This window comes from Vibrio gazogenes (assembly GCF_002196515.1).
Lineage (GTDB): Bacteria > Pseudomonadota > Gammaproteobacteria > Enterobacterales > Vibrionaceae > Vibrio > Vibrio gazogenes_A.
In genome coordinates this window covers 288,357-403,699 of record NZ_CP018836.1, presented here as the reverse complement: position 1 = coordinate 403,699, position 115,343 = coordinate 288,357, and the positions used below count along the sequence as shown (strand labels likewise).

The 115,343-nt window shown below is 44.2% G+C and carries 93 protein-coding genes, 2 tRNA genes and 1 pseudogene (1 of these 96 only partly in view); 47 read left to right on the top strand and 49 right to left on the bottom strand.

Annotation, left to right across the window (positions count from 1 at the left end; translation table 11 throughout):
• Positions 1 to 51: 51 nt before the first annotated feature.
• Positions 52 to 888, bottom strand: a pseudogene (gene focA, locus BSQ33_RS17415) (formate transporter FocA); the annotation flags it as partial.
• Between the two features lie 190 nt (positions 889 to 1,078).
• Here focA and BSQ33_RS17410 point away from each other — a divergent pair.
• Entirely contained in the window at positions 1,079 to 1,984 is a 906-nt protein-coding gene (locus tag BSQ33_RS17410; RefSeq protein ID WP_088134786.1) for a LysR substrate-binding domain-containing protein, read from the top strand.
• Positions 1,985 to 2,061: 77 nt separating this feature from the next.
• Here BSQ33_RS17410 and BSQ33_RS17405 read toward each other — a convergent pair whose 3' ends face one another.
• Positions 2,062 to 3,696: an ATP-dependent endonuclease gene (locus tag BSQ33_RS17405; RefSeq protein ID WP_088134785.1), complete on the bottom strand. Its 1,635-nt coding sequence runs from the start codon at positions 3,694 to 3,696 to the stop codon at positions 2,062 to 2,064.
• A 197-nt stretch (positions 3,697 to 3,893) separates the two neighbouring features.
• Between BSQ33_RS17405 and BSQ33_RS17400 the strand changes: the two genes are divergently transcribed.
• Both BSQ33_RS17400 and BSQ33_RS17395 read left to right on the top strand, forming a co-directional pair.
• A complete protein-coding gene (locus BSQ33_RS17400; RefSeq protein WP_088134784.1) occupies positions 3,894 to 5,621 on the top strand; it encodes a bifunctional metallophosphatase/5'-nucleotidase in 1,728 nt (575 codons plus the stop codon).
• 576 nt (positions 5,622 to 6,197) lie between these two features.
• Positions 6,198 to 7,460: an OmpA family protein gene (locus tag BSQ33_RS17395; protein WP_021019299.1), complete on the top strand. Its 1,263-nt coding sequence runs from the start codon at positions 6,198 to 6,200 to the stop codon at positions 7,458 to 7,460.
• 87 nt (positions 7,461 to 7,547) lie between these two features.
• Here the strand turns inward: BSQ33_RS17395 and BSQ33_RS17390 are convergent, their stop codons facing one another.
• A complete protein-coding gene (locus BSQ33_RS17390) occupies positions 7,548 to 8,114 on the bottom strand; it encodes a PhnA domain-containing protein (RefSeq protein ID WP_072959760.1) in 567 nt (188 codons plus the stop codon).
• Positions 8,115 to 8,358: 244 nt separating this feature from the next.
• Between BSQ33_RS17390 and BSQ33_RS17385 the strand changes: the two genes are divergently transcribed.
• The 3 genes from BSQ33_RS17385 to BSQ33_RS17375 all read left to right on the top strand — a co-directional run bounded on the left by BSQ33_RS17385 (position 8,359) and on the right by BSQ33_RS17375 (position 11,729).
• Positions 8,359 to 8,781, top strand: a complete 423-nt coding sequence (locus BSQ33_RS17385) for a hotdog fold thioesterase (RefSeq protein ID WP_021019297.1) — start codon at positions 8,359 to 8,361, stop codon at positions 8,779 to 8,781.
• A gap of 89 nt (positions 8,782 to 8,870) precedes the next feature.
• Positions 8,871 to 10,565, top strand: a complete 1,695-nt coding sequence (locus BSQ33_RS17380) for an SgrR family transcriptional regulator (protein WP_021019296.1) — start codon at positions 8,871 to 8,873, stop codon at positions 10,563 to 10,565.
• A gap of 273 nt (positions 10,566 to 10,838) precedes the next feature.
• Positions 10,839 to 11,729, top strand: a complete 891-nt coding sequence (locus BSQ33_RS17375) for a LysR substrate-binding domain-containing protein (RefSeq protein ID WP_021019295.1) — start codon at positions 10,839 to 10,841, stop codon at positions 11,727 to 11,729.
• 71 nt (positions 11,730 to 11,800) lie between these two features.
• Here the strand turns inward: BSQ33_RS17375 and BSQ33_RS17370 are convergent, their stop codons facing one another.
• On the bottom strand, positions 11,801 to 14,497 hold the full coding sequence (locus BSQ33_RS17370) for a bifunctional acetate--CoA ligase family protein/GNAT family N-acetyltransferase (RefSeq protein ID WP_088134783.1): 2,697 nt from the start codon (positions 14,495 to 14,497) through the stop codon (positions 11,801 to 11,803).
• A 215-nt stretch (positions 14,498 to 14,712) separates the two neighbouring features.
• On the opposite strand from BSQ33_RS17370, the gene BSQ33_RS17365 reads away from it, so the two are divergent.
• Both BSQ33_RS17365 and BSQ33_RS17360 read left to right on the top strand, forming a co-directional pair.
• A complete protein-coding gene (locus tag BSQ33_RS17365) occupies positions 14,713 to 15,279 on the top strand; it encodes an SPOR domain-containing protein (RefSeq protein WP_088135289.1) in 567 nt (188 codons plus the stop codon).
• Between the two features lie 149 nt (positions 15,280 to 15,428).
• Entirely contained in the window at positions 15,429 to 16,445 is a 1,017-nt protein-coding gene (locus tag BSQ33_RS17360) for a D-alanine--D-alanine ligase (RefSeq protein ID WP_088134782.1), read from the top strand.
• On the opposite strand, the gene BSQ33_RS17355 is transcribed toward BSQ33_RS17360, so the two are convergent.
• Positions 16,426 to 17,394 carry a tyrosine-type recombinase/integrase gene (locus BSQ33_RS17355; protein ID WP_021019291.1) on the bottom strand — a complete coding sequence of 323 codons (969 nt, stop codon included), beginning with the start codon at positions 17,392 to 17,394 and terminating at the stop codon, positions 16,426 to 16,428. The two genes, BSQ33_RS17360 and BSQ33_RS17355, sit on opposite strands and share 20 nt — an antisense overlap.
• A 101-nt stretch (positions 17,395 to 17,495) precedes the next feature.
• Between BSQ33_RS17355 and BSQ33_RS17350 the strand changes: the two genes are divergently transcribed.
• From BSQ33_RS17350 to BSQ33_RS17340, 3 genes are all read left to right on the top strand, one after another.
• Positions 17,496 to 17,876 (top strand): DUF3319 domain-containing protein, encoded by a 381-nt coding sequence (locus BSQ33_RS17350; RefSeq protein WP_021019290.1) that lies wholly within the window; start codon positions 17,496 to 17,498, stop codon positions 17,874 to 17,876.
• A gap of 6 nt (positions 17,877 to 17,882) precedes the next feature.
• Entirely contained in the window at positions 17,883 to 18,194 is a 312-nt protein-coding gene (gene yciH, locus BSQ33_RS17345) for a stress response translation initiation inhibitor YciH (RefSeq protein ID WP_021019289.1), read from the top strand.
• A gap of 259 nt (positions 18,195 to 18,453) precedes the next feature.
• Positions 18,454 to 19,599: an iron-containing alcohol dehydrogenase gene (locus BSQ33_RS17340; protein WP_088134781.1), complete on the top strand. Its 1,146-nt coding sequence runs from the start codon at positions 18,454 to 18,456 to the stop codon at positions 19,597 to 19,599.
• A 1,111-nt stretch (positions 19,600 to 20,710) separates the two neighbouring features.
• Here the strand turns inward: BSQ33_RS17340 and BSQ33_RS21840 are convergent.
• The 9 genes from BSQ33_RS21840 to BSQ33_RS17295 form a co-directional block, all read right to left on the bottom strand.
• Entirely contained in the window at positions 20,711 to 21,103 is a 393-nt protein-coding gene (locus BSQ33_RS21840) for an SH3 domain-containing protein (RefSeq protein ID WP_088134780.1), read from the bottom strand.
• Positions 21,104 to 21,673: 570 nt separating this feature from the next.
• Positions 21,674 to 22,831, bottom strand: a complete 1,158-nt coding sequence (locus tag BSQ33_RS17330) for a conjugal transfer protein TraF (protein ID WP_088134779.1) — start codon at positions 22,829 to 22,831, stop codon at positions 21,674 to 21,676.
• A gap of 60 nt (positions 22,832 to 22,891) precedes the next feature.
• Positions 22,892 to 23,773 carry a DUF2861 family protein gene (locus BSQ33_RS17325; RefSeq protein ID WP_021019284.1) on the bottom strand — a complete coding sequence of 294 codons (882 nt, stop codon included), beginning with the start codon at positions 23,771 to 23,773 and terminating at the stop codon, positions 22,892 to 22,894.
• Positions 23,773 to 24,432 carry a response regulator transcription factor VxrB gene (gene vxrB / locus BSQ33_RS17320; protein WP_021019283.1) on the bottom strand — a complete coding sequence of 220 codons (660 nt, stop codon included), beginning with the start codon at positions 24,430 to 24,432 and terminating at the stop codon, positions 23,773 to 23,775. Before vxrB ends, BSQ33_RS17325 begins: the two co-directional genes overlap by 1 nt.
• Entirely contained in the window at positions 24,407 to 25,855 is a 1,449-nt protein-coding gene (vxrA, locus tag BSQ33_RS17315; protein ID WP_027694033.1) for a sensor histidine kinase VxrA, read from the bottom strand. Before vxrA ends, vxrB begins: the two co-directional genes overlap by 26 nt.
• A gap of 171 nt (positions 25,856 to 26,026) precedes the next feature.
• Positions 26,027 to 27,409, bottom strand: a complete 1,383-nt coding sequence (gene pntB / locus BSQ33_RS17310) for a Re/Si-specific NAD(P)(+) transhydrogenase subunit beta (RefSeq protein WP_088134778.1) — start codon at positions 27,407 to 27,409, stop codon at positions 26,027 to 26,029.
• Between the two features lie 13 nt (positions 27,410 to 27,422).
• Positions 27,423 to 28,958 (bottom strand): Re/Si-specific NAD(P)(+) transhydrogenase subunit alpha, encoded by a 1,536-nt coding sequence (gene pntA, locus BSQ33_RS17305; RefSeq protein ID WP_021019280.1) that lies wholly within the window; start codon positions 28,956 to 28,958, stop codon positions 27,423 to 27,425.
• Between the two features lie 299 nt (positions 28,959 to 29,257).
• The gene (locus BSQ33_RS17300) at positions 29,258 to 29,533 is read right to left on the bottom strand and encodes an HlyU family transcriptional regulator (RefSeq protein ID WP_021019279.1); all 276 of its coding nucleotides are present in this window, start codon (positions 29,531 to 29,533) and stop codon (positions 29,258 to 29,260) included.
• Entirely contained in the window at positions 29,534 to 29,920 is a 387-nt protein-coding gene (locus BSQ33_RS17295) for a late competence development ComFB family protein (protein WP_021019278.1), read from the bottom strand.
• A gap of 307 nt (positions 29,921 to 30,227) precedes the next feature.
• Here BSQ33_RS17295 and BSQ33_RS17290 point away from each other — a divergent pair, with 307 nt between their 5' ends.
• Positions 30,228 to 31,460, top strand: a complete 1,233-nt coding sequence (locus BSQ33_RS17290) for a GGDEF domain-containing protein (protein WP_088134777.1) — start codon at positions 30,228 to 30,230, stop codon at positions 31,458 to 31,460.
• 74 nt (positions 31,461 to 31,534) lie between these two features.
• Here the strand turns inward: BSQ33_RS17290 and BSQ33_RS17285 are convergent.
• The 6 genes from BSQ33_RS17285 to BSQ33_RS17260 all read right to left on the bottom strand — a co-directional run bounded on the left by BSQ33_RS17285 (position 31,535) and on the right by BSQ33_RS17260 (position 39,092).
• A tRNA-Gly gene (locus BSQ33_RS17285) sits at positions 31,535 to 31,609 on the bottom strand.
• Between the two features lie 165 nt (positions 31,610 to 31,774).
• On the bottom strand, positions 31,775 to 33,418 hold the full coding sequence (locus BSQ33_RS17280) for an electron transfer flavoprotein-ubiquinone oxidoreductase (protein WP_088134776.1): 1,644 nt from the start codon (positions 33,416 to 33,418) through the stop codon (positions 31,775 to 31,777).
• Between the two features lie 57 nt (positions 33,419 to 33,475).
• Positions 33,476 to 34,408 carry an electron transfer flavoprotein subunit alpha/FixB family protein gene (locus BSQ33_RS17275; protein ID WP_088134775.1) on the bottom strand — a complete coding sequence of 311 codons (933 nt, stop codon included), beginning with the start codon at positions 34,406 to 34,408 and terminating at the stop codon, positions 33,476 to 33,478.
• Positions 34,408 to 35,157: an electron transfer flavoprotein subunit beta/FixA family protein gene (locus tag BSQ33_RS17270; protein WP_021019274.1), complete on the bottom strand. Its 750-nt coding sequence runs from the start codon at positions 35,155 to 35,157 to the stop codon at positions 34,408 to 34,410. The genes BSQ33_RS17275 and BSQ33_RS17270 overlap by 1 nt, the downstream gene beginning before the upstream one ends.
• Positions 35,158 to 35,187: 30 nt before the next feature.
• Positions 35,188 to 36,333, bottom strand: a complete 1,146-nt coding sequence (locus BSQ33_RS17265; RefSeq protein WP_021019273.1) for an acyl-CoA dehydrogenase family protein — start codon at positions 36,331 to 36,333, stop codon at positions 35,188 to 35,190.
• Between the two features lie 620 nt (positions 36,334 to 36,953).
• A complete protein-coding gene (locus BSQ33_RS17260) occupies positions 36,954 to 39,092 on the bottom strand; it encodes an alpha-galactosidase (RefSeq protein WP_198298232.1) in 2,139 nt (712 codons plus the stop codon).
• Positions 39,093 to 39,525: 433 nt separating this feature from the next.
• On the opposite strand from BSQ33_RS17260, the gene melR reads away from it, so the two are divergent.
• Positions 39,526 to 40,434 (top strand): transcriptional regulator MelR, encoded by a 909-nt coding sequence (gene melR / locus BSQ33_RS17255; protein WP_021019271.1) that lies wholly within the window; start codon positions 39,526 to 39,528, stop codon positions 40,432 to 40,434.
• Between the two features lie 29 nt (positions 40,435 to 40,463).
• Here melR and BSQ33_RS17250 read toward each other — a convergent pair whose 3' ends face one another.
• The 7 genes from BSQ33_RS17250 to BSQ33_RS17220 all read right to left on the bottom strand — a co-directional run bounded on the left by BSQ33_RS17250 (position 40,464) and on the right by BSQ33_RS17220 (position 48,511).
• Positions 40,464 to 42,293, bottom strand: a complete 1,830-nt coding sequence (locus tag BSQ33_RS17250) for a sigma 54-interacting transcriptional regulator (RefSeq protein ID WP_027694031.1) — start codon at positions 42,291 to 42,293, stop codon at positions 40,464 to 40,466.
• Positions 42,294 to 42,438: 145 nt separating this feature from the next.
• On the bottom strand, positions 42,439 to 43,596 hold the full coding sequence (locus BSQ33_RS17245; protein ID WP_021019269.1) for a metallo-dependent hydrolase: 1,158 nt from the start codon (positions 43,594 to 43,596) through the stop codon (positions 42,439 to 42,441).
• A 10-nt stretch (positions 43,597 to 43,606) separates the two neighbouring features.
• Complete coding sequence (locus tag BSQ33_RS17240; RefSeq protein ID WP_021019268.1) at positions 43,607 to 45,001, bottom strand: DASS family sodium-coupled anion symporter; 1,395 nt, start codon at positions 44,999 to 45,001, stop codon at positions 43,607 to 43,609.
• A gap of 70 nt (positions 45,002 to 45,071) precedes the next feature.
• Positions 45,072 to 45,770, bottom strand: coding sequence for an RraA family protein (locus BSQ33_RS17235; RefSeq protein WP_021019267.1), 699 nt, complete (start codon positions 45,768 to 45,770; stop codon positions 45,072 to 45,074).
• A gap of 12 nt (positions 45,771 to 45,782) precedes the next feature.
• Positions 45,783 to 46,766 (bottom strand): hydroxyacid dehydrogenase, encoded by a 984-nt coding sequence (locus BSQ33_RS17230; RefSeq protein ID WP_198298217.1) that lies wholly within the window; start codon positions 46,764 to 46,766, stop codon positions 45,783 to 45,785.
• A gap of 618 nt (positions 46,767 to 47,384) precedes the next feature.
• Positions 47,385 to 48,170 carry a DUF4198 domain-containing protein gene (locus tag BSQ33_RS17225; RefSeq protein WP_021019265.1) on the bottom strand — a complete coding sequence of 262 codons (786 nt, stop codon included), beginning with the start codon at positions 48,168 to 48,170 and terminating at the stop codon, positions 47,385 to 47,387.
• 29 nt (positions 48,171 to 48,199) lie between these two features.
• The gene (locus BSQ33_RS17220; RefSeq protein WP_021019264.1) at positions 48,200 to 48,511 is read right to left on the bottom strand and encodes a hypothetical protein; all 312 of its coding nucleotides are present in this window, start codon (positions 48,509 to 48,511) and stop codon (positions 48,200 to 48,202) included.
• 227 nt (positions 48,512 to 48,738) lie between these two features.
• On the opposite strand from BSQ33_RS17220, the gene BSQ33_RS17215 reads away from it, so the two are divergent.
• The 3 genes from BSQ33_RS17215 to BSQ33_RS17205 are packed head-to-tail and all read left to right on the top strand — an operon-like array spanning position 48,739 to position 51,643.
• Positions 48,739 to 48,972 (top strand): FeoA family protein, encoded by a 234-nt coding sequence (locus BSQ33_RS17215; RefSeq protein WP_085049822.1) that lies wholly within the window; start codon positions 48,739 to 48,741, stop codon positions 48,970 to 48,972.
• Between the two features lie 26 nt (positions 48,973 to 48,998).
• A complete protein-coding gene (gene feoB / locus BSQ33_RS17210) occupies positions 48,999 to 51,494 on the top strand; it encodes a ferrous iron transport protein B (protein WP_088134772.1) in 2,496 nt (831 codons plus the stop codon).
• An 11-nt stretch (positions 51,495 to 51,505) separates the two neighbouring features.
• Positions 51,506 to 51,643 (top strand): FeoB-associated Cys-rich membrane protein, encoded by a 138-nt coding sequence (locus BSQ33_RS17205; protein WP_021019262.1) that lies wholly within the window; start codon positions 51,506 to 51,508, stop codon positions 51,641 to 51,643.
• A gap of 53 nt (positions 51,644 to 51,696) precedes the next feature.
• Here the strand turns inward: BSQ33_RS17205 and BSQ33_RS17200 are convergent.
• Positions 51,697 to 51,771, bottom strand: a tRNA-Gly gene (locus BSQ33_RS17200).
• Positions 51,772 to 52,018: 247 nt separating this feature from the next.
• Between BSQ33_RS17200 and BSQ33_RS17195 the strand changes: the two genes are divergently transcribed.
• Entirely contained in the window at positions 52,019 to 52,210 is a 192-nt protein-coding gene (locus BSQ33_RS17195) for a hypothetical protein (RefSeq protein ID WP_021019261.1), read from the top strand.
• Positions 52,211 to 52,284: 74 nt separating this feature from the next.
• On the opposite strand, the gene modC is transcribed toward BSQ33_RS17195, so the two are convergent.
• The 7 genes from modC to BSQ33_RS17160 all read right to left on the bottom strand — a co-directional run bounded on the left by modC (position 52,285) and on the right by BSQ33_RS17160 (position 60,096).
• Positions 52,285 to 53,364, bottom strand: a complete 1,080-nt coding sequence (gene modC / locus BSQ33_RS17190; RefSeq protein WP_088134771.1) for a molybdenum ABC transporter ATP-binding protein — start codon at positions 53,362 to 53,364, stop codon at positions 52,285 to 52,287.
• 4 nt (positions 53,365 to 53,368) lie between these two features.
• Positions 53,369 to 54,043 carry a molybdate ABC transporter permease subunit gene (modB, locus tag BSQ33_RS17185; protein ID WP_021019259.1) on the bottom strand — a complete coding sequence of 225 codons (675 nt, stop codon included), beginning with the start codon at positions 54,041 to 54,043 and terminating at the stop codon, positions 53,369 to 53,371.
• Positions 54,044 to 54,063: 20 nt separating this feature from the next.
• A complete protein-coding gene (gene modA, locus BSQ33_RS17180; protein ID WP_088134770.1) occupies positions 54,064 to 54,795 on the bottom strand; it encodes a molybdate ABC transporter substrate-binding protein in 732 nt (243 codons plus the stop codon).
• Positions 54,796 to 55,048: 253 nt separating this feature from the next.
• Complete coding sequence (locus tag BSQ33_RS17175; protein ID WP_088134769.1) at positions 55,049 to 56,350, bottom strand: GGDEF domain-containing protein; 1,302 nt, start codon at positions 56,348 to 56,350, stop codon at positions 55,049 to 55,051.
• Positions 56,347 to 57,363: an ABC transporter substrate-binding protein gene (locus tag BSQ33_RS17170; RefSeq protein WP_088134768.1), complete on the bottom strand. Its 1,017-nt coding sequence runs from the start codon at positions 57,361 to 57,363 to the stop codon at positions 56,347 to 56,349. The genes BSQ33_RS17175 and BSQ33_RS17170 overlap by 4 nt, the downstream gene beginning before the upstream one ends.
• Before the next feature lie 77 nt (positions 57,364 to 57,440).
• A complete protein-coding gene (locus BSQ33_RS17165) occupies positions 57,441 to 59,138 on the bottom strand; it encodes a methyl-accepting chemotaxis protein (RefSeq protein ID WP_088134767.1) in 1,698 nt (565 codons plus the stop codon).
• A 304-nt stretch (positions 59,139 to 59,442) separates the two neighbouring features.
• On the bottom strand, positions 59,443 to 60,096 hold the full coding sequence (locus BSQ33_RS17160) for a TetR/AcrR family transcriptional regulator (RefSeq protein WP_088134766.1): 654 nt from the start codon (positions 60,094 to 60,096) through the stop codon (positions 59,443 to 59,445).
• A 61-nt stretch (positions 60,097 to 60,157) separates the two neighbouring features.
• Between BSQ33_RS17160 and BSQ33_RS21650 the strand changes: the two genes are divergently transcribed.
• The 11 genes from BSQ33_RS21650 to guaD all read left to right on the top strand — a co-directional run bounded on the left by BSQ33_RS21650 (position 60,158) and on the right by guaD (position 72,820).
• Positions 60,158 to 60,331 (top strand): hypothetical protein, encoded by a 174-nt coding sequence (locus BSQ33_RS21650; protein ID WP_157721425.1) that lies wholly within the window; start codon positions 60,158 to 60,160, stop codon positions 60,329 to 60,331.
• A gap of 58 nt (positions 60,332 to 60,389) precedes the next feature.
• Positions 60,390 to 61,922 carry an ABC transporter ATP-binding protein gene (locus BSQ33_RS17155; RefSeq protein ID WP_088134765.1) on the top strand — a complete coding sequence of 511 codons (1,533 nt, stop codon included), beginning with the start codon at positions 60,390 to 60,392 and terminating at the stop codon, positions 61,920 to 61,922.
• Positions 61,915 to 63,081: an ABC transporter permease gene (locus BSQ33_RS17150; protein WP_021019252.1), complete on the top strand. Its 1,167-nt coding sequence runs from the start codon at positions 61,915 to 61,917 to the stop codon at positions 63,079 to 63,081. The genes BSQ33_RS17155 and BSQ33_RS17150 overlap by 8 nt, the downstream gene beginning before the upstream one ends.
• Positions 63,081 to 64,013 (top strand): ABC transporter permease, encoded by a 933-nt coding sequence (locus tag BSQ33_RS17145; protein ID WP_021019251.1) that lies wholly within the window; start codon positions 63,081 to 63,083, stop codon positions 64,011 to 64,013. The genes BSQ33_RS17150 and BSQ33_RS17145 overlap by 1 nt, the downstream gene beginning before the upstream one ends.
• A 633-nt stretch (positions 64,014 to 64,646) precedes the next feature.
• Positions 64,647 to 65,723, top strand: coding sequence for a BMP family ABC transporter substrate-binding protein (locus tag BSQ33_RS17140; RefSeq protein ID WP_088134764.1), 1,077 nt, complete (start codon positions 64,647 to 64,649; stop codon positions 65,721 to 65,723).
• 94 nt (positions 65,724 to 65,817) lie between these two features.
• On the top strand, positions 65,818 to 67,272 hold the full coding sequence (gene xdhA, locus BSQ33_RS17135) for a xanthine dehydrogenase small subunit (RefSeq protein ID WP_088134763.1): 1,455 nt from the start codon (positions 65,818 to 65,820) through the stop codon (positions 67,270 to 67,272).
• On the top strand, positions 67,265 to 69,733 hold the full coding sequence (gene xdhB, locus BSQ33_RS17130) for a xanthine dehydrogenase molybdopterin binding subunit (protein ID WP_088134762.1): 2,469 nt from the start codon (positions 67,265 to 67,267) through the stop codon (positions 69,731 to 69,733). The genes xdhA and xdhB overlap by 8 nt, the downstream gene beginning before the upstream one ends.
• Before the next feature lie 2 nt (positions 69,734 to 69,735).
• A complete protein-coding gene (xdhC, locus tag BSQ33_RS17125) occupies positions 69,736 to 70,695 on the top strand; it encodes a xanthine dehydrogenase accessory protein XdhC (RefSeq protein WP_232472019.1) in 960 nt (319 codons plus the stop codon).
• Positions 70,696 to 70,703: 8 nt separating this feature from the next.
• Positions 70,704 to 71,195, top strand: coding sequence for a 2-oxo-4-hydroxy-4-carboxy-5-ureidoimidazoline decarboxylase (locus tag BSQ33_RS17120; protein ID WP_021019246.1), 492 nt, complete (start codon positions 70,704 to 70,706; stop codon positions 71,193 to 71,195).
• On the top strand, positions 71,192 to 71,515 hold the full coding sequence (uraH, locus tag BSQ33_RS17115; RefSeq protein ID WP_088134761.1) for a hydroxyisourate hydrolase: 324 nt from the start codon (positions 71,192 to 71,194) through the stop codon (positions 71,513 to 71,515). Before BSQ33_RS17120 ends, uraH begins: the two co-directional genes overlap by 4 nt.
• Before the next feature lie 9 nt (positions 71,516 to 71,524).
• Complete coding sequence (gene guaD / locus BSQ33_RS17110; protein WP_088134760.1) at positions 71,525 to 72,820, top strand: guanine deaminase; 1,296 nt, start codon at positions 71,525 to 71,527, stop codon at positions 72,818 to 72,820.
• Between the two features lie 68 nt (positions 72,821 to 72,888).
• Here the strand turns inward: guaD and BSQ33_RS17105 are convergent, their stop codons facing one another.
• Positions 72,889 to 73,356 (bottom strand): hypothetical protein, encoded by a 468-nt coding sequence (locus tag BSQ33_RS17105; protein ID WP_157721424.1) that lies wholly within the window; start codon positions 73,354 to 73,356, stop codon positions 72,889 to 72,891.
• A 262-nt stretch (positions 73,357 to 73,618) separates the two neighbouring features.
• Between BSQ33_RS17105 and BSQ33_RS17100 the strand changes: the two genes are divergently transcribed.
• From BSQ33_RS17100 to BSQ33_RS17075, 6 genes are all read left to right on the top strand, one after another.
• Positions 73,619 to 74,284, top strand: a complete 666-nt coding sequence (locus tag BSQ33_RS17100) for a DUF2057 family protein (protein ID WP_021019243.1) — start codon at positions 73,619 to 73,621, stop codon at positions 74,282 to 74,284.
• 381 nt (positions 74,285 to 74,665) lie between these two features.
• Complete coding sequence (locus BSQ33_RS17095) at positions 74,666 to 75,937, top strand: hypothetical protein (RefSeq protein WP_088134758.1); 1,272 nt, start codon at positions 74,666 to 74,668, stop codon at positions 75,935 to 75,937.
• 321 nt (positions 75,938 to 76,258) lie between these two features.
• Positions 76,259 to 77,215, top strand: coding sequence for a transposase (locus BSQ33_RS17090; RefSeq protein ID WP_088134757.1), 957 nt, complete (start codon positions 76,259 to 76,261; stop codon positions 77,213 to 77,215).
• Positions 77,216 to 77,565: 350 nt separating this feature from the next.
• Positions 77,566 to 78,747 (top strand): efflux RND transporter periplasmic adaptor subunit, encoded by a 1,182-nt coding sequence (locus BSQ33_RS17085; RefSeq protein WP_088135287.1) that lies wholly within the window; start codon positions 77,566 to 77,568, stop codon positions 78,745 to 78,747.
• Between the two features lie 3 nt (positions 78,748 to 78,750).
• The gene (locus tag BSQ33_RS17080; RefSeq protein WP_021019240.1) at positions 78,751 to 80,697 is read left to right on the top strand and encodes a MacB family efflux pump subunit; all 1,947 of its coding nucleotides are present in this window, start codon (positions 78,751 to 78,753) and stop codon (positions 80,695 to 80,697) included.
• A gap of 6 nt (positions 80,698 to 80,703) precedes the next feature.
• On the top strand, positions 80,704 to 82,104 hold the full coding sequence (locus tag BSQ33_RS17075; protein WP_088134756.1) for an efflux transporter outer membrane subunit: 1,401 nt from the start codon (positions 80,704 to 80,706) through the stop codon (positions 82,102 to 82,104).
• A gap of 80 nt (positions 82,105 to 82,184) precedes the next feature.
• Here BSQ33_RS17075 and BSQ33_RS17070 read toward each other — a convergent pair whose 3' ends face one another.
• The 6 genes from BSQ33_RS17070 to BSQ33_RS17045 form a co-directional block, all read right to left on the bottom strand.
• The gene (locus BSQ33_RS17070; protein WP_141650665.1) at positions 82,185 to 82,553 is read right to left on the bottom strand and encodes an SH3 domain-containing protein; all 369 of its coding nucleotides are present in this window, start codon (positions 82,551 to 82,553) and stop codon (positions 82,185 to 82,187) included.
• A gap of 270 nt (positions 82,554 to 82,823) precedes the next feature.
• Positions 82,824 to 83,291, bottom strand: coding sequence for an anaerobic ribonucleoside-triphosphate reductase-activating protein (gene nrdG / locus BSQ33_RS17065; RefSeq protein ID WP_088134755.1), 468 nt, complete (start codon positions 83,289 to 83,291; stop codon positions 82,824 to 82,826).
• Positions 83,292 to 83,296: 5 nt separating this feature from the next.
• A complete protein-coding gene (gene nrdD / locus BSQ33_RS17060; protein WP_021018768.1) occupies positions 83,297 to 85,417 on the bottom strand; it encodes an anaerobic ribonucleoside-triphosphate reductase in 2,121 nt (706 codons plus the stop codon).
• Between the two features lie 237 nt (positions 85,418 to 85,654).
• A complete protein-coding gene (locus BSQ33_RS17055) occupies positions 85,655 to 88,813 on the bottom strand; it encodes an efflux RND transporter permease subunit (RefSeq protein ID WP_088134754.1) in 3,159 nt (1,052 codons plus the stop codon).
• Between the two features lie 12 nt (positions 88,814 to 88,825).
• A complete protein-coding gene (locus BSQ33_RS17050; RefSeq protein WP_088134753.1) occupies positions 88,826 to 89,944 on the bottom strand; it encodes an efflux RND transporter periplasmic adaptor subunit in 1,119 nt (372 codons plus the stop codon).
• A gap of 216 nt (positions 89,945 to 90,160) precedes the next feature.
• Positions 90,161 to 90,493 (bottom strand): ArsR/SmtB family transcription factor, encoded by a 333-nt coding sequence (locus BSQ33_RS17045; protein WP_021018765.1) that lies wholly within the window; start codon positions 90,491 to 90,493, stop codon positions 90,161 to 90,163.
• A gap of 140 nt (positions 90,494 to 90,633) precedes the next feature.
• On the opposite strand from BSQ33_RS17045, the gene BSQ33_RS17040 reads away from it, so the two are divergent.
• Positions 90,634 to 90,822 (top strand): YgaP family membrane protein, encoded by a 189-nt coding sequence (locus BSQ33_RS17040; RefSeq protein WP_027693960.1) that lies wholly within the window; start codon positions 90,634 to 90,636, stop codon positions 90,820 to 90,822.
• Between the two features lie 34 nt (positions 90,823 to 90,856).
• Positions 90,857 to 92,554: an FAD-dependent oxidoreductase gene (locus BSQ33_RS17035; protein ID WP_088134752.1), complete on the top strand. Its 1,698-nt coding sequence runs from the start codon at positions 90,857 to 90,859 to the stop codon at positions 92,552 to 92,554.
• A gap of 80 nt (positions 92,555 to 92,634) precedes the next feature.
• Here the strand turns inward: BSQ33_RS17035 and BSQ33_RS17030 are convergent, their stop codons facing one another.
• The 5 genes from BSQ33_RS17030 to fdhA all read right to left on the bottom strand — a co-directional run bounded on the left by BSQ33_RS17030 (position 92,635) and on the right by fdhA (position 98,372).
• A complete protein-coding gene (locus tag BSQ33_RS17030) occupies positions 92,635 to 93,375 on the bottom strand; it encodes a GntR family transcriptional regulator (protein WP_088134751.1) in 741 nt (246 codons plus the stop codon).
• Positions 93,376 to 93,566: 191 nt separating this feature from the next.
• A complete protein-coding gene (locus tag BSQ33_RS17025) occupies positions 93,567 to 94,520 on the bottom strand; it encodes a PfkB family carbohydrate kinase (protein WP_232472018.1) in 954 nt (317 codons plus the stop codon).
• Positions 94,507 to 95,529: an ADP-ribosylglycohydrolase family protein gene (locus BSQ33_RS17020; RefSeq protein ID WP_088134749.1), complete on the bottom strand. Its 1,023-nt coding sequence runs from the start codon at positions 95,527 to 95,529 to the stop codon at positions 94,507 to 94,509. The genes BSQ33_RS17025 and BSQ33_RS17020 overlap by 14 nt, the downstream gene beginning before the upstream one ends.
• Positions 95,530 to 95,596: 67 nt before the next feature.
• On the bottom strand, positions 95,597 to 96,883 hold the full coding sequence (locus BSQ33_RS17015; protein WP_088134748.1) for a nucleoside permease: 1,287 nt from the start codon (positions 96,881 to 96,883) through the stop codon (positions 95,597 to 95,599).
• Positions 96,884 to 97,172: 289 nt separating this feature from the next.
• A complete protein-coding gene (gene fdhA, locus BSQ33_RS17010) occupies positions 97,173 to 98,372 on the bottom strand; it encodes a formaldehyde dehydrogenase, glutathione-independent (RefSeq protein ID WP_021018759.1) in 1,200 nt (399 codons plus the stop codon).
• A 355-nt stretch (positions 98,373 to 98,727) separates the two neighbouring features.
• Between fdhA and ahpC the strand changes: the two genes are divergently transcribed.
• The 4 genes from ahpC (at position 98,728) to BSQ33_RS16990 (ending at position 104,204) form a co-directional block, all read left to right on the top strand.
• The gene (ahpC, locus tag BSQ33_RS17005) at positions 98,728 to 99,285 is read left to right on the top strand and encodes an alkyl hydroperoxide reductase subunit C (RefSeq protein WP_072961862.1); all 558 of its coding nucleotides are present in this window, start codon (positions 98,728 to 98,730) and stop codon (positions 99,283 to 99,285) included.
• A gap of 146 nt (positions 99,286 to 99,431) precedes the next feature.
• Positions 99,432 to 101,000, top strand: coding sequence for an alkyl hydroperoxide reductase subunit F (gene ahpF / locus BSQ33_RS17000; protein ID WP_088134747.1), 1,569 nt, complete (start codon positions 99,432 to 99,434; stop codon positions 100,998 to 101,000).
• 339 nt (positions 101,001 to 101,339) lie between these two features.
• The gene (locus BSQ33_RS16995) at positions 101,340 to 101,870 is read left to right on the top strand and encodes a DUF3750 domain-containing protein (RefSeq protein WP_021018756.1); all 531 of its coding nucleotides are present in this window, start codon (positions 101,340 to 101,342) and stop codon (positions 101,868 to 101,870) included.
• 447 nt (positions 101,871 to 102,317) lie between these two features.
• A complete protein-coding gene (locus BSQ33_RS16990; protein WP_088134746.1) occupies positions 102,318 to 104,204 on the top strand; it encodes an FAD-dependent oxidoreductase in 1,887 nt (628 codons plus the stop codon).
• A gap of 149 nt (positions 104,205 to 104,353) precedes the next feature.
• Here BSQ33_RS16990 and BSQ33_RS16985 read toward each other — a convergent pair whose 3' ends face one another.
• Positions 104,354 to 106,657: an FdhF/YdeP family oxidoreductase gene (locus BSQ33_RS16985; protein WP_088134745.1), complete on the bottom strand. Its 2,304-nt coding sequence runs from the start codon at positions 106,655 to 106,657 to the stop codon at positions 104,354 to 104,356.
• A 696-nt stretch (positions 106,658 to 107,353) separates the two neighbouring features.
• Between BSQ33_RS16985 and BSQ33_RS22135 the strand changes: the two genes are divergently transcribed.
• The 5 genes from BSQ33_RS22135 (at position 107,354) to dbpA (ending at position 111,709) form a co-directional block, all read left to right on the top strand.
• Entirely contained in the window at positions 107,354 to 107,476 is a 123-nt protein-coding gene (locus tag BSQ33_RS22135; RefSeq protein WP_269768129.1) for a hypothetical protein, read from the top strand.
• A 4-nt stretch (positions 107,477 to 107,480) separates the two neighbouring features.
• Positions 107,481 to 107,960: an AAA family ATPase gene (locus BSQ33_RS16980; protein ID WP_088134744.1), complete on the top strand. Its 480-nt coding sequence runs from the start codon at positions 107,481 to 107,483 to the stop codon at positions 107,958 to 107,960.
• A 258-nt stretch (positions 107,961 to 108,218) separates the two neighbouring features.
• Positions 108,219 to 108,890: a hypothetical protein gene (locus BSQ33_RS16975; RefSeq protein ID WP_088134743.1), complete on the top strand. Its 672-nt coding sequence runs from the start codon at positions 108,219 to 108,221 to the stop codon at positions 108,888 to 108,890.
• Positions 108,891 to 109,043: 153 nt separating this feature from the next.
• Entirely contained in the window at positions 109,044 to 110,234 is a 1,191-nt protein-coding gene (locus tag BSQ33_RS16970; RefSeq protein ID WP_088134742.1) for a DEAD/DEAH box helicase, read from the top strand.
• Positions 110,235 to 110,323: 89 nt separating this feature from the next.
• On the top strand, positions 110,324 to 111,709 hold the full coding sequence (dbpA, locus tag BSQ33_RS16965) for an ATP-dependent RNA helicase DbpA (protein ID WP_021018749.1): 1,386 nt from the start codon (positions 110,324 to 110,326) through the stop codon (positions 111,707 to 111,709).
• A 162-nt stretch (positions 111,710 to 111,871) separates the two neighbouring features.
• Here the strand turns inward: dbpA and BSQ33_RS16960 are convergent, their stop codons facing one another.
• The gene (locus BSQ33_RS16960) at positions 111,872 to 112,219 is read right to left on the bottom strand and encodes a hypothetical protein (RefSeq protein WP_232472017.1); all 348 of its coding nucleotides are present in this window, start codon (positions 112,217 to 112,219) and stop codon (positions 111,872 to 111,874) included.
• Positions 112,220 to 112,734: 515 nt separating this feature from the next.
• Here BSQ33_RS16960 and BSQ33_RS16955 point away from each other — a divergent pair.
• Together BSQ33_RS16955 and BSQ33_RS16945 are read left to right on the top strand one after the other, a co-directional pair.
• A complete protein-coding gene (locus tag BSQ33_RS16955) occupies positions 112,735 to 114,273 on the top strand; it encodes a bifunctional GNAT family N-acetyltransferase/carbon-nitrogen hydrolase family protein (protein ID WP_021018747.1) in 1,539 nt (512 codons plus the stop codon).
• A gap of 625 nt (positions 114,274 to 114,898) precedes the next feature.
• Positions 114,899 to 115,343, top strand: the start of a protein-coding gene (locus tag BSQ33_RS16945; RefSeq protein WP_088134740.1) for an acyltransferase family protein. Its footprint extends 689 nt past the window's final position; the window shows 445 of its 1,134 coding nt (coding positions 1–445); its start codon is at positions 114,899 to 114,901; its stop codon lies beyond the right edge, outside the window.

The following is a 115,343-nucleotide window of genomic DNA, read 5'->3' as shown; positions in this document are numbered from 1 at the left end:
TCATTTTTTAAGTGCATCAACCTGTGGCATTGCGTCTGTTTTTTGCTGATTCGGACGGCTGAAGACAAACCAGTTACTTAAACCGACAAGGAAAGCGCCCCCGACAATATTACCCAAAGTCACAGGAATCAGGTTGGCAAACACAAAGTGAGAAATCGTCAGATCAGCATATTGACTGGCATCTACACCGATAGCGTGCCAGAACGTATCTGGGGCGAATGTCTGAATCGCAATCCCTAATGGCACCATAAACATGTTGGCAACACAGTGTTCAAAACCTGAAGACACGAACAGGGCGACAGGTAAAATAGTCATCATGGCTTTGGTTGCTGCATTTTTTGAACTGAATGTTAACCAAACGGCAAGACAGACTAACAGGTTACACAAAATGCCGAGGGTAAAAGCTTGAATGAACGTGTGGTGGAGTTTGTGTTGAGCAACATTCAGAACATTTAGGCCCCATTGTCCGTGAGCGCTACCGTATAAACCCGCAGCCATCACTAATACCACCAGTAACATCGCACCGAAAAAGTTACCCAGATAAACTTTGCCCCAGATCGTTAGCATTTGTGTGGTATTCACTTGTCGATTTGCTCGGGCAAGAATCGTGAGTACAGAACTGGTAAAAAGTTCTCCGCCACATATGACAACCAGAATCAGTCCCAGACTGAAAGCGATACCACCGGCCAGTTTTGCCAAGCCCCAAGGGATATCAGCAGAGCCTGTTGTGACTGTAATATAAAATACAAATGCAAGCCCGATAAACAGGCCAGCCATCATCCCGAGTCCTAAAATCGTCCCTGTTGATTTCTTGGTTTTACTCTGCGCGTAATGTTCTGCTTCAACCATCATTTCAGCAGGCGTTAGGTAATCGGTGTTGTTCGCCATATGGGCTCTCCAGATATAACTCAAAGCGTTTAAAATTGTGTGCTACAGCACATTCCTGTGCGTAGAGTACCTAATTTTACACCATACGGTAAATCGGTAATTCTGAATATAACTATCAATTTGATTGATAGTTGCCGGAAGCCCCGTAAAATGAAGTTGTAGTGGAGACTCAATAACGATAGGTAAATCGGTGAGATATACATTAAAACAGATCGCTGTCTTTGATGCGATAGCTGAATACGGCAGTGTCAGTCAGGCTGCGGATTACTTGTCTCTGACCCAGTCTGCAACCAGTATGTCTTTGTCACAATTGGAAAAAATTCTGGGGCGCGCATTATTCGAGCGACAGGGGAAACAAATGCGACTGACTCACTGGGGAGAATGGCTGCGACCACGAGCAAAACGTCTGTTACAAGATGCCCGACAAATTGAGACCGGTTTTTTTGATTTACAGGGGATCAGTGGTGATCTGACGCTGTGTGCCAGCCAGACACCGGCAGAGCATTTACTTCCTGAACTGATCAGTCTGTTGGATCATCGTTATCCCGATGTGCGGATCAAAGTCAGTGTCAAAAGTTCCCATAATGTCATTGAAGATGTTCTGAGTTACCGCAGTGATTTAGGCATTATCGAAGGCCGTTGTGATGATCATCGACTCTGTCAGGAGATTTGGTGTAGTGACCAACTGACGATTGTTGCCGCTCCCGATCACCCGTATGCGAGCCTGCCTTCGGTCAGTTTTGAGTTACTTGCACAAGCACGCTGGGTGTTAAGAGAACCTGGGTCTGGAACCCGAATGGTGTTTGAAAGTGCCATCCATCCTTATGTCGCTCAGTTGGACGTCTGGCGTGAGTATGATTTTGTGCCGCTCTTGTGCAGCCTGACAGCGCATTCGGATTATTTGACCTGTTTGCCGTATCTCGAAGTCAAACCGTTAATTGAAACAAATCAGTTAGTTGCCTTGAATGTGCCTGAATTAAAAATGGATCGGAGTTTGTCTTTTATCTGGCGCGCCGATGTGGGGGAACATCCATTAATTGACTGTATCAGAGCAACCGGGTTGAACATGGTCGAAGGCCGATCTCTTCTGCGATAGAGACAGACGCTTCGCTGCCTGGTGCGGCAAAACGTCTGATATTAAGTATTCGTCTGATATTAAGTATTCGTTTGATATTAAGTATTGCCATTTGCCATTGTGACGATCCGTTTCAGCGTTTGTCTGAGGAGCTTCGGAATGCAGATAACACCGCGTTGCTCACAATAAGAAACAATTGCGAGGGCTAAATCGGGTTTTGCATATTTCTTGAGGACCCGGATGACCACTTTCTTTGCGGGAATGGGGTGGTCGTGTGGAATCCTAAGCATATCTTTAAAGAAAAACTCGAAGCCGTGGTTATATAAGAAGTGTTCGATATCGCGGTCAGGGAGTTCGGTCAGACGGTGTAAGATCTGATCATGTCCCAGTTGTGCGTGGACGGTGGCTGCATATTTCTTACCGGCTGTATCTCCGTCAGTGACCACATGCCAGTCGATACCGAATGCTTTGGCGACTTTAATTAATGATTTGAGCCCGGATTGCGCAAATTCGATGATCTGTATCCCTTCAGCCATCAAATCATAACCACACTGGCGAGCCAGTTCACTGAACAGCCAGACCTCGGTTTCACCTTCAACCAGTAGCCAGCAGCGGGCAAATAGTGCGCTGGAGCGATGAAAGCGAATATGAAAACCGATACGACGCAGATCGTCCTGAGACAACATTTTTTCCGGGACAGACATGGCTTTAGTCCGGTCTGTCATTCTGACCAGTCGTCTGATTGAATAGAGCGGCACTGCCGCGAGCAGTTCGCCACTGTTCGTCGTGAGAATTTTTTGCATCGGCAGCAATTGTAAAATCGTCCAGGCCCGTGCCAAATGTGTCGGGTGTAAGCGGCCTTCCGGATCTTCAATGATGAGAATCGGCCGGGCACACCGGCGAAGATCGGTCGGGCCTTTGGCTTGTAGATAAGCATTTAGCAAGCGCATTAATAACAAACGACTCTGACGATTTTTGGTTTCTTCAATATACTGAATGAACGTTTTTTCTGATGCGGGTGAGGCATACACCAGACTGGTTCTCTCAAACATCGGTTTCTTTTTACCCCGACTTTTGAATGAGAAGTAGTGTTCAACCAATGAATTCATTGAATTGAGGCTGCTTTTGATCTCTCCTTTATTTACGTGTCCGGGGGTTGCCAGCAAACGGCGGCAGGTATTGTCGATTCTTTTCTCTATTCTGGCGTTCTTACTGTGATTGTTGCCATTGGTAGCGTCTTCGAAATGTCGTGAATCCCTGAGACGCAGGACGGGATGAAGGCTGCTTAACTCTTGGGCGAGTTTTTCCGAATGGTGTAGTCTGAGCGGCTCGCCATCCTGATCAAGAAAGTGATGAACGGTTGTAATGCGATCATGTTCTCTGGTACCACTGATTCGATAAATAATCCGACTGAATCCCCGGGGCGCAGGTTGCCAGATTGGTTTCAGTCTACGATATCGTCCGGACTTCGGCTCATTTTTCTCGGTTGTGATAAAACAGAGCACAATTTGCAGATGTTGGGTTTGTGGTTGAGAAACCGCATAATTGACATGAAAGTCCTGAAGCGAAAAATGATACAGACTACCGTCAGGTGGAAGGGCAATACTGAGTGCGTCCAGCAGAGAAGACTTTCCCCAGGTATTTTCTCCGATTAAAGTGGTGAGCGCTTCTAAACTCAGCGATAAACGACGGATTCCTCGGAAGCCGGATACTTCGACTCGCTCTAAATGCATAGGCATCTTCCCAGAGAGATGGCTCTTAGGGTAAGAATAATATAAAAAGTCAGAAATACGAGTTACTTACATCACAGATGATGAATATCGGTGATGTGAGCGCTTGAGAGATGAAAAAAGTTTGAACTCTATTTCACAAACGGAGATGAATCTGTCATGCTTTTCCATCCATGATACAAAGGGAAATGCTTGAGTCTATGCATCACCATCACCAGCCATTGTCCATCACGATTGCGCACTTAAATGACACTCACTCATATTTTGAGCCTTCATCCTTGCAGCTTGAAATGACTGTGCATCAGGATGAGATTTCACCGTATGTCAGTGCGGGAGGGTTCGCCCGAATCGCCACGCGCGTCAGTCAACTGAAAGATGAGGCCTACAACAGCGACCGTCCTTTTTTATTACTGCATGGCGGAGACTGTTTTCAGGGCACCCTCTATTTCTCCCTGTTTAAAGGAGAAGCGAATGCCACTTTGTTAAATGCATTGGGGGTAGACGCGATGGTGTTGGGTAATCATGAGCTGGATCTGGGCAATGAACCGGTTGCTCGGTTTGTGCGAAATATTAATTTTCCGCTTTTAGCGGGCAACTGGGATCTGAGTCAGGAACGGCCGGACAAACCATATCGATTATCTGATCAAACCAATGTGTACCGATATGATGTTCAGCAGCAAACTGCCCAGTGGCTGGTGCGGGAATATGAACAAGATGCTGTGGCGATCTTCGGCCTTTCGCTGGATCGGATGGATGATATCTCCAACCCTGATGCGGATACGCCGTTTGTCGCTGCACTGGCAGTTGCCCGTCGAACAGTAAATGCGATTCAGCACAGTGGGATCAATAAGATTATTTTACTGAGCCACCTTGGGTATGAAATAGACAAACAGCTTGCTGAAGCGGTCAGTGGCATCAGCTTGATTATTGGCGGGCATAGCCATGTTTTACAAGGTGACTTCTCGGATATTGGGCTGGGGGCCGCCGAACCGTACGGGATCAAAGTCGGAGAAACCCATATTGTACAAGCTGGATGCCATGCACTGGCACTGGGCCACTGTCATATTGATTTTGATGCCGCAGGCAATGTCGTGCGTTTTCAGGGTAGGAATGAGCTGTTGATTGGTCGGCGTCTGTTTGTCGATGCGGCCAGACAGTCTCCTGGCAGTGACTGGCGACATCAACATGCCTGTGATTATCTGGAACAACACCCGATGGTGTATGTTTGCCGCAAAGATCCGCAAATTCAGGATATATTGAACCGGAATTACCTGCCGATAGTGCGTCAACAGCAAACCAAAGCCGTGATTCATTTGACACAACCTTTATTTCACACTCGAATCCCCGGAGAAAAGGGTGGGAGTGAAATCGCACCGTTGGTCGCCCGGTCATTTCATTATGCGATGGGTAAGCGAGGACATCCGGTTCAGTTCGCAGTACATAATGCCGGCGGTGTGCGTTGCTCTTTGTCGAGTGGTGTTCTGACGGTTGCCGATATTGCCGGTCAATTATTGCCATTTGCCATCCCTATCGGCGTGTATTACGTTACCGGGGCGACCCTCAGGGAGTTATTGGCTGGTGCCATTGACAATGCATTAGGTTATCGGGCAGATAGTACCGGTACGGGAAGTTATCCTTATTGTTATGGTCTCGATTTTCACTATCAGGCCGACATGCCGCCAGAAGAGCGAATTCAGGCCTTGAAGATTTATCAAAATGGTCACTGGACATCTGTTGATGATTCAACGGTTTATTGTGGGACATCATCAGCCTATACGATGAAAGGAAAAGAAGGGTATGAAGCTATCCTTGGCATGGTTCAGCCCGGTATTGTTTCGAACATCTCAATGGCCGATGCTTTGATTGAGATGTTTGAAGATAAACCTGAATGGCTTGAAGCCACTGTCGAAGCACAATTTATCAGCTAGTTTCATGTGCTGAACACCATTTTGGCATTGTCTTTGCTTGTTTGATGGTGTTGAAATAACCTCATTGGTGAGGAGGGAATATGCGGCATAGAGATTGGTTTGATGCGCTGGTGGTTGCCAGCTGGATAAGTATCTGGTCCTTACTGGTTTATTTTCTACCCTATTCGGTTGTTTAAATCAGTTGGTCATTCACATGAATAAATGCTATTAAGCAGCTATTGAAATTGAACAATAGCTGCTTTTAATATTGCGCTTTCCGTTCAGTTCAATACTGACTGGTTATTTTCCTGTCAGACCATCCTCGTATGATTAAAATAACCGTTTACAAATTTGGAATCGATCTCTCATTTTGGTTAGTATTCTGCAAAATCTCCGAAAAAAACATCCAGAAATAGTCAATATCTCATCAATTCTGCTTGCCTAAATAAGTGAGCGCTTTAAGATCGACGGGTTGTTTTTCATATCTTTGCTAGGTATATAATCATAATGACTACACAAAAAATAAGTGAATCTATCTCGGTTATTTCTAAGGTCGGTTTTTTTCTTGGTGCCGTAATAATACTGATATATTGCTCAATGATTGGGTTCTATCCTCAAGGTCTCACGTTAGGTGATGGGGCATTCATTGGCTTCGTTTTTCTCTCGTTCGGATTCTTAGCCACATTATTTATCTTTTTGTTTTCGATCTCATCTTTATCATTGATCAATGCTCTGATTTTTCTGTTTCGGTTGCCATCGTTTGTCCTGAAAACGTTGTCGATGACCAAGAAAGAGAAACATCTGCGTGGCATGGTATTTGGCGGGATGCTCAAAAACTTTATCAAAGATAATCAGATCGGTTCGATCTCTTTCTTAGGATTGGTTTGGTTAATTCCGCTGATTTATATTATTTGTCAGTATGCGACAGTCAGAGACTCAGACTGGTTTGCAACCCTTTTGATGTTTACACCGCTGTTGTATTGTGGCATCGCCTGTAAGATGTATCTTAATCATAAAGAGAAGAATATTTTCAATAGTCTGGTGACGCTATTTATTTTATTAACACCTTTTATGGTGGTGCCTGGATTATTTAAATATACCTTATATACCGCGATGGAAAATATTGGTGTCAGGGACAGTCATGTCTCTCTTTATATCAATAATCAGTATGTTCCAGTTGTGAATGACATTATCAATAAAAATGATCTGAGTGACTATCAAGTGACCAATGTTGATGGTGATTTCAGTAAAATCGATAATGTTGATGTCATTTTTACAGGGGCAGGAAACCGAAGTCTTTTACGCTTGGCGGATAAACGTGTGTCGGTTAATTTTGTGTTGCCGTCGGATGCCTTTTATACCGAAAAGTCCCATTTGAATCATGACTTGAATAGTCTTATCGCAGCCATCCAAGCGAATAGCTCAGATGCATTTAAACAGAATAAGGCCTCATTTGATTATCACCATATGGTGTTAAACTTTGGTTCGTATGGTTATTTTAAAGTCGGGGAGTACACCGTTTCACCTCGGTTTGAAACCGCGATTACATCAATACTGAATCCATTATTTGATGTTCTTTCACAGTATCCGGAACAGATTCAATCTTTGGAAGTAATCGGATTATCCAGTCAGGAATGGAAAGGCTCAAGAGATGATTTGGATGCTTACAAGTATAATTATGATCTGTCTGTGAAAAGAGCGTTAGCAGTGTCTAATGTCTTGTTTGAAAGTGAGATGTTACAGCCATATGGACAGTGGTTGAGTGATAAGTTGGTCATTCGCGGTGAGTTGTCCCGACACGATGGACGGGATAAAAAATCAGACCGGAGAGTGATTATCAAATTGAACCTGAAACAGTAACTCTTTTGTCCTAAGTCAAGAGAAAGGGTAAAGAAAACCCCGGTGTCAGAGAATGACACCGGGGTTTTTCATCGCATCGAGTCAACTTTATTTTTTACGGGTATATTCAGCAATAATATACATCGACTGACCGTTTGCTTTTCCTGAAACCAGCTTCGGATCATCGCTCAGGCTGATGCCACGAACAACGGTTCCTTGCTTGATGACTTGGGAAGAACCTTTAATTGGTAAGTCTTTAATAATAGTGACATCGTCACCTTTCTTAAGTTCGACACCGTTGACGTCGCGGGGTTTCTCAGCATCATCATCCATGCCGATCAGTGCCCAGTTAGCAACATCTTCTTCCAGATACATCATATCCAGCAGATCATGAGCCCAAGCTTCAGATTCTGATAAACGCTTTAGTTGACGCCATGCCACAACTTGTACAGCTGGTGTTTGATTCCACATACTGTCGTTCAGACAACGCCAGTGGTTTGAATCCGCTGTTTCCGGGTTCTCAATTTGGCTCTTACAAGTGTCACAGAGCATCACTGCATGATCGACTGTAATTTGTGTATGAGGTGCAACAACAAATGGTTGAAGCTGAGCGGTAGAGGAACAAAGTTCACATTTTGATTCACAACGTTCAAGCAGCGCTGATTCTGTTGCCATATGATTGGACTCCAGTAAAAAGAATAAGGGCGTATTATCCACTTCGTGGCAACAATTTAAAGTTTTTTATCCATCAAGATGATGTTTCAGCAACAATTAATCGAGGAGAGGGAACAGTATCAATGAGATAGCAAGGTTCATACATATGAATATCGTTTGCTGGCGTCAGCTATGCTTATCATGATATTTTCTGTGTGTAAAATTTCGGCTCACTCACCTCTGTTCGATTTGTGAAAGGTAGATTATGCGTATCTGGAAAAGACCGATTAATATTGACTTATTGAATCAAACGTCAGTCAACACCATGATGGAACATCTGAATATTGTCTATACGGAAGTTACCGATTCAACGATATCGGCAACAATGCCGGTTTGTCATTTTACCCATCAGCCATTGGGGATGCTGCATGGCGGTGCTTCAGTGGTACTTGCTGAAACATTAGGCTCGGTTGCGGCGAATTGTTGTGTTGATGAAGATGCTTATTGTGTCGGATTGGACATTAATGCCAATCATATCCGGGCGGTCAGAAGCGGAACGGTTACAGGGATCGCTCAACCCATGCATATTGGTGTATCCACGCAAGTATGGCAGATCAATATTCATGATGAGCGGGATCGATTAGTGTGTACCAGTCGCCTGACCATTGCCGTCAAAAATAAAAAGTAACAATAATATGCGGACTAAGTTTGCAGAATAGGGGAAAATAGGAAATTATAGAGCTATGGATCGCATCATCAATTTCCCCCTTTATTTTTATGAGTAGTCCAAGATTACGTGTCCAGTTTGAAACCTTATTCGAACACTTTGAAGGTCAAAATACGGAAGTCCATTTAGAAGATGTGACGGATATACTGTTTTGTACGCGCCGTAATGCCCGTATTGTCTTGAATAAGATGGAAGAAGAAGGTTGGATTGAGTGGCATCCGGCGGCTGGCCGGGGCAAATTATCGCACCTGATTTTTAAACGCAGTCGGAATGATGTCAGTGAAAATCTGGCCAGACGGTACCTTGAAGAAGGAAAGTTCGGGCAGGCGTTCTCCGTACTGGATCAGAATGCTGATAAACTGACCCAAGTCATTCAAAACTATCTCGGTGTTCAGCATCAGCAGGGACGCCAAGTTGTTCGCCTGCCTTACTATCGTCCGTTATCGATGCTCAACCCTCGTAAACCGATGCGACGTTCTGAACAACATATTGCCCGGCAAGTTTTTAGCGGTCTTACAACTTTCGATGAGAATGAAGTCCTTCAGCCCGATCTGGCACATAGCTGGCAGAGTCTGTCTGCAAATCATTGGCGGTTTTATTTACGTCCCGGTGTCCGGTTCCATAATGGTCAATTGCTGACATCAGAATTGGTGGTTGACAGTCTTCGTGAGTTGCAGCATTTCAGATTGTTTCATCATATTGAGGGCGTTTCATCGCCCGGAGATTGGGTGATTGATATTCATTTGAGTAAACCTGATTTACATTTACCGATTTTATTGGCTGAAACGTGTGCAAGAATTGTGAGTCCCAACGTTCAGCAAGAGAACGAATTTGATGTCATGCCAATTGGTACCGGACCATTTAAAGTGGTGATTAATGATGATAAACGATTGATTCTGGAAGCATTTGATAGTTATTTCGGTTATCGTCCGTTGCTCGATCAGATTGAAGTCTGTGTCATCGATGAAGCCGACTCTTCTTTGGTTTTTCCAACCTTGAATACGCCTCTCAGGCTGAGACGTGGCGCGTCTCGTGAAGATGTTGATTTGGATCCGGGGTGTATTTACCTACAATTGAACCGTAGAGACGGGATTGCCTGTGATCGGGTGTGGGCTGAATATTTGAGTAGTAAACTGAGCGGACTCAACCTATTTAGTCTCTTGCCGGAAGAAACGGTTGTGACGTGGGGAATGTTACCTGCCCACGGGTTGAAACCAGGGTGGTATCACCATCGTTCCTGTCGCCACATTATTCTCCCAGAGATCACGCGCCCGGTTCGGATTGCCTATCATGCCAAGCATCCGATGTATCCCCATTTGGTTGACGTGATTCAGGCTGTATTGATGCAAGATGGTATTCAGGTTGAACTGAGCACGTATGAGAATGGCGTCGTCGATGTAACCCAAGAGATTGATATTTGGATAAAAGCCATGGGTATATCAAACCATCGCGATGATGCACTGGCGGGATGGCTCTTGGATTATTCTGATGTTAGTCAAACCAGTCAGCCAGAGGACTTTGCCGATTGGCAGCAGTTGATTGATGACTGGCGGTGCGAGCCTGATCAGCCCTTTCCGGCAAGAGAAATTGGTAAGTCTGTGATTGAAAAATATCAAATTGTTCCCCTGTTTCACAGTTGGTTTGGCATCAGTCATGACCAGTGTGGCGCATTGCAGAATGCTAAATGCAATGCACTGGGATGGTTTGATTTTGGTCGGGTATGGGTCAAGCCGAAGCTGGATTGAACATCATCCATATCCATCATTTTCCGGGTGTGTTTTTTACTGCGGTTTGGCGAAGTGGTGCAAAATGATATGCCATCAGTCAATATGTGTCCGCTATCAACCCGAGATCTTTTTGTATAATACTTGAATGTCGACATATTTGATGGTGGCAATTTATCGATATTGAGCCTGAGTGGAGCTTCATGTGTTTCATCAATGAGTTTGAACAAATATACATTCTCAATCATATGGTTTTTAACCTGCGTTTACGAAAATAGCTTAAGGATACTGATTTTGCATAGTCCTATTACATTAGAAGCACTTTACATTCTCGATGCGATCGAACGACGTGGCAGTTTTGCGGCGGCGGCACATGAGATGAATCGTGCACCAAGTTCCCTGAGTTATCAGATTCAAAAACTGGAGCAGGATCTTGATATCATCATTTTTGACCGCTCCGGTCATAAGGCCAGTTTTACTGATGCCGGACGATTACTACTGGATCACGGCCGACAAATTCTCTCTGAAACCGACAAGCTGGTGAATGATGCAACGGTGCTGGCAAATGGCTGGGAGCTGGATTTGACGTTGGCTTATGATGGTATCATTCCTGTGGATAATTTCTTTCCACTGGTGGAAGCTCTCGGCAATGTGAGTAAAACCAGAGTACGGCTTCAGGAGGAAATTTTGGCGGGATGCTGGGAATCACTGGCATCGGATCGGGCCGATCTCTTGATTTGTCCTCGGCTGGAAACCATGCCACATGATGTCAAAGTTGAGTCATTGGGATCAATGTCGATGGTGTGGGTGGCCGCAACCGGACATTATGTCCATAAACGGAGTGGTGTGTTTGATGAAAATGCGCGCCAGAAGTATCGGATTGTTGCGATTGCTGATACCGCCAGAGAACAACCACCACTCAGTGTCAATATACTGCACAAACAACCGCGACTGACCGTGACAAATTTTGCGGCTAAGTGTCAGGCGCTGACATCCGGGCTTGGGATTGGGACGCTACCACAACAGGTAGCGCAGCCTTTGATTGATGCAGGCAAGCTACAAATCATTCATGGTACGGAAAAGAACGATGCAGAATTAGTGCTGGCTTGGCGTCGAAATAAAATGGGTGAAGCCAAATCTTGGTGTATTCAGTATCTGAAAAAACATTGGAACTTACTCAATTGAATGAGTCAGATGACATCAAGAAAAAAGAGAACGGAGTCGCAGACAAGTGACTCCGTTTCGTTTGACCGATATCATTCACTCGCTTGCGATAATAGCAGTTGCATTTCTGCCGTCCCATCTTCGAAATGAACTTCCACATGAAATCCGAGTTTCTGAGCCAGTGATAACATCCCTTGGTTACTTGGCATGGTGATGCCTGATATTTGTTGCGTTCCTTTATTTGTACAATAGTCGATAATTTTTCTCATCAGAATGCGTCCCAGTCCCAAGCCTTTTAAGTCGGAGCGGATTAGAATTGCAAATTCTGCGTCACTGTTGTCCGGTGAGATTAATGCTCGCGAGACTCCGATAATCTCATGTTCAGGGAATGCTTGAACCGCAACAAAAGCCATTTCCCGGTCATAATCAATCTGAGTCATATTTGCTAAGGCTTCATGGTTGAATTCACCCACTTCCGTAAAAAAGCGTTTATACAGATCCTCTTTGGAGACTTTACTGATGAAGTCTGCATGATCGGGTTCATCTTCCGGCAAAATCGGGCGAATCAAAATAGATTCTTGGTTTTTCATGACTATCTCTTCTTCCATCTCAGACGGATAGGGACGGATGGCTAACCGCTGTTGCGCATCACCGTGGTAAGGTTTGAGATGTAAATCGGCATCCAAAATCGTAAATTGATGGCCATTGACTAGCAGGGGATGAATATCTAATTCATGAACTTCAGGACACGTTTCGATGAATTGTGAAAGTCTCACTAAAAACTGAGACAGCCCTTCAATATCAATCGGTTCCGGAAGTTTTTGCAGGCGGACTTTATTGTTCTTGATCGCTTGGATAATTAAATATCTTGCCAATGTCATATTCAACGGAGGCAGGGCAGCTTCGGCATCTGTTGCTTCTTGCCATTCGGAGCCTCCTTGTCCCAGAAGAATGACCGGGCCGAAGGTATCGTCATGTTTGACTTTGATCCGCAGTTCTTCACCGCCAGCAAGTTTCGCCATGCCTTGGACAACTAAGCCATGAATCAAAGCTGCCGGATAAGACAGACTTACCCGGTCGAGGATCGCTTGTGAGGCGCTTTCAACTTCGTGACGATTCCTGAGGTTGAGCATGACGCCTTGTACGTCAGATTTATGTGCGATATCCGGTGAGCGTAATTTGACCGCAACCGGATAACCGATGGTTTCGGCAATATGGACGGCTTCGCTACTATCTTGTGCCATCCAAGTGGGGAGTACATCAAACTCAAAACAGGTCAGCAAATCACCGATTTGGTGAGTATCGAGTAATGTTGCTTGCTGATTCGCAAGATGGAGATGTTCTTGAATCCACTTTTGGGCTTTTTGAATTTTTTCTGGTGGAAGAAAATCAGCAGTCGTTGGTGTTTCCATCAATTGCTTTTGATTTCGCTTGTACTCAACCATGTGCATGAATGCGGTCACCGCACTTTCCGGCGTCCGGTAAGTTGGAATTCCGGCTTGATAGAATCGTTGCCGAGCCGCTTTGGCGGTGAGTTCACCCGACCAATTGGTCAAAATGTTAAACTGGCGGCTGCGTGGATGCTGGTCTAAGGCATCAATCACAGCTTGAGCCGTCTGCTCTGATTCTGCAACGGCTGAAGGACAATGCATAATCAAAATCGCATCGGCAACGTCTGAATCTAACACGGCATTCAGTGCTGATACATAGCGCTGATGCCCGGCATCGCCCACAAGATCAATGGGGTTGGCGTGTGACCAACTTGGCGGCAAACACTGATCAAGTTTGTGCATGATGTCATCATCCAGCCGAGCTAACTTGCCGCCGCGTTCGAGTAGGGTATCAATAGCCATAATGGCTGGCCCGCCACCATTGGTGATAATTGCCAGACGTTCACCACGGAGTGGGAGTGGGTGAGTTAAGGTTTCCACTGCGGCAAACAGCTCATGTGTGTTATGAACACGTAACATACCGCTACGTCGAATGGCAGAGTCATAAATAATATCGAGGGTATCGATACCACCGGTATGTGCTTTGGCGGCTTTTCTACCTTCCAGCGTTCTTCCGCCTTTTAATACCAGAATTCGCCGATTCCGCGAGGCCGCCCGGGCCGCAGAGATAAATCGTCTGGCATTCCGAATTGTATCGATGTAGAGCAAAATCGCATCGGTGTGGCGATCTGTACTGAGATGATCAAGTAGATCATTGAAATCAATATCTGATGCATTGCCCAGAGAAATAAAGGCAGAAAAGCCAATCTGTTTTTCATTGGCCCAGTCCAGAATGGTTGTACACACGGCTGCTGACTGAGAAATAAAGGCAATATTGCCTTTTAAGGCAGGGACCGGAGAAAAGGAAGCATTAAATGAGATCCAAGGGAGGATGATCCCCAGACTATTTGGGCCAACAATCCGCATATTGGCCGCTTTTGCGATAGCAAGACACTGTTGTTGAATCTGATGTTCTTCTGAATCATTGCTATACATATCTGAAGATAAGACCACCACATAAGCGACTTTTTTCTCGGCAAGCTGGTGGAAAAGCGAAATATTTCTTGAGGCGTGCGTACATAAAACTGCGATATCCGGTATGATAGGCAGCGAGTCAATGGTTTTATAAGCCAGCACGCCACATACTGAGGTATAACGGGGGGTGACCGGCATGACCGTGCCATCAAAGTTACCGCTGAGCAGGTTTTTCATCACGACATGACCAGCTCGTAGTGGGCGATTGGAGGCACCAATGACGGCAACCGATCTGGGCTTTAAAAAATGAGACAGGTTGTTCATTTTTATTTCTCACATCAGCAAGGATATCCGTCTGATTATACAATTGGATTGATGAAAGCAGAGATATGGAAGGCAAAACTTGGATATTCGCTTAATATTGTTTAATACTTTGTGTTTTATATCACATGTTATTCATTTGAATTTATTACCTAAACTTGATTCTAGACTCGGCTATGGGCATGATTGATACACTCTTTATGAAAGGCACGAAAACTATGGAAAAAAAAGTCATTCTCGGTTTGTCTACGTTACTGCTGGCGGCATGCTCTTCTGGTACCTATGTAACGGACGTGACAACTGAAAGCTACCAGGAAGAATATCCCACGGCCAAAATACAGCAGCCGGTGGTTTCTCAGCAGGGAACAACCGCTGAAGGTGTGACAGAGATGAATGTGGTTCGGACGACAGAGCAACCAGCGACATCTAAAAAAATGTCTCAACCAAGTCAGACCGCTGTGACGATTACTCCGCCAACAGCAAAACAGGTGGCAATGAATCCACGTTTTGGTTACACCATTCAGGTGGTTGCCGTTGGTAGTCAAAGTAAAGTGGATCGATTTTCTAACAAGCTTCCCAAAGATGGTCAGCCTGTTTGGGAAAACTATAAAGTCGTGAATGGGACGAAGTGGTATACGGTCTTATACGGTGATTTTGCTACGCGAGCTAAAGCACGTCAGGCAATTCAGATGCTGCCGGCTGAATTCCGTCAACTCAAACCTTTTGTTAAAAGTATTGACGCCATTAAAAATTCAGAATATCCGACTTTAAACAAACTTAATTAGATAGAAAAAGGGCCTCAGGCCCTTTTTTTGTGTGACTTTTTTGTATAAATAAAGACCGGTTAGCCGCTTAGAGAAAGATAAGACTACAACTTTGTCTGGAATTATCTATGATAGGGGCGATTTAAACTGAAAGGAACTGTGGAAGAATAATGGGCCGTATCAATATATTATTGCTTTGTGGTGGTGGTTCATCAGAACATGAGGTGTCATTGGTTTCTGCGAATTATGTTCAGGAACAGCTCCAAACGAATCCTCACTTTGACGTCGAACGTATTGAAATGACACCTGACGGGTGGTTGACCGAAGATGGCCATCTGGCATATCTGGATACCAATACAGCGACACTGAATACTGATGTCAGTCGTCAGAAAATTGATTTTGTGGTGCCCTGTATCCATGGTTATCCCGGAGAGACCGGTGATATTCAGTCGATGCTTGAATTAGCAGCCATTCCATATCTGGGATGTGGTCCCGAAGCGAGTTCAAATAGCTTTAATAAAATTACCTCGAAGCTTTGGTATGATGCGTTAGGCGTGCCTAATACGCCTTATTTATTCCTGTCTGAATTCACAGATCAAACGGTTGAACAATGTGAAGACGCATTGCATCGTTGGGGAGCCTTATTTGTCAAAGCTGCGCGACAAGGTTCTTCAGTTGGTTGTTACAAGGTCACTGATTTGGCGCAATTACGCCAGTCGGTCACCTCGGCATTTCAGTTTTCGGAACAGGTTCTCGTTGAACAAGCAGTGAAGCCGAGAGAGCTAGAAGTCGCTGCTTATGAAATCGGTGGGGAACTTCATATCTCGGCTCCCGGTGAGGTCATTGCTCCGGCTGATGCTTTTTACACCTATGAAGAGAAATATAGTCAAACCAGCCATTCCTATACCAAAGTTGAGGCTGAAGGTTTGACTGCTAAACAGCTTGCTTCCATTCGTGAATACAGCGAGAAAGTATTCCGTCATATGAAACTTCGACATCTTGCTCGGATTGATTTTTTCTTGACCTCAGATGGACATATCTATTTGAACGAAGTGAATACATTCCCGGGAATGACGCCCATCTCAATGTTCCCAAAAATGTTGGAAAATAATGGCCATCACATGGCGGATTTCTTAACGGATTGTATTGAACGTTCATTAGAACAAGTTACGACTTCCAAGGCTTAAACGATTTAAATTGTTGCATTCCTATTTCAGCCTGACGATGCTTTCCAACATACTGAGAAGGCATCACAGGGCTTTGCCAGCGACCAAAAGACTGAATCTCTTTGATTTTCATCCCTTGTTGATAGAGCTCTTGTGTTGCTCCGATCCGAGTCGACTGACCTGAGAATTTAAGGTGAGCAATGCCTAGTCGTTCTCCTGCTCCTCTTAAAATTCGATAGATCGATGAGTCATTCAGTTTTTCAATTCCGATGTTTTGATGACGATCGATCGAACGAAAGACATAAGGTGAAGCGTGGATATCAATCAGTTGATACCAACGGTGAACGGCTTCTGAAGCTTGTGGAGAAAGTTGATAACCATTGCCTCTGAGTTCAACTTGTACCTCAGTGGCTGAGTAAAAGGTGAGCTGTTCGACGCGGAGCTCTCTGAGCTCTACTCGTTTCAGTATGCACTCAAACATCAGATGATAGATGGCGAGATCTCGAATATCTTTGGCTGCTTTCGATGTAGCAAGCTTGGTATCGAGTTGCTCAAGATGTTCCCGGCCTAACGCATCTGCTTGACTATTATCGCCTTTTTTTTCTGTTCTTAAAGACATGAGGAGTAAACGGACTTGATGGTTTGTGATTGGGTCTGGATACCCAAGCAACTTATGTAGCACTGTCATCGTGACGCTGTAACGACGCAAGGTTGAAAACTTTCTGACTCGTGATTCTTTTTCAAGAAAAAGACGAATCATGTCCGGAGATGCTGGATAAGGAACAACATGCTGATTCTGACAAAATGCTACAAATAGATTCCAGTCTTTAACCATCGCAAGTAAAGAACTGTTTGAATACTGATATTGAGTTAATTCATCGAGTTGTTCTTTATCGACAAAATCACAAAGCCGCTTGGTATAATTTTCAATTATTGTCTTTTTTGTGATTAATATTGGTTTTTTTAACATTTTAATGCACTATAACTAGTCTATTAGCCCTAAATATACTTGATCATGTGCCGATTACAATTAATATTAAATGGAAATACATAAAAGGGCTGAGTAGACATATGGCTGTTGCAACATACCGAGGATTTACCCTCAAATCTGCCGGTCAATCCAGTGATGTCTGGCAAGTAAAAATAAAGAATCATGTTCTTTCCGGTAATAAAGCAGCCGTGCAGAAGAGTATTGATTGGTGGTGTGATACTGCTTCGATTATTGATCCCAAAGAGTTTACCAACATCGAAGTAAAAAGAGAGCAACAGACAGCGAAACAAGAGCAGTTTGCTGGCTTTACTCTGAAAAATGATACTGGTGAGCCGAATGATTGGTACTGTATATTCAATGGCCGACTACTTAAGGGCTCCAAACTCGCAATTGAAAAACACATTGAAAAAACAATTATAGAACTCCGTCAGGCGAAAGCTGCGGCGGCAGCAAAGAAGTAATCAAATATGACATTAGTATATTCCACTGAAGTTGGACGTATTAAACCTGAGGAATCACAGCCTCAGCGGCCGAAAGGCGATGGTATTGTGAGAATACAAAGACAAACCAAGGGACGAAAAGGCAAAGGTGTTTGTGTTATCACCGGTCTTGATCTTGATGATGCTGCATTGAAACTCTTGGCAGCAGAATTAAAAAAACATTGTGGCTGTGGTGGTGCAGTAAAAGACGGGCAGATTGAAATCCAAGGTGATGATCGAGAAAAAATCAAAATGCTTCTGGAAAAGAAAGGCCATACCGTTAAACTCGCCGGTGGTTAATTTATTTCCGATGAAATCAATCAAAAGGCTTCCGAGTGACAACGTCACACTGGGGTCTTTTTTATTCTAACACACATAAAATTTGTGTTTCCTTGGCGGACTTAAGCCATTCTTATTTCTCCTGTTGTACAAAAAATATCTAGTGATTTCATATCTATAGAATTTATCCGTGATTAATGATTCAAATCAGTGTTTCAGTGCGCTTGTGAGCATATCTTATGGTTGTCACATTTTCATATGCAAACTATAGGAGATAAATATGAGTGTCATGAGATTTTCTGTACCCAGGGATATTATCTATGGCGAGGGGGCTCTGGCTGAACTGGCAACGTTAAAAGGCCAAAAGGCGGTGATTGTGACCGGTGGAAGCTCAATGAAAAAATTTGGATTTTTGACGCAATGCCAAGATTATCTGTCTCAAGCAGGGATCCATAGCATCATTATTGATGGTGTTGAGCCAAATCCATCTGTCAAAACCGTATGGCGTGGTGCCGAGGCAATGATGAGTTTCGAGCCTGACTGGATTGTAGCGATAGGGGGCGGATCCGCTCTTGATGCCGCCAAAGTCATGTGGTGCTTTTATGAACATCCTCACTTAAAATTTGAAGATATCATTGAAGTCGGCTCCATGCCGGCACTACGTCAAAAAGCAAAATTTATTGCCATTCCATCAACCAGTGGTACCGCATCTGAAATTACAGCATTCTCTGTAATCACAGATACCGAGAATCATATCAAGTATCCCATTGTCGCTGCTGACATGGTGCCGGATATTGCGATTCTTGATCCCAAACTACCAGAAACAATGCCAGCACATATTACCGCCAATACCGGCATGGATGTTTTGACACATGCTGCTGAGGCACTGGTTTCCATTGCTGCCACATCATTTACAGATCCGTACTCGATTGAAGCCATCAAGCTGGTTATCGATAACATTGAAACAGCATATAAAGAACCTGACAATAAAGAAGCTCGTTATAATATGCACAATGCATCTGCACTTGCAGGGATGGCGTTTACCAATGCTTCATTAGGATTGGTCCATTCACTCGCTCATAAAATCGGGGGTGAGTTTGGGGTAACACATGGTCTGTCAAACGCGATTCTTCTGCCATATATTATTGATTTTAATAGACAATACACCACTAAATATCAGTTTGCTGAGAGCATTCTCGGTATTAATGATCTGGCACAAACCGTCAGAGAACTAAACAAAGCATTGGGTATACCATCCTGCTTTAAAGATTGTGATGAAGTTGATTTCAGCGAAGAAAAATTCATCCGAGTATTGGAAAGAATGAGTGAGCGAGCTTATGGTGATCCTTGCACATTAACCAATCCAGGAAAACCAACTGTTGAAGATGTGAAGAGCCTATACCGTAAGAGCTATTACGGCGAGTAATTTTCTATCGTTCAAGCATAAAACGAGGGCGGCCAATCACCGTGCTCGTTTTACTATTTAGAAATCTTGTTTGAGAATCACAGCATCAAACCTGACGTGGGGTAAGAGACAAATTATTAGGGGATAGTTAAATACTATAATTGAATCAACTCAATTATAGTATTTAACATAACGTACATAATGCGCACTTGAGGAATTTTATTAGAGTGCCTAAATCGTCTATGATGAAATCTGTTTTTGGAGTAACTCCATTCTCATGCGGATGAAATCTACATCGTCAGCACCAAAAAACAGCCAATGAATGTTAATTATTTCTAAAATGCTTTTAAAAAAAGGCTTTAACGTACCTTTTGAAATGGATAATCTTGGTCAAAACAAGTTTTGGAATACAACATTTTATTCTAGAGGAACACTAAAAAATAGAGAGGAACTACTCCAAAATTATAAAACTTATTACATATAAACTAGAATATTCTAACGTTTTTAAGGTTGTACAGGTCGAAGCATTTAATCAAATTAAGTCATGAAGTACAATGACTTATAGAAAAGCCCTTGAGAAACAGGGTTCTCAAGGGCCAGTCAATAACCCTAAGGAGGGAATAGATGATAGCTCTGCTAATAGCGATAATTAACTTAATAGATACAATCATCCAACTACTAATCTCAATAATATAAATAGAAGTCCAGTGTTACAGCACTGGGCTTTTTATTTGAGACAAACAGATAATACCATAAGAGAATGATTTTGCGCATTATGCGAATTATGTGTACGGGCTAACGCTTCAAAGCGATTCTCTCTCATAGCATGTACGCCGCAAGCGCCGACAATCAGCAATTCGTTCGCCCACCCTTTGGTCACGCTAGGCTTTCAGCAAACCCTCAACATAATTCATACCCATAATGCGAACTTATGGGTTTTCAATTATTACCTGTGAATCATCTTATAGACACGTTCAGTAGTTATCTTTGAACGTTGAATAGCCACGGTAAATCTCTAATCTCATAAAATAATTAATTATAAATTTCTGACTCTAACTCAATCTTCGAAATATCTGGATTGTCAGCAGCCACATCATAGCCAAAATCTCTACCTTCAAGGAGCATGAATGAATCACTCAGGATTAACTTCAGATAGATATTTGGCACTAACCCAGTAATAACTGGAACCATAATAAATAGCTAACCATGAACTACTTTGTACAGCTTTAAATACTCGTACTTTTTCACCTTTAGTCAGTGTGCCAATAACCTTATGATTTTGACCTGGACCTGTCCGCTCTTTCAATTTATTGGCCAACACATACATGTACTTCACATGCATACAATTTTCCTGAATTGGGTGTTGATATGTAGATGATTTATAGCCTGAAGAAGATTGAAGTATTTCCTTTGTGGCATGTGTATTTCCAAGAGATACACGAGTCACCACAAGGTTGTCCTTTTTTACGAGTATTGGTGAATTGATCGGTGCTTGTCTCCTCATTTTCTCAACTATAAGCCACATGCTTATAACCAAAAAACGAGACTGAATTCTGGTTCATTCCAGATAATCCCAGTGATGAATGGAAACATTGCAAATCGGCAATGTGTTACCTGACTCGACTACGCTCAATCCATATCAACCCTCTTCTATTAAAGATAAATGGTTTCGTCTGCTGCTATGTTTTGGCGCTGCGGTGATGTTGCTTGTTTATTTTTACCACAAATATTAGTTATAGTGCATTAGCATATATGTCTAGAGTGATACTGTCACACAGTAGAAGTATTCACTAACATGAGATCCAAAAAGATCCTCTCTCCTTGGGGAGCTTAATACTCGGTAAACTATCACTCTATGGAAGTTGAATATACTGTTATAAGTTAATGAAAAATATAAATTTTAACTCAAATATCGGCAAATAATGAAGGCAAGCATGAAAAAGATCAACTTATTTTCTATAGAGAAATAACTAGGTAATGTAAGTAATCACTACGCGCAGTGATATTGATATACAAGATTTATATTTCAGAAAATAAAAAAGCCCCCTCTTTTCAGAGAGAGCTTAGATCGGTGTGTAGAAAAAGAATAAACGCGTTAATATGTGGACAGGAAGTTCACATAGGCACCTTTGGCGTGCTCATTGGTATAGCTTACAGCAGCATCAAGTTCGAACAATCCAAGCAGAGAAAGCCCTATCCCAGCAGTGTAGACCCCGTCAGAATCACTATAAGCCAGGTTCTTTTTATACCCGGCTCGCAATTTTAGCTGACGAAGAATATCGATTTCACCACCAACACGCAGCATCTGGGTGTTATCATTGAAATTGGTATAGCGCTCTTCTTCATTCAGATCATAATCAACACTAATCGAGGCATAATCCCCAATCAGCCCAACACCAACAGTATACAGAGGTCTAAGTTGATAACTATATTGTAGATCGGCTTTGCCGGATATACTGGAAGCAACTCGTTGGGTAGTGATATCACGAGAAACCAAATTGGTCGCGGCGAATCCAACTCTTACAGGACCATAAAACCACAGCAGACCAGCATCTAGGTTAAACACCGTTTCTCCGGTACTGTTTGCATCGATATCACTGAGATCGTAGTTTTTCAAACTGGCTTCGTATACATAGGTATACACTCGTTGCAATTTCGGAGACACACCGACTGAGATATGTTGCCCTAGAAATGTTTGATACTTTGCCAGAGAAAGACCTACTTCAGTGACCGCAACAGAAACCGCGTCAATCGTACTATTCTGTGCATTATCAAGCGTTGAGGAGCCAGTTGTCGCAATTGATGGTGTGACATAAGTCTCTGCATAAGCTTTACCAAACAAATTCATCGAAATATATTGATTGGGAATTCCTATTGCGATCGCACCACCAATATCAGCTTTGAGCTCTCCGCCATTGAGCGCATCGAGCTGACTCTGGAGCTTAGCTTCTTGTGATGCATCTCCACCTTCCACATCTTTGATTAAATCACCAACATCATCGATTGTATTGGAAATATCATCAGGATCGTTATAAGTGAGCCCAAAGCTAGGAAGTAACATTCCCGCATCATCATTTCTGCGATAAATGGCAACAATTGCAGGATTATAGAAAGGAGCAGTAAGATAGTTGGCTGAAACAACGCCTGTCCCTCCCATCGCATCCCCTCGGGCCTCAACAGCGTAGGACGCTGCCATACTTCCGGATGAAACAACGAGAAGTGACGGAATTAAATATTTTAGTTGTATATCCATATGCGCTATAAACCGAATAAAATTTAATGTTTATAACGACAGATTGTTATATATCTTTAGCTATTCCTCTAGTGAAACATCATATGTTTTACTAATAACTTGAGATTGCTCAATAGTTATCGGCCCTTGCCACCGCTGATGATTCATCGATACGGCCAGAACATATCGTCCCGGTTCCAATGTATCCGCAGGTAACTCACTCGGATAATTAGACTCATAGGTCTGTTTCCAAACTTCTGAGTATTTTCCACTATGATAGCTATACGCAGACACTCTCATTTTCGGTAATGGGCAGTAACGATTTGGAATCGCTGTTTTTTCGACTCCCCATTGTTCTTTTGAACGCCAATGAATCGTATGATAGGTTTTCGGATTATCAAGAATAACCCAAGAACTCCACGACTCACCATTTTTTCGAGAAACGATCAATCGGTAAAGCCCCATAGACAAACGATTATTCAAATTATAACGTTTTACGTAAGTCCGCTCATTTGTGACATCGTCACGTTCTATCTGGGAAAAAGAGCTATCAAGTGAAATGGAATGATCAACCCAGCGCGTGAATGAAACTTCCTCCACTTGTGACGTTGTCACTATATCAATCAATAATTGAAATGCATCTCGCCCCGGACTCTGAATCTCAACTCTGCGTACGGCAAGAGACTTGATCCAATCAGGAAAAGGGTCTCGCTCCAGACTCTTTCCACAATCTGCACTTAAAGATTGGAGTAGTAAATCATTCAGATGACTGCTGAGATGGTTACTTTTAGTGTTCTGCCATACTTCAACTAAAGAGCTAAACATTTTTGGCAGATCATCTTCCAGTAAATGTTCATGGGCCTGAGTTAGTGGTGTGTTGTGTTCAAACCAATCCGCGGAAACAGAATAGCTGGGAGCACTTGCCAGTACTCCCAGTAAGAAAAAACTCTTTTTTCTCATCATTAGGCTTTCATTTTATAGCCGACACCCCGTAACGTTTCAATTTCTAGCCCGGGAAGTTTTTGTCTTAATTGCAGAACATGTGTATCAACGGTTCTTGTTGTTGGAAAATGATTGTAGCCCCATACATGATCCAATAATTCATCTCTGGTAAATACTCTGCCTAAGTTACTGGCCAAAAATAGTAGTAAATCAAACTCTGTACGGGTCAACGTAATCAACTCACCTTTGTAATGCACTTCTCGTGTGGCTTTATCAATGGTTAATTCTGTTGTGACTACCTTTGTGTCATCCTGCGACTCGCCATCAGGCGCTCGAAGTTGCGCCCGCACTCTGGCAAATAACTCAGCTTCAGCAAATGGTTTGGTTAGATAATCATTCGCACCAGAATCAAGTCCTGCGACTTTATCTTTTACTGTGACCAAAGCTGTCAATAAAATAACCGGAACATCTTTCAGGTTCTTCCAATCAACAAGGTGTTCAACCGAATCACCATCAGGCAGTTGTCGATCTAAGATCACTAAATCAGCCTGTTCCCAATATTGTCTTACTTCTGAAATTTTCTCCGCATGTAAACAGTTATATCCGGCTTGTTCTAGACTGACTAACAATCCATCAGCCAAGTTTTTATCATCTTCAACAAGAAGCAACGTCTGTTTCACAAGGTATCTCCAAAATAAATGTTGTTGGTGGCCCGACTAGAGACATCTTGCCTCCCATTCTTCCAACCATCGATTCTACTATTGTTAAACCTAGGCCTAAACCACTTTTACTGACAAAGGGCTTCCGTAGCTGACGCCAGTCTTTCTGCGTCAGCAAACCCTGATCGATTACCTTGAACGTAACCATATGACTTGACGTCGTTACATCCAACTGCACGGGGGCAATACCATATTTAATGGCATTTCTTAGCAAATTATCAATACAAGTCCCCAACCAATAGACATTTAATTTTGCTGCAATATCCTGATTGATTGAGAATTGAACAGATGATTCAAATTCTTCCTCTAATTTATACTCTAACCACTCAGCGACTGACGGTACCCAATCCACCGCTAAAGGTTTGGTATCGGATTGTAAATAATCTTTACTGGCCTCAGCCAACTGCCTTAGACGACGGGAATCTTCACATAATCGCCGAAATTCATCATAAACACTTTCAGGCAGTCGCTCAAATTCTCGTCTGAATCCTTCAACAGTCAATGAAAGACTGGCAATCGGTGTCCGTAATTCATGTGTCAATATCTGTAAAATAAGCATACGGCTTCTCAGTTCAAGCCGCTTTGTATTCCAACGATAGACAAACCAACTAATCACGAGTAATACGTTGAAAGCAACAAGACCAACGAGGATATAACGCAAAATATCCGATTGGTCTTCTTCTTCCCAACACAGGTTACCGCGTCGAACAAAGCAAGTTGAATCCTCATTATTGACATAGCTGAAGACTAAACCAGCCTGTTCGGCATTATTCTTCCAAACATGATCAGCAAAAACGTAATACCGATCACCTTTTCTCAACCAAAGCTCATCTTGCTCACTGAACATTGAATCACCTGAAATTAATGAGGTGACAGATTCACTGTCCATCCGCTGCAAACGCCCTAATAAAGTATCTTTCGGTGCTTGAGGACGCTCCTGAATATGCATATAAACTTTTAGCTCATCATAAAGCTCTGGGTGTTTTTTTACATATCGTGCAGCATATGTTCCCCCACCCGGATGAATCAAAGCGCTTCTTGCAAACCAGCGCAACGGGAGCTTCGTCCCTTTACACATCGCCCGGGTAAAAACCAGCGGCTCTGTGGTTAAAGGGCTCAAAGGTAGGTTCCCGGTGCAATGTTGTGCTAAAGCGTAAAGCTGCTGAATGTCTTTCAAAGGGTATTGAAATGTCTGAGGCAGCATGGATTCGGGTGTAATAAGTCTGGTGGCATACTCAGCTTCTATTTTTCTCAAATCATATGAGACAAGTGCGTCATCATATCTAAACATGGATATAAAATTATCGATTCTTGCTGGCAAAGAGTCCGCATATGCATATGGAATAATAAACATGAACAACAGCAGGAATCGTTTTAATATCATTTTGTTATGTGACTCTATATTCTCAGGCAAGTTTCATGATCCAGTTAGCATTATGACAAAAATAGTTACCTACGTGTTATGTTGGTGTCAATAATGTGTCCCCTAAATAAATAAAGCCAGCATTATTGCTGGCTTATATTACAAAGTTTTCTACTGTTTTTTAAGTAGCGATTAATCCAAATGTTCCAGAATCTGCAAACATGATGCTTTTGCATCCCCAAATAACATCTGGGTATTCTCTTTAAAGAAGAGCGGATTCTGGACACCTGCGTATCCGGTATTCATTGAACGCTTAAAGACAATCACATTTTTGGCATTCCAAACTTCCAAAACCGGCATCCCAGCAATTGGACTATTCGGGTCCTCCAGCGCTGCAGGGTTGACCGTATCATTCGCACCAATAACCAGTACCGTATCTGTTTCACCTAAATCATCATTGATCTCATCCATTTCCAGTACGATTTCATATGGCACTTTTGCTTCAGCCAACAACACATTCATATGTCCGGGCAAACGCCCTGCGACTGGGTGGATACCAAAACGAACTTCGATACCTTTGGCTCTCAGTTTCTCGGTAATTTCAGACACTGGGTACTGAGCCTGCGCTACAGCCATACCATAGCCTGGGGTAATTACCACAGACGTTGAGTTTTTAAGCATATCTGCAACATCTTCAGCCATGATCTCGCGATGTTCCCCTTGCTCTTCTCCATTATCACTCATAACAACTTCCTGACCGAATCCGCCGGCAATCACGCTGATAAAGGAACGGTTCATCGCTTTACACATGATATAAGACAGAATCGCCCCCGAAGAACCAACAAGTGCACCAGTCACAATCAATAGATCATTCGCCAGCATGAATCCCGCAGCCGCAGCGGCCCACCCTGAGTATGAGTTCAGCATTGAAACGACAACAGGCATATCGGCACCACCGATCGATGCAACCAAATGATAACCAAAAACAAAAGCAATCAAAGTCATGACAATCAGTGCGAAATAGCTACCGTCAACATTCACAAAGTAGATCAACAACAGTGCGGAAACGACCACTGCTGCAAGATTCCATTTATGTTTATGAGGAATATTCAACGGTGAAGATTTAAACACACCATGCAGTTTGCCAAACGCAACGATCGAACCGGTAAATGTAACCGCGCCAATAAACACACCCACAAAAACTTCAACTAAATGAATAACATGTTCAGCATGTGTCGCGGTTTCCGGGGATTCAATAAAGCTATTATATCCAACCAACACTGCGGCCATACCAACGAAACTATGAAGGATCGCAACCAACTGGGGCATTTGTGTCATTTCGACTTTCTTCGCAAAATGGATACCGATCGTTCCACCAATCGCCATTGCAATGATAATCCAGACAATCCCTGACGTATCGGGAGCAAAAATAGTCGCCACTAAGGCGATTGCCATCCCGGTGATACCATAATAGTTACCAGCCCTCGCTGATTCCTGTTTCGACAAGCCAGCCAAGCTCATCACAAAAAATAAAGCAGCAACGATGTACGCCGCTTGTACTAATCCTGCAGACATTCGCTACTCCTTGTTATTTTTTACGGAACATTTCAAGCATACGCTTGGTGACGGTAAAACCACCGAAGATATTGATACTTGCGATCAATACGGCAATAAACGATAAAAACGTAACAAATCCATTTCCCTGACCAATTTGCAATAGACAGCCGATAACAATAATCCCTGAAATAGCATTAGTCACAGACATCAAAGGTGTATGGAGTGCATGAGTCACGTTCCAAACAACGTAGTAACCAACCACACAAGCAAGAACAAACACAGTAAAATGACTGAGGAAGGCAGCAGGTGCAACAGAAGCAATCCAAGCAAATACACCAACACCGACCACGAGGCCTAACGCCTTCTTCATCGGGGACACTGCTTTCTCTTCTGTTTTAGGCGCCGGTTTCACTGGCTCAGGTTTAGCCTGTGGTTGTGCTGAAACTTGAATCGGAGGTGCAGGCCAAGTCACTTCACCTTCCTTAACGACGGTTACACCACGTTGAACAACATCCTCAAAATCAATGTAAACTTCACCATCTTTTTCTTTACACAGTAATTTCAACAGGTTAACTAAGTTGGTGGCATACAGTTGAGAAGATTGTGTCGGTAGACGTCCAACCATGTCGGTATATCCGATGATCTTGACACCATTCTCAGTCGTCACCACTTGGTCAGCCACTGTATATTCACAGTTACCGCCATTTGCAGCCGCAAGATCGACAATAACACTACCCGCTTTCATGCTATCAACCATTGCTTTGGTAATCAGCTTGGGTGCAGGCTTTCCTGGAATCAATGCAGTGGTAATAATGATATCGACATCTTTTGCTTGCTCTGCGTAAAGTTCAGCTGCTTTACGATTAAAATCATCAGACATCTCTTTGGCGTAGCCGTCTCCGGCACCGGAATTTTCCTGAAAATCAACGGAAAGGAACTCCGCGCCCATTGACTGGACTTGCTCTTTAACTTCAGGACGGACATCAAATGCTCGGACAATTGCTCCCAAACTACCAGCAGCACCAATCGCGGCTAATCCTGCCACACCCGCACCAGCGACAAAAACCTTCGCAGGTGGCACCTTGCCAGCAGCTGTGATTTGTCCCGTAAAAAATCGGCCAAATTCATGTGCCGCTTCAACGACAGCCCGGTATCCAGCAATATTCGCCATCGATGATAAAGCATCAAGCGCCTGTGCCCGAGAAATTCGTGGCACGGAATCCATAGCAAGCACATTGATTTTTTTACCGGATAAGGTTTCAAGTAACTCTGGATTTTGTGCTGGCCAAATGAAGCTAATCAACGTTGCTCCTTCTTTGATCAGCTCGATTTCTTCAGTTGTCGGCGCATTAACTTTTAAAATAACATCTGCACGCCATACGTCTTCATGGGATACAATCTGAGCACCAGCAGCTTCGAAACTCTGGTTGTCAAAACTCGCTTTTTCTCCGGCATCGGTTTCAATAAGAATATCAAAACCTAACTTTAGCAGCTGCCCTACCGAAGTCGGTGAAGCTGCAACTCGCGTTTCACCCGCAAGTCGTTCTTTAGGCACACCAATTTTCATAGTTATTTCCTTATAATTGGCACAGAAATATGTTTAATCTAACGGCTTACTTACTCAAGCAGTGGACAATCAAGTACAACCACTTGCACTTCTTTGTAACATACTATTTATCACATGTTACTGATCACGTCTTGTTTCTACAGCATCGGTCCAACATCTACCATGAACCATCACCATACTAACGAGAATGTCTAGTGAATTGAATATCATGGTAAAAATTAATCATCACAAAAAAAGAAACCATAAGCTTATCGGCTTATGGTTTCTTTCATCATGATTTTAATCAATTTGAGCAATACTCAACTGAAGATCTTTTCTCCCATCTGATCAATAAACATTTTTGCCTTATTGATCATAAGTTCATCAGCACTGTCGCGACTGGACAAAACATCCGATCTAATGAAGTGATGCTCTTTCATTTCACCATTGATTTCCCGGGTAATCCGCCCGGCAACCCGGTACTGGCCATTTTCGGCAATCGCTTCAGGAAAAATAGCAAAATCTTTGTAATAAAAAGGCTCAACAGGCGTTGATTCTTGCTGACGTTGACCAAACAATCGAGATAAAAATCCCACTTACTTCTCCTTCTGATATTCTGTTTGATGACTAATAATCGGGCTCTCATACCATTCCAATTCAAGATCATCATCATAACGAGCCGTTGCAACAACAACGGGAACCTCCCGATACTCAGGATTCTGACGACGGTCATTCTTGATCATCGTCTCTCCGGCTTCAACAGCATCTTGTGCAAACTGTTTTAACTTCACTAAACGAGTTTCCGGAAGCGTGGATAAAAAATCAATATCATGCCGAATGTATACAGGACGCAGTTGACTCAACGCTAAACAAGCCAGATCAGCCAACTGTTCATGATTATAGCGAGCTTTAAAATCATCTGAACTCAAAATTTGACCAACTAAAGTTTCCATATAATTATGGACATCAACACTGATATGCATATTTATTCTCCAGTAACTATCAGCACTAAAATGGATATAATCATCACGATGTATATCATAAACATAGTATCAGATAATCAACCTGACATATTTTTATACATACCGTTAACCATCATGTAAGACAAACGATGCAAATATTCTGTCTTCTTTCGCATCCGACAGTGCTCATCCCTTTGTATCATTCATCGATTCAGTCACGCATGTCTCACCCAAAACTCAAGGAAATGGCATAAAAAACGACAAAATGGTGTATCTTTTGCTAAAAATCACGTAAAGTTCAGTCAATTATTTGACGAATCAACCATCTATGTTTTCAATGTCGGTCAGTTCTTCCTGGTTCCGCTGCCTACTTCCTATTCTATTCATTGTGGCTATCCATATCGGGATGGGCCATGGGATATTCACGCAACTGTCAAATTCTAATGTACTGCTTAACTTGCCTTATGTTTTACTTTTCACGGCATTAGCCGTTGCGCAAATATTCAAACAAAGTCGTATGGGGATGTTAGCTGTTGCTCAGATACTGGCCTATGTTGTCATTCAACTTTGTTTGCAAACACCCCTAATCAGTGGCTCAACACTCTTAGAGTTATCTTTACTTGCTTTGCTCTTCCCTATCAGTTGTGTCATCTGTTATGCGTTCCATGACACTGATCTTTTCACCAAAGCATTTTTGTACTATCTGCTTATCCAAGGCCTGTTCTTCGCTTGGTCATTATTGATTCTGGATTATTTTAACCAAGGTGATTTTCCGGAGCTTTTTACCCAGTTATTGTTATCGGTGCCTCAAGTATCACGATTACCATTTATTCTATTCCTTTACCTGATTGTTTTAATTGGCCTCACCATGCTGTTGCTATTGAGGAAGAATCGTAAACTTGATGCCATTGTTTACACATCTGTTCTACTGATTTCAGATGTCTTTATTTCTTTTCATCTTCCACATATCTCCAGCATACTATTCTCTATCTCTGGTATTTTTCTGGTGCTCTATGTGATTGCTGCCGGACATGAGCTGGCGTTTAATGATCGACTTACCCACCTTCCCGGTCGCGCAGCACTCGACCACACGATGAAGTCTCTGGGACGACACTTCACCATCGCTATGATTGATGTTGATCATTTCAAGAAGTTCAACGATAACTACGGCCATGATACGGGAGATGAAGTTTTAAAGCTGGTGGCCAGCAAATTACGTCAAGTCAAAGGTAAAGCAAAAGCTTATCGCTATGGCGGTGAGGAATTTACGATTATCTTTAAAGGAAAAAGCGCAGAAGAAGCCTTTGATTATCTTGAATCTTTACGTCAAGACATCCAAGACTATGATATGTACCTGCGAAATACGGATAAGCGTCCTAAAAATGATAAAGTGGGACGTATGAAGCGGCAAAAAGATCAATCGAACGGTGTTGTGAACATTACGGTAAGCATCGGTGTCTGCGATAGTCGGTCAAGCCGAGATCCCCAAGAAGTCATCAAATCCGCAGATCAGGCTCTCTATAAAGCGAAAAAGTCTGGTCGGAATCGGGTGACGGTGTAAATAAATTGAAGTTAAAACTTCAGACTGTGGATATAAATAGTATCTGGTAAACAGAAATGATTTTGGATAAGAATTGGAGCGGGCAGCGGGAATCGAACCCGCATCATCAGCTTGGAAGGCTGAGGTAATAGCCATTATACGATGCCCGCGCATCGAGATGACGGTGTTAATATGCCACAATCGACGAAAAAGGAAAGTGCTATTTATAAAAAAATGGTTTGATTGCACACTTCATAATCAAATTAATTTCAATTGGTTATCATACAACCAACCATTCGTGATCCAACATATATCCTACGCCAATAATCAATACATTACATATTCGTATACAGTGGCCCACCTCCACCTTCCGGAGGTGTCCAAGTGATATTCTGGGCCGGGTCTTTGATGTCACATGCCTTACAATGGAGGCAATTCTGTGCATCAATGGCAAAGCGTTTCTCACCATTTTCTTCCACGACGTTGTAAACACCGGCAGGACAATACCTTTGTGCTGGCTCGCCATAAACGACCAAATTGTCTGCTAACGGAATGTGAGGGTCACGCAGTCGAAGGTGACATGGCTGATTATGCTCATGAGAGACTTTGGCAATATAGACGGAAGAGGCACGGTCAAAACTCAACTGTTGATCAGGTTTGGTATAGTCAATCGGCTGACATTGATTGATCGGTTGTAATTGAGCGTGGTCCGCTTGATTATCCCGAATATGCCATGGCAGACGCCCACGGAATATATTCTGATCGACAAAATTAAATAACCCGCCACCCAAAGGGCCAAACTGATGCATTGCCGCTGTACTATTTCTTGCCATATACAGCTCTTCATATAACCAGGAATTTTGCAGGCTCTTGGTAAACGACGTCAAATCGGCACCTTTCTTCTCCTGCAAAAGTGCGGGATAAACCGCATCAGCTGCCAGCATCCCAGATTTCATAGCAGTATGAATCCCTTTCAGTTTCGCACCGTTCAAAACACCCGCTTCACAACCAATTAATAGACCACCGGGAAATGTCATTTTCGGCTGCGCATGGAATCCCCCTTTGGTTAGGGTTCTGGCTCCATAAGACAATCGCTGTCCGCCACGGAGATACCGAGCAATTGCAGGATGATGCTTCATTCGCTGAAATTCATCAAACGGGCTCAAATAAGCGTTCTTATAATTCAGATCAACCACCAGACCGATAGCAACCTGACAATCATCCATAAAATAGAGGAATCCCCCGCCAGTCGCATGACTCCCCAAAGGCCAGCCAAAGTGATGGATGACCTGCCCTAATTGATGATGTTCGGGCTCAATCTGCCAAACTTCTTTTAGTCCTAAGCTAAAATGCTGTGTATCGGCATTCCGATCCAATGCATAATGCTCAAGCAGTTGTTTGCCCAGATGTCCCCGACTGCCTTCAGCAAATAACGTATATTGCCCCCGTAACTCGATCCCCGGCATATGGTCGGATTTTGGCACTCCCTGAGCATCTAAACCCATATCACCAGTGATGACGCCACAGACTTCATTCTGTTCATTGATCAGTAATTCTGATGCGGTAAACCCAGTAAAAATTTCTACACCCAGCTGTTCCGCTTGTTTGGCTAACCACTGGCAGAATTTCCCTTGCCGAATCAGATAGCTCCCTTGATGATGCATACTCTGAGGGACAAAAAGGTTGGGAATTCGCCAAGCCTTATTTTCATCCCGAAGATAGAACAGCGCTTCCTGCTCAACTTGAGTAATAACCGGCACATCTTGTTGTTGCCAATCAGGGAAAAGCTCATCCAAGGCACGACTTTCCATTATCGCTCCCGATAACGCATGAGCCCCGATTTCTGCACCTTTTTCAATCAGACAAACGTTCAGTTCCTGATTCTCCGCCTGTGCCAGTTGCATCAGGCGGCAGGCGGCAGATAAACCAGCGGGCCCGCCACCAACAATCACAACATCAAATTCCAGCACTTCTCTCATGGGGTTTCCCTTACTTCTTTCTCACAGGATGACTCATTGTGGTTGGCTTGAGTGTTCTCACACCATTTTCTCCATCAGTTCAGGCAATACTTCCATGCAATCCGCCACAAGCACATAATCTGAGGACTGAAATATAGGTGCATCAGCGTCATTGTTGATTGCCACAATTGTTTTGGCATCTTTGACACCGGATATATGTTGAATCGCCCCAGAGATGCCGACAGCAATATATAAATCCGGAGCGATCACTTTCCCTGTCTGTCCGATTTGAAGATCATTGGCTGTAAATCCGGCATCAACTGCCGCACGGGTTCCACCGATTGCAGCCCCAAGCCTGTCACCCAGCGTCTCTAACAAAGCAAAGTTATGTTCATTTCCCAATCCACGGCCGCCACCAATCACAATACGTGCTGACGACAATTCCGGACGAAAAGATTCAACCTTCTGATGACGAATCACCTGTGAAAGCTTGAGATCTTCACTGCCCGGCACTTGAACCACCGTCGCGGCTCCGCCCATATCAGCGCTTGCAGGGAAAGCGGTTGTTCTGATGGTGAATATCTTAATCGGATCAATCGATTGGATCGTGGCGATGGCACTCCCCGAATAAACTGGTTTACGGAAGGTATCATCACTCTCGATATCAATAACTTCCGAAATGAAGGAAACATCCAACAATGCAGCGGCTCTGGGTAAAAAGTTTTTCGAAAACGACGTCGCAGCAGCGACGATATGGGTATAATCTCTTCCGATATCAGCAATAAGATTGGCAATGTTTTCAGCTGGTGCACCAACATAGATATCAGAATCAGCAACAAGAACCGTTGAAATATTTCCCAACAGGGTTGCCTGTTCAACAACTGGCTCACAGTGATGACCAACAACAAGTAAATGAATATCCTCACCGAGCTGTTTAGCAGCCCCAATCGCATGGAATGTCGCCTCACCTAATTTGAGATGGTCATGCTCCGCAATCATCAAAATAGTCATCAGATTACCCTCGCTTCATGCTTTAATTTACTCACCAGCTCATCCACATTTTCGACTCGAATACCTGCCCGATGGCCATTTAACGATTCAACCTTGATAAGATGCGTCCGCCGATGCATTGCAACATTGAAGCACTCCGCCGCAATCGATTCGATGGGTTTTCTGCGGGCTTTCATCACATTCGGGAGAGAGGCGTGGCGAGGTTTATTTAAGGGCAAATCAGCCGTAAGAACCGCCGGCAGTGAGATCCGAATAACCTGTTGACCATGATCGACTTCCCGCGTGACAAGAGCCGCATCGGATTCAAACTCAATCTTTGAAGCAAACGTCCCCTGCGCAATACCGAGTAACCCCGCCAACATTTGGCCGGTTTGATTATTGTCACTGTCCACCGACTGTTTACCGGTAAATATGACTTGTGGTTGTTCTCTCTCGACCACTTTGACTAATAATTTTGCAATAACCAACGGATCTAAATGATCTTCTGACTCAATATGGATCGCACGATCAGCGCCCAGAGCGAGTGCTGTTCTCAGTTGTTCCTGACATGACAGCGTGCCGACAGAAACGGCAACGATTTCGGATATTTCCCCTGCTTCTTTGTGCTGGATAGCTTCTTCTAATGCAATCTCACAGTAGGGATTCAATACCATTTTGGCATCTGACAAATCAACGTCACGTTGATCACTCTGAACACGAACCGCCAATGACGGATCCGCGACTCGTTTGATTGCTACTAATGCTTTCATATACCTAGCCTTATTGGTGAACTGACTGACTCAGAGTCCTAATTTTCTTGCAATGATGCCTCTCTGAATATCATTCGATCCGGAGAAAATTCTTGAGGGAACCGCATCCAGTAATAACTGCATGACTCCCATTTCTTTTTCGATAGCGGACCCCCCGAACGTCTGAATGGCATCCAAACCACACTGCACAGCCGATTCAGAGATAACCAACTTACTCATCGCGATTTCCAATTCACTATCTTTTCCTTGGTCGTAAAGCCAACCCGCGCGGTACAGAAGTAAACGCGATGTATCCAGGTTAATTTTCATATCAACGATCCGATTGGATACGGATTGATTCTGAGCGATCGCCCGACCAAACTGCTTCCGTTCCTGCGCATGAAGAATGACCCTGTCGAGCATTCGCGCCATCGCTCCGACGTAATACGCGAACAAACACCCTTTTTCCCAAATCATCGAATCATAAAACATCGCCCCGCCAGCACCTTCCGCACCAACACGATGAGATTCAGGGACAAAAACATTTTGTAAATAAACCTCTGACCACAGGCAGGTTCCTAAGCCATCTTTGCCATGGTGACTCCCGACTGTCAGTCCTTCAGTTTCTTTCGGTACCAGAAACGCACTCACACCTAAGAATCCCATTCCCGGATTTGTTTTTGCGTATACAAGGAAGTAATCCGCGACTGGGGCATTAGAAATAAAACATTTCTTGCCATTTAAGCAATAACCGTCCGAAACACGTTCTGCGGTAGATTTCATTCCGTAAATATCAGAACCGGCTTCTGGTTCCGTCGCTGCATTAGCCATAATGCAAGAGCCGTCAATCAGTCTCGGCAAATAGGTTTGTTTGAGGGATTCGCTGGCAAAACCACTGAAAGGAACAACACAGGCGAACAAGTGGGCAGAAAGCGAGAACGCCAGCCCCAAATCACTACAGCCTTTGCCCAACGCTTCGACCATCAGCATAGTTTCCAGTGTGGATAAACCACTACCGCCATCCGCTTCAGAAATCGGGAGACTGGCATAACCGAACTGTGCAGCTTCCTCCCATACCTGACGGTCAAAAGTGTGTGTAGCCATCCGTTCAGCCGCACCCGGTTCTAAAACATCCGATGCAAAACGGAGTGCGGTCTCATAAAGCTCTGTTTGTTGCGGTGTTAACTCAAAGTTCATGCTTACATCCTTATTAGGAATGAATTATCAAAATGGTGGGGACAACACATCCATTAAAATAAGTGCAGCACGATAAAATTACATTTATACAATCTAAATGTAATTCTAGCTGATGAGATCATTTCTTATTTTTATCAGAGATTGATAGTAATATTTATCAATCATTAAATTATAAAAACCTAACCTAGCCTGTGCATCGATATGTCGATTTAGAACCTGCACTTTATTATTAAATATCAGGAAGTGTCTGAATTTAAATTATTAATATGGTAATCATCATAAACACACATTTTTTGATATGGCTAGTCATACCTGTCATATATTCAATACAGCCCACAGATTTAATTATATTTTTAATATATAAATATCAATAAAAACATTGCAGTTTATAAATCTTAGTTTTTAAATTAGTGTATTTATTCTATATTTACATCAAGTGGCAATTAATGAACAATCACATCTCAACAATTAAATTTTTATAGATTATGTGAACTTTTCATGAAGAAACAATGACACTTACCACAAAATATATTGGGATTAAAAATAAGAACCGCCCTTGAAAACATATCGGCGACTCATTTTTTACAATGGTGTTATTCATACACTGATGAGAAGATAATTCACTGCTCTGTGAGCCGTTCTAACCTGACTAATATCGCGGTTTCAGGATCCAGAACTGGCAATGCAATCCCTACCTCGCGACACCAGGCACCAGAAACCTCACCCCCCGAGAATGTCCATTGCGGCTGCGTATGAACAATATTTTCGTAAAATGATGGTTTATCCAAAACAGAGATTCGATAGATCGCCTGATCATCCAAACCGGGAATTCTTAAATATCCACTCAAGGCATGCGTCGGCATAGCCAACTGTGCAATCAGTACGACTGCTTCTGACTGATCAGCGGCTACCACCGCTTGGGCCTGATGCGCTTCATCATCCGTCGGAATTCGCCAGTTGGTTCCGGAGTGAAGTAAAGGCCGTAAAGATTGATGGAGTGCGACATAACGTGCAAAGTTTTCTTTCTCCGTCGCTTCTTCTTTCACTGGGTCAAGCTCGATCCCCATATGACCGAACAGCGCAGTCAGGCCACGAAACTCAATACTGTGACGACGACGTGTACTGTGACAATGCCCGGCACCGATATGGCTACCCATGACTTCAGGCGGGAAAAAGTAGCTCATCCCACGCTGAATTCGCTGCCGCTCCAAAGCATCATTATTATCCGATGGCCAGAAACGGTCAGTGCGTTTGAGAACTTCATAATCAATTCGCCCGCCACCGGAAGCACAAGATTCAATACTCACATGAGGGAACTGCGACCGTAACAGATCAACTAACGCATAAAATCGCTCTGTTTGCCGAACCCCAGAGGCGCTTCCTTGATGTCCGGGTTGAACAATTTCACGATTCATATCCCATTTAATATAAGCAATATTATATTGACTCAGAAAATAAGATAGCCTTTCATATAAATAATCAAATGCATTGTCATTCTTTAAATCAATCGCATACTGATTTCTTCCCGTTGGTTGCTCGTAACCGTCAACCGCTAATAACCAATCAGGATGAGTTCGGTAAAGTTCAGAATTTTTATTGATCATTTCCGGTTCAAACCAAAGACCAAATTCCATTCCCAATTGATTGACATGTTCAATGATCGGTTCCAAACCATCAGGATATTTACTTTCATCTAAAAACCAGTCTCCCAATGCAGCCGTATCATCATTTCTTGCATTGAACCAACCATCATCAATAATAAACCGCTCAACACCTAATTTTGCGGCCTGAGTCGCCATCGACATAATATATTCAGGCTCATGATCGAAATAGATCCCTTCCCATGTATTGAGATGAACCGGCCGCGGTTTTGCAACAAAATCAGGCGAGCATATTGAATGACGAACATGCGCATGGAACTGTTGACTCATCCCATTCAACCCTCGCCCACTGTAGCTCGCATATAACCATGGCGTCGTCAGACTTTCGCCTTCCTCAAGCGTCACTTCACCGGGTAAATAGATCACTTCAGCCTGCATATAACGTCGGCCATCGGCTTTGACATCAACCCGGAGTCGATGATTACCACTCCATGCAAAGTGAAATCCCCAGACATCGCCATGCAATTCATCAAAATGCGGTGAGCCTGCAATCAATGCCGGATAGTGTTCATGAGAAGTTCGCCCACGCCGATTTTCCTGCTGATATCCCCCTTGAAGCAATGGCTGGCGCTCGGTCTGAAACTCTTTCACCCAGCGTCCGTAGAATGTCATCAGTTCTTTCGCTTTCGCCGGTAACGGCAACGTATTGGCAAAGCGGTTAACCTGATAGGTACCTGACTTGATATTGGTTAACTGATGGCGCGTTTTTACCACATCATATTCGTCCAGATGAATTTCTGTACTGAGGCGAAGGCCAGCCAACGGGTCCTCACTCTCAAGATGTAGTGTCTGTCCTTTCAACGCACATCCTGTTTGCACAACACTTTTCAGCATGAAAACCGGTGCCCAGTCTTGACCATTCCGGTGCCCTTCAAGACCTGGGCTGCTAAACACGCCGCGCCCCAGTTCAGGTGACAACGTCACCGACACATCTGTATCCAAACGTCCATAAGGGATAGGACGATGTAAAGTCGGGCGATAATGTGCTATCTCACCACTGACGTGATTTCCCCAATACAGTATTTCCGCAAATTCGCCCAACTCAATCATTAACTGAGTCTGCTTGCCGGTTAATTCAATCAGTTCTCGCTCTTTCATCACCAGTTACTCTTTTGTTCAGTGCGCTGCGTTCAGCGCAGTGTGTTGTCATATTAGACAAGACAGGTTCTCTTTGAGGCCATGAGCAACACTCGCAAAATCACATGAAAATCACTAGCGGGCGAGCGCCCATATTCCGTTGTGAACAAATTAATCGACTCAGACATCGTCAGCAAATCGCGTTCAGCGTACATATCACGAAATCTTACTTTTTCGGATAACATAACAAAATTATCAAACTGTACGATGGACTTTAATCACCCGAAAATCATAAGATATCTTAATGATATAACTTATGGTACAACCCCACTTGTCGTGTCACATTATTCTTATCACCAAGCCTTACTTTTAAGTACTCAATGGTCAGCGATTCATGCAGAGTGGTATGCGCATATAGACAAATATGTTGCTATAAATAAATAGAGATGAAGACATGGATGAACCATTGATCCACGCACTGGATAATAATAAAACTCAGGCTCCCCCTGAGCATCACGGCCCATTACTTGACGGTGAAGCGGAGCTAAGCTTCGAGCTACGCCAGCCCTTTTATATGGAGGCGTATCACTGGCACCAGCAAATTGAAGTCAATATTCTTTATCAAGGGGCTTTGACGTATTCGTTCAATCATAGCGACGTATCCATAGAGAGTGGTCAAATGGCGGTGTTTTGGGCTGTCACTCCCCATCGGGTCAAACAGACCAGTGATAATGCACTCATGGGGATTATCAACATTCCTCTCAACATGTTTTTAAGTTGGCCTCTCCCTCAGGAGTTTGTTCAACAGGTCATGAATGGCGGCGCAATCTCTGCTTGTCACACAGAAGTCGTCAGTTTTGCAGAGAATCAACGCTGGATCGGAGCGTACCGGGAAGGCCATCAGGTTCGTAACCAAATTGTTCAGGAAGAGATTTTCTTAATGCTTCGTCGGCTCTGTTCCTATGACTATCATGCTGAAATGTTCAACTCTATACATGAGCCCCCATTACGTCATACGAATTACACTGGCTATAAAAATGTTCAATTAATGGTTGATTATATTGCCAATAACCATAACAGGGATATTAAGATTGAAGATATTGCATCTCACGTAAAACTCCACCCTAAATATGCCATGAGTCTATTTAAAAATATGCTCAGTGTTTCGATCAAACAATACTTAATTATTATGCGCATCAATCATGCAAAATTGTTACTTAGCAATACCCGTCACCCCATTAAAAATATTGCGAACCATAGTGGCTTTAAACATCCAAGCTCATTTTTTGCCGCATTCAGAAATCATACAGGCATGACCCCACAAGCATTTCGAGAGCAAAGTCAGCAACAAACCGTCCTATAATTGATTCTGACAAATAATGTGAAAAAAATTCATGAGGTTATCTTGAATTTTTTCATTCTTCGCCATAAAGTTGTCACACTAATTCCTAGCTTTTTAGCGGCTTGAACTTTATCACCATGAGTTTCTAAAAGGACCTTCTTTATCATTTTCAATTCATTAGATTCTAATAAGCCATTATTAAAACCATCGTGATCGAGGTATTCACCACATTCAATTAAATCATTAAGACTGACATCATCTGATTCACATAAAACAATCAAACGATAGATGAGTGACTGTAATTCACGAATATTACCTGGCCATTCATAATTTAACATGAATTGAGCGGCTTCATCTGAAAACGTTAGTTCTCTACCATTTAGTGTGACAAATTGGTTAGCAAGCAAAATCACATCGTTTTCACGATCATGAAGATTAGGAACGGAAAGCTTTAATATATTCAGCCGATAAAAGAAATCTCGTCTAAATTTATCATTGATAACCATTTCTTTTAACTGTTTATTACTGGCCGTAATCAATCTAAAATCAGTAGGAATAAGAGCATTACCACCAACTCTGGAAAAAGCTCTTTCCTGAAGGACTCGAAGCAATTTTAATTGAACCAGAGGGGAAATCTCACTCACTTCATCCAAGAAAATAGTGCCACCATCAACTAACTCAAAAATTCCGACTTTCCCCCCCTTCTTCGCACCGGTAAAGACACCTTCTTCATAACCAAAAAGCTCACTCTCTAATAAAGTTTCTGGAATTGCGGAACAATTTAATGCGATAAAAGGCTTGTTACTTCTTAAACTCTCTTTATGTATACTTTGGGCAAATAATTCTTTACCTGTCCCTGTTTCACCCTCGATGTAGACAGGAAAATCGGTTTTAGCGAATTTTTTTGCATTTAAGATACATTCTTTGATTTTTTCTGATGATCCTAAAATATCGGGAAATGAATAACGAGTAGGAAAATTACTATTTTGAAGGCTCATGGAAACAGAACTCTTGACCATGCTGATCTTCAAAATGGAAAAAAAGTTCTCTTTAGAATGAATATGGCTTAATGAAACATCAAACTTTTTATTCTTATATATAACGATGTGAGACTTAACATTACTTTCACTAATAATATATTCATACAATGATTTAAATATTTTAAATCGAAATATATTATCCCCCACATCACAGTCAAAATTCTCCCTAGCTTGGTAGTTAACATTTATGATAATCCCGCTGCCATCAAAGCTGATAATGGAATCAGATGACAAATTTATAGAATTATCTAAGATATTATATTTCAATTTTTCTTGATTAATGTATCTAATAAGATTAACAGCTTGATTTAATGCGACTTCAATGGATAGATTATCCGTATCTCCCATGACGACATTTATGTCATATTTTGAAGCGAATTGATTAACGGTTAATCCGCCGATGACAACATGATGCCCATCACTTTTAATTTTTGCCATAATATCTTCAATATCTTTATGATTATAAACTTGGCATATTTTAAAAGATTCATGAGTAATTGATTGATAATGTTTAAGCATATTACAATATTGAGGAAAGCCTATTGCAACGATCTTGTCACCAAAACGTTTCGCCTCTTCTATTGTTTTATATATGCCATAGAAATCATGTGGGATCTCGACAATTGGGATATTGACACATCGGCGTAATACAGCTGCAGTACCACCTCTACTAATAATTACCTTTGTTCCCGACTTCACTAGCTCCTGTGCTTTATCGATGACATCATAATGCTCGAGCTCGTAAATTTGGATGTCAATATCTTTTTCAACCAATAATGTTGATATCCGTTCAGAAATTATCCTTGATACTGAAAATATTGCAATATCATTGAATTTCATATTACGACCTCGCATATATCAAGAATAAAAGCAAGCACCCATTATATCAGAATTAACTTCACATTATATAAAAAATCCATCACTTAAAAATAAAATACTTTCAAGTGATGGATTATTCAATATTGTTAATTAACTTTGGTGCTATCTAAAAATGAATTTTACGATATACAATATTACCATTACAGATAGTTGCCAAATTATCCAAATAACAATCTCCCTGTAATTCATTGCCACTCGTATCTGAAAAAGTAATTTTCTTCTTCTTCATTTTTACAATAGCCACATCAGCAAATGCTCCTGGAGAAAGGACACCAATCTGCCCATCCATTCCCATTAAATTCGCTGGTGTCGTGGTAACAGCTTTTATTATATCAAATAAAGGCATACCCATATTGATATATTTAGACATCACAAACAGTAAGCTGAATACTTTATCTGTTCTTAACGAATTTTTTAATGTTAAGTCTGTGCTAATAATATCTGGGTAAAACCCATCATCCAGAGCCGCCTGTGCAACTTTGAAATCAAAATGTGCGACACCATTTGAACAGTCAAAAACAACGCCCCGCTCTTGAGCTGCTTTTATTTGTGGATAGACCTTATTGTCTTCATCAAGAATTGTATGACCAACGCCATGAAAACAATGCGCAAGCACATCACCTTTATCAAAATCAGACACTAACTCATAAAGTGGCTTCGTCGAATCAGTCACATGAACACAGAAATTAGTATTCAGTTCTCGAGCTAACTTTACCGTCTCATCAAATGGATCCGTTGAAAAACCTTTGTTTTTACAGAGGTCTTTGCTATAACGCAACTTCAAACCAAGGATATTATCATTAGCCTGTACAGTTGCTTTTATCTTATCAAGATTAAAATTAGCAGGGTTGATATTTTCCAAATATCCGGTAGGCCCACCGCCTAATGTCGATAACCCTACGTTGACCATATTTAGGTAGCTTTTTATCTTAACCAGAGACTGAGTGATAACATGCTTTTTAAATGCAGGGAAATTCACCCAACCACTACTACCCGCATCAACAACACTCGTGACACCATTCGGCAGGCAAATAACATCAGCATTAACACTAATAGCCGTGCCATCATGAAAAGCATGTAGATGATAGTCAATCAATCCCGGTAATACGAAGCAATTCTCTGCATCAATTACCGTTTCAGCATCCACTGCTTCCCCTTCGATATCGACAATCCGATCCCCAATAATGCCGATATCATTTTTTACAAAATCCTGGTTAGCAAGATCTACCGTTGTACCATTTTTAATCAGAATATCTACTTTCATGATTCTATCCTTACATACCGATTAGGTTCCAATATGGAATACCAATAAACACGTAAGCGACTAAATTGATGAATACAAATATAGTGCCCAGTTTCCAGAAAGTTTTCTGCGGAACATAGCCACTCGAGAAAGTAATCACACCAGCACCGTTTCCGTAGTGAGTCAGCAGTGCACCATAACCGGCAGAGAATGCTAATGATAATGCTATGTACAGTGGTTCTGCATTGGTGGACATACCTAATGTAAATAGAACCGGATAAAAGGACACAACAAATGCACTATTCGACACGAAGAAGTAACGTACAGACAAGCTGAACAAAACAAGAACAAGCAATGAAGTAAACTGACTATACCCTGACAAATCAATATATCCTTGGATAACATCAACCAAGTACATATAGAATCCACCTTTCGACAGTGCTGTCGCTACACCATAAAAAGCACCGTACCAAACAAAAGTTTGCCAAGCGGACTTTTCACTAATCACATCATTCCAAGTCAATACTTTAGACACTAACAAACATGCAAGAAAAGCAAGTCCGACCGAAACATACTTGATGCCGGTAATCGAACCTGTCATCCAACCAAGTACGCCGATCAAAAAGAAAATAATCAGAAGTTTTTCTTCACGTGTTACAGCACCCAGTTCTTTCAGACCATCGAGTGCAACTTGTTTGACATTAGCGATATGCTTAAGCTCTGGTGCGTAAATTTTATATAGAATGTATGGCGCACCTAATAGAACGAGCCCAGCCGGAACAATCGAAGCTTTTAGCCACTGTAACCATTCTAACTGAATACCTAGGATTTCATTAGCCAGCGAGACAATAATAGAGTTGGTTGCCATACCAGTCATGAATAACGAAGAAGTTCCCATAGAAACGATGTACATTAACATGGTTAAGTAAGCACCGATCTTACGTGGGTGGCTGTGAGGATGTGAGTCTAAGCTTTCGGCAATATTACGGAAGATAGGGTACGTGATCCCACCAGAACGTGACATATTCGAACCCGTCGCAGGCGCAAGTAAAGCATCTGTAAACATCATCAGATACCCAAGTGTCAGCGTATTATTACCATATCTGCTTAGCAATATATAAGCAATCCGCTTTCCTAACCCAGTGATCACGAAAGCGCGACAAATTATAAATGCACTGATAATAAACCATACCAGTGGATGACCGAAACCAGCGAATAGAACTTTAGAGTCAACAAATAAAGATGCAAACCCAGCAATAATTAACATCATTACTGAATCGGTATAAGGCCTAAATACGAGACCATATAGCATGGATAAATAGATACCAACCATGTGCCAGGTATCAACGTTAAGATTACTTGGGCTAGGTATCACCCAAAAAACAGCAGCGATTAGTACCACTGGTAATAAATTCATAACTTTCATGTTTCACCTAATTTCACTTTTCACATAGGGCAAAATTTATGCCCTATGTAATTAATTATTGGTTATTAAATTATTTATATGGATGATCAAAAAATTCAGTTCCCTTAGCTTCAAGGGATTTCATTACCCAACTTTTATTTGCCTTACCATTTTTTGCAGCTTCAACTTTACTTGCATCAAATTTGGAATATTCTTTTGCTTTATCTAATAGGGATTCTGCATCTTGATTCGGAATAACAATGACGCCATCAGCATCACCAACAATTAAATCGCCAGGACATATAGCAACGCCACCGACAGCAATTGGCGTATTCACTTCGCCCGGGCCTTCTTTAAATGGACCTGCAGGGTTTGAGCCTGTAGCAAATAGTGGAAAATCCATTTGCGACAATGCATCGATATCTCGAATTGGACCATCCAGTACGATGCCTCCAACTTTTCGATCATATTTCGCATAAGTAACCATAATCTCACCCATAATTGCTCGAGTACGATCACCTTCATTCGATACGACAATGACATCATTTGGACCAGCCAACTCTAATGCAGCATGTAGCATTAAATTGTCGCCAGCTCTTACTTTTACTGTAATGGCATAACCCGCCATAATTGGTTTTTCTGGCGACGAAATCCGCTTGATTCCATTCCCTAATACAGCAATTCGGTTCATTTGATCCGCAATATTTGCTGTAGGTAATTGTTCATATTCAGCCAATAAGCTTAAGTTGAATGCTGGACGCCCTTTATAAACTCGATTACCAATAGACATAATATTTACTCCTTAAAAACCTGGGACTGGCCAGCTTGGCTTGTTACCGGATAAAACTTCATCAATCCCGATAGCGGAATGTAACGATGCGCGGTCAGTGGCTTCTTTTGTCGCAGCACCGATATGTGGCGCAACAACAATATTTTCCAAAGTAAATACTGGGTGGTTAGGATCAAATGGCTCTTCTTTAAGCACATCAACACCAGCGCCTGCGATAGAATGGCTAACAAGTGCGTCGTATAAAGCAGCTTCATCAACAATTTTTCCACGTGCGGTATTGATGAAATATGCGGTTTTCTTCATCAAATCAAATTGTCTTTGTCCAACGAAATCAAACGTTTCTTTTGTTGCAGGGCAATGCATTGAAACAAAGTCACTTTCTTTGAAAATAGTGTCGAAATCATTGACAAGCTCAACACCTTCTGGGATTTGCTCTTGAGTTTTATAAGGGTCATAAGCAATAACTCTCATGTTAAAACCATGAAGCGCTTTTTTAGCCACTCGAGAGCCGATATTACCGATGCCGACAATACCGAGTGTTTTGCCATCTAACTCAACTTTACTTGTCTTCAATTTGGCAAAGTAGTAATCATCAAGCATGTGTTTTTCAACCATCTTGAAATTACGAGAACAGTACAGCATGTAAAAAATGGCTAATTCAGCAACCGACATACTGTTGGCAATAGGTGCATTCAGAACAGTTACACCGTGTTTTTTAGCGGATTCTAAATCAACGGTGTCGTATCCGGCACCATGACGCGCAACAACCTTTAATTTAGGCGCTGCCGCAAAGACTGCATCTGTCATTTTTGACAGACGAACGATAATACCATCACAATCTGGGATATCTCGGATGATATCTTCTTCTTCCATTCCTGAACCATCGATTAATTCATAACCACGGCTTTCGAGATATTCACGTCCTTCCTTCATTATTTCTTGAGGAAGTAAAATTTTGTAACCCATTGTTATTTTTCTCCAATATTTAATATCCATTTATATATTTGCAGTTAGCATGCCAGAAGTATAAAAACATAAACAAATTACATAACCACATGATTTGAAAGGATAAAAAATAAAGGCACTCACGATTTCAGTCACACTTTTTTGACTAAAACAATCAATAATATTTCATCGTGAAATACATGAATTTCATAATGAAATAACAAAACAACATTGCTCACAATTTTATTTTTAGACAAAAATTCATTTAAAAAAACAGATAACACTGCAAGTGTTTTTATTTATTGTTTAAATAGTTTAATAATTAAAATTTATTTTAAAAATTAAACTATAATAATAATTATAGAAAGGCAAATATATTGAATATATACATATTGTTTCACTTGAAAGTGTTCAATTTAAGATATTCATATGGTCGGTGGAAAAATATTATTTTAGGAGAAGTGATTTAGAATTGATGACAAGATGGATATTGGCAAGATATAGTGTCTGTCCTTTCAACGCTTCCTTTCAATGTACGTAGACTGGCAAGTCAAGACAGCAAGTTTACGTCGTTACTAAACCGTCCGTGAAAACGGAAGGCCCCATCAAAAACGCTCCACCCATAAAAGATTTATAAGCAGAGCGACGTAAAATTACAGTGAAAGTTGATTATAAATCTTTAGCTTCGATCCAAATAACTGCGTCTTGCGAAAGCGCTTTACCTTTAAACTCTGTATCAGGACCAGAACCTAAGCACGCAAAACCCCATTGACCTGCTGCTGGAATACCAAATGTAAACATGCCGTTGTCATCTGTGATTGCGACCATGGCGGAAGCCGGCACATCACGGAAGGTACCTTTACCAAAACCATTTGCTGTAGTATCAACTTCTGTATTTACGAACTCAATCTCACACTCAACACCAGCCGCTGGTTTACCAGATGAAAGAAGTTGACCGGTAAAAGTACTACCTGTGAAAATTTGGTAAGGTTTATTTTTTGGAACGATCTCGGTTTTAAGACCTAACGGCTCTTCCCAGCCAGTCGGCATCGCCCCCTTATTAATATAGCGCTTAGTCACTTGCTGAATGTAAATATCTTCACCTGCTTCATAGTATGGTGCGGGTACGAGAGTGAAGATGTAATCACCATTACGACGGACTTTATATTCAACTTGGAACGCATCCGCTTTATTATCGTGACCACTCCAGGTAATTTTTTTGAGTTTATCTTTAAGATCGGTTCTATCACCTTTAAACGTCACAAAAAACGCTTCTGGTTGATCCATGTTCATCACATGGCCATTTTCCATTGGGTGGCCAAATACAAGCTTCATATCTAATGTTGTTGGCGCTTCAAGCTGCGATTCTGGGGTATATAAAAGTTGAAAGTGAGCTTGACTCGCTGCTGATAAACCGAAAGCTGCTAGACCTAAAGCCAGCGTTGTTTTTTTCATTGAAAAGTCCTTACTTATAGATTAATTAACTATTCGACAATATCTTTGCTATCAACTTCAATCTTGTGGCCAGGGCCAGCATTAAATAGCACCGAGTACTGACCAGATGGTTTTTCAAATTCAAATTCGCCATCTTCACTCATTTTGCTGCTAATAAGTTCAGCACCATTAGCGTCCAATACTGACATTTTCACACCCGCGGCCGATGAACCGTCAGAGAAACCGCCCTCACAAAGTACCGTTCCATCTCCCATGTCATAGCATGAGCAAAGTGGGGTGTGAGCAAATGAGAGTGCTGGAATAAAAGCGGCTAGAAAAACCGTGAGTTTTACTTTGTTCATTGAGCCTCCAAGTAATGAGCATTTAAACAACAACATGTGATTACGTTGCGTACAATAGCCATTAAGTTACTTCAGAAGATCCTCAATTAATAGTGATAATCATTCTTATTTGTATTTCTATTGATCCATGTCAACACTCACTTAAACTTATGACTAAGCTTATTTCCAATGCGAGTTATGCCTCTTAAACTGTTGCCAACTGTTTCTCATTTTAGGTTTCACCATTTATGCGTACCTTACTTTCAGAAGTTCCCGTAGGAAACAAAGCGACGATTGTCTCCCATCAGTCAAAAGGTGCGACTCGTCAACGCTTGTTAGACCTAGGGCTACTACCTCATATGGAGATAGTGTTCATTCGTAAAGCACCTTTGGGAGATCCAATAGAAATACGCGTAGGGATTACCAGCGTAGTCGTGAGAAAAAGTGAAGCGGATTTAATTACTGTTGAAACACACTCGTAAGCACGGAAGCGAAGTAGGAAAAAGATATGACTCATAAAAAAGTTCTTCTGGCTGGGCAACAAAATGCGGGTAAATCGACAATATTTAACATGCTTACCGGCGCAAAGCAGCACGTTGCCAATTACCCCGGTGTTACTGTAGATAAAAAAGCGGGCTATTTTTCTCATGAGAATGAAAAATATCAACTTATAGATTTACCAGGGACGTATAGCTTAACGAGCTTCTCTCTTGAGGAGCGTGTCGCAAGAAAAGCTCTGTTAGAAGAGAAAGCCGACGTTGTATTGAATGTAATGGACGCTTCAAACATTCAGCGATCCTTGCACTTAACGCTGCAATTAATCGAGCTAGAGCAGCCATTAGTACTGGTACTCAATATGATGGATGTCGCTGCGGCAGAGAAAGTAAAAATAGACCAAGATGCACTATCTAACGCGCTGGATATTCCCGTGATTTCTTGTGTGGGCCGTGTCAATCAGGGAACCAAGTCAATAAAATCGGTGCTGGGACAAGCGAAGAAAACAAATTATTCCGTCTCATATCCTAAAATCGAATCGACGCTAGATTCCATCGGCCAATTTATAGAACAACTATCGCTATCGGAATTACCATCTTTACGTTGGGCAGCTCTAAAGTTGTTGGAAAAAGATAGTGAAGTCCTGAACCTTTTGGCAAACAACACCGATAGCACTTCATTTGAGATCTTTAAAAACGATCTTGACGCTAAACTGGTTGATTTATCAGAAGAACTTGCAATGACCGTTAGTGATTATATCGTTGCTCAAAGACAAAAAGCCGTAAAACAGCTCATTGATGCATCGGTAATATTTGAGAGCCATTCTGCCAAGCCATCGATGAGCCAAAGAATTGATCGAGTCGTTCTGAACAAGATTGGGGCTCCGTTATTCTTAGTTGCAACCGTTTTTATCATTTATCAATGTTCCATTGTCTACGGCTATGAACTGACCAACTACTGGTGGCCCTATCTGGCTTCACTGCGAGAAATCATAGCGGGTATTCTGCCAGATGCGGGCTTCCTTTATGACCCTTATGTTCGCGCTTTAGGTTTATGGATGGTGGACTCAGCCAATACGCTTTTAAACTATATCCCTATCTTTATCATTCTGTTTGCGTTAATCGCCATTCTTGAAGACTCTGGATACATGGCACGTATTGCCTTCATTTCTGACCGGGTTCTGCATAAGTTTGGCCTTCACGGGCAAAGTACTTTACCGATGATTTTGGCGGGTGTATTCGCTGGAGGCTGTGCGGTTCCTGGCGTTATGGCGACGAAGGGAATTCCGGATAACAGAGCAAGGTTAGCAACCATCCTGACGGTTCCATACATGAACTGTTTAGCGAAAATTCCGCTCTATACTCTGTTACTGGGCATCTTCTTTGTAGAAGACAAAGCGCTCATGACGCTTTATATCTCGACCATCAGTATTATTAGTGCTTTATTGGTTGCGAAATTGCTAACCAAAACTGTTCTACGAAAAACAGAAACCGCCCCCTTTGTCATGGAACTACCACGTTATAATTTACCCACCGCACGTAGTGTGGTGACCCGTTCCATAGAAAGAACTTGGATTTACGTAAAAAAGGTGGGAACTATCGTTCTGGCTGTTTCAACTATTATTTTCGTATTACTTCAGTTCCCTGGGGTACCAGACGGTGAAAAACAAGCTTTTCATGATGCTGCTAATCAAGCGATACAAAAATTTGAGCGTAGCATCGCTAAGACCGATTACGCAGAATCTATAAATGAAGAAAACCTACCCTCTCTCGTGAATTACTACACTGACTTCAAACGTGCAAAACTTAACGCTTCTGGGGCGGAAGAGTCTAAACGTGTCAATGTGGACTTTGAAAAACGTAATCCTGATTTCTACGTGCTAATCGCACCACCAAAAGGTGATAAAGGCGCAAAAGTTGTATCACGTGCATTACGAAAACTGACATCCGAACGCAAAAAAATACGCCGAGAGATGAAAGAGAGACGTCTTGAAGCATCACTTTTAGGGAGTTTTGGGCGCTCAATAGAACCAGTCACCCAGTTTGCAGGCTTTGATTGGAAAATTAACGTTGCGCTATTTTCTTCTTTCGCAGCTCGCGAAAGCAGTGTCGCCACACTGGGTGTGCTTTTTCAGCAAGATGAGGATAGCAACGAAAAATTAGAGCAAAGAATGGAAAGTGCCGATGGCTTAAGTCAGCATGGTGAAATCACAGCAGTTGCACTTATCCTTTTCTTTATACTTTACCCGCCATGCCTTGCGACAGTTATGATGATTAAAGTACAAACCGGTGAATATAAATGGATGTTGTTATCCATTGTATTGCCAACAACTCTCGGTTTTGCCGTCGCTAGTACAGTCTTTACGATAGGTACGGTGTTTAATCTATCAGGTATTCAAGCGATGACTGCTGCATACTTTACTGGATTATTCTTATTGCTATTACTCGGCTTTAAAGACCATTTAATACGCAAACGCTTACCTGATGAGATAAAAATCAAGAATATTTAGGAGCACATGTCATGGTTGAACAGTCATATAGTTTTTGGGATATTGCGATACTGGGCTTATGTATTGCAGGTGCTGCGTATTACCTCTACGTAAGAATTTTTAAGAAAAAAGGCAAATGTGGCGGTGGATGTGATGGTTCATGTAAATGAGGCGTTTCATTTTGAAATGATTAGGGAGATTGAACAAGAGAGAAAGAAAAGCTTGGAGCGGGCAGCGGGAATCGAACCCGCATCATCAGCTTGGAAGGCTGAGGTAATAGCCATTATACGATGCCCGCATATCGGCTTGAGGTCGATAAGATGCCACAACTAGAAAAAAAGAAAAGCGCTTTTTGTCTAAATACCGTCTGTTTGTACACTTCATCAGCAAATCAATATCAATCGCTTACCAAATAACCATAAAAATAGTGATTTTAATCGATAGCACTGGTCAGACCGCAAAAGTTTCCGCTCCCCGCTCTTTTGACTACACTAACACTGAGTACCATAGTGATAAACACCATCATCGATAGTAGGAGGTGCAATATGAACATTCGCGATCGTATTGAATCACTTGAGCAGCAGATCTATGTTGCTTGCTCCGAAGGTGATTACCAAACCATCAATCATCTGGAACAACAATTAGAACATTTACAGGGTATTGTCGATCATTCAATGAATGACGAAGGCCCATATGCACTGGAAGGCAAAGACTTCTTGGATGAAGACTGGCGTTAATGGCAAAGGGATCGACTTTGATAAACATATGCCCAAATAGCCTAATGCTATTTGGGCATATTGATGTACGTCTGTCAGGATAATGCCACAGACTTGATCTGCGCCCATACGGACATACCCGTCGAGAGCCCTAATTCAGAGGCTGACCTCAACGTAATTTGTGCCAGCAACCGATGGTGACTGGACAATGCCAATACCACAACCACCTGCCCTTGCTGCTCTTTACGATGGTCAATATCCATAATCACAGCCGGCAGTCGATTCAGCATAGTGGTTTGCTCCGGCTCATACAGCGCAATACTGACATCAGAAGCCAGCACTCGGCAGCGGTACAATTGACCTTTCTCTCCAATGTGCCCGGGCGCCCAAATTGTGACACCGTCACTATTCAGCTGTGTGATCCGATCCGAATGATGGTCAACCACGCGTGTATCAAAAATACTCCCCAACTCCTCACCAAATATATCCTGATGACAAGGGTCGGACATCACAACCTCTGCCTGATCACTGACAACAACCCGTCCGTTTTGAAACAACACGACATGATCGGCTAAACGAGCCAGCTCTCGAACCGAATGTGTTACATAAATCACCGGAATGGACAGCTCCTGATGAATTTTTTCCAAATACGGTAGAATCTCGGATTTGAGTTTGACATCCAGTGCCGATAACGGCTCATCCATCAATAACAATTTGGGACAAGTCAGCAATGCGCGCGCAATCGCAATTCGTTGTTTCTCTCCCCCGGAGAGTTGATGAACCGAACGATCCAACAGATGACTCACACCGATAAAACGACAAATACTGTCCACGGAGATCCGCCGTTTACTGGCTGGGATCCGTCGATAACCGTATTCCAGATTCTGCTGAACAGATAAATGGGGAAATAATCCGGCTTCCTGAAAAACATAGCCAATATCACGCCGATGTGTCGGAAGAAAGATCCCTTGCTCAGAACACTGCCAAACCTCATCACCGACCTGTAGTCTCCCTTGCGCTGGATTCACTAACCCGGCAATCGCTCGCAGACACGTCGTTTTTCCAGAACCGGAGGGGCCGAATAACACTGTGATACCAGAGGCGGGTAATGTTAAATCAACCGCTAAAGAGAAATCAGGATAAGTAATGGCAAATGCCGCATGAATAGAACTCAAAGACTCACCTCTCCGAATAACGATAGCGATGATTCAACCAATACATCACTAACAAAGCGATAAAAGAGAAGCCAACCAAACTGCCGGCAAGTAAATGCGCTTTACCGAATTCAAGCGCTTCAACGTAGTTGTAGATTTCAACCGACATCACCCGAGTTTTGCCCGGGATATTGCCACCAATCATCAAGACAACCCCGAACTCGCCCAGTGAATGACAAAATCCCATAATGGCCGCCGAGAAAATCCCCGGCCAGGCCAACGGTAAAATCACAGAACGGAAACGATCCCACGGAGAAGCTCTGAGTGTTGCCGCGACTTCAATCGGTAATTGTCCTATCGCAAGAAATGCATTTTTCAAAGGTTGTAGGACAAATGGAAAAGAATGGATGGTACAAGCAATCGCAATCCCAGTAAAAGAAAAGGGTAATTGTCCAAGGTGGAGTTGTTGCAATAGCTGACCAATCATGCCTTGAGGCGAAAAAAGAAGTAACAGATAAAACCCCAGCACCGTCGGTGGTAATACCATCGGCAAAGAGCAAACCGCCTCAACGACGCCTTTATAGCGGCATTTAGAAACACATAACCACCATGCAACCGGGATTCCAAGCACCAACAAACTAAAAGTGACGACCCCGGCTAATTTTAAGGTTGTCAGCACAACGACGCTGTCAATTTCCATCCATTTACCTTTATTTCACTTTACCGATATCCATAACTCTGGATGATACGCTGTGCGCTGTCCGTCTTCAGGTAATGCAGAAATGCCTGCGCAGCCTCATTGGTCTTTCCGGCAGGTAGCACCACCGCATCTTGCCGGATTTGAGCATAATCTTCACGCGGGACCTCCCAGTAAGAACCGGATTGATAATGATCATTCTGATAAACCTGAGATTTCGCCACAAATCCCAGCGCTGCATTGCCGGTGACAACAAACTGGAATGTGGGATTTAGTCCCTTACCTTGGACAATTTTATCCTGAATTTTCGTATATAGTCCCATTTTTTCAAGAACCTGCTGCGCAGCAAGACCATACGGAGCTAATTGGGGGTTTGCCATCGCGAGATGGGTATACTTCCCGCTCAGTAAGAGATCTTTCACTGCAATCTTTGGCTGTGCTGACCACAAAACGAGCGTCCCTCGCGCATACGTAAATTGATCACTCGCCTGCCGAGCCTGAACCAATTTGGTCGGGCGGGCTGTATCCGCTGCAAAAAACAGATCAAACGGAGCGCCCTGCGTAATTTGAACATATAACTGCCCGGTCGCCCCGGTTGAAATTTCGATATGATGAGGAAACTGTGATTCAAAATCCTGACTCAGCGCTTTCATTGGCCGATAAAAGTTATTCGCAACCGCAAATAAAGCGTTGGCTGACCAACAAGACGCACTCAATAATAATCCACTCATCAATACGATGAAACGAACTTTCATACTTATATCCTTAATCGACAGGTGACGATGATTCAACCTATTGAATATTCATCAATCGAATCAGAATATACCCAAGTCGCCCTAAGATGAAGTTTTATACCCAAGTAACCTCAAGATGCAGGATTCAGAGTGTCTTCAATCGGTGTCATTCAAGGAAAATGTCGGCAGGAATCATAATCTCTGGTATGAGCCAAAAGGATGGATTGAAAAATCTGAGAAGAATAGAGGAAGAAATAAGAAAAGCCCCTCGGGCTCAAACCGCATCTGATATATCTAAGCCTTCGACACGCTTGCCATATTTGACATCATACATAGATTTATCCGCATGAGAGAGTAATCCTTGTTTATTGGATGCATCATCCGGAAAACAACTCATCCCGATACTGACACCAATAGAAATTTGTACGTCGTTCACCGAAAGTGGTTGAGATATCTCTTCTGACAAGCGCTTGATTCGGGTCTCGATACAATCGGTATTTTCCAGAAAATCCAAACAAATCACAAACTCATCGCCACCAATACGTCCGGCAAAATCAGAGATTTCGATATGATGATGAATTCGTTCACCAATGCTGCGGATTAATTCATCACCAATTTCATGTCCGTAATTATCATTTATCTGTTTGAATTTATCCAAATCTAAAAACAAGACCACGACTTTCGCTCCAGAGCGATTTGCTTTGATTAAAGCTCGCTCCAGACGCTCCTCAAAAGCACGGCGATTCAACAATCCGGTCAGATAATCATGTTCAGACAGAAAGAGCAGACGCTCTTTTTGCGCTTTTAACTCTTCAGTTTGTCGATGAACTTCCGTTTGCAAATCATCCCGGGACACCATTGTCTTTCTCAGTGCGCTTTTCATCTGGTGAAATAATCCCGCCAGTGACACAAACTCTGAGTCTAGATGGCTTGTCTCGATCTGACTGCTCAATTTACCTTGCGCTAATTCATGAAAACCATGTTTCAAAGCCTTGAAGCCATATTGGAAGTGCCGATAAATTTGCAAAGCGAAGATCCAGACAAACGCAGAAAAGATCAATAGATTCGCGGCTGTCAGTAACAGCGTAATCTGTTGATTTTCACGACTTTGATTTAATGTTTTTCTTTGCAAGTCGAGTAAGTTTTCCGTCATATTCTGCACCAGCATGTTATACCGGGCATGTAGTAAATCCCGACCAGACATTTTTCCATCTCTTGTCATAGCCGTCTGGCCAAACGCTATCTCTTGAGCAATCAAGACCGATAAATTCTCATTCATCCGGATCATATTTTTGGTATAGCGGTCGGAATGAGCAAACTGCTCTAATTCTTCCGATAGTTTTTTCTGTGCCATAGAAACCTGTTTCAACATATCGGTGTCTTCATACTGCAAGAATCCCCACAGCTGACTCCGCAACGAATCAATACTCAACTGAATCTGCATAATGGACTCTAAATTATTCCGAGTCTGGGCTTGCTCTTGGGCTAAACTCCAGAGCGAAAAAATAATCAACCCAAACAACAGTAAGGTCGTGATCAATAGCAACAGTAGTTTTCGAGATATTGAACGGATCATGGTAAAACGCCCTGCTGATCTTGTAACCGTTCTAACATTTCTGACGCAAGCATCTTGCGGTAATCCGGCAACGGACCATTGACGATACCGCTATCAATAGCCCAACGTGCCTGCAACTGCAAATTAGACAACAATGCATTCCCTAACGAAAGCCGGAAAACATAGTCCTTCCAAGAACTTTCCAACTGAATTTTCTTGACAGAAAGTACCTTGCTAACGATGCTCCGGGACGATTCGGGATGTTGGTGAATCCAATCAATCGTATCTGCCAGTGCTTGTAACAAACGTTGATGGGTTTCTTGTTTTTGAATATAGGACGTGCGCATCATTAACAGATTGAATGAGAGTTGATATACACCAGTCACACTTAAATCAACCAGAGGTGTCACTGATTGTGAGGTCGCCTGATAACCATACGGCTCCCACACAGATATCGCCTCAACCTGTCCTGCAAACAACGCCGGGTTTAGCGCTTGTGGCTTTAAGTAAACTTTCTTAACTTGATCATGGCTGAGGTTATTAACCAATAGCAATGCATCCAGATAAAACTCAGAAGCACTCGCTTTCACCACCCCCACAGTTTTACCAATCAAGTCACTCATTTGACGAATACCAGTACGTTGCAATGACAACAGTTTCACGTCATGGTCCGACTCAACAAAACTACTCAGAACCATAAAATCTTTACGCTTAAAGCTTTCAAACATCACCACGGACTCAGAAGACGTAGCATAATCTACTGTTCCGGAAAAGAGTTCATGAATACAGGCAACGCCGCCATAACAAGGAACCAACGCGACATCTAATCCATATTTGGCGAATATCCCTAACTGCTTTGCAACCAGTAATGGCGAAGACAATGGCGTCTGAGAAACAGCAATGAGAATATGATCTTTCGACTCAGGGATCATCACAGACGGTTGTTTATGCACCCAAAATAAAAATATAGAAAAGCCAACTGCCAGTATCATCAGCAATCCAACCCATCTGAGAAAAGTAAAACGAATGCTCATCTATCCATTATCCATATGACTCCACATCTGTATGAAGGCCTAGAACCAAATGATTATACTATCAATAACCAATCCAGTTACCCTGGCTTAACCTGAAACTGAGACATGAGATAACGTAAATCAGATGCCTGCACCGATAGATCTTCACTGGCTTGTTTTGTTTCATCCGTACTCATCAACACAGATTGTCCGGAATCTCTGATATGAACCATGCTACGACTGATCTGCTCTGCCGCAACCGACTGTTGTTCACTCGCCGTCGCAATCTGAACATTCGCCTCGTTCAATTCGATAAGTGCCTGATCAATCAGATTCATTTGTTGCCTGATATCCTGAATCAATACTGAAGACTGACCAATTTGCTCACTACTGACCTGAATTGCACCGACTGCCGAGTCAGTGTTGCTCACCAATGATTCAATTAATGAGTCAATCTCTTGAGTCGCTTCCTGACTGCGGGCAGCCAACACTCGGACCTCATCGGCAACAACAGCAAAACCCCGCCCTTGTTCACCGGCTCTCGCGGCTTCAATCGACGCATTCAAAGCCAATAAATTAGTCTGTTCAGCAATGGCATTCACGACAGACACAAAATCCTGAATCTTTGTTGTGCCGGATTGTAAATTAGTGATCAAAGCCTGTGAGTTTGCCGCACTTTCAACCAAATTCTCCGCAAGATGACTGGTTTCTTCAATCATCCTGCACCCATCTTTCACATAGGCTTCCGCTCGCTGACTGGATGAGGAAGCACCTTCGGCATTGGCTGCTACTTGCGTAATTGTCGCAGCCATTTCAGTCATGGCACTTGCCACCTGTTCGGTATTCTGCTGCTGCTCATCGACCGATTGTCGGTTACCACTGGCAACAGTCGCCAACTCAACCACCGAGGTCGCAATCGAATCGCTACTATTCATCACTGATGACACAATATTGCCCAATGCATTCGACATCATCTGCATCGCGCTTAATAAGCGCCCGACTTCATCACGACGATCCACCTGAACATCAAGAGCAAAGTTGCCTTGAGCCATCTGCTCAGCAACCGTACAAGCATAAGACAAGGAATGAACTAATTGACGACTGATAAATAAACCTATCAGTAAGCCAATCGACAATGAGATCGCCACTAATAAAACCATCCCCCATATAGCCTGTTGCTCTTCGAGCTCGGTTTGCATCAGCGATGATTCAGTGAGCTTTTCAACTTCGGCTAAAAGAGCGCTAAGCTCATGGTTCTGAGCTGTTTGCTGCGCTTCCAGTTGCTGCGCTTGTTCAGATAATGTTTGACTCGTTTTACGCTCCGCAACCGCTTGGAGGATCTCTACAGCAGACTCTTCATAGCGCTGGTGGTGGGCAATCACAGCATTTAAGTGCTGCAATAGTCGTTGCTCTTTCTCAAGCATTCCCCCCTGATGCTCTTGCAACATCTCTTTCAGATTTGACTGTGCTTGCAGAATTTCCTGATCAAACGTCTGCGAAACAAGGCCAAAGTTCTGTTGTAGGCGGTGTAACTCTTCTGCATCAACATCTATCGTAAACTTCGCAGCTCGCAGTGCTTTCTCAACAATTAATGCACTTTGTAACTGTTTTACAGTGGCATCGCTGACGAGTTGAATCAGAGGGATATGTTCGTGGGCAATTCCTTTCACCTCTTCAGCCACTCGATTCATCTTAAACAGACTAAAAGAGGAAAGAATAATGGTCAGTATGAGCATTGTCCCAACAAGAAAGACCATCTTGACAGTAATAGACTGATTCTTTATCCATTGCATCATAAAATCCGGCCAACTGTAGTTTTATACTCATGAGCCATGACATATTCATATACACGCTATACAACCACGTCAAAACTCACATATTTAATTTAAGTGTATAGGGCTATTGCGTAATTGCTCAGATTTTTTTGGCCATAGAGCATAAAACAGGCTGGCATCTCTACTTAAAGCCTGAAAAAACAATCCGTAATATCACTCAAAAATATAAAAATGGTCTTATAAGAACGATTTTGCTTCCGGGCGCTTTATCCGAGAGAAATTCAATCACGGCAGTCAAGTTACGCATATATCAAACATCATCAAATTAAATAGATATGATTTTATCAACCCGAAGCCCCAGTCCGCGTAAGACCATATCGACAACAAATTGCGTGGCGTCGTCAAACTCTTGATCATTGAGCGGACGCTTCTTAATCAGGGTTATTTCTGTATCACAATCGGCATAAAATTGTGTCGTTCCCCAAATCATAAATAACAGATACAACGGTTCAATTGGGCGAATTAAACCACGTTCAATCCAAATTTGGATAATCGTGGCCGTTTTTTCCGTCCACTTCACCATCGGTAGTTGCATGGCGTTCTGGATGTGTTGTGCACCATTGATCAACTCCAGCGCAAAAATTTTTGACTCCTTCGGATGGGTGCGGCTGTAACGCATTTTCCCTTGGATATAACGTTCAATCACTTCATCTGGCGGTTGCTCTAGAGCAGCTTCAGAGAACCCTTGATTCCATAGATTGAGAATATCTTCCAACACGGCCAAATACAGACCCTTTTTGGAACGAAAGTAATAAAGAATATTCGCCTTCGGCAAATGAACCCGATCAGCAATAGCCTGAACTGATGTGCCTTTATAACCATGTTTGACAAATTCATCCGCAGCAGCCTGAAGAATCAGCGCTTCATTGCGCTGACGAATCGCACCAGTCGGAGCTTTACGCGACGACATTTGTTTCATATGAAGCAGCGTCCCTTATTGAGGTATTGATTGAGTTGGACCGTTATTCCTGATTCTCGTCATGGCTGTCAAGTTTTTCCCGCCATTACGTCGTTACGAGAAGTTACAAGGACAGACACCGTTACCAAGACAGAAATCATTACAGGGACAGACACTTTTCTCTTTCAGCGATTCCAACCGAAAACACTATCTACATATTATTCACCATATTGATAATAAAGTCATTAATAACTGAACAGTTGGTCAGCTTTTTGCATTACGCCTGCTGATATGTTGAAGGGAATACATTGAATATGACAAAAATACCACTCTTGGAACTCTGGAATGTCAGTAAGTTTTTTCCGGGGGTTGTGGCCAATGATCAGGTAAATCTGAAGCTGCACGCAGGCGAAATTTTAGCTTTATTAGGTGAAAATGGTGCAGGCAAATCAACTCTGGTCAAAATGATATATGGTGTCACACGTCCCAGCGAAGGCGCGATTTTATGGGATAATCATGAAGTTGAAATTCATTCTCCCAATCAAGCCAGAACGATGGGAATCGGCATGGTTTTCCAACACTTCTCTGTGTTTGAAACGCTGACAGTATTGGAAAATATCGAGCTAGGTCTGGACCGGGAATTTCTCCTTAAAATTAATAATTTGAAACAGAAAGTGCTGGAAATCAGTCAACGTTACGATCTACAAGTTGATCCGGATCGCTATGTCCATCATCTTAGTATCGGTGAACGTCAGCGATTGGAGATATTACGCTGCCTCATTCAGGATATTCGCTTACTCATTCTTGATGAACCCACATCCGTGCTGACTCCTCAGGAAGTCGCCGGATTATTTCGTGTACTACGTAAGTTGGCCAGTGAAGGCTGTAGTATTTTATTTATCAGCCACAAACTCAAAGAAGTCACGGCCCTATGTGATCGAGCGGTGATCCTTCGTGGTGGCAAAGTCACCGGGGCGTGTATTCCGGCGCAAGAAACCCCAAATTCAATTGCCCGAATGATGGTCGGTAGCGAAGCTGAACTCTCAGAAAGCTATCCAAAATCGTTGGGGGGACAGACACTGTTACAGACCAATAAACTGACGTTATCACCAACCCATCCGTTTGGCTGTGGCCTGACGGATGTCAACCTGTCGATGCACAGTGGCGAGATTCTCGGTATTGCCGGTGTGGCAGGAAATGGTCAGGAAGATTTATTAGAAGCGTTAAGCGGAGAAGATCACCGCACACCGAAAGAGAGCATTTTCTTTCATGGTCAGCCTGTCGGACATTTAGATGCAGGTGCCAGACGCACCCTCGGCATGGCATATGTACCGACTAACCGTTTAGGCCAAGGCGCGGTACCGGATATGACGCTGGAAGAGAATACCCTACTGACACATACCGCTGAACTGACCCGTTTCGGCTTTATTCAGCAAAAAATGATGCAAGCCCTCGCCCGCAAGTTGATCCGAGACAATCAGGTGAAGTGCCGTAATGAACAAGCTCAGGCCAAGAGTCTCTCCGGAGGGAACCTACAAAAATTCATTATCGGCCGTGAAGTCCATCAACAACCCAGCATTTTGATTTGCGCCCACCCGACATGGGGCGTTGATATCGGTGCTGCCAGTGCCATTCATCGTCAATTGATCGCTTTAAGAGATGCTGGTGCGGCCATTATTGTCATCTCAGAAGATATCGATGAACTGTTCGTCATTAGTGATCGTCTTGCGGCCATTTATGAAGGACAAGTGTCTCCAATCGTCAAAACCGGTGAAACCAATATTGAACAAATCGGACAATGGATTGCTGGCGGTTTTTTAAAGGATGAGGAGCCTGTCAATGCTTAAAGTTCAACCCCGCGTCGAAAGTTCACGCATGATGGCGTGGTTTTCGCCGCTCATTGCGATTTCACTGACATTACTGCTTTCCAGCCTGATGTTATTCTGGCTGCATGTCAGCCCGGTTAAAGCTTTCAACGTCTTTTTACTCCAACCTTTCAGTGACAGCTACAACCTTGGTGAGCTGATGGTGAAAGCCACGCCTTTACTACTCTGTGCCGTTGGTCTGGCTGTCTGCTATCGGGCAAATATCTGGAATATTGGTGCAGAAGGACAACTGCTAATCGGTGCTGTCGCCAGTAGTGCTGTCGCGGTTCATGCCAGTGAAGATGCGGGTGTGGCCACGTTAGGGCTCGTCTTACTGGCTGGCATGATCGCGGGCATGTGTTGGTCTGCAATCCCCACATTACTCAACCGTCTGTTTCATACCAATATTATTCTGACCACGATTATGCTCAACTATATTGGTCTGTATGTTCTGCTTTGGGCTGTTCATGGTCCACTGAGCGACCCCGATGGTTTTGGCTTCCCTGAATCAATCATCTTCCCTGACGGTGTCATGCTACCACTCTTGTTTGACAGCGGACGCGCATCGGTCAGTATTATTGCTGCCATTGTGATTGCCATCATCACCGCAATCCTTCTGTTCAAAACATTACCGGGATTTAAGATCCGTGTCTTTGGTGAGGATGCCTCCGCTGCGCAATATGCCGGATTTAACCGGAATAAAATTGTCTGGGGCGTCATGCTATTTGCCGGTGCATTAGCCGGATTCGCGGGTGCTGCTGAAGTGACCGGTCCGATTGGGCAGCTGATCCCTTCCGTCTCTCCCGGATATGGCTATGCTGCGATTATTGTCGCCTATCTGGGCAGACTCAATCCGATCGGAATTATTGTGTCATCTTTCTTTATGGGCGCTTTATACATGGGGAGCGATCTCGCCCAGATCGAGTTGGGTCTGCCGACCGCAGTCACCGGTCTCTTTCAAGGGATTCTGCTGTTTTCACTGCTCGCATGTGATTTCCTGATCCATTACCAAATCAAAGTCCGCAGAAAAAGATCTACCGTCACAACGACCGCTTCTGCAATCACACCCGCTCTCGCGCTCTCAAATGAGACGGTTCCCTCTCAAACCAGCCACCAGAAAAATGATAACGGAGCGGCTTAATGGACATACTTTTTATCCAACAAATATTAATTGCGGCTTTAAAAACAGGCACCCCATTACTGCTCATTGCGCTGGGGGAGTTAGTCTGTGAAAAATCAGGCGTACTGAATCTCGGCCAAGAAGGCATGATGCTCATGGGGGCAATGGCTGGATTTGCCGGTGCCTATTTCACTGGTAGCCTCGGTTTGGGATTACTCATTGCAATGTTTGCCGGCACCATGATGGCCCTGTTATTTGCCATACTGACTCAGACCCTGAATACCAATCAGGTCGCCACCGGCTTAGCCCTGACGATTTTCGGGACCGGTCTGAGCGCATTTCTCGGCAGTCAATTGGTGGGGAATACGATTGAAGGATTTCAGGAGATTGCCATTCCCGGCCTCAGCCAGCTCCCCTTTATCGGCCCGATCCTGTTTCAGCACGATTTATTGGTCTATCTCAGCTTTCTGATTGTTGGTCTGACTTGGTGGATCATGCATAGAACGCGCTTAGGGCTGACCATTCGTGCCGTGGGAGAGAATCCACATGCAGCGAATGCGCTGGGGATCCATGTCATTCGGCTTCGCTATGGTGTCATTGCATTTGGCGGGGCAATGGCCGGACTTGCCGGCGCTTATATGTCGTTAGCTTACACCCCGATGTGGATGGAAAATATGACCGCAGGCCGAGGATGGATCGCGCTTGCGCTGGTCGTCTTTGCATCTTGGCGAATTGGTTATCTGATGCTCGGCGCCTACTTATTTGGATGCAGCTCGATCATGCATTTAGTGATGCAGGGATTAGGCATTGATATTTCGCCCAATTTATTAGCAATGATTCCCTATCTGGCGACTGTGATTGTGATGGTCTTGATCAGTTCTGATGCATTGCGTCAAAAATTAGCGACACCAATGAGTCTGGGAAAACCATTTGATCCCAAATTACATGGATAACTCAGTTTTCCATCGCTCAATTTGTCCATAAATCAGTTCATTACCACATGGGATCCGCCAGCAAATCACCCATAATGGGGCAGCACTTGCACCATTATGGGTATTTTTAGCTCAGATTGACCACGATTCATTCAGCTGTCAATACGCTGCGAACTCATTTGCAGCGGTTCAATCGATAATCAAACGAAGTGACACCATACAAAAATTTGATTTTGTCAAAATACAGCCATGTGGTCAGCTTTTTGCAAGTCAGTCTTTTCTCAACGGTTTGGTAAAATCGTGTTTGATAAATACAGACCCTCACCGTAAATGTTTATGCCTAGGGGCTGTTGACCTTTCGTGGTTGAATTTTGTTCAATCTGAACGGGTATTGATCGCGGCGCGGGGCATGCCGCTTAGCTATCCTAAGCAAATGACCCGTAACAAAGAGCAAGACACGTTCAGATGAACCCTCTGGGCAGCATTTGTCGTGCATTTATCCAGCGTTAGGTCATGGTTCATGTAGAGCGCTACACTTCACATGACCTGCCTTGACTAAATGCACGACAAATTGCTGCAAAAACCATCACGAAAGGTCAACAGCCCCTAATTAATAATCACAATAATCAATAAAATGATGAAATGGAGTTTTTCATGAAAATGAATCAGTGGTTGTCCGTCGCGGCTTTGTCGCTGTCAGCGTTGTTTTCCACTTCTACCCTTGCCAAAGCCCCCCTTAAAGTCGGATTCGTTTATGTCGGACCCGTTGGTGATCATGGCTGGAGTTATGAACACGATCAGGCTCGCCAGGAAATGGAAGCTCACTTCGGTGGTCAGGTCAAAACAACATTCGTTGAGAATGTGTCTGAAGGTGCTGACGCAGGGCGCGTGATTACTCAATTGGCAAAAGCCGGCAATGACATTATTTTCACCACCTCTTTTGGATTTATGAATCCGACGCTCAAAGTTGCCAAACGTTTTCCTAAAGTTGTATTCGAACACGCCACAGGTTATAAGCGCAGCAAAAATGTTGGCACTTATGCTTTGCGCACTTATGAAAGTCGTTATGTTTCTGGCGTCGCCGCAGGGATGACAACCAAATCAAATGTCATTGGCTATATTGCGACCTTCCCGATCCCAGAAGTGATTCGAGATATCAATGCGGTTTATCTCGGAGCAAAAAGCGTCAATCCGGACGTAAAAATTAAAATTGTCTGGGTCAATACTTGGTACGATCCCGGCAAAGAATCTGATGCAGCAAATGCATTGATCGATCAAGGTGTGGATGTTCTGTTGCAACATACGGATAGCCCTGCGCCACTGATTGCCGCAGAGAAACGTGGAGTGATGGGGATTGGACAATCATCAGATATGCAACACTTCGCGCCCAAGTCACATATGTTCTCAGTGAGAGATTACTGGGCACCTTATTACATTAAAACCGTTCAGGAAGTCATGGATGGCACTTGGAAGTCTACCGATTACTGGGGAGGACTCAAAGATGATGTCATTCATATCACCTCTATCAATCCGGCTTTGCCTACCAATGTCAAGACAGCCATTCAAGACACTCAGGACAAAATCAAATCTGGGGCGATTGTTCCGTTTGCTGGTCCGTTAAAAGACAATCAGGGCCATCTGAAAGTTGCAGCCGGTAGCACAGTATCAGATAAAGAATTGGTCGGTATGCATTGGTTCGTCGAGGGCATTGACGCCAGCATTCCCAAATAATTACAAACTCACTTCGTTCTACATACACCACGAAGTGAGTTTTTTCTTCGACATAACTTGACCAAATGGACAGCTTTTTCAGGGAAGGAAAATCATGCTCGAAGTGATGATTAACAATCAAATCGTCAGTATTCCTACAATATCTGCCGATATGATGCTACTGACTTATCTCAGAGAACACCGTGCATTAAAAGGCACTAAAGAAGGCTGTGCCAGTGGCGATTGTGGCGCATGTACCGTGGTCATGGTTGACCAAGACGAACACCAAGCGCTGCGTTATCGTCAGATCAATGCATGCATTACCCCGTTACATGCGGTACACGGAAAACAGATCATTACCGTAGAATATCTGAAACAAGGGGAACAACTTCACCCGGTACAGCAAGCCGTCATCAATCGGCATGGTAGTCAATGTGGGTTCTGCACCCCCGGTTTTGTGATGTCACTCTATGCGCTTTCAAAACAGGGCAACCGACCAGAGAACCCCGCTGATTTTCTGGCTGGCAACCTCTGCCGCTGTACCGGATACGGACCGCTTATTCAAGCCGCCCATGATATCGTTCAGACTAACGCTCCCGATCCCCTTGATGCTGAACAACATTCGGTCCAACATTGGATGGCACAAGTCCCACCACTCCAGTCTGAACACTATTTCATGCCGGAGACTCGTCAGGCGTTGGCTCAGTTACGTCAAACGCATCCCACGGCAAAATTAATTGCCGGAGGGACCGACCTCTCTTTAGAAGTAACACAGCGGTATCAGTCTCTCCCTCTGTTGATCGATGTTTCCAAAGTCGATGATATGCTTACCATCACTGAAACCCGTGATGGCTGGCGATTGGGCGCTGCAGTCCCGATGTATCGTGTCCATCAGTTTATGCAGCAGCATTTCCCGTCAACCGATGAGGTAATTGAACGCTTAGGAAGTATAACCATCCGTCATCGCGCCACTTTAGGCGGCAGCCTCGGCCATGCTTCACCTATCGGTGATATTGCGCCTTTGCTGATCAGCTTAAATGGTCTGATTGAGGTTGATGACGGCAAACAGCGCATTCGATATGCGCCCGAAGACTATATAACCGGTTATCGTCAGACTCGGTTGCAAGCAGATCAATGGATCAGTGCCATCTATCTGCCCAAAATAGCCCGACAGCAACGCCATGCGATCTATAAAGTCAGCAAACGTTATGAGGACGATATTGCCACCGTTGTGCTCGCTTTAAATTTCACGTTTGATGTTCATCAACATATCAGTCACTGTATTATCGCAGCCGGTGGCGTTGCGGAAAAATCGGTGCGCCTGACGGCATTAGAAACCCCATTCATCGGCCAGCCCTTGACTCAGTCGCTGGTCCGTGACGTTCAGGCACGGGTTCCTCAAGTTATCCATCCACTGAGCGATATTCGCGGTTCGGCGCAATACCGGATTCATCTGGTGCAAAACCTGCTTCAACGCTATTTTCTGGAAAATCAAAATATTGTAGTGCGACAGGAACAGCCCGAACATCGATATCCCCCAATTAAAACGAGGTTGACTTATCATGCGTAAACTTATCAGTCAGCCTTATACAACACAGCAGCCTCACTCCTCTCAACATCGATCAGACGTCGTCGGTCTGTCCCTACAGCATGAAAGTGCTGAGAAGCAGGTTTCGGGAGAGGCACTATTTGTCGATGATTATCCGGAACCACAAGGCTGCTTACATGGCGCATTGATCACCAGTACCATCGCCAAAGGCACCATCAAACATCTCGATCTGTCTGAAGTACAACAGTCTCCGGGAGTCATTCGTGTTATCACCTATCACGATATTCCGGGCCATAATGAAATTGGCACAATTCATAAAGGTGATCCGCTGTTATGTCAGCATGAAATCCGCTATTTTTGTCAACCCATTGCCTTTGTCATCGCAGAAAGCCACCAACTCGCTTGCCAGGCTGCACAAAAAGCATTGATTGACTATGAAGAAACCAGCGAACCAGTGATCTCGTATCAACAAGCATCACAACAGGCTCATTTACTCCCACCTCATCAGATGGGTGTCTACCAAGGACAGACGTTTTTAGCGAATCCCATTAACTCGGTAAACATTGGTGCTGCTTACCAAGGACAGACACTTTTAAAGCCCGCAACAGACACCGTAAATATCAGCGGTACGCTGGCGATAGGCGGACAAGAGCATTTTTATCTGGAGGGACAAATCAGTCTTGCCGAGTTGACTGAGGACGGCGGCATTTTTATCCGATCATCAACCCAGCACCCAACCGAAGTGCAAAATTTAATTGCTGAAGTGCTGAATATTCCTTTCAATCATGTCACAGTGGATATGCGCCGCATGGGGGGTGGATTCGGTGGCAAAGAAACTCAAGCCGCAGCATGGGCTTGTCTTGCCAGTCTGGGGGCAAAGCTCACCCACAAAGCGGTTAAATTCAGGCTCCCGCGCGCAATTGACATGTCAACAACCGGTAAACGCCATCCCTTTTTTAATCGTTATGAACTAACGACAACTGACGATGGGGAAATTCTGGCAGCGAATATCGAAGTCAATGGATTATGCGGTCATTCAGCCGACTTGTCTGATGCCATTGTTGATCGCGCGATGTTCCATGCCGACAACGCTTATTTTCTCGGTCAGGCCTGCATCCTTGGCAATCGCCTCAAAACAGATACCGTCTCACATACAGCATTTCGAGGGTTTGGCGGACCACAAGGAATGCTGGTGATTGAAAAAGCGATGCAAGACTTAGCAATCACATTACAGCAAGATCCGCTCGATCTGCGCCTCAAGAATCTGTACCGCTCGGGGAAATCCGTCACACCTTATGGGATGGAAGTCGAACAAACCGCTGAACTTTATGATGTATTGACCCGATTAGAAACATCTTGTGATTACCGTCAGCGACGTCAGGAAATCCACACATGGAACCAACATCATCCGGTGCTCAAAAAAGGCTTAGCGCTGACGCCAGTCAAATTTGGTATCTCTTTTACAGCAACACACCTCAATCAAGCAGGTGCGCTCATCCATATTTATACCGATGGAACGGTGCAGGTGTCGCATGGGGGGACTGAAATGGGCCAAGGACTCCATACAAAAATCCAACAAATTGTCGCTCAGACATTCGGCATTCCCACCGACTGGATCTTAGTAACATCGACGAGAACCGATAAAGTACCGAATACTTCACCAACAGCGGCTTCTTCAGGGGCCGACCTCAACGGCATGGCTGCACATAACGCGGCCATCACTCTCAAAGAGCGACTGCTCGACTTTGCGGTAAACCACAACGAGTGTCTGTCCTCGCAATCTACACCTGAGATTAAAGATGGCATACTCTATCTCGATACCGCAGAAATTGAATGGGCCACCTTAATTCAGCAGGCTTATTTAAATCGAGTGTCCCTGTCTGCAACTGGCTATTACAGTACCCCTAAAATTGGTTATGACCGATCACAGGCTTGTGGGCGTCCCTTTTTCTATTTTGCCATCGGTGCTTCCTGCTCGGAGGTGATGATCGATACACTCACCGGAGAAATGACCGTCGAGCAAGTGGATATCTTGCATGATGTTGGCAGTAGCTTGAATCCAGCCATTGATATTGGACAGATTGAAGGGGGGTATATTCAGGGATTAGGCTGGCTGACGACAGAAGAACTCGTCTGGAATGATCGAGGACATCTGGTTAGTCATAGTCCGATGAATTATAAAATTCCAAGCATCTGTGATTATCCGAAGCAGATGAATATTGAACTCTACGACGTTCCCAATCCAGAACATAGTATTTACCGTTCTAAAGCAGTCGGTGAACCGCCTTTTATGCATGCAATCAGCACTTGGTGTGCGATTTATGATGCTGTTGCCGCAATTTCTGAACATCAGTTCATTCCTGATCTGGACACCCCAGCCACAGGCGAAAGAATACTCATGGCTTGCCAACAACAATATCAATGGCTGACACAGCATGCGCAGTCAACCATGGTAGACCATGAAGCAGACAGCGAGGGATAAAGATGACTGTCCATTCATCCCAATCATCCGTTTATACATCTCTGTGTTCTTCGATGCACTGGTTGGATGCCTGTCATATGTTGCACCAACAAGGCAGCGATTACTGTCTGGCAACCATTGTTGCAACAGTCGGGTCAGCGCCACGCGGTTGTGGAACCAAAATGGTCATAACGGCACAAGGACAGTATGACTCTCTCGGGGGCGGAAATTTAGAGCATCAAGTCATCGAAACAGCCAGAACCGAGCTGCAACGTCGCTGTCAGCAACCCAATCAAGATCCGACAGTGTCGATCGAACGATATAGCCTGACCGCTGATCTGCAACAGTGTTGTGGCGGAGCGGTTCAGGTCTTGTTTGAATATTTCAATACGCAACAACCACATGTGGCCATTTTTGGTGCGGGTCATATTGGGCAAGCTCTGGCCCCTATCATCAATAAGTTACAATGTCACGAAACTGTTTTTGATGCTCGCCCAAACTGGCTGATACCACTGACTGAACAAGGGATTTCAACGCAATGCTTTGACTCCGCTGAAACCGTGATCGCATCGTTACTCCCCCACACGCATCTGGTGATCATGACTCACGACCATCGTTTAGATTATGACTTAACCCGGCTGGCTCTGGAAAGACAGTGCTTTCCATATATTGGTCTCATTGGCTCAGAAGGTAAAAAACAGCGTTTCACCTATCGGCTCACAGAACAGCTAAGTCAGCCTGAACTTGTTTCTCAGTTAACCTGCCCAATCGGACATCCCGATATCAAAGGCAAACGACCAATGCAAGTGGCACTTTCGATTGCCGCGCAGCTGAGTATGCTTTTTGAACGACATGAGGCACCAGTTCAGAGCCAAGCCGATATCAATGCAGCTTCAGCCGATTCAACTCAAGACAAGCAACAACAACTCTGGCAACAAGCCAATGGATTGCTTAAAAAAATGTCCAAATCTCCCTATCAATAAGGAAAGAGATGAACGCTACAACGCAAACGATTCATTTAAGTCAGCTTCAATTAGCTCAAATCTGTACCAGTACATCATGGCAACGACTTATGCTAGCTGATATGCCGAGCCTCAATTATGCGGCATTGTGCCGAAGTGCTGATGTCGCATTTGCACAACTTTCAGAATCTGACTGGCTGGAGGCATTTGCTGGTCATCCGATGATTGGTGATCTTGACACGTTACAGAAGAAATATAATCAGGGAAAACATCTTAGTGAACAAGAACAAGGGAACATCAAACAGGCATCAAAAGCTGTACTGCACGATCTTTTGTATTACAATCAGGCCTATCTAAAAAAATTCGGTTTCATTTTTATTATTTGTGCGAGTCAACACTCGGCAGAACAGGTCTTGGAACAGATAAAGGCAAGAATCAAAAATAATCGCAGCGATGAGTTAATGAATGCGGCCAGAGAGCAGCAGAAAATCAGTCGCCTGCGTATGGAGTCTTATCAATGAGTACATTAAGTTGTCATATTCTCGATACCGGCTCCGGTATGCCTGCTGCCCATGTCCCTGTGACGCTGTATCGTTATCAGACCGAAAAACCACTTGCATCGGCAACAACCGATGCCGATGGTCGTATTCGTTTTGAAGATATCACTTTATCATCCAACAACTATACACTCTCATTTGATGTAGCATCTTATTGTGAAAATGCCTTTGGTCAGGCATTCTTCCCCCAAATAGATGTACATTTTCATGTGACGGAACAAAAGCATTACCACATTCCATTACTACTCTCGCCCTACGCCTATTCAACCTATCGTGGAAGTTAAGAGTAAAGTATGCAGAAAACATTTCACCGGGGCGAGATTTTGCACTTCCCCAAGAGGACATACAGTCCTGAACAAAATTACCAGTATCTGAGTGACGGTATTCTCGTTATCGAACAAGGGAAAATTGTTGACCTACTCGATGCTGATGTTTTTTTTCAGCATCACCAAATTGCCCCTGAACAAGTAGAAACCCATGCAGGACTATTGATTCCGGGAATGATTGATAGCCATGTTCACTATCCTCAAATGGAAATGATCGCCAGCTATGGTCGCCAGCTCCTCGAATGGCTCAATGACTATACATTCCCTGTCGAAACAAAGTATGCCGACGCCTCCTATGCGGCACTGCAAGCTGACGCTTTTCTTCAACAACTTTTTGCTCACGGCACGACCACTGCCAGTGTCTTCGCAACGGTCCATTCTCAATCCGTCGATGCATTCTTTACTGCTGCGGCAAGTTATCAGGCCCGAATGATTTGCGGCAAAGTGTTGATGGATCGCCATAGCCCTGAGAATCTATGTGATACTGCTGATTCAGGCTATCGTGAGAGTAAAGCGTTACTAGAAAAATGGCATCATCAGGAGCGTGCGCTGTACGCGATTACGCCTCGATTTGCACCAACAAGCACACCGGAACAACTGGCGTTAGCAGGACAGTTGGCACAAGAGCATCCAGATGCTTTCATTCAGACACACTTAAGTGAAAATACCGACGAAATTCACTGGGTCAAAAACCTATTCCCGGATGCCCAAGATTACTTGGATGTTTATGAACGTTATGGATTAGTGCGTGACAAAGCATTATTCGGCCACGGGATTCACCTTGAACCCAGAGAATACCAATCACTGGCTCGCAACCATAGCAGTGTAATCTTCTGCCCGACCTCCAATCTCTTTATCGGCAGTGGTTTATTCCCCTATTTTACCGTCAAAGAGCATGAGATACCGGTTGCCATTGCCAGTGATGTCGGGGGCGGTACCAGCCTTAATCTACTGGTGAATCAGGCTGAGGCTTACAAAATTCTGCAATTACAGCACCAAAACCTCAACCCTTTTGAATCATTATACTTATGTACTCAAGGGGCTGCTGTCGCAATGCAGTTGGATCACCAGATTGGTAATTTAAATCCCGGAACAGAAGCTGACTTTATTGAACTCGATGTCAACGGCACACCAATGTTAAAACAACGTATGGCACAAGCAAAAACATTAGAAGAGAAGCTGTTTGCTTTAATTATGCTGGCCGATGAACGCGTCATCCGGCAGACCTACGTGAATGGCCGACAGGTTTATTGTCGCCCATAGACTGCGGAAATTTCGGGACGTCAGTATGAGTCCCGAAATCTATCAAAGATAGCAGATAAACCAATCAGTTATCCTCGATGACATTGAATATTATCTGGTAAGTTTTTGGCTTTTAACGATAAGCGTTGTTGATCCAATCGAACAATACCCAGTGTTCCCCCTGCATGTTTAGGAATATATTGTTTAAGATTCAACATCGCTTCCCATTCAGGATGCGTCAGGTTATCAACCTTCAACTCATTCGCCTCAAGGATCAACTTATCTCCTTTCACTTTCCAACGACCATTCCCAGCAACAGAGTATGACACTTCGATAGGCTGCCCTGCTAAACGGGCAATCAGTGTTCCTTTGGTTTCATACTTATGGGATGCAAGATAATGTTCCTGAGTGGTTAAATTTAACTGATACAATGGCTGGCGAAGAGATGCTGAGCAATCCCACGTCCCCCGTAATAAAGACTCATTGTCAGCAGCTTGAGTTGCTACCGAAAATCCGATGAATAAACAGCAACATAGCAAATAAAAATAACGCATCATAATCTTCACTTTATTTGAACAAGTGTTCGAATCATAACTAATTTTAAGCCAAAAGTGTCAGCATCAGGTCGAAACTGTTCCAAGGACAGACGCTTTTAGTGCTTCATTCATAACAAGAGTCGTGATCAAGGGGACGTTATAAGACCGTTATAAGGACAGGCACTTGAAACAGGCCAAATTATTCAATTTGTCACTTGTAATTCAGGCAAGAACCATGCATCTTTAGGCAAATTAAATATTTGATAAAAAAAGGATAGTCTAAGTGAATATATCCAAAGCCCTATCATTCACCAGCATGATTTTATTAAGTGGTTCTGCAATGGCATCGGTCACAATTGATCTTCCAGAAGCGGTTGATGTTCTGGTAGCCAATGGTGGTAAAGCAGACATATCAAGTGGTGGTTTTTTTAGCTCACAAAGAAAACTACAACTGGAAGATGGATTACAACAGATTGTCTTTCGTTATGAGCCTTTCTTTCAAGAAGGCAAAGACAATATCGGCGTCGAAAGTGATGTGACAATTGCAGTATTTAATGCATCTGATGCAGAACTGACGCTTCAAGTTCCTCAATACAGAAGTTCGCGTGAAGCTCGTGAACATATCAGCCAGATGCAATGGTCATTCACCAATCAAGACGGGCAAAAAATCCCTGTCACGCAGGACAAATTGCTCAAAGATGGTATCCAATTCGGACGTAACTACTATACTGAAGTGTCTGTTTACAATCAGTCTGGCAAAGTGGCATCCGTTCCTGAGTACGCGCCTCAATCAGGACTATCGGCCAAGACGATTCCGGCTCGCTCGCTTAAATCTTCTTCTCAAACCAAGGCTTCAGCCTCCACAGCGGAAACAATGTTGCATTACTGGTATGAACAAGCAGATGCAAAAACTCGGTCTCGTTTTAAACAATTTATCAACCAGCAATGATTTTCTTACAACGCATCGCTGACTCTTCAGTTCTATAGAGAACACATTTGACCGATCTGTAAAATGCCACCGTCTCTGCATCAGGACGGTGGCATTTGTTTTATTGAATAAACCAATTTTTTAGACAAACCATCATTCATTATTCGATATCATACTATCAGCAGATAATGGCATTGCGATGCAACGTGTTATTTTCGCGACTCAACCACTCAAATGTGAAGTCACTTCAAACCCCATGATTGCTATTCTTCGATGATCATCACTAAACTGGTATAAAAGATCACGTGATGGCAAGATACCGATTATAAAAGCAAGCCATGCTATAAAAACAGAAGAAACACATATTGCTAAGTAGATAGACAGATCATAAGGATAAGCAACATGAAACCGATAACATCCGCAGTCGCTTTATGCCTACTGATTGGCATAGCGGGGTGTCAGAGTACACCTGATCAAACATCATCGGATAATCCAACCAACCAACAATCCCAGTCTTATGCACTGTTTACTGATATTCAAACCACTTATAAGCAATGGGATCACACACTCACGGATGTTGCAGCACTCGAAATCTATTCCGAATCTCATTACAGTAAGCTACAAGATGCATGGAAAGATGCTCAATCGTTATATCAGGAAATTCAGTCCGATCCATCACGTACCACCAAAAGCGTGTCAATTTTCTCCAGTCAAACTTATGCAGATAAATTCAATCAGTATATTGACACTATCGAGCAGCAGTTAAACCAACTTCGGATCTTCAAAGAAAAAGCGGACCATTTCCTTGCCGATGCAATTGCTGAGATGGATTACTTAACGAAGATCGATGCAAAGCAGTATGATGGCAGCGCATATAAACGAGTGAATCAGCTATATCATGAGCTATTTGAATATGTTGCTGAAGATAAACTAGAAAAGGCACAGACCAAACAAGTGGCGTTTCTAAACATATCTCGAAGCCTTGAAGTGAAGGTGATGCGCCTCAAATATGTCCAACCACTACAGAAAAAACTCACATTATTAAAACAGGAAGACTTTAACGAGGTAGCCCCTATCACGTTTGCGAAAGCCAACCACCAGCTCCAATTGGTTGAGGCTACGGTTCAGTCCAATCCCCGGGATATTACAGCGATAGAAAAAGCAGCACAGTCCGGTGAATTTGAAATCGCTCACCTAGAACAAGTCACACACATGGTGAAACAATTACGCAGTATTGAAGATGGTCAATTCGAACCGATTGTTCTTGAGATCGAAAACAAACTCTTAGCTATTTCACAAGCTATCAATCACTCGGACTACCGGGATCAAGTGCTAAGAGAACAGACGAATCGTATTCTGGAAAGTGTCGCAGCCCTTCAACAACTTGCACAAACACAACAAGAAAACTGGCAGGCCAAAAACACCGCACAACAGCAAAACAATCAGAAGCTACAAACCGCACTGACAGAAGCCTATCAGCAGCAGCAAGCACTACAAAAGCAATTGCTTCAAGAACAAGCGCATGTGAAAAATTTAGAAACGTTGATGACACAATTAAAATTACAGCCATCATCAAAAACCGCGCCCCAACCAGAGCAAAACAAATTAGGGGGAGAAGTCAACAAAACCCAAACCACCCAGCAGGTGGATCCTAAAAATTCACAAGCACAGTAATAAAATAACTGTCCACACTCTCCATTGATTTTGAATAATGTCGATAACAGGGATGACAAATTGGTCATCCCTGATCATCTTACGGGGGACTGATCATCTTACGGGGGACAGGCATCTTATGGGGACGGGGACAGACGTTTTAAGGCAGACGTTTAAGGTAATGCGTTCCTCCTGAGGACAGACATTAAGTATGTCATTCTTTATTAACATTAAAATTACACCGAAAAAAATGACATGACTCGTATCATGAGAGTCATATTCTTCCCCACAATTCGTTCATTCGACATACTTCCAGCTCAATTCATCAATGCGGTTTTTCTTATGACTATCCCCAGAACACAGTTGGTTTCTCCTGATATCACAGCCTACTATCACTGCGTGTCACGTTGTGTCCGACGAGCCTTCTTATGCGGAGAAGATCAATTGACCGGAAAGTCCTACGAACATCGACGTGGCTGGGTCGAACAACGTATTTTGGCATTAGCTGAAGTATTCTGTATAGACATCTGCGCCTATGCAGTAATGAGCAACCATTATCATCTGGTCGTTCATATTAACCGAAAAAAAGCAGCATCATTATCGAACAGAGAAGTCATCATACGCTGGGGAAAGGCGCATCAGTTACCACCATTGATCTTGAAATATCTAAAAAATCAGGTTACCAATTCTGAAATTCAAACCTGTCGAAAAATCATCCATCTTTGGCGAGAACGACTTTATTCTCTAAGCTGGTTAATGAAAGAACTCAACTTCAGTATTGCTAAACAAGCAAATCAGGAAGATCAGTGTCGCGGACACTTCTGGGAAGGTCGATTTAAATCTCAGGCTTTACTGGATGAAAAAGCACTGCTGGCAGCAATGGCTTATACAGATCTCAATCCGGTCCGGGCAGGTATCGCTAAAACACCTGAAACTTCAGAATATACATCGCTCAAGAGACGACTTACGTTACTGAATACCGATCAAGCTCCACGTTCAAGACTCTTTCCATTTGTGGGTGAGTCTTCCCAGAAAAAATCTGATGGTATCCCATTTCGCCTGATTGATTATATTGAGTGTGTTGATTGGCTTGGACGACAAGTTCGAGAAGGAAAACCGGGCCATATTGACAACAAACAACCAAACATTCTCATTCGATTATCTGCCAGTCATCCCGACAGCTTCGACTTATGTACCCGACTGGAACGCAAACGATATTTATGGGTTGGTTCATCGAAGCAACTTCAAATCGTGAAACATCGATTGAATCGGCAACGTTTACATGGATTATCCATCTAAATAGTAGCCAAATAGCGATTCAACTTTCATATAACATCAATTCTAAGCCAGTCGCCACTGCGCTTTTAGAGCCTTCAAGCCTCATTCTATCATCCAGCGCCCTTATTCCATCTCAGAACCTCGCTCAATAGCTCCTCCCATGAAGAACTGATCGGGACTTAAAATATCGGACTTAAAATATCTGTCCTCATAACACAGACGTGTGTCCTCATAATTAAAACGCCTGTCCTTATGTGAATGTGATGAATACGCCACTTGTGACTTACCAACGCTTGTGGCAGATTAACCACTCAAATATGTCTGAGATACACGTTGTTTATTCACTTTACTTACCAGGTCTCCCGTCCTTTATGAAAAAGCTTTCAAAACAATGGTTGTTATTCGGTATCATTTCACTCTTGGTTCTCTCAGTGGGTATTACTTACTGGTGGCGACAACCGGAGCCTCAACCGGCTTACGCAACACAAACTGTGAAAAGAGGCCACATTGAAAATAATGTTCTTGCGAATGGGATGTTACAAGCGTCCAAATTAGTCAGTGTCGGTGCTCAAGTCTCCGGACAGATTGTGACTTTACCCGTCAAGCTCGGCGAGCAGGTCAAGAAAGGACAGCTCATCGCACAAATCGATAGTCTGACACAACAAAATAGTCTCAAAGAATCCCTCGCTTCTCTTGCGAGTTTAAAAGCACAATATCGCGCTAAACAAGCACAAATCCGCCAAGCACGACTGGCCTATAACCGCCAAAAAGCGATGCTGGCAGACAATGCCAGCTCCAAAGCCGATTATGAATTAGCTGAATCGAACCTTGCCGTCTATCAAGCCGAGCTGGATCAACTGAGAGCCGGCATTGAGCAAGCTGAAATCAATGTTGATTCAGCGAAAGTTGATCTGGGTTATACAACCATTTCAGCACCGATGGACGGCACTGTTGTCTATACCGCAGTAGAAGTCGGCCAAACGGTGAATGCCAATCAGACAACCCCCACCATTGTTGAATTGGCAAACCTAAACCAGATGACAGTAAAAGCTGAAATATCCGAAGCTGACATCATCCATGTTCATGCAGGTCAACCGGTATACTTTACCATTCTAGGTCAGCCAAACCATCGTTATCACGCGACTTTACGTGCCATAGAACCCGGTCCGACAGTGATGGACGGTGACGACAGTGATATGACGTCGAACGATTCAGAAGCAATTTATTATAACGGTTTGTTTGATATTGATAATCCAGATGGTGTGCTACGTATCGGTATGACGGCACAAGTAACGATTGTCCTCAATCAATCTGATAATGCGTTGATTATTCCCTCTCAAATCATACGCCCCAGTGACGATGATCCAAACAGTTCTCAAGTCCCGGTATTGGTGAAAGGCCAAATCGAATTTCGGAATGTCACGATCGGCATTAACAATAAGGTGAGGGCGGAAGTTCTCAGTGGTCTGAACGAAGGCGATAAAGTGATTCTCAGTTTACCAAGTGGTGATTCATATACCCCCCGCCGTTTCCGTCGCTCAACGGGGATGTAGTACATGAAAGATGCATTACTCCATTTGTCTGGTGTCTCTCGCAGTTTTCCTGCCGGAGAACAGACATTGACGGTTTTGAAAGACATCGATCTCACGATTGAGCGCGGTGAAATGGTCGCAATTGTCGGAACCTCCGGTTCGGGGAAATCGACACTCATGAATATTCTTGGTTGTCTCGATAAACCCTCACAAGGGAACTACCTCATCAACGGGCAAGATACCTCGACAATGCGGGGGGATGATCTGGCTCAACTCCGCCGGGAACATTTTGGGTTTATCTTCCAACGCTATCATTTGTTGGGTGATTTAACTGCGGTCGATAATGTTGAAGTTCCCTCCGTTTACGCTGGGAAAGCGCGCAAAAATCGTCGAGAGCGATCCAATCAACTGTTAACTCGTCTTGGATTGGGTGATCGTTTAGACCACAAACCCAGTCAGCTCAGCGGTGGACAACAGCAACGGGTCAGTGTCGCTCGGGCACTGATAAATGGTGGCGATGTCATCTTAGCGGACGAACCTACTGGGGCTTTGGATAGTCACAGCGGTGAAGAGATGCTCAAGCTATTGCAAGAACTGCATCAAGATGGACACACAATTATCATCGTTACCCATGATATGCACGTTGCACAATTCGCCGACCGCATCATTGAAATTAAAGATGGTGAAATCATTCGTGATCAACAGCATCACACACAGCGACATCAGACACAGCGGCAACCGCCATCTCCACAGGTTCAACGTTGGTTCAACTGGGATCGTTACATCGAAGCGTTCAAAATGGCTCTGCTTGCCATGTCGAGCCATCGACTCCGAACGTTTTTGACTATGCTGGGAATTATTATCGGCATTGCATCGGTCGTATCGGTTGTTGCCTTAGGTACCGGCTCACGACAAGCGATTCTGAAAAATATCAGTTCCATGGGTACCAACACCATCGATATTCGGCCGGGAAGCGGATTCGGTGATCGGCGAGCCAACCGAATCAGAACACTCAGTGCCAGTGATGGTGATGCACTGAAAATGCTGCCTTTTGTCGATAGCGTGACCCCATCAATTAGTAGTAGTGTCACCATTCGCTATACCAATCAGGCCGTGACAGCCAGTGTTGAAGGGGTCGGGCCTGAATATTTCCGTGTCAGAGGTTACGAAATTGCAACCGGACAATACTGGGATAGCAACAGTGTTCAGTCATTAGCACAGGAAGCGGTGATTGATAACAATACAAAACAGTCACTGTTTCCACGGAGCGACCCAATCGGTCAAGTCATTTTTCTCAATACATTACCCGTGCGAATCATCGGTGTAACCCAACCGAGAGAAAGTGCATTCGGCAATAATGATTCATTAAGAGTCTGGGTTCCCTATACCACCGTCTCTGGTCGGATGCTTGGTCGCCCCCATCTGGATCGGCTCACGGTTAGAATCAACGATTCAGCACCCAGTCAAGCTGCTGAACAAGCAATCATCGCACTGCTGAAAATGCGTCACGGTACGCAGGATTTCTTTACAATTAACACGGATACCATCCGCCAGAATATTGAAAAAACAACCGCAACGATGACCCTGCTCATTTCAGCTATTGCTGTCATCTCGCTGATTGTCGGTGGTATCGGTGTCATGAACATTATGCTGGTTTCCGTCACGGAAAGAACCCGGGAAATCGGTGTACGTATGGCAGTCGGGGCGAGGCAGAGTGACATCTTACGCCAGTTTCTGATTGAAGCCGTGCTGGTTTGCCTCTGCGGTGGTGTATTAGGTATTTCACTCGCCTTCCTGATAGGCGTGATATTTTCGTATAGTGGTGGAGGTGGCAACTTCCAGATGATTTATTCCACAACATCCATTATCACCGCATTTCTCTGCTCGACACTCATCGGGGTGCTGTTCGGATTTTTACCTGCACGTAATGCGGCACGTCTGGATCCAATCGAAGCACTGGCAAGGGATTAATGACTAATGAATTCAACCATGATCAAACCATTGTTTCACCTTGCGATATCAACCCTGCTGCTATCGGGTTGTTCCTCGCTCACTCACACCAAGTTCACACCGCCACAAGTAGAGGTTCCGGCGGCATGGCAAACACAGCAAGTCACCGATCAGGTCAGTATTAACCCATGGTGGGAACGGTTTAACGATCCGGTGCTCAATCGACTCATTCAACAGATGTTGCGCATCAATAATGATCTAGCGCTGGCAACACTGACACTACAAAAAGCACGTCTGGAAGCCGGACTAAGTGAAACGGAACAATATCCTGAATTATCATCCACACTTGCCGCTTCACACTCGAAGCGGTTGGATTCAGGCAACCATAGTAAAAATTACTCAGCCAACCTTTCTGTTCGCTATGAATTAGATCTATGGGGACGGGTCGCTTCATCCGTCAATGCGGCCCAATGGACCGCCATTGCCAGTGCCGCAGACAGAGAAAGTACCGCACAAAGCCTCGCCTCAACGACAGCTTCACTCTATTGGCAAATTGGTTACCTAAAAGAACGGGCTGCACTCAGTGACAAGAGTATCGCTTACGCCCAACAAATTCTGGCGCTGGCGCAACGCCAATATCACAGTGGTGCCGTTTCTGAACTGGATGTTCTGGAAGCCAAACGTAGCTTAGCCGGGCAACAAGCCGCCCATAGTGACTTGCTGCAATCGTTGACCGAAGCAGAAAATGCGCTGGCAATTCTCTTCAATCAACCACCGAAACAAGATGAATTACAGATTCAGTCGCTCCCCAACGGGCCTATTCCCGAGGTGGTTGCGGGCGTTCCGGCCGATCTGTTGATCAGACGCCCCGATGTCAAAGCTGCACTCTATGAACTAAAATCAGCGTTGGCGACCAGCGATGCAACCGTTGCCGGATACTTACCGACGCTGACGCTGACCAGCTCTGTCGGAGATACGTCTTCACAATTGCGCCATCTCTTGACCGACCCTCTCGGCACACTGGGGGCAGAGATCATCCTGCCATTTTTACAATGGAATAAAATGTCCCTGAACCGAAAGATCGCACAAACCAATTATCAGACGGCACTTGTGAACTATCGCCAGACTCTCTATACCGCAATGAAGGATGTTGATAATGCACTCTCAGCAAAACAGCACTATCAGTATCAAGGGTTCAGACTCAAAGAGCAGTATGATGCAGCCACAGCGGCAGAACAGATTTATGCCAGCCAGTATCATCATGGTGCCGTGAGTATCCGGGACTGGTTAGATGCACAAGAAAACCAGCGTAATGCGCAGGAATCGTTACTGGAGAACCGTTATAACCAGTATCACATTCAGGCCACGTTATATCAGGCGTTGGGGGGAAGCGATATCGCACCCCCGTTAACAGCGCCCAATTCTTAACGCTTCAGTATCACGAGAATCAGCACACAACAAAGCGGCCGGTACTATCCGGCTGCTGTGTTAAACTCAAGGTTTAGTATTCAAAGCTCAGACGGTTGATATCTCAGATATCGCCCACTCACCCAAGCCACTTCATTTCTGAATTGAATCATCGCCCAGCCACGAGAAAAACGATAAACATAAATGTTCTCACCGTATTGCAACTGACCGACCGGCCGACCATCCAGTAAATTATCACCACGTACATTTAACCGTTTTGCCGTCACCACATAGTTGCCAGCGCCTCGGTAAAGTTTTTTCCGATTCACTTTGTGAGCAGATTGGTTCGACTGAAGCTGGTGATGAGCGCTTTTCTGAACATGATGACATGTCTGTCCTTTCAAACAGCTATTGGCTTGAGCGGTGAGTGTGAAAGACAACCCCATACAGCACAACATTATTATTTTCATAGGTTTTTTCATCATTTTTTCATACTTTCTTTCATACTTTTCATATACGACCTTGCAGCATGACCCAACTGAAAATGACCGCATTGACGTATATTCTATACACAACTGATTTCAAGATACAGTTGTCGCATAACAATGACGCATCCTAATTCAGGATATGAATGATTTGGTTGATAATCACCCACAACTTTTGGCTGAATAACAACGAGCCAGAAAATAGAAATTGAGGTTAGGTACAATGAGAATCGATATGATGTCGTATGTCAGAGACTACACTTTAAAACGATGAATGATCTGGTTGGCACTCCCCCGCCATAGCAACTCCGGATCGTACTGTTCTTGCTCAAATTTCCCGTCGATCAGCACATCAACCATATCGACAATCACACGCTGCGCCTCTGACAGTTCATTGAGCGTGTAACCCGTCCACATCCAGATGTCCTTACCGGGACACTCATCTTTCACTCTCTTCACGAGTTGCTCAATAGCTTTTAAATTAGCAGGATGAAGCGGATCGCCACCAGATAGCGACAGTCCGCGCCGATAAATCCGAGTATCTTGTAAATCGGCAATAATCTGGTCTTCCAACTCTTGTGTAAATGGATGACCAGAGCTAGGGGACCATGTACATTGGTTATAACAGCCCCGACATTGATGTTCACAGCCTGAAACGAATAGGGTACAGCGCGTACCCTCTCCGTTCACCACATCAACCTGATGATATTGATGATAATTCATAGCAGTTACAGGTGCTTCACGCGTCGTTTGACTTCTTCTTGCTTACCGAAATTGAACGGACGAGCATCAGGACTGCCTAAATAGCCACATACCCGGCGAATGACGGATACTTTGGCTGGGTCATGGTTACCACATTTCGGACAAACAAATCCTTTACTGGTACAGGAAAACTCTCCGGTATAACCACACTCATAACATTCATCGATCGGGGTATTGGTGCCGTAGTAAGGCACGCGACTATAGCTGTAATCCCAAACGTTTTCCAACGCTTCAACATTACGCTGCATATTCGGGAACTCGCCGTAACAGATAAAACCACCACTTGAAATTGCCGGATACGGCATCTCAAAGTCTATCTTGTCGTATGGATTGACCTGTTTCTCAACATCCAGATGGAAACTATTGGTGTAATAACCCTTATCCGTCACACCGTCGAACACACCAAACTCTTTGGCATCGATACGACAGAAACGGTTACACAAGTTTTCACTCGGTGTACCGTACAGGCTGAACCCATACCCCGTTTCTTCCGCCCAGCGATTGGTGGCCGCTTTGAGATAACCAATAATTTTTACCGCTTCATCCCGAAGTTGTTGGTGATCATAAACATGGTGTTGATCACCAAACAGCGCATTGATCGTTTCATGAACGCCAATATAACCCAGTGAGATCGATGCCCGTCCGTTTTTAAAGATATGTGCAATCGGCTCATCCGCTTCCAGTCTGACACCACAAGCACCTTCCATATACAAAATCGGAGCAACCCGTGCGCGAACTTTTTCCAAACGGCTAATGCGGGTTTCCAGCGCCCGGCGTGCCAGCAACAAGCGTTCATCAAGAATTTGGTAGAAACGCGTCAAATCGCCTTTGGCCTGCAACGCAATCCGTGGCAGGTTCAGACTCACGACGCCAAGGTTATTTCGACCGTCATGTATGAGTTCGCCATGCTCTTCATAGGCACTCAGGAAACTCCGGCAACCCATCGGGGTTTTAAAGGAACCGGTGACTTCAACCACTCGGTCATAATTAAGAATATCCGGATACATCCGCTTGGTCGCGCAATCGAGCGCCAGTTGCTTAACATCATAATTCGGATCACCCGCTTGATGGTTCAAGCCATCTTTAATCGCAAAAACAAGTTTTGGAAATACAGCGGTTTTATGATTTTTGCCTAAACCGGCAATCCGGTTTTTCAAAATAGAAATTTGAATCAGCCGCGAAGCCCAACTGGTACCCAGACCAAAACCGAACGTTACAAAAGGTGTCTGTCCATTGGCTGTGTGCAGCGTGTTTACCTCATATTCCAGCGATTGAAATGCGTCATAACACTCTTTTTCAGTTCGCGCGACCGCAAACGCTTCGGGATCGTGAATATCCCATTCGTGGGCAATATCAAGGTGCTTGTGATAGCTTGCCAGAACATAAGGTTCCAAAATTTCATCAATGCGATTTATGGTCGTCCCACCATAAATATGGCTGGCAACTTGAGCAATAATCTGGGCAGTCACAGCTGTTGCTGTCGAGATCGATTTTGGTGTATCGATCTCTGCATTGCCCATTTTGAAGCCGTGCGTCAACATGCCTTTCAAATCAATCAACATGCAGTTGAACATCGGAAAGAAAGGAGCATAGTCCAGATCATGATAGTGAATATCACCGGCCTCATGTGCCTGAACAATATCACGGGGAAGGATACGCGTCTTGGCATAGTGCTTCGCGACAATCCCAGCCAGCAGGTCACGTTGCGTCGGAATCACTTTGCCATCTTTATTGGCATTTTCATTCAACAAGTCTGCATTGCTTTCATTGATCAAGCCTTCGATTTCCCGTGTCAGCGCACTTTGTCTCTCTCGGGCAATATCACGATCATGACGATATTCGATGTAAGAACGAGCCAATGATTTATAGGGGCCCTGCATCAGCTCGTTCTCGACCAGCATTTGAATTTCTGCAATATGAACTTCTTTGTAATCCTTGAGTTTCAATTCTACAGCCAGCGCAACATTTAGTGCATAGATGGCCAGTTCTTGATCAGCATGTTCGGCTGCAGCTTCAACCGCAGCCTGAATTCTGTCTCGATGAAACGCCGCTCTTGAGCCATCGCGTTTGATCACAATCGGTTTCACTTTATCTCCTTACCCATCATCGCTCACTTTGGGTGAAACACATGATATAGGGTTTCATATCGGTACATGAACACTACATATTGTAGCGCATTAAACGAAAAGCCCCATACACATGTATTGATCAAGATCAATAAAGCTCAGTGAATGGATAAGATAAACACGATTATTATCAGCAGATCTCATTTATGAAAGAACATCCCTGAAAACAAAATTTTTTTCGCCATCAAGGTAGATTTTTTACGCAAAACGGTTTTTCATCACCGCAAAATACAGCACTGGAATCACGATTAATGTCAGTAACGTGGACACAAACACCCCGAAAATCAAACTAATCGCCAGCCCATTAAAGATTGGATCATCCAGAATAAATAATGAGCCAATCATGGCTGCCAACGCAGTCAACAGAATTGGTTTTGCCCGCACTCTGACAGAATCGATCACGGCTTCAGAGAAAGCCATCCCCTGCTCATGCTCCTGGCGAATAAAATCCACCAGCAAGATAGAGTTACGTACAATGATCCCGGCTAACGCAATCATGCCGATCATGGAGGTCGCCGTGAATTGAGCATGTAAGAGCGCATGTCCCGGCATCACACCAATCATCGTCAGTGGAATTGGTGACATAATAATCAGTGGTGTCAGATAAGATTTAAAATGAGCCACAACCAATAGATAGATCAAGATCATACCAACAGCATAGGCAATCCCCATATCCCGAAACGTTTCGTAGGTAATTTTCCATTCACCATCCCACAAAACCGAAACCTGACTAAGGCCTGATGGTTGATGAATGTAGTTCTGCTCAACCGGAAACGGCAGCGTTTTCATCCGGCTGGCTATCTCAAACATTCCATAGAGCGGGCTGTCCGTACTGCCGGACATATCACCGACCACCATCACCATCGGGATCAGATTCTTATGCATAATATAATCTTTCGACGCAACCTGACGTACCCGAACCAAATCAGACAGCGGATACGCAATCCCATTTTGGCTGGTGACTCGCATCTCAAGCAGTTGAGACAGATTCGCCTTATCACCTTCAGTTGCCTGAAGCTGAATCGGAACCGGATACTTACTATAATCGGTATGCAAATAACTGACAGGCTGCCCCCCAATGGCGGTCGTCAGCGCTTGCACAATCGATGCGTAAGGAACCTGAACAAGCGCAGCTTTATGACGATCAATCGTCACCTGCCACTGTTGATGCGGTTCTGGCAGATAAATATCGACATCGACGATATCGGCGCTGGTTTGGAATAAGTGACGGATCTGTCTCGCAGCTTGTGAACGTACCGCTGCCGTCGGCCCATAAACTTCAGCGAGAATCGGAGACCAGACCGGTGGTCCCGGCGGTACTTCGACCACTTTCACTTTTCCGCCAAATGTGCTGGCAACCGCCACTAATTTTGGCCGGATTTCACCGGCAATCTGATGACTGTCTTTATCCCGGTCGCCCTTCGGCAGTAAATTCACCTGAATGTCCCCCTGATAAGGACTAGAGCGGGTAAAATAATGCCGGACCAAGCCATTAAAGTTCATTGGGGCGGCCGTACCGGCATAAATTTGGTAGTCATGCACTTCAGGTGACTGATCAAGTACAGTCGCCATCTCAAACAACACCCGCTGTGTGCGTTCTAATGACGTATTATCCGGCATATCCAGTATCACCTGAAATTCAGATTTATTATCAAACGGCAACATTTTCAGGACGACAGCCTGAAAAACAGGTAGCAACAGCGATCCGATAATTAGCACCACAATACCGCAACCGAGCAACCAACGATTACGTCGCTGATGGTGTGATAAGACAAATGGTGCCATGATTCGATGTACAATCGCCTGATTCGGTTCTTTTGACTCTTGTGACGGATGATGCGGCCGATCACGCAATAATTTCACCGCTAACCAAGGTGTTAGAACAAAAGCGACGGCCAACGAGATAAACATCCCCATCGATGCATTGATCGGAATCGGGCTCATGTACGGCCCCATTAATCCGGTCACAAACGCCATCGGTAATAGCGCAGCGATCACGGTAAAGGTCGCTAAAATCGTCGGCCCTCCGACCTCATCGACGGCATGGGGCAGCGAAAATTGCCGACCTTTTAATGACATATGCCGGTGAATGTTTTCCACAACCACAATCGCATCATCCACCAAAATACCGATGGAAAAGATCAAGGCAAACAGAGAGACACGGTTAATGGTAAAACCCCAGGCCCATGAAGCAAATAGCGTCATCATTAAGGTAATCATGACCGCGATACCAACCACGATGGCTTCTCGCCATCCCATCGTAATCAATACAAGAATAACCACCGCACCGGTCGCAAACATTAGTTTACCGATCAAAGTGTGGCTTTTCTCCGCTGCCGTATTGCCATAGTTGCGCGTCACATCGACTTTCACATTCGCGGGGATCAACTCGTTCTCAAGCCCCTGTAGTCGTGCTTCAACATCCTGAGCAACCGTCACCGCATTTTCGCCGGCCTTTTTAGCAATGGCGATTGTGACTGCGGGAACTAAGTTGGATTTATCACTGGTCCAAACATGCTGAGTCGGCGTATTGGCACCTAAAGTCACGGTTGCAATATCACTGAGGTAGACAGGGGCCTGATCATGCATACCAACCAAGAGTTGCCTAACATCTGACACGCGGTGAAGAAATTGCCCGATTCGAACCGGAATGGCTTGATTATGATCCGTGACGATCAACTGCGGCGAATGGACGTTTGCAGACTGAAATACCTGATTCAGTTGATCAATGGTGATACCAAAACTATTCATCCGTACCGGATCGAGCCGGACATCAACAATCATGTCATGTCCCCCGACGGTATAAATATCCCGTGTCCCGTCAATGGTCTTCAGTGTTGTTTCGAGGCCATGTGCCACTTCTGTCAATTGCTGTTGCGTCATCTGACCGTCAGGATTACTCAGAGTGAGGCTGACGATCGGCACATCTTCAATACCGCGCGGTTTGATCACCGGCTCTCCGACACCAACACCGCTCGGCATCCAGTCTTTATTCGAGTACAGTTTATTATAGGTTCTCACTACCGCATCATTGCGCGAGACACCCACTTTGAAAATCGCGACAATCAGTGCCCCATCCGGCCGTGAAAAAGAATAGATATTATCAATTCCCTGAATTTCCGAGACAATTTGCTCTGCCGGGTTGGTAACTAAATGTTCCACTTCAGCCGGAGAAGCACCGGGAAAAGGGATATAAATGTCGGCAAAGGTGACATCGATTTGTGGCTCTTCCTCTTTCGGTGTCACCAGCACGGCAAACACCCCCATGAGTAAACCAACCAATGCTAACAGCGGGGTAATTGCCGAGTGTTGGAACAAGGCAGCAATACGCCCGGAGATGCCCAGTTTTTTTTCCATTATGCGCCCCTCCTACTGTGCATCGATTGGAAAAACATGGGTCACAATCTGATCCCCGATTTCCAGTCCGGATAAAATTTCAACCGAGTCACCATAATCCTGTCCGAGCCGGACCGGATTCAGTCGCTGTGTTTTTCCTTCATCCTGCACGCGAAACACCGCACTGAGCTCTCCTCGTCTGATCACCGCACTTTTCGGCACCAGCACAACTTGTCTGTCCCCGGTATGGAATGAGGCTTTCACCCACATCCCCGGAGCAAGTTCAGCATCACTTGTCTCCGGTAATCTCAAGCGCATCGTAAACGTATGAGAGTGCGGATCTGCATAACGGAATAACGTATATTGGCTTGGTTGTAGAACGTCTCCATCCGGCAATTCAATCGAAAATTGTTGCGCCTGTGTCACCAAAGCACGATATCGTTGTGGCATTTGAAATTCGACCCGCAGCGGCGACATCCCATAGCCACTCAATAATGGCATACCGGGCGAAACGGTTTCTCCCAACTCAACATGACGCTGGGTCACAATGCCAGAATAAGGCGCTTTAATACTGGTATAGCCTAATGCATCTTTCGCTTTCACCGTTGCAGCCTTGGCCGCCTGAACTGCCGCAGCCGTAGTTCGGGCACGTGCTTCAGCACTATCCAGTTGTCCTTGAGAAACAGCGCCTCGTGAGATCAATTGTCGAAAGCGTTTCACCTGTGTCTGCGCTTCTTTATTCTGAGCAACCGCCTGATTCAATTGTGCAATTGCGGCATCGTAAGACGCCGTTTGTTGTGTCGCGCTGATTTCGAGTAACACATCGCCTTGCTGTACGACATCATTCACATCCACGTACATGCCAACGACTCGCCCGGAAGTTTGAGCCGCGACTGTCCCTTGATTGACCGGCTGAACAATCCCATCGAATGTGACTTGCTCCGGTATCGTTTCACGCTTGATGACAAGTGTCTGTCCCTCTTGGTGTTCCTGTGTCTGTCCCGCTAACGATTCTCCTGCCTGCGCCACTAACGATTCTCCTGCCTGCGCCGCTAAAACCGTCTGTCCCGCCAAGGCTGTCTGCCCTGCTAAAACCGTCTGTCCTGCTAAGACCACCAGCCCCAAGGCTAATTGCCGTATATGCTGTTTCATCAGATTCCCCTCCTTTGGCGAACCTCTTGTTGTTTTCATTTTCATTGATGATATGCCTGATTGAAGTCCACTGTATCAATCACCCATTGCATAAATACAAAACCGTTTGTTTCACTATTTGTTTTCACTCAATGTTGTTTTCACTCAATGGGAAATTCACAGAATGGGATGTCACAAAATGGCAAGCCACCAGCACACTCATAATTTCTCACTCAGCTATTTTGGTTCTTCACAAAACAGCATCTGCAAATTGACAATGATTTGTGCAGCCCGACTATCGGCCAGTGAATAAAACACCTGTTGTGAGGACTTGCGGCACTCAACCAAATGATGTTTACGCAACACCGTCAGATGCTGAGAAAGTGCCGACTGACTCAAAGTCGAGTTCTGTTGAAGTTGTCCGACACCGACCTCTCCCTGTATCAATTGACACAACACCATCAATCGCTCAGGGTGTGCCATCATTTTCAAAAAATCAGCCGCACTCTGGGCATGAACTTTGAGTCGTTCAACCTCAGTCGCTTGGTTTGGTTCATAGTTGACTTGCATGAGCACTCCACGGAAAAAGATCTCAATGCTTTTATATTAGGCAAAACTTATTTAGAAAAGCAAATATTAGTTAATAATAAATTAGACTTCTCTAATAATTGGATCTATAGTCACAGAGAATTCATCAAAAGGAGTATGTCATGACCATTGAAAATGGCGTCCGAGTCATCGCTGGCAGCATGATACTGCTTTCCGTTATTTTGACTTATTTCGTCCACCCCTACTTTGTCTGGTTGACCGTCTTTATCGGGCTCAACCTGATTCAAAGTGCATTGACTGGTATTTGTCCGGCAGTATTTATTCTCAAAAAGCTCGGATTGAAAGCGTAACATCAGTCTCAAACGTGAAAAGGCTTATTACTTTATGACAAAAATCGTAATTATTGGCGGTGTTGCGGGCGGTGCATCAGCAGCAGCTCGCGCACGCCGTCTTAGTGAAGATGCTGAAATTATAATGCTTGAACGCGGTCCCTTCGTTTCATTTGCTAATTGCGGATTGCCCTACCACATCGGTGGAGACATCAAAGAGCGCGGTCATCTGCTACTGCAAACACCGGAAAGTTTTCTGGCGCGTTTTAACGTAGATGTTCGCGTCATGAATGAAGTACTCCGCATCAACCGCGCAGAGAAAACGATCACGGTTCGTAACCTTTTAGATCAAAGCGAGTACACTGAAAGCTACGACTGTCTGCTTTTAAGTCCGGGTGCAGGGCCGGTTGTTCCGCCTATTCCGGGCCTAGACAATCCATTAACGCACTCGCTGCGCAACATTCCGGATATGGATAAAATTATCCAAACCATCAATACCAACCAAGTTGACCATGCCACGGTTGTGGGTGGCGGTTTTATCGGTTTGGAAATGATGGAAGCTTTTCACCAGCTTGGTATTCAAACCACATTGCTGGAAATGGCAGACCAAGTGATGACACCAGTCGATCGAGAAATGGCAGGTTTTGTACACGCAGAGATCAAAGCAAAAGGCATTGATTTACGCCTGTCCACAGCGCTGCAATCAGTCGAATTCAAACCAACCACTTCACTGGCAAGCATGGACTCAGGTCAGATAGAACACCAGCACGTGAATGGTGAACTCGATCTGACACTCAGCAATGGCGATACTCTGACCACCGATATTCTGATCATGGCCATTGGCGTCCGCCCTGAAACCAAGCTGGCTGCGGAGGCAGGTCTGCAAATTGGTGAGCTTGGCGGCATTTACACCAATGAATACATGCAAACGAGCGATCCATCGATTTACGCCGTGGGTGATGCTATCGAAGAGAAAGACTTCGTCACCGGCAAACCAACACTGGTTCCTTTAGCGGGCCCAGCAAACCGTCAGGGCCGGATGGCGGCAGACAATATGCTTGGTCGTCACGAAACGTATCAGGGCACTCAAGGCACTGCGATTTGTAAGATCTTCGATTTAGCGGTGGCCTCAACGGGTAAGAATGAGAAACAGCTCAAACGTGATGGGACCGAGTACGAAAAAGTGTATGTCCACACAGCGAGTCACGCGAGTTACTATCCGGGTGCCGAAGTGGTGTCGTTCAAAATGCTGTTCGATCCAAAATCAGGCAAGATTTTCGGTGCACAAGCAGTGGGTAAAGATGGCATTGATAAACGCATCGACGTCATGGCTGTGGCGCAGCGTGCAGGAATGACGGTCGAGCAGCTACAACACCTTGAGCTGACTTACGCGCCACCTTACGGTAGTGCGAAAGACGTGATTAACCAAGCCGCATTTGTCGCAAGTAACCTGATGAAAGGTGATGCTGTAGCAATTCATTTTGACGAAATTGATCACCTGACTGCCGACCAGTTGTTACTCGATATCCGTAATCCCAGCGAGTTACAAAACGGTTATCTGCCAGGGGGCGTTAATATTCCGGTCGATCAACTCCGCCAGCGTATGCATGAGTTACCGAAAGACAAAGAGATCATTATTTACTGTCAAGTCGGGTTACGCGGTAATGTCGCTTATCGTCAGCTTGTGAATAATGGCTTCAAAGCACGTAACTTGATCGGTGGATATCGTACTTATCAGTTCGCTACAGCTTAGTAGATGCACCATCATTTAACCTCAATAGCCAGCAATATATTGCTGGCTATTGACTATCAGAATGAAGCAACGAACAACCACTATTCGCTGACAAACACATACAAATCGCCACGACAATGGTTAATACTGTACTCAATGGGTCGGCCAGTATTATCGAATGCCGTTTGCTCAATCAAAAGAACAGGAGTCTGTTCATCGATATTGAGCTTCTCAAGTGATTCTTCGGTTGGCATTTTAGCTGACACCCGGCTTTGAGTGCGGGAAGGTGTAATATTCTGACTTTGAAAATAGTCGTAGAGCGACAACTGAATTTCATCGGGGTCATGGATCAACGCTGATGGAACATAAGACTCTTCGATAGAGACAGCTTGTTCATCAATATAACGCACTCGCTTTAGCAGAAACACTTGTTCACCTTGCTTGATGTCGAGTGTTTTCGCAATGTCGGCTGAGCAAGACACGGTATCTTTTTTAATCCACAAGGTGTCAGGTTTTTTTCCGGTCAACACGACTTGCTGTGAAAAACTGGTTGCCGTCTTCCCTGAGTATTCAACCGTTTCACTGATCATGGTTCCCAAACCACGAGAACGTACAATCACCCCGTCCTTATCCAGTAAATCGAATGCTTTTCTTACCGTAATTCTTGAGACCCCAAGTAATTCACCAAACTCTCGCTCAGTTGGGATAAAATCACCACCTTTCAGGATATGCTGTTGCATCGCATGTTTAACAGACTCAGCAATCTTGAGATAGAGCGGCGATTTATCCTGCTGCTCAATACGTGCATGGATAAGTTCGATAAGAGACTGGTATGTTGTCATAAGGCTCTAATTTCTATCAGTAATGCAGCCAGTATAACTGATATTATCAATGGGTACATGAAGAGTAAGATGAAGCGCTCAATTTGAGGTGATCTAGCTCTCAGTTTTGGTTTCATTAATTCCGTTTTGAAGTTTTCAGTTTGCACTTCACCTCTCGAATCAAACACAATCAATCAGGTACCATCAATGAATCACGCACGTAAATAGTTTACAATTTGCTCGACACTTGGAGCGCAATCTCCCCCTTCATGACTGACCACATAAGATGCTACGGCATTTCCCAACAAAACAGCATCTGCAAGATCCCAGCCTGAACTTAATCCAGCCAAAACACCACCAGCATGAGAGTCACCGGCACCAATGGTATCAACAACTTTGGCCGGAAATGGTTCAACAGTGCCGCACGATTCACCGTTATTGAAGAATGCACCATCGCTGTCAATACGCAAGATCAGCGGACAACCGTAGCGCGAAAACCATTGTTCAACAAACTGCCGACTATCTTGCATCCCCAGTTGTTGTGCTTCTTGTCGGTTTAATGAAATGATCGGTTTGAGTGCCAACAGACGCTCCAGAAGTATCGCATGAATATCCGCGATTCTTGGTCCGAAGTCGATAAACAGCAGATGGGTATCCGGTAAAGTTTCCAACCAAGTAATGATTTCTTCACCCGATGCAGACGCCAACTGATAACCAGATAAATAAATGATCGCATCTTTATCGAGTGCCAGTTGATTCAGGTTGTCGCGATGCCAGTTGTTCTCGACACCACAGACAGAAAGAAAAGTCCGCTCCCCATCCGGCTCAACAAGGGCAAGGCACCATCCATTATCGCCACTATGATCTTCAAAGCAGCTGCTCAACCCTTTGTCTGCCATCGCGTGACGAATCAGATCCGCCCACTGACCATGACCGATAGGCAAAGCATTCACCGATTGGAGTCCGAGCCTTTGGATCGCAATCGCGATATTGAGCGCACATCCACCGACATGAATCCCTTTTTCCTGAATTTCAATGTCTTCACCACGCTTCGGTAAGCTTGGCGTTTCGGTCACAATGTCGATCACCGCAGCTCCCAGCAGACATAGCTGACGTTGGTTGCTAAGGGTCGGAACCAATTGTATTAATGCGTTATGAGGCATCATCCTGCTCCTTTATTGCTCTCAGAGAAAGGAATTGACGTGCGTATTGATCAAAATCGAGTTGGTTTTTCTGATCCAGTTGCTGCTTTAAAGAGGCATCGATGCCTTGCACACCGTTCAGAGCACCACAGATTGCAGTTGCCATGGCACCAATCGTATCGGTATCACCTCCAAGGTTGGCACATAAAATCGCACAACGGTTCGGGTCGGTTTCAGCTATTTCAACCATGGCAACCGCTGCGGGGACAGACTCAATTGTACTGACACCGGCACCGATTAAGTTGTAGATTTTGTCCATGCGCGTTTCAATACCACCAGATTCACCCGCTGCACTCAATGCCAGTTCGACACGAGATGCCATCGATGCACTGAACGTTGTGATATGTTTTGTTTGCGCAGCCAGTGCAATGGCTGGCAGTTGATCTTTGATTGCAGACCAGCAGTGACCATCAATCGCTTTTGAAACCGCCCATGCAACCACGACAGCCCCTGCAATAGCGACATCAGATTTGTGGGTCGGACTAGAAGCAAGCGCGACTTGTTCGATAAAACGATCCAGGTTTGTCGCAGGTAACAGGCATCCCATCGGGGACACACGCATAGCCGCACCATTGGTCACGCCATTATTTTCAAGCGCGTCGATTGGTGTTCCGTCTTTAATGGCACGCATCGCAGCTTTAGAGCTTGGACCGAATATGTTCTTGTTAAATGCATCAAATCCCTCAGCCCAGTTTAAAACATTGCGGGCAATCACTTCAGGAACGATGTTGCCATCACACGCGATAATGGCATCGGCTAGTGCCAAAGCCATTGATGTATCATCCGTAAACTGGCAGGCAGTAAAGTAGCACGCTGCATTATTTTCTTGTGGACCATCCAAAAAGCGGTCGATCCAACCAAAATGCGCTTTCACTCGATGACGGGGCCATAACTCTGAAGGCATCCCCATTGAGTCACCAAGTGCTTGACCATAAAAAGTGCCGAGGATTCTGTCTTGTTTTGTGATTGTCATTTTACTTACCAAAAATTAGATTAAATTGCCTGCTCAGTCAGGTTTACCTTACTGAGCAGGGTTGGAATTAAGCTTGTGCTTTTTTCTGTTCGTCCACGTTTTCTTGCTGAGATGCAAGAGGAATCGGTTTGATCTTTCCGTCCGGTTCACGGAAAAAGAATATAAAGAGCGCGAGGATGACGGCGATCATGATCCCACCAAAACTCCACATCCCTGCCCAGTCAAATGTCAAACCGTGCTGTGGCGTGTCATAAGCAAACATTTTCTCCATGAGGACACCGCCAAGCCGATAGCCCAACAAGCTACCAATCCCCTGACATCCGAGGGTTATCAGCCCTTGAGCGGCGGTTCGCATATGTGCCGGTGCTTTTTGGTCCACATAGATGTAAGCCGTAACGAAGTAGAAATCGTAACTGACGCCATGCAATAGAATGCCTAAGAACAACAGCGAGTACAGGTACCAAGACTCCGCACTTCCATAAGCGAAGAATCCATAACGGATCGCCGCAGTGAACAGACCAAGTAATAATACCTTTTTAATACCAAAGCGTTTAATAAAGAAAGGAAGTGCCAGCATGAAGAAAATTTCGGAAAACTGGCCAAGCGTCATCCAACCGGTTGCATGACTCATCCCCACTTCTGTCAGGAAGCCATTCGCAAAGATGTAATAGAAAGCAAGCGGCATACTGAACATGAATGAGCAGATAAAGAATGCTAAGAAGTTTTTGTCTTTCAGTAACACCATTGCATCTAAACCGAGCATCACTTTCAAGTCTAACTTGCCTGTACTCTTTGGCGGCGTGTTTGGCAGCATTAGGGCAAATACCCCCAAGGCAGCAGAGCTCAATGCCGTAATAATGAGCGGGATATTACTGGAAGAAATATCACCATAACCTAACCAGCCCGGCAGGAAGCCAATTGCGATCCCGGAAGCTATCCAACCAATTGTTCCCATGACCCGAATCCGCGGGAAATCACGCTCAACATCAGCAACGTTGGAAAACGCAATACTATTCGTCAGCGCAATTGTCGGCATGTAGGTGAGCGAGTAACCAAGTAAAAGCGGAAAGAAAGTGGCGAACTCGGTTTGTTGTGCCGCAAGATACATTAATACTGCCCCGGCAAGCAGCATCACCGACAGAACCTTTTGGGCCGGAAAAAAACGGTCGGTAATCGAGCCGACCAGAATCGGTGACAAGATCGCGGCAATTGCAGTACAAGCATATGACCAAGCAATCTCCGTTGGTGAAAAACCATGTGTGTTTAAGATTTGCCATAAAGGAACGAACCAAGCGCCCCATATAAACCATTCAATGAACATCATGAATGAGAGTTTGATATTCGTCGTTTTCATTTTTTATCCTTAGTACTGTAGGGTACACAAAGATGGTATGACACATAATAATACCAATACAATACCATTATATTCATTTTGTGATCGTAAATAACATTCCCATCAATTAAATTTATCCCCTAAAAATGGGGAATTTAATAATGAAGTAACAATACAAGGACACACACTTCACACCCACACTTCACACCTTCACCGCTTCAAGTACCACCATAAAAAGCGCACAAAAAAACGCGCCGGGTATTTGTACCCGGCGCGTTTCTTATCAGTACCAAATATTTGAACGATGAATCTATGCGGCAACGCTACCGTGTGGATCGATAACGAATTTTTTCGCGGCACCACCATCGAAATCAGCATAGCCTTGCGGTGCTTGATCCAACGTAATCAGTTGAACGTTCACTGCTTTCGCAATATTGACTTTATCAAATAAAATCGCCTGCATCAGAGAACGATGATATTTCATCACCGGACACTGACCGGTATGGAATGAATGGGACTTCGCCCAACCGAGGCCAAAACGCATACTCAACGCACCGACTCTTGCCGCTTCATCCTGTGCGCCCGGATCATCTGTCACGTAGAGTCCCGGAATACCAATTTGGCCACCGGCTCGGGTGATTTGCATCGCTGAGTTTAATACTGCCGCGGGCGCTTCTTTATGGTGTCCGCCACAACCACAGCCATGCGCTTCAAAACCGACACAGTCAACAAAGCAGTCCACTTCCCGTTCGCCGAGAATCACTTCCAGTTTGTCTTCCATATCGCCGTCTTCACGCAGGTCGATCGTTTCACAGCCAAAGCTCCGTGCCTGTTCAAGACGTTCTTCGATCATGTCACCGACGATCACACACGCAGCACCGAGCAATTGGGCCGACACTGCCGCAGCGAGACCAACCGGACCCGCACCGGCCACATACACCGTTGAACCGGGACCGACACCAGCAGTCACACAGCCGTGGAAACCAGTCGGGAAGATATCAGAGAGCAATGTCAGATCACGGATTTTCTCCATGGCCTGATCTGCATCCGGGAATTTCAGCAGATTGAAGTCAGCATACGGCACCATCACATACTCTGACTGGCCTCCAACCCAGCCTCCCATATCGACATAACCATAAGCAGCGCCGGGACGTGCCGGGTTAACATTCAGACAGATACCAGTCATGCCGGATTTACAGTTGCGACAGCGTCCACAAGCAATGTTGAAAGGAACGGAAACGATATCACCCACATTCAGGAATTCAACGTCGTCTCCTTTTTCAAGGATCACACCGGTAATCTCATGACCCAGAACAAGGCCTGCCGGGGCGGTTGTCCGTCCACGGACCATGTGCTGGTCACTCCCACAAATATTGGTGGTCAGAACCTTCAGAATGACGCCGTGATTACACTTTCTTTTTCCCAGAGCCAACTCCGGAAAAGCGATCGATTCAACTGCGACTTGTCCCGGTCCTTTATATACAACACCGTGATTACTGGAATTGCACATTCTGTTCTCCTTAAGCGAATTATTAGTGTACTGCGATTGCCACGTTAACGAGCGTGAATTCACAACAGATGTTCGTATACGACACCATTCAGTCAGGTCGCGACTTATCATTGTCAAGAAAGTATTTTCTGTGGTGTTGATTAGACTTTTATCGTCATACAAGCGCTCCCCCTGTCGACCATAGTGTTCAATCACGGATGTGATAGCCGACAACTATCTTGGTTTCGATGAAATAGATTTTTCCTATCAAATGAATAGCTACAAGTGATTTTATTTTGTGGTGCGGCAGTGCGAATATACATCTCGAAGGCAAGATATTGCAAAGCTAACCAACTGAAAGGAAAGTAAAAAAATCATGATCAACACAAAAATCAAACCATTTAGTGCAACCGCTTATAAAAACGGTGAATTTGTTGAAGTCACAGAAAAAAGTGTCGAGGGCAAATGGGCAGTATTTTTCTTCTATCCTGCTGATTTCACATTTGTTTGCCCAACAGAATTAGGTGATCTTGCCGATCATTATGCTGAGCTTCAAGAGCGTGGCGTTGAAGTATTCTCCGTCTCAACTGACACACACTTCACGCACAAAGCGTGGCATGACAGCTCTGACACAATTGGCAAAATTCAGTATTACATGCTTGGTGACCAAACCGGTAACATCACTAATAACTTCGGTGTCATGCGTGAAGGTCAGGGCCTTGCAGACCGTGCAACATTCCTCATCGATCCTGAAGGTGTCATTCAGGCAATGGAAATTACGGCTGAAGGGATTGGCCGTGACGCTGAAGACCTGCTGAGAAAAGTAAAAGCAGCACAATATGTTGCAGCACACCCAGGCGAAGTTTGCCCGGCAAAATGGAAAGAAGGTGAAGAAACTCTGGCTCCTTCACTGGATCTTGTCGGCAAGATCTAACCATTTTCTAATTTGAATTTTTAACTTGAGAGTGGGCTGGATGTACCATACGACCAACGCATCCGGCTTACTCTCCCCTTATTTCTCATTATCTAGAGTGGTCACTCTCTTTATTTATCTATCTAAAGACAAGGTGTAATCGAAACATGCTAGACCAAGCGATCAAACAACAATTAAAACAATATCTCACAAACTTAAAAGAAGATGTCCGCTTAGTGGTCAGTCTAGATGAAAGTAAAGCATCTCAAGAAATTCTTTCACTGGCTGAAGAGATCGAAACATTAAGCGATCGTGTCTCGGTAGTGCATGATAACGCGGCCAGTGAACGTAAACCCGTCATGGCGGTCACTAACCCGGAGAAAGGTACACAATTGCGTTTTGCCGGTGTGCCGATGGGACACGAATTTACTTCATTGGTATTAGCGCTGCTCCACTCGGGTGGTCATCCGATGAAACTTGAAGACGAAACCATCACACAGATTGCCAGTCTGCATAAAAAACTGGACGTGGAAATCTTTATTTCGCTTTCGTGCCAGAACTGTCCTGATGTGGTTCAAGCTTTCAACATGATGGCAGCAATCAACCCAGACATTCGTGTCACCATGATTGATGGCGCCCTGTTCCAAGATGAAGTCAAACAACGCGATATTCTGGCGGTGCCAAGCGTTTTCGTAAATGGTGAGTTATTTGGCCAAGGTCGGATGTCACTGGCAGAAATCTTAACCAAAATTGATGATGGTGCAGCAGAAAGAGCAGCAGCCAGTATTAACGAAAAAGACCCATACGATGTATTGGTCGTCGGTGGCGGACCTGCCGGTGGTGCTGCGGCTGTTTATGCCGCTCGTAAAGGCATCCGAACCGGTATCGTTGCGAAGCGTCTCGGTGGTCAGGTGATGGACACCATGGCAATTGAAAACTTTATTTCTGTCAAAAGAACGGAAGGCCCGAAACTGGCAGCCGATTTGGGTGAACATCTCAAAGAGTATGATGTGGATCTCATCACGGATCAGCAAGCCGATCGGCTGATGGGTGCTGCTTATACCGAAGATGGATATATTCACGTCAACCTTGAAAGCGGTGCAACACTCAAGAGTAAAAGTGTCATTCTCAGCCCGGGCGCACGCTGGAGAGAAATGAATGTTCCCGGTGAACATGAATACCGCAATAAAGGGGTGGCTTATTGCCCTCACTGTGATGGCCCACTGTTTAAAGGCAAGAAAACAGCCGTTATCGGTGGCGGCAACTCCGGTATTGAAGCCGCAATTGATTTAGCCGGGATTGTCGAACACGTTACGGTCCTTGAATTTGCCGATGTACTTCGAGCAGATCAAGTGCTGATTGATAAAGCAAACTCCCTGCCGAACATCGATATCATCACGATGGCACAGACAACCGAAGTGATCGGTGATGGGAAACGGGTGACCGGTCTTAAATATAAAGATCGTCATACTGATGAGATCCATACCCTGTTGTTGTCCGGTATTTTTGTACAGATTGGTTTGGTACCCAATACCGAATGGCTAAAAGATTCAGATGTGACACTGTCACCAAGAGGTGAGATTGAAGTCGGTAGCCGGGGCGATACCAGTATGTCAGGTGTTTTTGCTGCCGGAGATGCGACGACTGTCCCTTATAAACAGATCATTATCGCGATGGGCGAAGGGGCGAAAGCCAGTCTGGGGGCATTTGATTACCTGATTCGTCATCAGGGCTGACCTGCCAAGCGGGCGCTAAAGCGTCCGCTTCTATTGTTCCATTTCCTCTCTCCTCCATTGCCTGTCCCTGTAACGCTTCCCTTCAAGTGTCTGTCCTTTCAATTTGTCATCTCTAACCTTCTTGGTCAGAACTTTCTTTGCCTGTCCCCTTCCCTCCTGAGTCGTCTGTCCCTTTAGTGCTTCTTTCCAAGTGTCTGTCCTTTCAAGCTTTTCGAGCGAGTCAGCATCCTTTTAATCCATATCATTTTGCCCGTAAGAGAGACTAGGTATGTCTTTTGCTTCTGAATTGTCTATAGTAGCGTATAAATCAATCATATACGGCATAAGGAAAGTTCAGCCATGTTTAGGTCTCTTTTAATTGTGTTTGTGATGATCGGAACGTTGAGTTGCAGTGGTGGGGACTGGCGTACCGCAAGTCGTGAACCCGCAGGCATCGCCCCAGAGCCGGAGCAAGAGAAAGATGCAGTGATTGAAGTGTATTCTGCCGATGCGTTCGGCTGGCGCGGCTGGTTTGCTGTACATACTTGGATTGCTCTGAAACCGGAAAATGCACCTGAATATACGGTTTACGAGGTCATCGGTTGGCGACTCAAACAAGGACGCTCGGTTCTAACCGAGTATCAAACCAAACATCCGGATCGCTATTGGTATGGTGCCAAACCAGAAAAAGTGTTGTCTATCCAAGGCGAAAAAGCGAGCCAACTGATCCCTGAAATTACGGCTGCTATTGAATTTTACCCGTGGGCAGATGAATACACCCTCTTCCCCGGGCCGAACAGCAATACATTTCCGGCATGGGTTGGTTTACAGGTACCCGCTCTGGGATTAAAAATGCCTTTCCGGGCAATCGGGAGCGGCTACGCGAATTAACTGAACGGTAAGTTTGGTTATCCGTTGAGGCTACCCTGTCTTCGTTTAGCTGTGATCGATGTTCAATGATCACGGCTGACAGTTGATCGACATGATCATCATCCATATTCGTACTTGTGCGTACCCTTGAAATGAAATAGCATACGTAAAAAACAGACTAACTGTGTGGTTATTGTCTATTTCATGAATAATTTCATACAGATATTATCATGCTGATGAATTATCCAGTGAATCGATAGATTTGATTTCGTTCATTTCAATTAAAAATTATCACCGATACTCATCTCAAAAATACACCAAAATGCGAGCATCCTTTCAATGATTCGGTCATACTGAATCACTGAAAGTATAGGAAGTGCATCAGGACGATCACACTGTTTACGAGCTGGATATCAGAAGCTCTGATAAATCAGAAACACTGGTTATCAGAAACAATGGAGAATCATCATGGTGAATATTACGATCGATGGATCAACGTATACAGTCGATCCGAATCAAACACTACTCAGTGCGACAAGAACCTGTGGTGTTCCTCTGCCTTCACTCTGTGATACCGACGCGACTGACAGTATTCATCAACACTGTAAACTCTGCGAAGTTGACATTCTCGGTACAGGTATTGTCCCTGCTTGTCAGCAAATGCCAGTAGAAGGCATGGTGGTAACCACGACGTCCAATCACCTCTCAGAACGCAGAAAAAAACACCTTCAGGATATTCTTTCTCAACCGAATATCATCTGTAGTGAACCGCCTTGTCAAACCGCCTGCCCTGCCCATGTCGATATTCAGCAATATCTGGCGTTCATCGCACAGGGTAACTATCAGCAAGCTGTTGCCGTCATCAAGAAAACACTGCCCATGCCACTGTCAATTGGCCGGGTCTGCCCGGCTTTCTGTGAATCCGGATGTCAGCGTCAACAATTAGATGAGCCACTGGCAATCCGTCAGCTAAAACGCCACGCAGCGGATCATGATCTGGCTGCATTTCAGTCTTATCTGCCAGAAAGAAAAGCCGAGAAACATAAAAAAGTAGCGATTGTCGGCGCCGGACCGGGAGGACTCAGCTGCGGCTACTTCCTCACCAATGAAGGTTATGATGTCACTATCTTGGAAGCGATGCCCCAAGCCGGCGGATGGCTTCGCTATGGTATTCCCGAATACCGACTGCCGAAAGCAATTCTTGACCAAGAAATTGAATTGATGTGTCGTCATGGCATGGCCATCAAAACCAATCAGCGACTCGGTAAAGACTTCTTACTCTCGTCACTGAGCGATGACTATGATGCTGTTTGTCTGGCCATCGGTGCATCGCAAGCCAGCGGTATGGCCTACCCCGGCAGTGACCTCGATGGCTGTTATCTCGGCGTGGATTTCCTGAAAGATCACATGCTCGAACAACAGTGTACCGTCGGTCAGAACGTTGCTGTCATTGGTGGTGGTAATACCGCCATTGATTGCGCCCGGACCGCTTTGCGCCTCGGGGCACAGGCAACGATTATTTACCGTCGCTCCCGAGAAGAAATGCCGGCCGAAGATTATGAAATTGAAGAAGCAGAACATGAAGGTGTTCAATTTTATTTTCTGACCAATCCTGCCGAGAATATCGCCGATCAACATGGCCGGGTTTGTCAGGTCAAACTGGAAAAAATGGCCTTAGGCGAACCTGATGCTTCCGGACGCAGGCGCCCTCAACCGACCGGTGAATACATCACGGAATCCTTCGACACCGTTATTTCAGCAATTTCACAACAAACGGATGTCAGTTTTCTTGATGATGACGACATCACACTGCCACTCAACCGGTATCAGACCATTGATGTGAATGAAGACAATATGTTCTCCGGTTCACGCAATATTTTTGCAATCGGTGATTTTCGCCGAGGCCCGGCAACCGCTGTCGAAGCCGTCGCAGATGGCCGTAAAGCGGCATACGGTATTGACTGCTTTCTTGGCGGTGATATGGAAAAACTGTACACCGAGTCCTTCCGGGAAAGAAACATCACCAGAAGTCACCTGATCCGGCCTGAACATATTGAGAAACTCAAAAACGAACTCCGTTCAATCGTGCAGGGCGATACTCAGGAACAACGAGATCAGGCGCTGGCACAGGCAATGCAACACATTCTGAGAGCCAAAATGCCGGAACTGACATTAGCAGAGCGCCAGCATAACTTTAAAGAAGTCGAAACTGGCTTCACGGATCAGGTTGCAATGAACGAAGCCCGACGCTGTTTAAGCTGTGGCTGTCCGGATGGGAATGATTGTAAACTCCGCCACTATGCGACCGAGTATCATGTCGATAAGTCTTTATTACCACATTCGGATTGTGCTTAAAGTAACTGGATTTTTCTTAAAGTAAACTAGATAGTGCTTAAAGCAACGGTGTTGAAATACACGACCCCAATACAACAGGGGCAGATATTATCTGCCCCTGTTCAGTTTCAAGCAATCCACATCATCATGCTTGGCTCATCGAATGACGATTATTGGATTAATAAGGGTTGATTCTGCGTCGGAACCAGCATCACTGCCACCATTTTCGATGTAGGTGTATCACTCCAGTCCCCTTTACTATCAAGTGGGATCAATGCATTCGCTTCCGGAAAATACGCAGCCACATTTCCCTGCGGAATTTGATATGGAACAACCTTAAAGTTATAAATTTTCCGTTGGACATCATCTGTCCAGATCGTCTCGATATCAACTCGCTCTTCGGGTTTTAATCCCAGTAATTCAATATCTTTCGGATTCAGGAAAATCACCTGACGCTCACCCCAGATCCCCCGATAGCGATCATCATACCCATACACTGTCGTATTGTACTGATCGTGTGAGCGCATCGTCTGCAGAATAAAGACGGGTTTATCCGTCATACTTTGTGGGTCAAACGACAATATATACTGCGGCAGTCGATTGGCAGAGATCTCCGCTTTTCCCGAAGCGGTTTTCCAGTTCAGCTCTCTGGCACTATTCCCCAAGTAAAACCCACCCGGTATATCGAGCCGTTGATTAAAATTGTCAAAGCCGGGGATCGTTTGTTCAATCAAATCACGGATACGATCATAGTTATCCGCCAAAGATTGCCAGTCGACAGGGTTATGTGCTCCCAGCGTTGCTTTAGCGATCCCGACGATAATGGCGACTTCGGAACGAACCGACTCTTCGCTCATGTCCACACGCCCCGATGAAGCATGAACCATGGAGAACGAATCCTCGACCGTCACCCGCTGTTCACCACTGGCCTGCATATCAATATCGGTTCGGCCCAGACATGGTAAAATCAACGACGCTTTACCGGGATTCACATGACTCCGGTTCAGCTTGGTCGCAATATGGACAGTCAATTCACATTGACGCATCGCCTGTGCAACCCGGGCTGTATCCGGTGCAGCCGCAACTAAATTGCCACCCAAACCGATAAACACTTTACTGTCACCACGCGCCATCGCTTGTAATGCATGATGAACATTATGGCCATGCGCTTGTGGCGGGTGAAAGCCGAATACTTTTTCGATATTATTTAACAACGCTTGCGGCGGATGGTCATTGATACCAACGGTCCGATCCCCCTGTACGTTCGAATGCCCACGAACCGGACACAATCCCGCGCCCGGCTTACCGATTTGGCCGAACAACAACTGCAAGTTGACAAGCTCTTCGATAATTGCAACCGAATGTTTATGCTGAGTAATTCCCATCGCCCAGGTCACAATCCGTCGTTCCGCATGAAGATAAATATCGGCAACTTGAATCATTTCATCCTGAGTCAGACCTGATTGCTGAATAATCGCCGACCAAGGTGTGGCTTCAACCTGTTCGAGGTATGCAGATAACCCTTGCGTATGCTCCTCTAGAAACGCTAAATCAAAAACCGACTCACCACGTTGTACGGCTGCCTGATGATACCCCAGCAACACCTTGACGATACCGCGGACGACAGCCATATCGCCCCCCAATTTCGGCATAAAATAGTGACTGGTTGTCGGTGTAGAGCTATTACTGATCATTTCGAGTGAGTGTTGCGGATTGGTAAAACGCTCTAGCCCTCGCTCTTTCAGATTGTTGAAAGCAACGACTTTGGCGCCGCGTCGGTAGGCATCGCTCAATGTTTCGAGCATCCGGGGATGGTTTGTTCCCGGGTTCTGTCCGAATAAGAAAATTGCATCCGCTTTTTCAAAGTCATCGATAGTTACCGTGCCTTTGCCGATACCAATACTTTTCCCCAACGCATAACTGGTTGCTTCATGGCACATATTGGAACAATCAGGAAAGTTATTGGTACCAAAGCGGCGGACCAATAGCTGATAAACAAAAGCGGCCTCATTACTGGCTCGCCCTGATGTATAGAATTCAGCTTGATTGGGATCCTCGAGTAGATTCAGATAACTGGCAACCATCTCGTAGGCGTCATCCCAACTAATCGGCTCGTAGTGATCCGTTTCTGGGTTATAACTCATCGGCTCATTGAGACGCCCCTGATATTCGAGAAAGTAGTCCGTCTGTCTGTTCAACCATTCCACAGAATATTGTGCAAAAAATTCCCGACCGACCCGGCGAGATGTCGCTTCCCAGTTGACCGCTTTCGCACCGTTCTCGCAGAAACGAAAACGTCCCGGAACGCCTTTCTCTCCCCAGGCACATCCCGGACAGTCAAATCCATGATCTTGGTTAGTACGCAGTAAATTGAATATATTCTTTGCTACATTTTCACTTTTGAACAAATGTTGAGTCGTCGCTTTTAAAGCCCCCCACCCACCGGCAGAACCTGAATATTTTTTATAACTCATTTGCTTCTCTTCTTATTCTTGATGTTCAGAAAACATCCGCCAATGTAATGCCCATCATACGAATCATTCATCCGTATCCGGTCAATCAATCAGGCTCTATCCCATCACACAGGTCCTCGATAAAGACGAGATAGATAAAAATATACTCTTATTCGCGAACCAACGAACACGCATCGAGAATATCTAAATGATAACAGTCTCAAAAGCCACCAAATGACTGAAAACGACAAATGTCAGCTTAGTTTCACCAAAAACAATGCAGATATTTGTTAGGAAGCCAAATTCATGTTGATAAGAAAGAAACCTGATTTGAATACATCAAAAATACTCCTTAGCAATGACCAGGGTCAATAAACAGTGGTTCATCATCACGTTTCCTAAAATACTCGTTTTGCTATATTCAATGCCAGTTGTTGAATATTGGCGGATGTTTTATGTCATTTCACTCCAATGTTACTAATAAACCAAAAATAAAATCATATTTTCCATAAATGTTATCTATGACTGAGTATAAATGACCAATTGTTGCTTTCAACACTAAAACAAATATGCATTTACATGCATAATTAATATTTCTATTTACGAACAGAAAATTCGGATGAACAATGTGTATAATCATGTCATTTTATTTACACCTGTAATGTAAACAGTGCAGAAACTCTATGTAGAAGAATCCGATCACCCATAGGAAACATCATGAATAACGCAGTCCTTGAACAGATCAAACAAGCCGATCAAGCGATTGTTACCGAGGATTTCGATACTTTACTTGATATCAATTTCCAATCAAAAAATAAATCCCAAACCATGGGACGATGACTTTATGACTAAGATTTATGCTACATGTGGTTTTATTGGCTCAGGAAAGACAACATATGCGAAAACACTGGCGGAGAAATGTGGTGCGTTTCGCTTCTCTATCGATGAATGGATGCTCCCGCTATATGGCGAACATATGGAAAGGGATGTGTTTGATCACCGTCTGTCAACGCTAAAAGGCCTGTTTGAAGAGGCTGCATTACAGCTTTTCGCCCTGGGTACGCCAGTCATTTTTGACTTTGGACTTTGGACCCGTACTGAACGTCAAGCGTTTAGTCATTGGGCATCCAGTATCGGTGTGGATTATCAAATTCACTACTTGGATGTCAGCTTCGATATCTGCAAACAGCGGGCTCTTGCCCGTAATTCAGAACGAGAAGAAAAGTCTTACGAAATGACCCCGGAAATGTTGGATTTATTCTGGTCCAGGTTTGAAGTGCCAAGTCCAGAGGAAAATGTGGTTTGGGTGCAGACAACAACCTAACAAATCTCCCTGACTCCTTTACTTACTCCTGATCAATCGACAACCATCAACCGATGCGCATGTCAAACGCATTGATTATATCCGTCCATCACCAATACATTGGCTTATTCGAGAACATGTCCAATAACTAGCAGCAAGTACATGACATGCTGCGCATTTTCATCGGCTACTTATAACATTCGGTTGATAAACCAGATAACTATCGTCATTTTGTACTTGTGTCAGTACCTTTAACACGTTCAGGCTGTAAGGGAAGTTATGTTGCAAAAATTAAGTATTATTCTATTGTCGACACTGATCACTGCATGTTCCGGTGGAACAGTTGGTGGGTTGTTACCAGCCCCCAAAATATTGCATGGGAAATTAGAGGGCTTAACGTATACATCACCACAAGGTGACTTAACCATCACAGCACCCGCGACAGAAGATCATGGGGAATGGACCTACACGCAAGTGAAAGAACATACTGAAAATACACCCGATCAAATAGATACTTATGTCGGATTTAAAACGCCTTATGACAGTCACCTTTATTCTGCTGAAGTGGTGAACTATAAGCACCTTCCCGCCTTCACTGATAAACAGTTTTTGCGATTTAAAAATGACAATTTAAAGCGAATAATCAATGCCACAGAAGAGCGTTGGGGCAGCAAAGTTGAGCGACTCAATGAAACCAGTATTCATTGCACCAACGATCAATCTTTCACCTATACGATATTGAAACAAAAAATCACATCTTACGAACTCAATTTCGTAAAATACTATTTAATTTCTCAATCTTATCAAGGGAATAATGTAGCCGTTGTTACAAGTGAACTCAATTTTGATTTAAGAAATGAACGTCCGCCTGAAGCCGAGATAAAGAACGCAAAGTATACCAAGCATCGTGCATTCACCTGTTCTTTGAAATACGGTGCTTCTGCCGACTAAAAAGTCACCAAGAAAATGCCGCTGATCCTGATGTATAAAGCGGCAACTCTCTTTCTCACCACACCGAATAGATAAAGCTCTCATCAAGGCCGAGTTCGTGCTAGAATCGCGCGTTTTGTTCATTCAGCCGCGCCAAAATCACCAGAGGTCACTATGTCATTCGAGAAACTCGGACTCAGCACGCCCCTACTTCAAGCGATTCGTGAGCTTGGGTATCATCAGCCGACAACGATTCAGAATCAGGCTATCCCTGTGATTCTACAGGACAATGACCTCATTGCTGCGGCCCAAACCGGCACCGGTAAGACAGCTGGCTTTGTTCTCCCGATATTGAACAAACTCGCCCAAGGGCAAACACAGCGTAAAAAACGTATTCGGGCTTTGATTTTAGTACCCACTCGTGAGCTGGCAATGCAGGTTGCGGAGAAGATTACGCAATATGGCAAGTATCTCCCCCTGACATCACTTGCAGTTTATGGCGGTGTTGATGAAAAGCCACAGAAACAGCACCTCATTGAAGGCGTTGATGTATTGGTAGCGACACCAGGACGGCTCCTCGACCTGTATCACCAACGGGCAGTGTACTTCGAAGAAGTCGAAGTGTTAGTCCTTGATGAAGCAGACCGGATGCTGGATATGGGATTTATCGATGACCTCAATAAAATTCTCGATCGGTTACCAGAAAATATTCAACACTTATTATTCTCTGCGACGTTATCCCACAAAGTCCGCGATCTCGCCAAGACCGCAGTCCATCATCCGCACGAAATTAGCATCGCAGCAAATCAGGCTTCCAAGCCCAATATCGAACAGTGGCTAATCACGGTTGATAAAGACAAAAAATCAGCGCTGCTGGCTCATCTGATTCAAGAGAACCAATGGGATCAAGCACTAATCTTTATTGAAACCAAACATGGTGCCGCCAAACTGGTGGCTCAGTTGGAAAAACGAGGCATTCAAGCCGAAGCTTTTCATAGCGGTCGTAGCCAGGCCATCCGAGCCAAGTTGCTGGAAGATTTTAAAAACGGCCAAATCAAATATATGGTGGCAACTGGTGTGGCGGCACGAGGCATCGATATTGATTCACTGCAACGTGTCATCAACTACGATCTGCCTTTTCCTGCGGATGAATATGTTCACCGCATCGGCCGGACCGGGAGAGCCAATGCATCCGGTGAAGCCATTTCTTTTGTGTCTAAAGACAATTTTAAAAATTTGTGCATGATTGAAAGCCGTCTCGGTCACTTAATTGAGCGTAGAGACGTTGTCGGATTCGAACCCAAAAAACCGGTTCCCATCTCCATTCTGAACTATGTGCCTAAACATAAACGGACGGATGCTTAAACAGTGCAACCGATATTCAATTCAACGTTTCAACCGATCATGCGATTAACCGTCAGTGACCCAGTTTCAACTTATATGAGGAATGCCCTGTGAGCCAGTTACCTTTTTCTTCTCTGCCTTTATCGCCGGAATTATTGCAGAGCCTTGACACCCTTGGCTATACCCATATGACGCCGATTCAAGCGCAGAGTCTGCCTTTTCTGCTTCAGGGAAAAGATATTATCGGACAGGGTAAAACCGGATCGGGTAAAACCGCAGCATTTGGCCTCAGCTTATTACATAACCTGAATGTGAAACGCTTTCGCGTACAGTCACTGGTCCTGTGCCCTACTCGCGAATTAGCGGATCAAGTCGCCAATGAGATCCGTTCACTGGCCAAAACCGTACATAATATTAAAGTGCTGACACTCTGCGGTGGCATGCCGATGGGACCACAAATCGGTTCTCTCGCTCATGGCGCGCATATTTTGGTTGGTACTCCGGGACGCATGCTTGACCATTTACAAAAAGGTCGCATCGACTTATCAGAATTAAATACCTTGGTCTTGGATGAAGCTGACCGGATGCTAGAAATGGGCTTTCAAGACGCGCTGGATGCGATTATTGACCACGTGCCGTCTCAACGACAAACATTGCTGTTCAGTGCCACCTTTCCGACACAAATTCAGTCAATTGCGCAGCGGATCATGCAGAATCCAGAGTGGATAAAAGTCGAATCGACCCATGATAATACCTCTATTCATCAAGCGTTCTATCAAGTCGGTGGAGATGAGGAGCGCTTAAAGGCCCTGAAAAAGCTGCTACTTGCTCATCAACCGGAATCAACCGTTATTTTCTGTAATACCAAACGTGAGGTTCAAGAGGTTGCCGATGCCCTCTACCACGACGGCTTCAGTGTCATCGATTTACATGGCGATCTGGAACAGCGGGAACGGAACCAATCGTTAGTTCAGTTTGCCAATAAAAGTGTATCGATTCTCATTGCAACCGATGTCGCCGCGCGTGGTCTGGATGTTGACCAACTCGACATGGTCATCAACTACCGCCTGTCACGTGATCCTGAAGTCCATGTTCACCGAATCGGGCGAACAGGCAGAGCGGGCAGTAAAGGCATGGCATGTAGTTTATTCAGCGCCAACGAAGGCATTCGGGTTGCTCAGATCGACGAATACATGAATACACCGATTGATCCGGTTGCACTACCGACTGACGAGGTACTTAGCCGTACACCATTTCAACCTCAGATGGTTACCATTGAGATTTCCGGTGGTAAGAAACAAAAAGTCCGTGCCGGTGATATTCTCGGCGCCCTCACTGGTCAGCAAGGTATTGACGGGAAACAAGTCGGAAAAATTAATCTCTTTGATATGCGAGCCTATGTGGCTATACACAAAAGTGTCGGCAAAAAAGCAGTAAAGAAATTAGAAAATGGCAAAATTAAAGGGCGTTCTTTCAGAGCAAGAATCATCAAGTAAGTCAATATCACCAAAAAATTGAGGTCGTATTTACCTGATAAATTGATTCCGAAAAAATTATTACTCCTTGCCATAATACAAATATCCCGGTATTAGATTTATACCGGGATATGAAGATACTGATGATCTAATAAACACGGGTACAGAAATTAGCAATTTAGATCATTCAGAAATTTGAAACTCAATAATATGACACATATGTCCCGCGGGTGTATCAACCCCTTGGGTCACCACTTTTACGGTTTTCTTCGCGATATATGCTGCCATTAATGCCGACATCATCCCTTTACTCCCCGGATCGTTTTCATTGATATATGACCAAGATGGATTTTTGGGGCCATTCTGACAATGCCATGCATTAGGATTATTTGAAATCACCCGAAAGTGAAAATTCGTCGGTCCCGACATAAAAATAGCACTAATTTTGAATGTTCCCGGATATTCTGCAGCTTGAACCACACTACTCAGAGCAATTCCCATCACAATTAAAATTCGAAAAAAACTTTTCATTAATGTTCCTAATTAATATTAAAAATAATGATAACACCTAAAACTGAAATAAATTAATGTCAGTCATCATGAGAATCTGAAATTGTATCAGTCTAGTAAAATGTTTCAATAAGTCTAATATTTAGATTAAACAATTAAGTGTATTTTTATCATGATTCTGAAGACAAACTAAAACACTGCTATTCATAACAACCATCCTTACAATCATTCAATATGTCGTTTTAATTGAACAAAGAAGCAGCCTCGCTGTTCCAACAGTTTCCCATCACCGTTATGAGTTCCCCGAAGAATTCGCCAGAGAGTCTGTCCTCATAATTTTTCCTCACAACTTGGTGCTGCATAACTTTGTTGGACACAACAGGCGCTTTATGAGTAAAGTAATTGATAACAAAAGCCTAACCAATACCCGACTATTTTACTTGGTTAAATATGGTACACTGAGACCAACTTTCCACCATAGCATTACGTTAGGCAAACCCAGTTTATAATCAAATAAAAAGAATCCAGAGGTACTTATGAAAACGTCCAACCCACGACTGACATTGCGTGTGATTGAAAAGAGCGACTACGATGAGCTCGCCGAGCTCATGGATCTCGTCTTTCCGGATGTAGGTGGGGCATGGCCAAAAATGACCATTATGGATCTGATTCACCAATTTCCAGATGGACAGATTTGTATTGAAGACAACGGAAAAATCGTTGCCGCAGCACTCACAATCAAAGTTGATTACAACCGTTACTCACTGCCCCATGTTTACACCGACATTGTTGACGAAAAAAATGTCATTCAGCATAACCCACATGGTGATGCGATGTATGGGCTCGATGTGTTCGTTCACCCTGACTATCGCGGCATGCGTTTAGGCCGCCGTTTATATCATGCGCGCAAAGAACTGTGTCAAAGTGAAAATCTGAAAGCCATTCTGACTGGTGGCCGGATCACGGGCTATCACAAACTGTCTGATGAACTGAAAGTCGCTGAATACATTGAGCAGGTTAAACGTAAAACGATTCATGACCCAATCCTCTCTTTCCAGCTTGCCAATGACTTTGATGTCAAACGGATTATGCGTCACTATCTGCCAGAAGATGATAAGTCTCAGGGCTACGCAACGCTTCTTGAATGGGATAACTTCTTTTATGAAGAAGACCAATCATCCATCCATGAACTTGATAAAACGCTAGTTCGTATTGGCATCGTTCAATGGCAAATGCGTCAAGTCACAAGTCTGGAAGATTTACTTGAGCAATCTGAGTTCTTTATTAGCTCATTATCGAACTATAAAGCCGACTTTGCGCTCTTTCCTGAGTTTTTCAATGCACCGCTCATGGGTCTTCAGCAAGATCAAACTTCGGTCGAAGCAATTCGCTATCTTGCTTCCTTTAGTGAAGCGATTAAACAACGCTTTTCTGAGTTTGCCATCACATACAACATTAATATTATCGCCGGGAGCATGCCTGAGGAACGAGATGGCAAGTTGTACAATGTCTCTTATCTGCTTCACCGTGATGGCATGATTGATGAACAGTTGAAGATCCATATCACCCCACACGAACAACGCGACTGGGTCATCGACGGTGGGAATGAAATTGGCGTATTCGAAACCGATGCGGGACGTGTTGGCATCCTTATCTGTTACGATAGTGAGTTCCCTGAGCTTGGACGAATGATGGCAGAAAAAGATGTACAAATCATGTTTGTACCGTTTTGGACCGACACCAAAAATGGCTATCAACGCGTCCGTCTCTGTTCGCAATCAAGAGCTATTGAAAACGAATGTTATGTTGCAATTGGTGGCAGTGTTGGTAACTTACCACGAGTGGACAATGTCGATATTCAATACGCACAGTCTGCGGTCTTCTCACCGTCCGATATTTTCTTCCCACACGATGCAACCATCGCCGAAGCAAGTCCGAACACCGAGATGATCATCTTTGCCGATGTTGATCTCGATAAATTAAAACAGCTGAATACCGAAGGATCCGTGACGAACTTACGTCACCGCCGTCTCGATGTTTATGGTGGCTTTACACAACCGAAATCAGGCAGATAATCAGAAAAAAGGAGGGGCAACCCTCCTTTCTCTTACCTGCTTAAAGTGCCTGTCCTTATTAATTTTCTATAGCCGTTCAATGTCTCCAGCAGCCAGAGCATCCTCAATCAAAGGCATTAACTTCTTGAGTGTCTGATTTTTACGAAAGGCTTCTCGGCATTCCTGCTGTACTTTTCTATCCGTCTCTATGGGTCGACACGACGCTACTTTGAAGGCCACCGGAACAGCCATATCAAATTTAATAATGTCAACAGTATCATAGACAAACGATAAAGATTTGCCGATATGCATAAAACCAATATCTGGAGTATAGCCCGCACCAAAATAGCAGCTTCAGTCACACCATATAGACAAGCCGCTGCCACACTAATACATTGATTGGTGATATCTCTTTTTTGACAATTCTGGGAATCGTAGCGGCGGCCTTGCCAGTCAACCCCATACTGTTTAGCGAGTATCTCGTAAGTTTTACGAACCCAGCCCCCTTCTATTCCCCCGTAACTGCTCCACCATGCTATGCAAGATAAACAGGAATAAAGTCGAGCTTCTGTATCTATGAAGCTTCAGTTGTCTTGTCTTATCTGTATAATTCCCACAGAATTATTTGAGTTAGGATAAGTTATCAATGGTTAAAAAAAGGTTTGAAGCGTTAGACGCTTTTAGAGGTCTGTGTGCTTTATCTGTTGTGGTCTACCATATGCACCTGGTTGAATCAATAACGGAGCTTGATTTTTTTAGAGGGAGTTCGATTTTTGTCGAGTTTTTCTTTGTATTAAGTGGCTTTGTGTTAACTCACGGATACGGATTTAAAGATAATTTAAACTTCAACAGATTTATGAAAGCAAGATTTTTTAGGATTTACCCGCTACATTTTTTTATGTTTCTTGTATTCTTTTTACTACAAGTTGTTATGTTTTTAGCCTTTAAGTTTACAAGTATATCATCGAGTACTGGTGTCGTTGAACCTTTTACGGGAAGAAATGCTATTAGCGAAATCTTACCGAACTTATTATTACTACAATCCTGGACTCCATTTACAAGCCCTATATCTTTTAATGGCCCATCCTGGA

What these genes read in the sequence shown, in the direction of transcription:
- fdhA (WP_021018759.1), bottom strand. Translation starts at nt 98,372, where the DNA reads ATGTGCAATTCCAGTAATCACGGTGTTGTATATAAAGGACCGGGACAA.
- BSQ33_RS17015 (WP_088134748.1), bottom strand. Translation starts at nt 96,883, where the DNA reads ATGAAAACGACGAATATCAAACTCTCATTCATGATGTTCATTGAATGG.
- modA (WP_088134770.1), bottom strand. Translation starts at nt 54,795, where the DNA reads ATGAAAGTTCGTTTCATCGTATTGATGAGTGGATTATTATTGAGTGCG.
- BSQ33_RS17030 (WP_088134751.1), bottom strand. Translation starts at nt 93,375, where the DNA reads ATGACAACATACCAGTCTCTTATCGAACTTATCCATGCACGTATTGAG.
- BSQ33_RS22135 (WP_269768129.1), top strand. Translation starts at nt 107,354, where the DNA reads ATGAATAACGCAGTCCTTGAACAGATCAAACAAGCCGATCAAGCGATT.
- pntA (WP_021019280.1), bottom strand. Translation starts at nt 28,958, where the DNA reads ATGAAAATTGGTGTGCCTAAAGAACGACTTGCGGGTGAAACGCGAGTT.
- BSQ33_RS17195 (WP_021019261.1), top strand. Translation starts at nt 52,019, where the DNA reads ATGAACATTCGCGATCGTATTGAATCACTTGAGCAGCAGATCTATGTT.
- BSQ33_RS17265 (WP_021019273.1), bottom strand. Translation starts at nt 36,333, where the DNA reads ATGAACTTTGAGTTAACACCGCAACAAACAGAGCTTTATGAGACCGCA.
- BSQ33_RS21650 (WP_157721425.1), top strand. Translation starts at nt 60,158, where the DNA reads ATGGCTGTCAAGTTTTTCCCGCCATTACGTCGTTACGAGAAGTTACAA.
- BSQ33_RS17360 (WP_088134782.1), top strand. Translation starts at nt 15,429, where the DNA reads ATGGGCCGTATCAATATATTATTGCTTTGTGGTGGTGGTTCATCAGAA.
- BSQ33_RS17280 (WP_088134776.1), bottom strand. Translation starts at nt 33,418, where the DNA reads ATGAGAGAAGTGCTGGAATTTGATGTTGTGATTGTTGGTGGCGGGCCC.
- BSQ33_RS17385 (WP_021019297.1), top strand. Translation starts at nt 8,359, where the DNA reads ATGCGTATCTGGAAAAGACCGATTAATATTGACTTATTGAATCAAACG.
- BSQ33_RS17090 (WP_088134757.1), top strand. Translation starts at nt 76,259, where the DNA reads ATGACTATCCCCAGAACACAGTTGGTTTCTCCTGATATCACAGCCTAC.
- BSQ33_RS17105 (WP_157721424.1), bottom strand. Translation starts at nt 73,356, where the DNA reads ATGATGCGTTATTTTTATTTGCTATGTTGCTGTTTATTCATCGGATTT.
- BSQ33_RS16985 (WP_088134745.1), bottom strand. Translation starts at nt 106,657, where the DNA reads ATGAGTTATAAAAAATATTCAGGTTCTGCCGGTGGGTGGGGGGCTTTA.
- BSQ33_RS17365 (WP_088135289.1), top strand. Translation starts at nt 14,713, where the DNA reads ATGGAAAAAAAAGTCATTCTCGGTTTGTCTACGTTACTGCTGGCGGCA.
- BSQ33_RS17025 (WP_232472018.1), bottom strand. Translation starts at nt 94,520, where the DNA reads ATGATGCCTCATAACGCATTAATACAATTGGTTCCGACCCTTAGCAAC.
- BSQ33_RS17400 (WP_088134784.1), top strand. Translation starts at nt 3,894, where the DNA reads ATGCATCACCATCACCAGCCATTGTCCATCACGATTGCGCACTTAAAT.
- BSQ33_RS17095 (WP_088134758.1), top strand. Translation starts at nt 74,666, where the DNA reads ATGAAACCGATAACATCCGCAGTCGCTTTATGCCTACTGATTGGCATA.
- BSQ33_RS17215 (WP_085049822.1), top strand. Translation starts at nt 48,739, where the DNA reads ATGCGTACCTTACTTTCAGAAGTTCCCGTAGGAAACAAAGCGACGATT.
- BSQ33_RS17260 (WP_198298232.1), bottom strand. Translation starts at nt 39,092, where the DNA reads ATGAAAGAGCGAGAACTGATTGAATTAACCGGCAAGCAGACTCAGTTA.
- ahpC (WP_072961862.1), top strand. Translation starts at nt 98,728, where the DNA reads ATGATCAACACAAAAATCAAACCATTTAGTGCAACCGCTTATAAAAAC.
- BSQ33_RS17390 (WP_072959760.1), bottom strand. Translation starts at nt 8,114, where the DNA reads ATGGCAACAGAATCAGCGCTGCTTGAACGTTGTGAATCAAAATGTGAA.
- BSQ33_RS17395 (WP_021019299.1), top strand. Translation starts at nt 6,198, where the DNA reads ATGATTGGGTTCTATCCTCAAGGTCTCACGTTAGGTGATGGGGCATTC.
- BSQ33_RS17275 (WP_088134775.1), bottom strand. Translation starts at nt 34,408, where the DNA reads ATGACTATTTTGATGATTGCGGAGCATGACCATCTCAAATTAGGTGAG.
- melR (WP_021019271.1), top strand. Translation starts at nt 39,526, where the DNA reads ATGGATGAACCATTGATCCACGCACTGGATAATAATAAAACTCAGGCT.
- BSQ33_RS17050 (WP_088134753.1), bottom strand. Translation starts at nt 89,944, where the DNA reads ATGAAACAGCATATACGGCAATTAGCCTTGGGGCTGGTGGTCTTAGCA.
- BSQ33_RS17235 (WP_021019267.1), bottom strand. Translation starts at nt 45,770, where the DNA reads ATGTCTATTGGTAATCGAGTTTATAAAGGGCGTCCAGCATTCAACTTA.
- BSQ33_RS17155 (WP_088134765.1), top strand. Translation starts at nt 60,390, where the DNA reads ATGACAAAAATACCACTCTTGGAACTCTGGAATGTCAGTAAGTTTTTT.
- BSQ33_RS17035 (WP_088134752.1), top strand. Translation starts at nt 90,857, where the DNA reads ATGACAAAAATCGTAATTATTGGCGGTGTTGCGGGCGGTGCATCAGCA.
- BSQ33_RS16990 (WP_088134746.1), top strand. Translation starts at nt 102,318, where the DNA reads ATGGTGAATATTACGATCGATGGATCAACGTATACAGTCGATCCGAAT.
- BSQ33_RS17355 (WP_021019291.1), bottom strand. Translation starts at nt 17,394, where the DNA reads ATGTTAAAAAAACCAATATTAATCACAAAAAAGACAATAATTGAAAAT.
- BSQ33_RS17340 (WP_088134781.1), top strand. Translation starts at nt 18,454, where the DNA reads ATGAGTGTCATGAGATTTTCTGTACCCAGGGATATTATCTATGGCGAG.
- BSQ33_RS17150 (WP_021019252.1), top strand. Translation starts at nt 61,915, where the DNA reads ATGCTTAAAGTTCAACCCCGCGTCGAAAGTTCACGCATGATGGCGTGG.
- xdhA (WP_088134763.1), top strand. Translation starts at nt 65,818, where the DNA reads ATGCTCGAAGTGATGATTAACAATCAAATCGTCAGTATTCCTACAATA.
- BSQ33_RS17140 (WP_088134764.1), top strand. Translation starts at nt 64,647, where the DNA reads ATGAAAATGAATCAGTGGTTGTCCGTCGCGGCTTTGTCGCTGTCAGCG.
- ahpF (WP_088134747.1), top strand. Translation starts at nt 99,432, where the DNA reads ATGCTAGACCAAGCGATCAAACAACAATTAAAACAATATCTCACAAAC.
- BSQ33_RS17405 (WP_088134785.1), bottom strand. Translation starts at nt 3,696, where the DNA reads ATGCATTTAGAGCGAGTCGAAGTATCCGGCTTCCGAGGAATCCGTCGT.
- BSQ33_RS17245 (WP_021019269.1), bottom strand. Translation starts at nt 43,596, where the DNA reads ATGAAAGTAGATATTCTGATTAAAAATGGTACAACGGTAGATCTTGCT.
- BSQ33_RS17070 (WP_141650665.1), bottom strand. Translation starts at nt 82,553, where the DNA reads ATGAAAATAATAATGTTGTGCTGTATGGGGTTGTCTTTCACACTCACC.
- BSQ33_RS17160 (WP_088134766.1), bottom strand. Translation starts at nt 60,096, where the DNA reads ATGAAACAAATGTCGTCGCGTAAAGCTCCGACTGGTGCGATTCGTCAG.
- BSQ33_RS17170 (WP_088134768.1), bottom strand. Translation starts at nt 57,363, where the DNA reads ATGAGCATTCGTTTTACTTTTCTCAGATGGGTTGGATTGCTGATGATA.
- BSQ33_RS17250 (WP_027694031.1), bottom strand. Translation starts at nt 42,293, where the DNA reads ATGAAATTCAATGATATTGCAATATTTTCAGTATCAAGGATAATTTCT.
- BSQ33_RS16960 (WP_232472017.1), bottom strand. Translation starts at nt 112,219, where the DNA reads ATGAAAAGTTTTTTTCGAATTTTAATTGTGATGGGAATTGCTCTGAGT.
- BSQ33_RS17020 (WP_088134749.1), bottom strand. Translation starts at nt 95,529, where the DNA reads ATGACAATCACAAAACAAGACAGAATCCTCGGCACTTTTTATGGTCAA.
- BSQ33_RS16970 (WP_088134742.1), top strand. Translation starts at nt 109,044, where the DNA reads ATGTCATTCGAGAAACTCGGACTCAGCACGCCCCTACTTCAAGCGATT.
- BSQ33_RS17290 (WP_088134777.1), top strand. Translation starts at nt 30,228, where the DNA reads ATGTTTTCAATGTCGGTCAGTTCTTCCTGGTTCCGCTGCCTACTTCCT.
- xdhC (WP_232472019.1), top strand. Translation starts at nt 69,736, where the DNA reads ATGACTGTCCATTCATCCCAATCATCCGTTTATACATCTCTGTGTTCT.
- xdhB (WP_088134762.1), top strand. Translation starts at nt 67,265, where the DNA reads ATGCGTAAACTTATCAGTCAGCCTTATACAACACAGCAGCCTCACTCC.
- BSQ33_RS17175 (WP_088134769.1), bottom strand. Translation starts at nt 56,350, where the DNA reads ATGATCCGTTCAATATCTCGAAAACTACTGTTGCTATTGATCACGACC.
- yciH (WP_021019289.1), top strand. Translation starts at nt 17,883, where the DNA reads ATGACATTAGTATATTCCACTGAAGTTGGACGTATTAAACCTGAGGAA.
- BSQ33_RS16955 (WP_021018747.1), top strand. Translation starts at nt 112,735, where the DNA reads ATGAAAACGTCCAACCCACGACTGACATTGCGTGTGATTGAAAAGAGC.
- BSQ33_RS17080 (WP_021019240.1), top strand. Translation starts at nt 78,751, where the DNA reads ATGAAAGATGCATTACTCCATTTGTCTGGTGTCTCTCGCAGTTTTCCT.
- BSQ33_RS17120 (WP_021019246.1), top strand. Translation starts at nt 70,704, where the DNA reads ATGAACGCTACAACGCAAACGATTCATTTAAGTCAGCTTCAATTAGCT.
- BSQ33_RS17330 (WP_088134779.1), bottom strand. Translation starts at nt 22,831, where the DNA reads ATGGATATACAACTAAAATATTTAATTCCGTCACTTCTCGTTGTTTCA.
- BSQ33_RS17295 (WP_021019278.1), bottom strand. Translation starts at nt 29,920, where the DNA reads ATGCATATCAGTGTTGATGTCCATAATTATATGGAAACTTTAGTTGGT.
- BSQ33_RS17220 (WP_021019264.1), bottom strand. Translation starts at nt 48,511, where the DNA reads ATGAACAAAGTAAAACTCACGGTTTTTCTAGCCGCTTTTATTCCAGCA.
- BSQ33_RS17085 (WP_088135287.1), top strand. Translation starts at nt 77,566, where the DNA reads ATGAAAAAGCTTTCAAAACAATGGTTGTTATTCGGTATCATTTCACTC.
- modB (WP_021019259.1), bottom strand. Translation starts at nt 54,043, where the DNA reads ATGGAAATTGACAGCGTCGTTGTGCTGACAACCTTAAAATTAGCCGGG.
- BSQ33_RS16975 (WP_088134743.1), top strand. Translation starts at nt 108,219, where the DNA reads ATGTTGCAAAAATTAAGTATTATTCTATTGTCGACACTGATCACTGCA.
- BSQ33_RS16995 (WP_021018756.1), top strand. Translation starts at nt 101,340, where the DNA reads ATGTTTAGGTCTCTTTTAATTGTGTTTGTGATGATCGGAACGTTGAGT.
- BSQ33_RS17270 (WP_021019274.1), bottom strand. Translation starts at nt 35,157, where the DNA reads ATGAAAGCATTAGTAGCAATCAAACGAGTCGCGGATCCGTCATTGGCG.
- BSQ33_RS17240 (WP_021019268.1), bottom strand. Translation starts at nt 45,001, where the DNA reads ATGAAAGTTATGAATTTATTACCAGTGGTACTAATCGCTGCTGTTTTT.
- BSQ33_RS17325 (WP_021019284.1), bottom strand. Translation starts at nt 23,773, where the DNA reads ATGATGAGAAAAAAGAGTTTTTTCTTACTGGGAGTACTGGCAAGTGCT.
- BSQ33_RS17165 (WP_088134767.1), bottom strand. Translation starts at nt 59,138, where the DNA reads ATGATGCAATGGATAAAGAATCAGTCTATTACTGTCAAGATGGTCTTT.
- BSQ33_RS17040 (WP_027693960.1), top strand. Translation starts at nt 90,634, where the DNA reads ATGACCATTGAAAATGGCGTCCGAGTCATCGCTGGCAGCATGATACTG.
- BSQ33_RS16980 (WP_088134744.1), top strand. Translation starts at nt 107,481, where the DNA reads ATGACTAAGATTTATGCTACATGTGGTTTTATTGGCTCAGGAAAGACA.
- feoB (WP_088134772.1), top strand. Translation starts at nt 48,999, where the DNA reads ATGACTCATAAAAAAGTTCTTCTGGCTGGGCAACAAAATGCGGGTAAA.
- BSQ33_RS21840 (WP_088134780.1), bottom strand. Translation starts at nt 21,103, where the DNA reads ATGTGGCTTATAGTTGAGAAAATGAGGAGACAAGCACCGATCAATTCA.
- uraH (WP_088134761.1), top strand. Translation starts at nt 71,192, where the DNA reads ATGAGTACATTAAGTTGTCATATTCTCGATACCGGCTCCGGTATGCCT.
- BSQ33_RS17350 (WP_021019290.1), top strand. Translation starts at nt 17,496, where the DNA reads ATGGCTGTTGCAACATACCGAGGATTTACCCTCAAATCTGCCGGTCAA.
- BSQ33_RS17075 (WP_088134756.1), top strand. Translation starts at nt 80,704, where the DNA reads ATGAATTCAACCATGATCAAACCATTGTTTCACCTTGCGATATCAACC.
- BSQ33_RS17045 (WP_021018765.1), bottom strand. Translation starts at nt 90,493, where the DNA reads ATGCAAGTCAACTATGAACCAAACCAAGCGACTGAGGTTGAACGACTC.
- BSQ33_RS17205 (WP_021019262.1), top strand. Translation starts at nt 51,506, where the DNA reads ATGGTTGAACAGTCATATAGTTTTTGGGATATTGCGATACTGGGCTTA.
- nrdG (WP_088134755.1), bottom strand. Translation starts at nt 83,291, where the DNA reads ATGAATTATCATCAATATCATCAGGTTGATGTGGTGAACGGAGAGGGT.
- vxrA (WP_027694033.1), bottom strand. Translation starts at nt 25,855, where the DNA reads ATGATATTAAAACGATTCCTGCTGTTGTTCATGTTTATTATTCCATAT.
- guaD (WP_088134760.1), top strand. Translation starts at nt 71,525, where the DNA reads ATGCAGAAAACATTTCACCGGGGCGAGATTTTGCACTTCCCCAAGAGG.
- BSQ33_RS17225 (WP_021019265.1), bottom strand. Translation starts at nt 48,170, where the DNA reads ATGAAAAAAACAACGCTGGCTTTAGGTCTAGCAGCTTTCGGTTTATCA.
- BSQ33_RS17370 (WP_088134783.1), bottom strand. Translation starts at nt 14,497, where the DNA reads ATGAACAACCTGTCTCATTTTTTAAAGCCCAGATCGGTTGCCGTCATT.
- BSQ33_RS17055 (WP_088134754.1), bottom strand. Translation starts at nt 88,813, where the DNA reads ATGGAAAAAAAACTGGGCATCTCCGGGCGTATTGCTGCCTTGTTCCAA.
- BSQ33_RS17380 (WP_021019296.1), top strand. Translation starts at nt 8,871, where the DNA reads ATGAGTAGTCCAAGATTACGTGTCCAGTTTGAAACCTTATTCGAACAC.
- BSQ33_RS17145 (WP_021019251.1), top strand. Translation starts at nt 63,081, where the DNA reads ATGGACATACTTTTTATCCAACAAATATTAATTGCGGCTTTAAAAACA.
- pntB (WP_088134778.1), bottom strand. Translation starts at nt 27,409, where the DNA reads ATGTCTGCAGGATTAGTACAAGCGGCGTACATCGTTGCTGCTTTATTT.
- BSQ33_RS17230 (WP_198298217.1), bottom strand. Translation starts at nt 46,766, where the DNA reads ATGGATATTAAATATTGGAGAAAAATAACAATGGGTTACAAAATTTTA.